At 63.7% G+C, this 110,947-nt stretch carries 109 protein-coding genes and 3 tRNA genes (2 of these 112 running past the window's edge); 57 read left to right on the plus strand and 55 right to left on the minus strand.

Going from position 1 to position 110,947, the window contains the following annotated elements:
* The 3 genes in view from rpoB to AC6I6S_RS06280 are tightly spaced (at most 6 nt apart) and all read right to left on the minus strand, a layout consistent with a single transcriptional unit that may run on beyond the window.
* On the minus strand, nt 1–1,515 hold the 5' portion of the coding sequence (gene rpoB, locus AC6I6S_RS06270) for a DNA-directed RNA polymerase subunit B (protein WP_497948877.1). It extends 315 nt beyond the left edge of the window; only the first 1,515 of its 1,830 coding nucleotides appear in the window; it begins with the start codon at nt 1,513–1,515; its stop codon lies beyond the left edge, outside the window.
* A gap of 6 nt (nt 1,516–1,521) precedes the next feature.
* Nucleotides 1,522–3,096 carry a DNA-directed RNA polymerase subunit B'' gene (locus AC6I6S_RS06275; RefSeq protein ID WP_497948878.1) on the minus strand — a complete coding sequence of 525 codons (1,575 nt, stop codon included), beginning with the start codon at nt 3,094–3,096 and terminating at the stop codon, nt 1,522–1,524.
* Nucleotides 3,097–3,324 (minus strand): DNA-directed RNA polymerase subunit H, encoded by a 228-nt coding sequence (locus AC6I6S_RS06280; RefSeq protein WP_497948879.1) that lies wholly within the window; start codon nt 3,322–3,324, stop codon nt 3,097–3,099. It abuts the gene before it with no gap.
* A 304-nt stretch (nt 3,325–3,628) separates the two neighbouring features.
* Between AC6I6S_RS06280 and AC6I6S_RS06285 the strand changes: the two genes are divergently transcribed.
* Nucleotides 3,629–3,701 (plus strand) — tRNA-Asp (locus AC6I6S_RS06285).
* A 276-nt stretch (nt 3,702–3,977) separates the two neighbouring features.
* The gene (locus AC6I6S_RS06290) at nt 3,978–4,400 is read left to right on the plus strand and encodes a group I intron-associated PD-(D/E)XK endonuclease (RefSeq protein ID WP_497948880.1); all 423 of its coding nucleotides are present in this window, start codon (nt 3,978–3,980) and stop codon (nt 4,398–4,400) included.
* Between the two features lie 567 nt (nt 4,401–4,967).
* Here the strand turns inward: AC6I6S_RS06290 and AC6I6S_RS06295 are convergent.
* From AC6I6S_RS06295 to AC6I6S_RS06310, 4 genes are all read right to left on the minus strand, one after another.
* Nucleotides 4,968–5,699: a protein-L-isoaspartate O-methyltransferase family protein gene (locus AC6I6S_RS06295; protein ID WP_497948881.1), complete on the minus strand. Its 732-nt coding sequence runs from the start codon at nt 5,697–5,699 to the stop codon at nt 4,968–4,970.
* 82 nt (nt 5,700–5,781) lie between these two features.
* Complete coding sequence (locus tag AC6I6S_RS06300; RefSeq protein ID WP_497948882.1) at nt 5,782–6,750, minus strand: methyltransferase domain-containing protein; 969 nt, start codon at nt 6,748–6,750, stop codon at nt 5,782–5,784.
* Nucleotides 6,751–6,814: 64 nt separating this feature from the next.
* Nucleotides 6,815–7,492 (minus strand): protein-L-isoaspartate(D-aspartate) O-methyltransferase, encoded by a 678-nt coding sequence (locus tag AC6I6S_RS06305; RefSeq protein ID WP_497948883.1) that lies wholly within the window; start codon nt 7,490–7,492, stop codon nt 6,815–6,817.
* Between the two features lies 1 nt (nt 7,493).
* The gene (locus AC6I6S_RS06310; protein WP_497948884.1) at nt 7,494–8,147 is read right to left on the minus strand and encodes an HVO_0476 family zinc finger protein; all 654 of its coding nucleotides are present in this window, start codon (nt 8,145–8,147) and stop codon (nt 7,494–7,496) included.
* Between the two features lie 138 nt (nt 8,148–8,285).
* On the opposite strand from AC6I6S_RS06310, the gene AC6I6S_RS06315 reads away from it, so the two are divergent.
* The gene (locus tag AC6I6S_RS06315; RefSeq protein ID WP_497948885.1) at nt 8,286–8,774 is read left to right on the plus strand and encodes a hypothetical protein; all 489 of its coding nucleotides are present in this window, start codon (nt 8,286–8,288) and stop codon (nt 8,772–8,774) included.
* Nucleotides 8,775–8,866: 92 nt separating this feature from the next.
* Here the strand turns inward: AC6I6S_RS06315 and AC6I6S_RS06320 are convergent, their stop codons facing one another.
* Nucleotides 8,867–9,814 carry an aminopeptidase gene (locus AC6I6S_RS06320; protein ID WP_497948886.1) on the minus strand — a complete coding sequence of 316 codons (948 nt, stop codon included), beginning with the start codon at nt 9,812–9,814 and terminating at the stop codon, nt 8,867–8,869.
* A gap of 175 nt (nt 9,815–9,989) precedes the next feature.
* Here AC6I6S_RS06320 and AC6I6S_RS06325 point away from each other — a divergent pair, with 175 nt between their 5' ends.
* Entirely contained in the window at nt 9,990–11,003 is a 1,014-nt protein-coding gene (locus AC6I6S_RS06325) for a type II glyceraldehyde-3-phosphate dehydrogenase (protein ID WP_497948887.1), read from the plus strand.
* A 68-nt stretch (nt 11,004–11,071) separates the two neighbouring features.
* Nucleotides 11,072–11,467, plus strand: a complete 396-nt coding sequence (locus AC6I6S_RS06330) for an Hsp20/alpha crystallin family protein (RefSeq protein WP_497948888.1) — start codon at nt 11,072–11,074, stop codon at nt 11,465–11,467.
* Here AC6I6S_RS06330 and aglF read toward each other — a convergent pair.
* Both aglF and AC6I6S_RS06340 read right to left on the minus strand, forming a co-directional pair.
* Complete coding sequence (aglF, locus tag AC6I6S_RS06335) at nt 11,454–12,242, minus strand: UTP--glucose-1-phosphate uridylyltransferase AglF (protein ID WP_497948889.1); 789 nt, start codon at nt 12,240–12,242, stop codon at nt 11,454–11,456. The genes AC6I6S_RS06330 and aglF overlap by 14 nt on opposite strands.
* A gap of 560 nt (nt 12,243–12,802) precedes the next feature.
* Nucleotides 12,803–13,735: an NAD-dependent epimerase/dehydratase family protein gene (locus AC6I6S_RS06340; RefSeq protein WP_497948890.1), complete on the minus strand. Its 933-nt coding sequence runs from the start codon at nt 13,733–13,735 to the stop codon at nt 12,803–12,805.
* Nucleotides 13,736–13,901: 166 nt separating this feature from the next.
* On the opposite strand from AC6I6S_RS06340, the gene AC6I6S_RS06345 reads away from it, so the two are divergent.
* Nucleotides 13,902–15,665, plus strand: coding sequence for a glycosyltransferase family 39 protein (locus AC6I6S_RS06345; protein ID WP_497948891.1), 1,764 nt, complete (start codon nt 13,902–13,904; stop codon nt 15,663–15,665).
* A 363-nt stretch (nt 15,666–16,028) separates the two neighbouring features.
* On the opposite strand, the gene AC6I6S_RS06350 is transcribed toward AC6I6S_RS06345, so the two are convergent.
* Nucleotides 16,029–16,802: an FkbM family methyltransferase gene (locus tag AC6I6S_RS06350; RefSeq protein WP_497948892.1), complete on the minus strand. Its 774-nt coding sequence runs from the start codon at nt 16,800–16,802 to the stop codon at nt 16,029–16,031.
* Between the two features lie 609 nt (nt 16,803–17,411).
* Here AC6I6S_RS06350 and AC6I6S_RS06355 point away from each other — a divergent pair.
* The 3 genes from AC6I6S_RS06355 to AC6I6S_RS06365 all read left to right on the plus strand — a co-directional run bounded on the left by AC6I6S_RS06355 (nt 17,412) and on the right by AC6I6S_RS06365 (nt 21,374).
* Entirely contained in the window at nt 17,412–19,460 is a 2,049-nt protein-coding gene (locus AC6I6S_RS06355) for an ArnT family glycosyltransferase (RefSeq protein WP_497948893.1), read from the plus strand.
* 205 nt (nt 19,461–19,665) lie between these two features.
* Nucleotides 19,666–20,619: a glycosyltransferase family 2 protein gene (locus AC6I6S_RS06360; protein WP_497948894.1), complete on the plus strand. Its 954-nt coding sequence runs from the start codon at nt 19,666–19,668 to the stop codon at nt 20,617–20,619.
* 188 nt (nt 20,620–20,807) lie between these two features.
* The gene (locus AC6I6S_RS06365; RefSeq protein ID WP_497948895.1) at nt 20,808–21,374 is read left to right on the plus strand and encodes a polysaccharide deacetylase family protein; all 567 of its coding nucleotides are present in this window, start codon (nt 20,808–20,810) and stop codon (nt 21,372–21,374) included.
* A gap of 36 nt (nt 21,375–21,410) precedes the next feature.
* Here the strand turns inward: AC6I6S_RS06365 and AC6I6S_RS06370 are convergent, their stop codons facing one another.
* From AC6I6S_RS06370 to AC6I6S_RS06380, 3 genes are all read right to left on the minus strand, one after another.
* Complete coding sequence (locus AC6I6S_RS06370) at nt 21,411–22,253, minus strand: FkbM family methyltransferase (RefSeq protein ID WP_497948896.1); 843 nt, start codon at nt 22,251–22,253, stop codon at nt 21,411–21,413.
* A 494-nt stretch (nt 22,254–22,747) separates the two neighbouring features.
* Nucleotides 22,748–23,599, minus strand: a complete 852-nt coding sequence (locus AC6I6S_RS06375) for a hypothetical protein (protein WP_497948897.1) — start codon at nt 23,597–23,599, stop codon at nt 22,748–22,750.
* A gap of 142 nt (nt 23,600–23,741) precedes the next feature.
* Complete coding sequence (locus tag AC6I6S_RS06380) at nt 23,742–24,635, minus strand: hypothetical protein (RefSeq protein ID WP_497948898.1); 894 nt, start codon at nt 24,633–24,635, stop codon at nt 23,742–23,744.
* A 264-nt stretch (nt 24,636–24,899) separates the two neighbouring features.
* Here AC6I6S_RS06380 and AC6I6S_RS06385 point away from each other — a divergent pair, with 264 nt between their 5' ends.
* The 6 genes from AC6I6S_RS06385 to AC6I6S_RS06410 all read left to right on the plus strand — a co-directional run bounded on the left by AC6I6S_RS06385 (nt 24,900) and on the right by AC6I6S_RS06410 (nt 32,076).
* Nucleotides 24,900–25,667, plus strand: coding sequence for a hypothetical protein (locus AC6I6S_RS06385; RefSeq protein WP_497948899.1), 768 nt, complete (start codon nt 24,900–24,902; stop codon nt 25,665–25,667).
* A gap of 81 nt (nt 25,668–25,748) precedes the next feature.
* Nucleotides 25,749–26,519, plus strand: a complete 771-nt coding sequence (locus tag AC6I6S_RS06390; RefSeq protein ID WP_497948900.1) for a class I SAM-dependent methyltransferase — start codon at nt 25,749–25,751, stop codon at nt 26,517–26,519.
* Between the two features lie 155 nt (nt 26,520–26,674).
* Nucleotides 26,675–27,943 (plus strand): glycosyltransferase family 61 protein, encoded by a 1,269-nt coding sequence (locus tag AC6I6S_RS06395; RefSeq protein WP_497948901.1) that lies wholly within the window; start codon nt 26,675–26,677, stop codon nt 27,941–27,943.
* Between the two features lie 96 nt (nt 27,944–28,039).
* A complete protein-coding gene (locus tag AC6I6S_RS06400) occupies nt 28,040–29,833 on the plus strand; it encodes an ABC transporter ATP-binding protein (RefSeq protein ID WP_497948902.1) in 1,794 nt (597 codons plus the stop codon).
* Between the two features lie 189 nt (nt 29,834–30,022).
* Nucleotides 30,023–31,156 (plus strand): glycosyltransferase family 4 protein, encoded by a 1,134-nt coding sequence (locus AC6I6S_RS06405; RefSeq protein ID WP_497948903.1) that lies wholly within the window; start codon nt 30,023–30,025, stop codon nt 31,154–31,156.
* 89 nt (nt 31,157–31,245) lie between these two features.
* Nucleotides 31,246–32,076, plus strand: coding sequence for an FkbM family methyltransferase (locus tag AC6I6S_RS06410; protein WP_497948904.1), 831 nt, complete (start codon nt 31,246–31,248; stop codon nt 32,074–32,076).
* 178 nt (nt 32,077–32,254) lie between these two features.
* Here AC6I6S_RS06410 and AC6I6S_RS06415 read toward each other — a convergent pair whose 3' ends face one another.
* Nucleotides 32,255–33,208 (minus strand): glycosyltransferase family 2 protein, encoded by a 954-nt coding sequence (locus AC6I6S_RS06415; RefSeq protein WP_497948905.1) that lies wholly within the window; start codon nt 33,206–33,208, stop codon nt 32,255–32,257.
* A gap of 158 nt (nt 33,209–33,366) precedes the next feature.
* Here AC6I6S_RS06415 and AC6I6S_RS06420 point away from each other — a divergent pair, with 158 nt between their 5' ends.
* From AC6I6S_RS06420 to AC6I6S_RS06430, 3 genes are all read left to right on the plus strand, one after another.
* Nucleotides 33,367–34,206 (plus strand): glycosyltransferase family 2 protein, encoded by an 840-nt coding sequence (locus tag AC6I6S_RS06420; RefSeq protein WP_497948906.1) that lies wholly within the window; start codon nt 33,367–33,369, stop codon nt 34,204–34,206.
* Nucleotides 34,207–34,328: 122 nt separating this feature from the next.
* Nucleotides 34,329–35,297 (plus strand): glycosyltransferase family 2 protein, encoded by a 969-nt coding sequence (locus AC6I6S_RS06425; RefSeq protein ID WP_497948907.1) that lies wholly within the window; start codon nt 34,329–34,331, stop codon nt 35,295–35,297.
* 88 nt (nt 35,298–35,385) lie between these two features.
* Nucleotides 35,386–36,291 (plus strand): glycosyltransferase family 2 protein, encoded by a 906-nt coding sequence (locus AC6I6S_RS06430; protein WP_497948908.1) that lies wholly within the window; start codon nt 35,386–35,388, stop codon nt 36,289–36,291.
* Between the two features lie 134 nt (nt 36,292–36,425).
* Here the strand turns inward: AC6I6S_RS06430 and AC6I6S_RS06435 are convergent, their stop codons facing one another.
* The gene (locus AC6I6S_RS06435) at nt 36,426–37,355 is read right to left on the minus strand and encodes a glycosyltransferase family 2 protein (RefSeq protein WP_497948909.1); all 930 of its coding nucleotides are present in this window, start codon (nt 37,353–37,355) and stop codon (nt 36,426–36,428) included.
* Between the two features lie 78 nt (nt 37,356–37,433).
* Complete coding sequence (locus AC6I6S_RS06440) at nt 37,434–38,393, minus strand: NAD-dependent epimerase/dehydratase family protein (RefSeq protein WP_497948910.1); 960 nt, start codon at nt 38,391–38,393, stop codon at nt 37,434–37,436.
* 438 nt (nt 38,394–38,831) lie between these two features.
* On the opposite strand from AC6I6S_RS06440, the gene AC6I6S_RS06445 reads away from it, so the two are divergent.
* A complete protein-coding gene (locus AC6I6S_RS06445; RefSeq protein WP_497948911.1) occupies nt 38,832–39,938 on the plus strand; it encodes a glycosyltransferase family 4 protein in 1,107 nt (368 codons plus the stop codon).
* 70 nt (nt 39,939–40,008) lie between these two features.
* Here AC6I6S_RS06445 and AC6I6S_RS06450 read toward each other — a convergent pair whose 3' ends face one another.
* Nucleotides 40,009–41,256 (minus strand): glycosyltransferase family 4 protein, encoded by a 1,248-nt coding sequence (locus AC6I6S_RS06450; protein WP_497948912.1) that lies wholly within the window; start codon nt 41,254–41,256, stop codon nt 40,009–40,011.
* Between the two features lie 13 nt (nt 41,257–41,269).
* On the minus strand, nt 41,270–42,469 hold the full coding sequence (locus AC6I6S_RS06455; protein WP_497948913.1) for a glycosyltransferase family 2 protein: 1,200 nt from the start codon (nt 42,467–42,469) through the stop codon (nt 41,270–41,272).
* 293 nt (nt 42,470–42,762) lie between these two features.
* Here AC6I6S_RS06455 and AC6I6S_RS06460 point away from each other — a divergent pair, with 293 nt between their 5' ends.
* Nucleotides 42,763–43,560, plus strand: coding sequence for a hypothetical protein (locus tag AC6I6S_RS06460; protein ID WP_497948914.1), 798 nt, complete (start codon nt 42,763–42,765; stop codon nt 43,558–43,560).
* Between the two features lie 66 nt (nt 43,561–43,626).
* Here AC6I6S_RS06460 and glmS read toward each other — a convergent pair whose 3' ends face one another.
* The 6 genes from glmS to AC6I6S_RS06490 form a co-directional block, all read right to left on the minus strand.
* Nucleotides 43,627–45,429, minus strand: coding sequence for a glutamine--fructose-6-phosphate transaminase (isomerizing) (gene glmS / locus AC6I6S_RS06465; protein WP_497948915.1), 1,803 nt, complete (start codon nt 45,427–45,429; stop codon nt 43,627–43,629).
* On the minus strand, nt 45,429–46,604 hold the full coding sequence (locus AC6I6S_RS06470; protein ID WP_497948916.1) for a sugar phosphate nucleotidyltransferase: 1,176 nt from the start codon (nt 46,602–46,604) through the stop codon (nt 45,429–45,431). The genes glmS and AC6I6S_RS06470 overlap by 1 nt, the downstream gene beginning before the upstream one ends.
* 262 nt (nt 46,605–46,866) lie before the next feature.
* Nucleotides 46,867–47,745: an ATP-grasp domain-containing protein gene (locus AC6I6S_RS06475; protein WP_497948917.1), complete on the minus strand. Its 879-nt coding sequence runs from the start codon at nt 47,743–47,745 to the stop codon at nt 46,867–46,869.
* 126 nt (nt 47,746–47,871) lie between these two features.
* A complete protein-coding gene (locus tag AC6I6S_RS06480) occupies nt 47,872–48,402 on the minus strand; it encodes a 50S ribosomal protein L16 (RefSeq protein ID WP_497948918.1) in 531 nt (176 codons plus the stop codon).
* A gap of 167 nt (nt 48,403–48,569) precedes the next feature.
* Nucleotides 48,570–48,800: a MarR family transcriptional regulator gene (locus tag AC6I6S_RS06485; protein ID WP_497948919.1), complete on the minus strand. Its 231-nt coding sequence runs from the start codon at nt 48,798–48,800 to the stop codon at nt 48,570–48,572.
* A 146-nt stretch (nt 48,801–48,946) separates the two neighbouring features.
* On the minus strand, nt 48,947–49,222 hold the full coding sequence (locus AC6I6S_RS06490) for a DUF7344 domain-containing protein (RefSeq protein ID WP_497948920.1): 276 nt from the start codon (nt 49,220–49,222) through the stop codon (nt 48,947–48,949).
* Nucleotides 49,223–49,426: 204 nt separating this feature from the next.
* Between AC6I6S_RS06490 and AC6I6S_RS06495 the strand changes: the two genes are divergently transcribed.
* Complete coding sequence (locus tag AC6I6S_RS06495; protein WP_497948921.1) at nt 49,427–50,674, plus strand: CBS domain-containing protein; 1,248 nt, start codon at nt 49,427–49,429, stop codon at nt 50,672–50,674.
* 318 nt (nt 50,675–50,992) lie between these two features.
* Here AC6I6S_RS06495 and AC6I6S_RS06500 read toward each other — a convergent pair.
* Nucleotides 50,993–51,065, minus strand: a tRNA-His gene (locus AC6I6S_RS06500).
* A gap of 177 nt (nt 51,066–51,242) precedes the next feature.
* Between AC6I6S_RS06500 and AC6I6S_RS06505 the strand changes: the two genes are divergently transcribed.
* On the plus strand, nt 51,243–51,698 hold the full coding sequence (locus AC6I6S_RS06505) for a DUF5814 domain-containing protein (protein ID WP_497948922.1): 456 nt from the start codon (nt 51,243–51,245) through the stop codon (nt 51,696–51,698).
* A 17-nt stretch (nt 51,699–51,715) separates the two neighbouring features.
* On the opposite strand, the gene AC6I6S_RS06510 is transcribed toward AC6I6S_RS06505, so the two are convergent.
* The 3 genes from AC6I6S_RS06510 to AC6I6S_RS06520 all read right to left on the minus strand — a co-directional run bounded on the left by AC6I6S_RS06510 (nt 51,716) and on the right by AC6I6S_RS06520 (nt 53,813).
* Nucleotides 51,716–52,114 carry a DUF8146 domain-containing protein gene (locus AC6I6S_RS06510; protein WP_497948923.1) on the minus strand — a complete coding sequence of 133 codons (399 nt, stop codon included), beginning with the start codon at nt 52,112–52,114 and terminating at the stop codon, nt 51,716–51,718.
* Between the two features lie 141 nt (nt 52,115–52,255).
* Entirely contained in the window at nt 52,256–52,882 is a 627-nt protein-coding gene (locus tag AC6I6S_RS06515) for an RPA family protein (protein ID WP_497948924.1), read from the minus strand.
* 1 nt (nt 52,883) lies between these two features.
* Nucleotides 52,884–53,813: a replication factor A gene (locus tag AC6I6S_RS06520; protein WP_497948925.1), complete on the minus strand. Its 930-nt coding sequence runs from the start codon at nt 53,811–53,813 to the stop codon at nt 52,884–52,886.
* A 209-nt stretch (nt 53,814–54,022) separates the two neighbouring features.
* On the opposite strand from AC6I6S_RS06520, the gene AC6I6S_RS06525 reads away from it, so the two are divergent.
* Entirely contained in the window at nt 54,023–54,334 is a 312-nt protein-coding gene (locus tag AC6I6S_RS06525; protein ID WP_497948926.1) for a DUF7091 family protein, read from the plus strand.
* A 19-nt stretch (nt 54,335–54,353) separates the two neighbouring features.
* On the opposite strand, the gene AC6I6S_RS06530 is transcribed toward AC6I6S_RS06525, so the two are convergent.
* From AC6I6S_RS06530 to AC6I6S_RS06545, 4 genes are all read right to left on the minus strand, one after another.
* On the minus strand, nt 54,354–54,866 hold the full coding sequence (locus tag AC6I6S_RS06530) for a DUF8215 family protein (RefSeq protein ID WP_497948927.1): 513 nt from the start codon (nt 54,864–54,866) through the stop codon (nt 54,354–54,356).
* 40 nt (nt 54,867–54,906) lie between these two features.
* Nucleotides 54,907–55,698 carry an SDR family oxidoreductase gene (locus AC6I6S_RS06535; protein WP_497948928.1) on the minus strand — a complete coding sequence of 264 codons (792 nt, stop codon included), beginning with the start codon at nt 55,696–55,698 and terminating at the stop codon, nt 54,907–54,909.
* An 87-nt stretch (nt 55,699–55,785) separates the two neighbouring features.
* Entirely contained in the window at nt 55,786–56,244 is a 459-nt protein-coding gene (locus AC6I6S_RS06540) for a Tfx family DNA-binding protein (protein ID WP_497949305.1), read from the minus strand.
* A gap of 230 nt (nt 56,245–56,474) precedes the next feature.
* Nucleotides 56,475–56,939 (minus strand): TRAM domain-containing protein, encoded by a 465-nt coding sequence (locus tag AC6I6S_RS06545; RefSeq protein ID WP_497948929.1) that lies wholly within the window; start codon nt 56,937–56,939, stop codon nt 56,475–56,477.
* A gap of 234 nt (nt 56,940–57,173) precedes the next feature.
* Between AC6I6S_RS06545 and AC6I6S_RS06550 the strand changes: the two genes are divergently transcribed.
* Together AC6I6S_RS06550 and AC6I6S_RS06555 are read left to right on the plus strand one after the other, a co-directional pair.
* Nucleotides 57,174–57,965 carry an electron transfer flavoprotein subunit beta/FixA family protein gene (locus AC6I6S_RS06550; protein WP_497948930.1) on the plus strand — a complete coding sequence of 264 codons (792 nt, stop codon included), beginning with the start codon at nt 57,174–57,176 and terminating at the stop codon, nt 57,963–57,965.
* Complete coding sequence (locus tag AC6I6S_RS06555) at nt 57,962–58,915, plus strand: electron transfer flavoprotein subunit alpha/FixB family protein (RefSeq protein WP_497948931.1); 954 nt, start codon at nt 57,962–57,964, stop codon at nt 58,913–58,915. The genes AC6I6S_RS06550 and AC6I6S_RS06555 overlap by 4 nt, the downstream gene beginning before the upstream one ends.
* A 95-nt stretch (nt 58,916–59,010) precedes the next feature.
* On the opposite strand, the gene AC6I6S_RS06560 is transcribed toward AC6I6S_RS06555, so the two are convergent.
* Nucleotides 59,011–59,652 carry a helix-turn-helix domain-containing protein gene (locus tag AC6I6S_RS06560; RefSeq protein WP_497948932.1) on the minus strand — a complete coding sequence of 214 codons (642 nt, stop codon included), beginning with the start codon at nt 59,650–59,652 and terminating at the stop codon, nt 59,011–59,013.
* A gap of 103 nt (nt 59,653–59,755) precedes the next feature.
* Here AC6I6S_RS06560 and AC6I6S_RS06565 point away from each other — a divergent pair, with 103 nt between their 5' ends.
* Nucleotides 59,756–60,061, plus strand: a complete 306-nt coding sequence (locus AC6I6S_RS06565) for a DUF7344 domain-containing protein (RefSeq protein ID WP_497948933.1) — start codon at nt 59,756–59,758, stop codon at nt 60,059–60,061.
* A 518-nt stretch (nt 60,062–60,579) separates the two neighbouring features.
* Entirely contained in the window at nt 60,580–61,422 is an 843-nt protein-coding gene (locus AC6I6S_RS06570) for a polyprenyl synthetase family protein (protein WP_497948934.1), read from the plus strand.
* A gap of 1 nt (nt 61,423) precedes the next feature.
* Here the strand turns inward: AC6I6S_RS06570 and AC6I6S_RS06575 are convergent, their stop codons facing one another.
* Nucleotides 61,424–62,524 carry a DUF373 family protein gene (locus tag AC6I6S_RS06575; RefSeq protein ID WP_497948935.1) on the minus strand — a complete coding sequence of 367 codons (1,101 nt, stop codon included), beginning with the start codon at nt 62,522–62,524 and terminating at the stop codon, nt 61,424–61,426.
* A gap of 107 nt (nt 62,525–62,631) precedes the next feature.
* Between AC6I6S_RS06575 and AC6I6S_RS06580 the strand changes: the two genes are divergently transcribed.
* Entirely contained in the window at nt 62,632–63,222 is a 591-nt protein-coding gene (locus AC6I6S_RS06580; RefSeq protein WP_497948936.1) for a cysteine hydrolase family protein, read from the plus strand.
* Between the two features lie 9 nt (nt 63,223–63,231).
* Here the strand turns inward: AC6I6S_RS06580 and AC6I6S_RS06585 are convergent, their stop codons facing one another.
* The gene (locus tag AC6I6S_RS06585; protein ID WP_497948937.1) at nt 63,232–63,885 is read right to left on the minus strand and encodes a DUF6517 family protein; all 654 of its coding nucleotides are present in this window, start codon (nt 63,883–63,885) and stop codon (nt 63,232–63,234) included.
* A 159-nt stretch (nt 63,886–64,044) separates the two neighbouring features.
* Between AC6I6S_RS06585 and AC6I6S_RS06590 the strand changes: the two genes are divergently transcribed.
* Both AC6I6S_RS06590 and AC6I6S_RS06595 read left to right on the plus strand, forming a co-directional pair.
* Nucleotides 64,045–65,040, plus strand: a complete 996-nt coding sequence (locus AC6I6S_RS06590) for a radical SAM protein (protein WP_497948938.1) — start codon at nt 64,045–64,047, stop codon at nt 65,038–65,040.
* Between the two features lie 193 nt (nt 65,041–65,233).
* Entirely contained in the window at nt 65,234–65,716 is a 483-nt protein-coding gene (locus AC6I6S_RS06595) for a hypothetical protein (RefSeq protein WP_497948939.1), read from the plus strand.
* Between the two features lie 89 nt (nt 65,717–65,805).
* Here AC6I6S_RS06595 and AC6I6S_RS06600 read toward each other — a convergent pair whose 3' ends face one another.
* Nucleotides 65,806–67,053: a helix-turn-helix transcriptional regulator gene (locus AC6I6S_RS06600; protein WP_497948940.1), complete on the minus strand. Its 1,248-nt coding sequence runs from the start codon at nt 67,051–67,053 to the stop codon at nt 65,806–65,808.
* A gap of 160 nt (nt 67,054–67,213) precedes the next feature.
* Here AC6I6S_RS06600 and AC6I6S_RS06605 point away from each other — a divergent pair, with 160 nt between their 5' ends.
* Nucleotides 67,214–68,401, plus strand: a complete 1,188-nt coding sequence (locus AC6I6S_RS06605; RefSeq protein WP_497948941.1) for a DUF7096 domain-containing protein — start codon at nt 67,214–67,216, stop codon at nt 68,399–68,401.
* A 43-nt stretch (nt 68,402–68,444) separates the two neighbouring features.
* Complete coding sequence (locus AC6I6S_RS06610) at nt 68,445–68,939, plus strand: type IV pilin domain-containing protein (RefSeq protein ID WP_497948942.1); 495 nt, start codon at nt 68,445–68,447, stop codon at nt 68,937–68,939.
* 16 nt (nt 68,940–68,955) lie between these two features.
* Here the strand turns inward: AC6I6S_RS06610 and AC6I6S_RS06615 are convergent, their stop codons facing one another.
* Entirely contained in the window at nt 68,956–69,579 is a 624-nt protein-coding gene (locus tag AC6I6S_RS06615; RefSeq protein ID WP_497948943.1) for a methyltransferase domain-containing protein, read from the minus strand.
* Between the two features lie 294 nt (nt 69,580–69,873).
* On the opposite strand from AC6I6S_RS06615, the gene ahaH reads away from it, so the two are divergent.
* The 8 genes from ahaH to AC6I6S_RS06655 all read left to right on the plus strand — a co-directional run bounded on the left by ahaH (nt 69,874) and on the right by AC6I6S_RS06655 (nt 78,099).
* On the plus strand, nt 69,874–70,206 hold the full coding sequence (gene ahaH, locus AC6I6S_RS06620) for an ATP synthase archaeal subunit H (protein WP_497948944.1): 333 nt from the start codon (nt 69,874–69,876) through the stop codon (nt 70,204–70,206).
* Nucleotides 70,193–72,397, plus strand: a complete 2,205-nt coding sequence (locus AC6I6S_RS06625; protein WP_497948945.1) for a V-type ATP synthase subunit I — start codon at nt 70,193–70,195, stop codon at nt 72,395–72,397. The genes ahaH and AC6I6S_RS06625 overlap by 14 nt, the downstream gene beginning before the upstream one ends.
* 212 nt (nt 72,398–72,609) lie before the next feature.
* Nucleotides 72,610–72,876, plus strand: coding sequence for an ATP synthase subunit C-like protein (locus AC6I6S_RS06630; protein WP_497948946.1), 267 nt, complete (start codon nt 72,610–72,612; stop codon nt 72,874–72,876).
* An 18-nt stretch (nt 72,877–72,894) separates the two neighbouring features.
* A complete protein-coding gene (locus AC6I6S_RS06635) occupies nt 72,895–73,476 on the plus strand; it encodes a V-type ATP synthase subunit E (RefSeq protein ID WP_497948947.1) in 582 nt (193 codons plus the stop codon).
* Between the two features lie 67 nt (nt 73,477–73,543).
* Entirely contained in the window at nt 73,544–74,596 is a 1,053-nt protein-coding gene (locus AC6I6S_RS06640) for a V-type ATP synthase subunit C (RefSeq protein ID WP_497948948.1), read from the plus strand.
* The gene (locus AC6I6S_RS06645; RefSeq protein ID WP_497948949.1) at nt 74,593–74,922 is read left to right on the plus strand and encodes a V-type ATP synthase subunit F; all 330 of its coding nucleotides are present in this window, start codon (nt 74,593–74,595) and stop codon (nt 74,920–74,922) included. The genes AC6I6S_RS06640 and AC6I6S_RS06645 overlap by 4 nt, the downstream gene beginning before the upstream one ends.
* Nucleotide 74,923: 1 nt before the next feature.
* Nucleotides 74,924–76,687: an ATP synthase subunit A gene (locus tag AC6I6S_RS06650; RefSeq protein ID WP_497948950.1), complete on the plus strand. Its 1,764-nt coding sequence runs from the start codon at nt 74,924–74,926 to the stop codon at nt 76,685–76,687.
* Between the two features lie 2 nt (nt 76,688–76,689).
* Nucleotides 76,690–78,099: an ATP synthase subunit B gene (locus AC6I6S_RS06655; protein ID WP_497948951.1), complete on the plus strand. Its 1,410-nt coding sequence runs from the start codon at nt 76,690–76,692 to the stop codon at nt 78,097–78,099.
* A 54-nt stretch (nt 78,100–78,153) separates the two neighbouring features.
* Here AC6I6S_RS06655 and AC6I6S_RS06660 read toward each other — a convergent pair whose 3' ends face one another.
* A complete protein-coding gene (locus AC6I6S_RS06660; protein WP_497948952.1) occupies nt 78,154–78,339 on the minus strand; it encodes a DUF8143 family protein in 186 nt (61 codons plus the stop codon).
* A gap of 76 nt (nt 78,340–78,415) precedes the next feature.
* On the opposite strand from AC6I6S_RS06660, the gene AC6I6S_RS06665 reads away from it, so the two are divergent.
* The 3 genes from AC6I6S_RS06665 to AC6I6S_RS06675 all read left to right on the plus strand — a co-directional run bounded on the left by AC6I6S_RS06665 (nt 78,416) and on the right by AC6I6S_RS06675 (nt 79,871).
* Nucleotides 78,416–78,631, plus strand: coding sequence for a zinc ribbon domain-containing protein (locus AC6I6S_RS06665; protein ID WP_497948953.1), 216 nt, complete (start codon nt 78,416–78,418; stop codon nt 78,629–78,631).
* Nucleotides 78,632–78,758: 127 nt separating this feature from the next.
* Nucleotides 78,759–79,475: a V-type ATP synthase subunit D gene (locus AC6I6S_RS06670; RefSeq protein ID WP_497948954.1), complete on the plus strand. Its 717-nt coding sequence runs from the start codon at nt 78,759–78,761 to the stop codon at nt 79,473–79,475.
* A gap of 6 nt (nt 79,476–79,481) precedes the next feature.
* Entirely contained in the window at nt 79,482–79,871 is a 390-nt protein-coding gene (locus AC6I6S_RS06675) for a DUF6276 family protein (RefSeq protein WP_497948955.1), read from the plus strand.
* On the opposite strand, the gene AC6I6S_RS06680 is transcribed toward AC6I6S_RS06675, so the two are convergent.
* The 5 genes from AC6I6S_RS06680 to prf1 all read right to left on the minus strand — a co-directional run bounded on the left by AC6I6S_RS06680 (nt 79,872) and on the right by prf1 (nt 85,112).
* Complete coding sequence (locus tag AC6I6S_RS06680; protein WP_497948956.1) at nt 79,872–80,669, minus strand: helix-turn-helix transcriptional regulator; 798 nt, start codon at nt 80,667–80,669, stop codon at nt 79,872–79,874. It lies immediately after the preceding gene.
* 84 nt (nt 80,670–80,753) lie between these two features.
* Entirely contained in the window at nt 80,754–81,563 is an 810-nt protein-coding gene (locus tag AC6I6S_RS06685) for a helix-turn-helix transcriptional regulator (protein ID WP_497948957.1), read from the minus strand.
* A 48-nt stretch (nt 81,564–81,611) separates the two neighbouring features.
* On the minus strand, nt 81,612–82,403 hold the full coding sequence (locus AC6I6S_RS06690) for a cohesin domain-containing protein (RefSeq protein WP_497948958.1): 792 nt from the start codon (nt 82,401–82,403) through the stop codon (nt 81,612–81,614).
* Nucleotides 82,400–83,620: a DUF7350 domain-containing protein gene (locus AC6I6S_RS06695; RefSeq protein ID WP_497948959.1), complete on the minus strand. Its 1,221-nt coding sequence runs from the start codon at nt 83,618–83,620 to the stop codon at nt 82,400–82,402. Before AC6I6S_RS06695 ends, AC6I6S_RS06690 begins: the two co-directional genes overlap by 4 nt.
* A 232-nt stretch (nt 83,621–83,852) precedes the next feature.
* Entirely contained in the window at nt 83,853–85,112 is a 1,260-nt protein-coding gene (gene prf1 / locus AC6I6S_RS06700; RefSeq protein WP_497948960.1) for a peptide chain release factor aRF-1, read from the minus strand.
* Between the two features lie 199 nt (nt 85,113–85,311).
* On the opposite strand from prf1, the gene AC6I6S_RS06705 reads away from it, so the two are divergent.
* Nucleotides 85,312–86,133 carry a MinD/ParA family ATP-binding protein gene (locus tag AC6I6S_RS06705; protein WP_497948961.1) on the plus strand — a complete coding sequence of 274 codons (822 nt, stop codon included), beginning with the start codon at nt 85,312–85,314 and terminating at the stop codon, nt 86,131–86,133.
* A 246-nt stretch (nt 86,134–86,379) separates the two neighbouring features.
* Nucleotides 86,380–86,991 carry a DUF8159 domain-containing protein gene (locus tag AC6I6S_RS06710; RefSeq protein WP_497948962.1) on the plus strand — a complete coding sequence of 204 codons (612 nt, stop codon included), beginning with the start codon at nt 86,380–86,382 and terminating at the stop codon, nt 86,989–86,991.
* 79 nt (nt 86,992–87,070) lie between these two features.
* Here AC6I6S_RS06710 and argS read toward each other — a convergent pair whose 3' ends face one another.
* From argS to AC6I6S_RS06735, 5 genes are all read right to left on the minus strand, one after another.
* Entirely contained in the window at nt 87,071–88,858 is a 1,788-nt protein-coding gene (argS, locus tag AC6I6S_RS06715) for an arginine--tRNA ligase (protein ID WP_497948963.1), read from the minus strand.
* A gap of 93 nt (nt 88,859–88,951) precedes the next feature.
* Nucleotides 88,952–89,485 (minus strand): NUDIX domain-containing protein, encoded by a 534-nt coding sequence (locus tag AC6I6S_RS06720; RefSeq protein ID WP_497948964.1) that lies wholly within the window; start codon nt 89,483–89,485, stop codon nt 88,952–88,954.
* Between the two features lie 5 nt (nt 89,486–89,490).
* Entirely contained in the window at nt 89,491–90,624 is a 1,134-nt protein-coding gene (locus AC6I6S_RS06725; RefSeq protein ID WP_497948965.1) for a pyridoxal-phosphate dependent enzyme, read from the minus strand.
* A gap of 2 nt (nt 90,625–90,626) precedes the next feature.
* Entirely contained in the window at nt 90,627–91,595 is a 969-nt protein-coding gene (locus tag AC6I6S_RS06730) for a succinylglutamate desuccinylase/aspartoacylase family protein (RefSeq protein WP_497948966.1), read from the minus strand.
* Between the two features lie 217 nt (nt 91,596–91,812).
* Nucleotides 91,813–93,360, minus strand: coding sequence for a stage II sporulation protein M (locus AC6I6S_RS06735; RefSeq protein ID WP_497948967.1), 1,548 nt, complete (start codon nt 93,358–93,360; stop codon nt 91,813–91,815).
* A gap of 135 nt (nt 93,361–93,495) precedes the next feature.
* Here AC6I6S_RS06735 and AC6I6S_RS06740 point away from each other — a divergent pair, with 135 nt between their 5' ends.
* Nucleotides 93,496–93,792 (plus strand): DUF7536 family protein, encoded by a 297-nt coding sequence (locus AC6I6S_RS06740; protein ID WP_497948968.1) that lies wholly within the window; start codon nt 93,496–93,498, stop codon nt 93,790–93,792.
* A gap of 7 nt (nt 93,793–93,799) precedes the next feature.
* Here AC6I6S_RS06740 and AC6I6S_RS06745 read toward each other — a convergent pair whose 3' ends face one another.
* Entirely contained in the window at nt 93,800–94,210 is a 411-nt protein-coding gene (locus AC6I6S_RS06745; RefSeq protein ID WP_497948969.1) for a hypothetical protein, read from the minus strand.
* A gap of 178 nt (nt 94,211–94,388) precedes the next feature.
* A complete protein-coding gene (locus tag AC6I6S_RS06750) occupies nt 94,389–95,597 on the minus strand; it encodes a potassium channel family protein (protein ID WP_497948970.1) in 1,209 nt (402 codons plus the stop codon).
* A 134-nt stretch (nt 95,598–95,731) separates the two neighbouring features.
* Here AC6I6S_RS06750 and citZ point away from each other — a divergent pair, with 134 nt between their 5' ends.
* The 3 genes from citZ to AC6I6S_RS06765 all read left to right on the plus strand — a co-directional run bounded on the left by citZ (nt 95,732) and on the right by AC6I6S_RS06765 (nt 99,501).
* The gene (gene citZ, locus AC6I6S_RS06755) at nt 95,732–96,868 is read left to right on the plus strand and encodes a citrate synthase (protein ID WP_497948971.1); all 1,137 of its coding nucleotides are present in this window, start codon (nt 95,732–95,734) and stop codon (nt 96,866–96,868) included.
* Nucleotides 96,869–96,936: 68 nt separating this feature from the next.
* Nucleotides 96,937–98,178 carry a hypothetical protein gene (locus AC6I6S_RS06760; protein ID WP_497948972.1) on the plus strand — a complete coding sequence of 414 codons (1,242 nt, stop codon included), beginning with the start codon at nt 96,937–96,939 and terminating at the stop codon, nt 98,176–98,178.
* A gap of 69 nt (nt 98,179–98,247) precedes the next feature.
* Nucleotides 98,248–99,501, plus strand: coding sequence for a hypothetical protein (locus tag AC6I6S_RS06765; RefSeq protein ID WP_497948973.1), 1,254 nt, complete (start codon nt 98,248–98,250; stop codon nt 99,499–99,501).
* Between the two features lie 12 nt (nt 99,502–99,513).
* Here the strand turns inward: AC6I6S_RS06765 and AC6I6S_RS06770 are convergent, their stop codons facing one another.
* Nucleotides 99,514–101,841, minus strand: coding sequence for a PAS domain S-box protein (locus AC6I6S_RS06770; RefSeq protein WP_497948974.1), 2,328 nt, complete (start codon nt 101,839–101,841; stop codon nt 99,514–99,516).
* Between the two features lie 54 nt (nt 101,842–101,895).
* Nucleotides 101,896–103,278 carry an MATE family efflux transporter gene (locus AC6I6S_RS06775; RefSeq protein WP_497948975.1) on the minus strand — a complete coding sequence of 461 codons (1,383 nt, stop codon included), beginning with the start codon at nt 103,276–103,278 and terminating at the stop codon, nt 101,896–101,898.
* 71 nt (nt 103,279–103,349) lie between these two features.
* Here AC6I6S_RS06775 and AC6I6S_RS06780 point away from each other — a divergent pair, with 71 nt between their 5' ends.
* Both AC6I6S_RS06780 and ilvA read left to right on the plus strand, forming a co-directional pair.
* Entirely contained in the window at nt 103,350–103,751 is a 402-nt protein-coding gene (locus AC6I6S_RS06780; protein ID WP_497948976.1) for a gamma-glutamylcyclotransferase family protein, read from the plus strand.
* Nucleotides 103,752–103,983: 232 nt separating this feature from the next.
* Nucleotides 103,984–105,195 carry a threonine ammonia-lyase gene (ilvA, locus tag AC6I6S_RS06785; protein WP_497948977.1) on the plus strand — a complete coding sequence of 404 codons (1,212 nt, stop codon included), beginning with the start codon at nt 103,984–103,986 and terminating at the stop codon, nt 105,193–105,195.
* A gap of 6 nt (nt 105,196–105,201) precedes the next feature.
* On the opposite strand, the gene AC6I6S_RS06790 is transcribed toward ilvA, so the two are convergent.
* The gene (locus tag AC6I6S_RS06790; RefSeq protein ID WP_497948978.1) at nt 105,202–105,870 is read right to left on the minus strand and encodes a helix-turn-helix domain-containing protein; all 669 of its coding nucleotides are present in this window, start codon (nt 105,868–105,870) and stop codon (nt 105,202–105,204) included.
* 94 nt (nt 105,871–105,964) lie between these two features.
* A complete protein-coding gene (locus tag AC6I6S_RS06795) occupies nt 105,965–106,846 on the minus strand; it encodes a hypothetical protein (RefSeq protein ID WP_497948979.1) in 882 nt (293 codons plus the stop codon).
* 90 nt (nt 106,847–106,936) lie between these two features.
* Between AC6I6S_RS06795 and AC6I6S_RS06800 the strand changes: the two genes are divergently transcribed.
* From AC6I6S_RS06800 to AC6I6S_RS06825, 6 genes are all read left to right on the plus strand, one after another.
* A complete protein-coding gene (locus tag AC6I6S_RS06800; RefSeq protein ID WP_497948980.1) occupies nt 106,937–107,317 on the plus strand; it encodes a Rid family detoxifying hydrolase in 381 nt (126 codons plus the stop codon).
* 1 nt (nt 107,318) lies between these two features.
* Nucleotides 107,319–107,549, plus strand: coding sequence for a DUF7981 family protein (locus tag AC6I6S_RS06805; protein WP_497948981.1), 231 nt, complete (start codon nt 107,319–107,321; stop codon nt 107,547–107,549).
* A 61-nt stretch (nt 107,550–107,610) separates the two neighbouring features.
* A tRNA-Ser gene (locus tag AC6I6S_RS06810) sits at nt 107,611–107,692 on the plus strand.
* Between the two features lie 261 nt (nt 107,693–107,953).
* Nucleotides 107,954–108,919, plus strand: a complete 966-nt coding sequence (locus AC6I6S_RS06815; RefSeq protein ID WP_497948982.1) for a metallophosphoesterase family protein — start codon at nt 107,954–107,956, stop codon at nt 108,917–108,919.
* A gap of 206 nt (nt 108,920–109,125) precedes the next feature.
* The gene (locus tag AC6I6S_RS06820) at nt 109,126–110,289 is read left to right on the plus strand and encodes an MFS transporter (RefSeq protein ID WP_497948983.1); all 1,164 of its coding nucleotides are present in this window, start codon (nt 109,126–109,128) and stop codon (nt 110,287–110,289) included.
* 318 nt (nt 110,290–110,607) lie between these two features.
* Nucleotides 110,608–110,947: the beginning of an SOS response-associated peptidase gene (locus AC6I6S_RS06825; RefSeq protein ID WP_497948984.1), read on the plus strand. It continues 353 nt past the right edge of the window; only the first 340 of its 693 coding nucleotides appear in the window; it begins with the start codon at nt 110,608–110,610; its stop codon lies beyond the right edge, outside the window.

Consider the following 110,947-nt stretch of genomic DNA (forward strand, 5'->3'; position numbering starts at 1 on the left):
CTGGCGGGTGAGAACCTGTACCGGCCCGCGCGAGCGGGCGTGCAGTTTGTTCGAGACCATGTGATAGAGCTTCTGGTAGAAGATGATCCCGACGAAGATCTCGGCCTCGATCTTCTCCCCGGTGACCCCGGAGTACATGGTTTCCTTGCCCGCCGAGTTGAACCCGTTCTCCTCGAGTCCGCCCCGCAGTTCGTCCTCGTCCTCGCCCAAAAACGGCGTGCCGTCGACGCGACGGCCCTCCATCGCACCGAGTTTGCCGCCGATCATCTCGAGGATGTGACCGACGGTCATCCGCGAGGGCAGCGCGTGCGGGTTGACGACGAGGTCGGGCACGACGCCCTCCTCGGTAAACGGCATGTCCTCCTGGGGCGCCAGGTGACCGACGACCCCCTTCTGGCCGTGCCGAGACGCGAACTTGTCCCCGAGTTCGGGGATTCGCTCGTCCCGTACCGACACTTTCGAGAGCTTCGAGCCGTCCTCGCCCTCCATCAGTGTGACGGTGTCGACGACGCCGCTCTCGCCCGAGCGCATCGTCACGCTGGTTTCGCGGCGCTTCTGGGGCGAGAGACCGCCCATGTCGTCCGGCTCCTCGAGGAACCGGGGCGGGCTCGTCTTCCCGAGCAGGACGGAGTTCTCGTCGACCGTCGTCTCGGGGTTGACGAGGCCGTCCTCGTCGAGGTGGGTGTACGCCTCCTCACCGCGAGCGCCGCGGACGTCCTGGGAAGGAATCTCGAAGCGGTCCTCCTGGCCGCCCGGGTACCGGCGTTCCTCGCCCTCGTAGGTCCGGAAGAAGTGCGAACGCGCGAGCGCGCGCTCGACGCTGGCCTTGTTCATCACCAGCGCGTCCTCGATGTTGAACCCCTCGTAGCTCATCACGGCGACGACGAAGTTCTGGGCGGCGGGTCGGTCGTCGAAGCCGATCTGCTCGGTCGTCTGGGTCTTGACCATCGAGAGCTGGGGGTAGTGAAGCAGGTGCTGGCGCGTATCAGGCCGGATGCGGTAGTTCGCACTCGGCAGTCCCAGCGACTGCTTGATCATCCCCGCCCCCATCGTAATCCGGGGGCTGGCGTTGTGCTCGGGGTAGGGAATCATCCCCGCACCGATCCCGAAGATGAGCTGGGGATCGATCTCGAGGTGCGTGTGATCCTCGTCGAGTTCCTCCTCGTCGACGGCAACGTAGATGTCCTCTTCCTCCTCGGCGTCGATAAATTCGATGTAGCCGTGGTCGACGAGATCCTCGAACTCGAGGTCGCCGTTCTGGAACGCCTCGATCTCCTGGCCGGTGAGCCGGGGCTCGCCGTCCTCGACGACGAGCAACGGTCTGCGGGCGCGGCCCGCGTCGGCGTTGACGATCACTTCGCGCGTGCGGTCTTTGACCGACACGTTGACCATCTCGCTGACGTCGCCGAGTCGGCGGGCTTCGCGGATCTGTTCGGCCAGTTCGTGCGGATCCGGATGTGTCCCCACCAGCGATCCGTTGACGTACACCTTGGCTTCTCGTTGTTGACTGCTCATGGATTGTTAGTCGTCTGCCGGCGTTCGAGCGGTCCCCTCGAGGCCCGGAATGCCCTCGACCCCCATCGACGCCAGTTCGCGTTTGAGTTCCTGTTCGTCCTCGACGTTCTGGGAGAGCTCCATCGCCTGGGCGAAGTTCTTCACCAGTCCACAGTTCGGCCCCTCCGGCGTCTCGGAGGGACAGATGCGACCCCACTGGGTCGCGTGCAGGTCACGCGCCTCGAAGTGAGGCTGGCTGCGCGACAGCGGCGAGCGCAGCCGGCGCAAGTGCGAGAGCACCCCCATGAAATCCGTACGGTCGACGAGCTGTGAGACGCCCGAACGGCCGCCCACCCAGTTGCCCGTCGCGATCGGGTGCTCTAAACGCTCGGTGAGCACGTCAGAACGCACGACGGTGTTCACCGAGAGGTTCCGGTTTCGCATGTTGGCGCGCTCGAGCTGGTACTTCACGTCGCGAGCCAGTTTATTCAACGCGGTCCGGAACAGGTCCTTCATCAGGTCGCCCGAGACCTTCAGTCGCTTGTTCGCGTAGTGGTCCTTGTCGTCGGATTCGCGCCGTCCCAGCGCGAGTTCGAAACACGCCTCGGCCATCCGACAGAGGTAGTGTGCCTTGTTGATGCGGACGTCCTCCTCCTCGACGCCCTCCTCGTGGAGGTGTGGCAGGAGGTACCGGTCGATCACGTAGTTCGCCCGCTTGAGCTGGTAGTTCTTGCCCTGGCCGGAGGCGACGCGCTTTCCGAGGGTTTCGATCGCCTCCTCCTCGGTCTGGACCTCGGCCTCCTCTAAGTTCTCGAGCATGTACTTGACGACCTCGGGGTCGTTCGACACCTTGTGGACGATCTCCTCGTCGGACTCGAGCCCCAGTGCACGCACGAGCGTGACGAAGTTGATCGAGCCTGATACCGAGGGGAACGAGACCTCGAGCAGCCCGTTCCGGGTTCGCTCACACAGCACCAGCGCGCGGTAGCCCCGACGCTGGCTGAACGTCTTTGCGACCTGGATCTCGTCGCCGTACTTGGTGTCGTACTCCGCGAGGATCTTGTTCGGCGCGAGGTCCTCGGAGGTCATCAGCACGCGCTCGGAGCCGTTGACGATGAAGTAGCCGCCGGGGTCGGCGGGGTCTTCGCCGATCTCGATGAGTTCCTCGTCGGAAAAGCCGGCGATGTTACACTTCTCGGAGCCGACCATGATCGGCATCCGGCCGATCTTCGTCTCCGTCGAGTCGACGACTCGCTCGTCACCCTCCTCGCCCTTGACGATGCTCATTTCCATGAACACCGGCGCGGAGTAGGTGATGTTCCGAAGCCGCGCTTCCTGTGGGTAGAGCAGTTCTTCGGAGCCGTCGGCCTCGCGAACCCGCGGCGTCACGACGCGGACGTCGCCCAGTTCGACGTGGACCGGTTCCTCGCCCTCCTTGTCGCCGATGTCCGTGTCGATCGTCGCCTTCTCGTCGACGACCTCCTGCATCCCCCGCAGCAGGAAGGCGTTGAACGAGCGGTAGTGGTGCTCTGCGAGTCGTTCTCTCGAGAAGTACTCCCGGGAGATGTCGCGTCGTTTGTCTTGGTCGGTTTCTATTGCCATTTAGTCCACCACGAGTCGGTATACTACTGCCTGATCGGTCGTGCGCGAGTCTCGAACGATTTTGATGACGTCGCCGACGTCCGCCTCGTCGGGAAGCGCCGGGTCCTTGCGTTTGATCTTCGGTAAGTCTGTGCGGTCGATGTCGTACTCTGAGAGCACGTCCTCGAGAACGTTTTCCTCGAGAACGGTGTGCTCCGGAACGAGTTCGTGTTGGCTTACGTCTACCATGTGTTGGTGTGGGCTACCGGGAGAGAAGCGGCTGTCACGAGATACTACAGGGACGTATCGGCGGCAGGCATTTAACGGTTTCTAACTGAAGCGAAGCCGCCGCTATCCGGTCTGGCGAACCTGACCGGGGGAGCCGTTCACACAGGAGGTACCCCGTTCTCGGTTAAATCCCTTGTGGGTACTGTGACTCACTGACACGGAAACGGTCGAAACGGCCGGAACCGTGGGCAGGTGCGTCCTACCACAGGACGATCGATTGGAAAGCCTTAATACTCCGACCCGGCAACGAAGAGATGCGAAGTAAGCCCGGGTGGTGTAGTGGCCTATCATACAACCCTGTCACGGTTGTGACGCGGGTTCAAATCCCGCCTCGGGCGCTTTTCCGATCGTAACTTTACGAACGGTCAGTGTACTGTCACTGGTGTCTATATCGAAACCTAACACAAGAGATCTGAACTATTGAACCAGCGAACGCAGTGAGCGAAGTTCAAAGGGTTCAGATCCCACCGCACGCAGATCCCGTCTCAAGCTCGTTTCGACGGCAGGTCTAAAGAAACGGAGCCTGCGCCACGTTTGCTTGTGAGAACCCACAGACGGGAGTGTCACCACTAGTTCCTGCGCTGATTTAAATACGAAAACGAGCCACACGCGGTATGGGCAATTTGAAGGAAATCGGAGATGAAACAGAGGCAGTAGTTCTCGCTACTATCGTTTCGAGCGGCTACAGTGTTGCAGTTCCGTTCGGGGACAACGACAAGTACGATCTGATCATCGACGACGGGGGCGAATTGTATCGGATACAGTGTAAAACAGCGTGGCAGAACCAGACCCAGACGATACGGTTCAATACACATTCTCAGACGACGAAAGACGGACACTATCACGAGCAGACGTATCGTGGAGCGGTCGACGCGTTTCTGGTTCGCTATCCGAACACCGACCAACTGTACTGGATCGATGTCGACGAGGCAACGGAACAGAAAATGGAACTACGGTTCGAGGCGAGTATCGATCATCCGTCGATCAACTGGGCTGAGGATTACGAGTTCGATGGAACGATTCCATCAAACGAATAACGCAACGCAGACAATCGATACAAGACCGGCAACCAGTCATGCTGTATTTATTGCCAAGGGATCCCTCGGCGGGCGGTAATGAAGCGCGGGTATCGGAAAGATGGCTCGAACGAAACACGGAGCGCTCGATCACCGATCAAAACGGATACTGGAGCCGACGTCTTGCCCCGTCGCTGACAACCCCCGGAGTTGCCGAACTGCCCGCGACACTGCTCGAGAGCGAGCGCGAAAGTCTCGTCGTCGAAACCGGGACGAGCTGCGGCGCTCGAGGTCTCTTCGCAGATTTTCCTCGGGTGGTCAAGCGGACGCTCGATAATCAGTCATTTGTCAGGAAAACCTAATTAATTAGTATGTTCGTCGGGTGAGCACTAAACAGATAGACGGTATCTTTAATTACCCTCCGCTCTTACCAGTAGTTGGCGATCTGAGACTGACTGTCGCCACCCCCCCCCCCCCCAACTTTTCCCCCCTTTCCGTACGACGATAGTAGCGGTGGTGAGAGCGATCGGTCTCGTCTCCTGGTAAGCGGTTGCTGTCAGTACCGGTAGGGGATTCCCACCGAACGAATCAGTTCCAGTCGATCCACTCCTGTTCCCAGCCGGCACGTGACGCCGCATGTTTGCGCGCGTACTCACCGTCTTCTCTGGCCATGCGGTTGCGCTCGAGCGAGCCGGATTGTTCACCCTCGACGAGCAACGGATCGAACGAAACGGTATCGAATCGCTCGCACGTACCGTCGGCTGCGACCGCCTCGAGGCGCTGGCGCCTGCTCCCGCGTGGGAACACCAGTCGCCCGTCGTCGTCGAGCTGGTCGAGCAGCGCTCTCGGCGGGTCGACGGCGGCCGCCTCGACGAGGATCCGATCGAACGGTGCGTACTCGGGGAGGCCGCGTGCGCCGTCCCGGCAGTCGACGAGGACGCCGCCGTAGCCCGCCCGCTCGAGGTTCCCTCGAGCCTCGTAGACCACGGGACGGGCGATGTCGACGGCGTGGACGTTCGTCTCTCCGACGAGTTCGGCGACGACGGCGACCGTGTAGCCGACGCCCGCACCGACGACGAGTACGGAGTCGCCCCTGCCGACGTCGAGCGTCTCGAGCAGACGAGCGGCGGTGCTGGGCGAGAGCACGCGGGTTCCGAGGCGCTCGCTGTCGCGGTCGGCGTAGGCGAGTTTCTCGTCCTCGAAGAACACGTGGCGCGGCACGTCGCGCATGGCGACCGCGACCGCATCGTCGGCGAGGACGGCCTTGGACTCGTGGAGCAGGCCGTCGACCATGTCCTCCCGCAGTACCGCCAGGTCCATACCGCGGGTATCCAGCCGACGGTAATCAAAGGAGCGCTTGCGCAGCCAGCCGGTCGGGAGACCGCGCACCGCGGTAGGACGCTTACGAGTTCGCGGGGGTTCGCCCACCGATTGCCTGCCGATCGGTTCCCGGGACGTCCTCGAACCGGACGTCCGCGAAGCCGGCGCGGCGGAACCACTCGCGATAGGTCGACTCGTCGTACGCCCGTCCGGCGGCGGTTTCGAGCAGCGCGGTCGCGGTCGCCCGGCTCGCACCGGTCGAGTGACCGCGCACCCGGTCGACGACGACGAACCAACCGCCCGGCTCAAGGGTCTCGAACGCCGAGTCGAACAGCGCTTGGTTTTCCTCGGGACCGTGTCTGTGCGTGCGGTCGATCGAGACGACGAGATCGATCTCCGGGGGCGACCGCGACGGGGCGGTGACCGCACCCTCGCTGTTGGGTGCCTCGAGCGTCGAAACGTCCGAGCCGGCGAGTACCGCTCGCGAGGCCTCGAGTCGCTGCGCACGATCGACCAGCGTCGTCGCACAGCCCCGAGCACCGAACTCGACGGCGTGGCGGCCCGGCGCTCCACCGACGTCGAGAACGCGGCTCGAGTCGGGCGCGAACCGACAGGCAGCGGTCACAGTCGCCCTGATTTCGGCCTCGTTCGCGGTCGCGCGAGCGGCCAGCCGGTGGCGCTCCTCGAGTTCCGAGGGCGGGGCTGGCCCGTCGGTTCGGAGCGTCTCGGAGAGTTCGACCCCCCGATCCAGCCTGTCGAGGGCGACCGGAATCGAACCGATAGAGCGGATATCGGTCTTCGCGAGAAAGCCGAGTGCGCGGTTGGTCGGCTCGTAGACGTCCGTTTCGGCGCGCGTCGACGGCACTCGTCGGAGAAAGCCCTCGTCCTCGAGTATCGCGACGACGGCCTCGGCGCTTCGGCGGGGGAGCCCCGTTTCAGTCGCGAGATCGGCCGGCGTGTCCGCACTGGTCATCAGCGCCTCGAGCGCGCCGGTTTCGCGAGCGGCCCGCAACACGAGTAGCGTCTCGGGGTCGAGGGACGGTCGAGTCATACTCCGAGGTCACGCGGCGAAGAGAAAAGCGCCGTGCTCGGCCCGAGGCGAGCCAGGGAGGGGTTCAGCCGCGCATCCGAACGAACCGAACGCCGCCGTGCTCGCTCCGCTCGAGCGAGCCGTCCTCACGTTTGTCGATCGCGACGAGCGTCTGGGAGACGGTCCCGACCGGTGCAAGCAGCCGCCCGCCGGGCCGAAGCTGCTCGAGCAGCGCGTCGGGAACCGCGGCCGTCGCACACGTTAGGTAGATCGCGTCGAAGGGGGCGCGCTCGGACCACCCCTCGCGGCCGTCGCCGACGCGAACCGCAACGTCGCCGTAGCCGATCTCGGCGAGTTTGTCGCGGGCGCTCTCGGCGAGTTCGGGGCTGTATTCGACGCTCGAGACGTTCCCGTCGCCGACGATTGCGGCGGTGACGGCGGCGTGATAGCCACAGCCGGTGCCGACCTCGAGCACCTCGTCGCCGGGCTCGAGGGCGAGCAGTTCGGCCATAATGCCGACCATGTGGGGGGCGCTGATCGTCTGGTCGTCACCGATGGGAAGCGGCTGGTCGCGGTAGGCCCGGTCTCGCTGGGCCGGCGGGACGAAGGCGTGACGGGGAACCGTCGCGAGCGCCTCGAGCACGCGCTCGTCGGTGACGCGACCGCTCGTGGCGAGTCCGTCGACCATCCGTTCGCGATCGGCTCGCCTGTCGGGTTCGCGGCTGTCGTCGCCGGTCGGTTCGCGGTCGCCGCCCCCGGTCATCTCACCAGGCCGACCAGGCGGTGGAGGTCTGATCGAAGGCGTAGACGCGCTTGATGTCCTTCGCGAACCCGAGATCCCCCTCGACCTCGAAGCGGTCGCGGCGGTACCCTTCGGCGTCCCCGCGGACGACGAAGGCGTCGATCTCGAACTCGTCGTCGCCGAACTCCTCGACGGCGCCGACCTCGAACTCGTAGTCGCCGGGGACGTAGACGGTGACGCTGCGGCTATCCTCGCGCGAGCCGTCCTGGGGGTGGATCGTGACGTCGACGGAGACGTTGTCGATCTCGCGGGTCCAGACGGTTTCGACGTCCTCCGCGACTGCGGACTCGCTGCGGCGCTGGTCGCCGACCTCGAGGCTCGTGATCTGCACCGTCGAGAGCACCTCGTCGGTCTCGAGGAGGAACTCGTCGCCGGTCTCGAGGGTCTCTTCGGCGGGCGTCGTCACGTTCGCGGTGAAGGACTCGCCGTCCTGGGAGACGACGACGTCGATCGTGACCTCGCGTTCGCGTTCTGGCTGGATCTTGTGGACGTGACCACACTCGCTGCAGCGGACGGTAAGGTGGCCGCCGCCCTCCGTGAGGACCTCGTGGACCGTCTCGAGGTCGGGCGAACACGAGGGACAGGGTGTCGGAATTCGATCCGGGATCTCGCTCATACGCCGGGATACACGCTACGGGCGTAAAAGGCGATTGGACCGGGGACGGCTCCCGACTCGCGCATTCGAGCTCCGATCCTGGACCGCGCTCGTGAAACCGACCAGAAGAAGTTTACTGACCGACACGTAGTATCGGCTATGGATCTCGCGCGACGGACCGTTCTCCTGGCAGCCGGCGGGACCGGTATCGGCGTCGCCGGCTGTCTCGCTGGCGACGATTCCCGGGACGACCCAGCCGCGAACGGCTCTTCGTCGAACGAATCGTCGGAACGGACCGAGATTCTCGAGACGAGCACCGAGGCCGGCTACGACGCCGAGGCGGAGTGGGAGGACCCGCCCACGGTTAGTTATGATCCCGACGACCGAGAGGTCCGGGTGACCGGATCGTTCCCGATCGGGAACGACTGCTACGACGAGCGGATCGACGAACCGACATACGACCCGGATACCGACGAGTTGCGAGTGACGATCGGGCGAGAGCACGATGGCAGCGACGTCTGCGGAGACGTGTTTCAGGCGACCTCGTACCGAATCGTCGTTCGGTTCGACGGTCCCCCACCCGAAACCGTCGTCGCGACCGAAGACGGCGCGTACGGGACCGAGTCGGTTCGCGAATCCCTCGAGTAGCGCGCGACCGAACAGCGGCCAAAGTCAACGGCCGTCGAGGCGGTCAAGGTTCGGAAAGATCGATCTCCTCGTCTCGCGGTTTCACCGCTCGACTAGGCTCGAGGAAGTTTCACTTCCTCACCAGCCGCATACACCGTCGGCTCCCGCAAAATGCCGTCGAGGTGGATCGGCGCGTCGACGTCGCCGCCGATCCCCGCGTCGTCGCCGATTGCGATGTGGACCGTGCCGCCGGCTTTCTCGTCGAGCAGCACCGAGCCGACGAGTTCGGTGACCGCGACGTTCGTCCCGATACCGAGCTCCGCGAGGTTGTAGGCGGCGTCGCCCACGTCTTCGGCGGCCGTCTCGACCGTCTCGCGGATCTCGTCGTCCGAGATGTGCGTGACGAGGCCGTTCTCGACGTCGAAGGTCAGTTTCTGCTCCTCCTCGAGCAGCCCGTGAGGGCGCATCGTGCCGTCGACGACGAACCGGCCGTCGGCGCTCTCGGGGCTGACGAATACCTCGCCTGCAGGGAGATTCGACATCTCTCCTGCGTCGTGAACGATGCCGGTGTCCGAGAGGAACTCGCGGTTCGCGACGTCGAACGTGATGTCGGTGCCCGCCTCCGTCGTCACCCGGACCTCGCTCGCGCCGTCGACCTGCTCGCGAACGTCCGCACAGTGGGCCGCGATCTGCTCGTAATCCGCGTCGAGGCCCGTCGTGAACACCTCCTCGGTGATGCCGGGGAGGGTGGCGACGCGAGCGCCCGCCTCGTTGGCCTCCGAGCGAGCGCGGGTGTGGCTCAGGCTCTTGGTCGTCGGCGCGAGCACCACGTCCGCGTCGGCCATCGCCGCGGCGACGGGTGCTGGTGGTTCGCTCCCGTGGGTCGGCCCCGGCGGGTAGCGGACGATCACGGCGTCGTCCGTGATCTCGCTCGCGACGTCGTAGAGCGCCTGGCCGATCGGTTCGCGCTTGTCGTCGGTAACGATCGCGCACGACTCGTCTTCGGCGAGGTTTAGACACTGTCGAACCGCCGTCTCGGCTGGTCCACGCAGGGATGACATACTCGAGTATGGCGGTAGTGGGCGGATAGGTGTTGCTCTCTGCCGGCGCGCCGTTGGGGGTGTCTTAAGGGCACACGATCGACACTGAAACGAGGTATAGAAACTCCCAAACGAGTAAAAATCAGCAGCGAACGCTCGAAACGATTATCCGCGTCGGTGGTAGACTGGCGGATACATGCTACAGGTCGCCATCAATGGCTACGGCACGATCGGGAAACGCGTCGCGGACGCCGTCCGCGAACAGCCCGATATGGAGGTGCTGGGCGTCGCGAAGACCCGTCCGAACTTCGAAGCCGAAACCGCCATCGAGAAGGGGTACCCGCTGTACGCCGCCATCGAGGATCGCGCCGACCAGTTCGCCGAGGCAGGCCTCGAGATCGCCGGCCCCGTCGACGACCTCGTCGACCGCGCCGACGTCGTCGTCGACGCCACCCCCTCGGGGATCGGCGCCGAGAACAAGGCGCTGTACGAGGAGTACGAGACGCCCGCACTCTACCAGGGCGGCGAGGACGCCGAGGTGGCGGACGTTAGCTTCAACGCCCGCTCGAACTTTTCGGAATCCGTCGACGCGGACCACGTGCGCGTCGTCTCCTGTAACACCACCGGCCTCTCCCGTGTGGTCGCCCCTCTCGAGGAGGCCTACGGGATCGAGAAGGTCCGCGCGACGCTGGTTCGCCGCGGCGGCGACCCCGGCCAGACCTCCCGCGGCCCGATCAACGACATTCTGCCGAACCCGGTGACGGTTCCCTCCCACCACGGCCCCGACGTCAACACCATCTTCCCCGACCTCGAGATCGACACGCTCGGGATGAAGGTGCCGGCGACGCTGATGCACATGCACAGCCTGAACGTCACGCTCGAAGAGGAGGCCGACGCCGACGACGTCCGCGACCTGTTCGCCGACGAGTCGCGGCTGTTCCTGATCCCCGAGACGGCCGCCATCGACGGCAGCGGCAAGCTCAAGGAGTACGCCCACGACGCCGGTCGACCGCGTGGCGACCTCTGGGAGAACTGCATCTGGAAGGAGTCGATCTCGACGGTCGGCCGCGATCTGTATCTGTTCCAGGGCATCCACCAGGAGTCCGACGTCGTCCCCGAGAACGTCGACGCGATCCGCGCGGTCACCGGCGCGGCCGACGCCGAAGACAGCATGGAGACGACCGACGAGACGCTCGGGATCGGGTTCTAAACCCGCGTTCGGCGGCGAGTATGAGAGCCGACAGAAGGTTTTTGCCGTGGCACCGTCTAGGCTCACGTATGCGCCGAGACGACCGCGACGAGCCCTTCGACGACCTGTTTCGCGAGATCGAGCGGATGATGAACGACATGATGCGCGGCGCCGACGTCGACTTCGAGTCGAGCAGCAGCATGGAAACCGGGTTCGGCGCGGACACCCACGTCGATGTCCACGAAACCGACGACGAAGTGCGAGTCGTCGCCGACCTTCCTGGGGTGCCAAAGGAGAACATCGACCTCGAGTGCGACGGAAAAACGCTCACGATCTCCGCCCACAGCGACCACCGCGAGTACGACGAGCGCGTCACGCTTCCCCGTCGCGTGAACGAACACACCGCGAACGCGACCTACAACAACGGGATTCTCGAGGTCGTCTTCGAACCCGCCGAACAGTCCTCGGACATCAGTCTCGAATGACGTGTTTCGAGTTCGCCGGGAGGGCTGACGATCGACTCGACTGATTATCTGGCGGTGCGGGTGCGCGTTCCTGGAGGCGCTGTTCGGCTTCGTCTCGGTCCTCCGGGTAGCCGACGTCGATGCGCCAGCCGTCGAGGCCGATCGCGTCGATGGTGCGCCCCGAGCGGATGAGTAGGTCGATCGCCTCGCTGATCTCGTACTCGCCGCGATTGCTCGGCTGGACGAGATGGCAGGCGTGGAAGATGGCGGGCGTGAACGTGTAGAAGCCGGTCATCACCAGGTTCGACGGCGGCTCCTGTGGCTTCTCGACGACGTCGGTGATCTCGCCGTACTTGTTCGTATCGCAGACGCCGTAGCGCGAGGCTTCCTCCCAGGGCACTTCCTCGACGAGGAACGCGGCGTCCGCCCGATCCTCCTGCTGGCGGCGGACAACGTTGTCTAAGTTCGCCTGGAAGATGTTGTCGCCCAGCATCAGCATGAAGTCGTCGTCGACGTGCTCTTCGGCCGTGAGGAGCGCGTGTGCGAGCCCCTTCTGTTCGCGCTGGTGGCAGTACGTGATCGGGACGCCCTCGTAGCTATCACCGTAGTGGTCGATGACCCGTTCTTTCAGGTAGCCCACGACGACGACGAACTCGTTCGTCCCGAGTTTGAGGAGGCGATCGAAGCAGTGCGTGAGAATCGGCCGACCGTCGACCTCGACCATCCCCTTCGGTTTGTCTTCCGTGAGCGGCCGAAGCCGGGTCCCCTCCCCCCCGGCAAGTACAACAGATCTCATGGCCCTACTGGGCGACCTCCCGTGAAAAAGACGTTTGGATGGTTACGCCCGGTGTGTACGAAGATTCCTCGCTAAACAAGCTGTTGCCCTGATAGTCCACGAGGCGCGAAAGTGTCTTCTCGAAAATAGTGGATGGCGATCGTCGGCTGCGGTCACTCGTGACGGCGAATTCGCTCCCTTCCGCACCCTATTCATCGAATTCATGCACTCATAGTGTCGAACAGCATCGCCATCAACAGACGGTTTCACACTCGAAGAGCAGTTGACGGGACGGGAAAGATCGGGTTTCGAACGGTGAAACTGGCGTCTGTGATGGGTACCGAACGATCTGCGACTGAGAATCCGGCGTACACGCTCGTAGTTCCGCTGGAGCCGTTTCACGCACCCAGTCACGACCACCGCTACGGCACGAGGCTCCACAAGAGCGTCTACGACGACGACGCGTACGGGAATCCATCCGAAGGAAGCGGACGGGCACGCAACCGTTCTCGTATTATCGCAGGAATCGGCGGCGAAGAACCTCGCATACTTCACCCGTAGTTGTTGAACCGCGTGCACGCTCAGGGCGCCGGAAATTCCTCGAGCAGTTCACGAGCGGCCGTTCGAACGGCATCGTCACTTTCCAGGGCCGGCTCCCAACCGAGCGCCGAGAGTTTCTCTATCGACAGCCGCATGTTCGGAACGTCGCCGGTCCAGCCCCGATCACCACCGGTGTACTCGTAGGCAGGATCGACGCCCATCTCGTCCGACACGATGTCCGCGATCCGGGTCACCGACGTCGTCGTTCGCGTTCCGAGATTGAACGACTGGAGCGGCCCGTCGACGCGCTCGACCACCGTCAACAGCGCGTCGATGCAATCGGAGACGTGCAGGTAAGACTTGCGCTGGCGGCCGTCACCGAGGATTTCCAGTCGCTCCGGATCGTCCCTGAGCTTCTCGACGAAGTCGGAAACGACGGCACCTCGAAGTCGCCGCCCAACGACGTTGGCGAACCTGACGTTCCGGATCGAAAACCCGTGGGAGTGGGCGTACGTCGCGAGCAAGCCCTCGTCCGCGAGTTTGCTCGCGCCGTAGACGCTGATCGGCTCGAGCGGCGCGAAGTCCTCGGGCGTTGGTCGGGGCGCCTCGCCGTACACCGTCGAAGAAGACGTGTACACCAGCTCCCTCACTTCCGCGTCGTCCATCGCCTGCAACACGTTCACCGTCATTTCCGTGTTCGTTCGAAACTGGTTGCGAGGATCAGCGGTGTTGACCGCCTTCGACGCCGCGAGGTGATAGACGAGGTCGGTTTCAGGGGATAGCACTCCCTCGAGCGTCTCCGGATCGGTGAGATCGCCGTAGACGAACGTCGCCCCGTTTGGAATACACGGTTCGCGGCCGTTCGACAGGTCGTCGACGACGACGACGTCGTTTCCGCGGGCGAGCAGTCGCTCCACGAGGTGAGAGCCGATGAACCCTGCCCCACCGGTCACGAGGATCCGCTCACTCGACATAGGGATGGTACCAGAAATCGCGTAATAGAGCTTCGTGGCACCTGTACCGAAATATGACGGGTCGTGATGAGTCGGTCAGTGAAGAGACTCTCGTGGACTGAGAGGTCCACGGGAGATACTACTTCCTGTACGACGAATGGACCGTGTGGGCCCGAACCGCCGGTCAGTGAGTGCGACCGTTGCTCAATACCTCCTCTACGTGACGGTCGGTCTGCTCGCACTCAACCTCGTCGTAGACGTTGGATCACGCGTCCCCCTCGGTTGGCTGGCGCTCGTCGTCGCAGGAGCGTTCGCACTAGCCACCGCCCTCGAGCGGTTCGATTCCGAAACCGTTGCCGGAGCGGACGAGCGACCGCCAGCGGTACGACCACCCTCGAGTCGTATGGTCGGAGCGATCCTCCTCGGGCTGTGTATCGCCGGCGGCGTCCTCCGCATGTACGCCCTCGGCGACCAGAGTTTCTGGTTCGACGAGGCGATCTCGGCGAACGCCGCGATCGCGTTGCTCGAGGACGGGCGCCCGACGTTTCCCTCGGGGTACACCTACTGGCGGGCGTTTCCTCACACGCTCGTGGTCGCGGGGTCGATGTCGGTCTTCGGAACCGGCGAGGCGGCCGCACGGTTTCCGTCGGTCGTCTTCGGCGTCGCGACGATCGGCGCGACCTACTGGCTCGGACGCGAGGTCGGCGGGTGGCGCGTCGGACTGCTGGCGGCAGTGCTGGTGACGTTCGCCACGTGGGAGATCGCCTGGAGTCGGCAGGCCCGAATGTACCAGCTGTTTCAGTTGCTCTACATACTCGCGCTCATGTTGCTTCTACAGGTCGAGCGGACAGGGTTCGAAGATTGGCGCCCCGGTGCCGGGCTCGTAATAATCAGCATCATAGCCATGCTGACACATCAGGTTGGCTATATTCTACTCCCGATAGCCGTTGTGTACCTCGGTGCGGTGAGTATTGAGAAGGGGTATCTCTCTAGACAAACCATAGGCGATCTCTTTATAGGCGCTGTCGTCCTCGCTTTGTTCTTCGAACTAATCGGACGAGGATTCTCGAATGTGATCGAGGTAGTCGTAACGACCGAGGCGGCTTACTGGGACGCCTACGCCGCGTGGCTTGCTGACGAATTCCACGCGTTCTTCTACCTCGGTGTGATCGGCGCCGCGTTACCGTTCTACCGCGGTAGGTATCGGAAAGGGGGGCTACTCATCCTTGCGGTCGTTCCAGCAGTCCTGGTGCTCAGCTTTCGGACACAGCTATTCGCTACTCGGTATCTCTACTTCGGACTTCCAGTGTTGTTCGTGTGGGCGGGGCTGACGATCGAATTCGTTGCTTCGCACCCGATGGATCGGGGGCAGTCAGTCAGTCGACTGCGGACCGTGGAACGGGCCGTCAAAGACCGAATCAGTCCGTCGCCGGGACGCGGAATAGCCGTTTCGCTCGCCACGATCAGCCTGGTGGCCATCCTAGCGCTTGGCGGCGGGTTCACGGTCGTACCGCAGTCGACGTACGAACTCGGTGCGAACGCACCCCAGCCAGATTTTGAGGGAGCCTACCAGCACGTCGAAGAGAATCGAGAATCCGAAGACGTGATCGTCGCCGGGTGGCCAGCACCCGGCCATTACTACGCAGGCGAGGTTGACTACTGGCTTTCCCACGGCTACGTAGGAATCGGCGGCGGAGACACTGTCAACGGTTTCGACCGGTACACCGGTGCAGAGGCAATTCAGGGAGCCGAAGAACTCGAGGCGGTAATGGAAGAACACGAACGCGGATGGATCGTTGTCGACGACATCGCGTTGGCGAGACAGGACGGTGAGACTCACGCCGTTGTTCAAGAGGGTCAATTAGAGTATGAGAATGGGGGGATACTCGTCTACTCGTGGAATCGCTCCGAAAACGGTAACTCCCTTCCAATATCCGCCCGTGTTGACTAGTGGACGTAGCAATGCAGGAGATGTCAACTGTGGCAGAAGATCGCATCCCAGCGATGCGCACAGATACGCGATCCCATTAGATAGTGAGATGGTGGGAAAGTTATCAAACCCATTTGCATTTACGTTTATCATGGTGTCAGTGGGCTTCATTCGCCCACCACCAGTTTACGGCCATAATCGGAAAGGCATACGACAGCCCAGTTCACTATCCCAGCCAACCGAGACAGATAAGCGATATCGATAGAGACTTCCATCTAATCAATCTACCTCATGTATATGTGTCTAATATATTATAAGTTGTGGCTCAAAGCGGGGGAGAATGAGGGTATGCACCCAGCTAATAACTGAAGAAAGAGCGCCAGATCACAAATTCTCGTTCTGGAATACGGAGACGTGGCTTTGGGAGGCGGTTTCTTGAAAACCAGTTTCGTTTAGTCGCTCACGAAGCTTTCCGTCTTCGGATCTTTTTTCGTGGAATTCAATAATGAGGGTTTTGCACCTAGTCGATAAGATGTCAATTTCGTTCATTATCAGGTCCCGTTCTGCGCCTTCGATATCACATACTAATTGGAACGACTCGAAATCATACTTCTCGACTAGCTCAGCAAGTGAAACCGTCGAAACGTGAGCTACGTCTCCAGTTTCATCCACAAATTCAGTAGTCGATTCCCAAAAGTCGTCGTGAAGATCTACCTTAACCACATCAGTTCTAGTCGAATAGGCTTGGTTTATAATGTCGAACTCACAATCATTTTCCTGTTTTGTGACGTTGAGGGTGGGAATCAATTGAGAGTTGGCTTCAACGCAGATCACCTCTGCGGTTGGATCTGTGTGTTGATGAATAACAGCAGAAATATATCCTATACCACCTCCCAATTCAATTACGGGGACAGAGCTCTCAAGATTAGGTATAAATTCTGTTTCCTCTATCTCATAATATCCATGAATGATGGCATCCCGAACGGTCTCCGAGATAACAGCGGATGAAAGATCTATCTTCACGCCGTTGTACAGAACGGTGTGGTCGTTCAGAATGGTTACTTTAAATTTATGGTAGTGATCTGGCCATCGGTTTCTGAAGTAGGTGGGGCCATTTGCGGCGAGCAACCTAACTTCCCCTACGAGTTTATTTAGCATGATAGTATTAGAACCATTGGGATAGCAATAAACCCCTAACAATATTCCAGCTGGTCAACCTGGCAGTGGACTACTGGCGTTCCCATTTGATGAGGGCGGCATTAGCTGGTCGGAGCAACCGGTTATTAATCGCGAACAGAGAGGGTGTCGAACCTGGGACACGTTGACAGGCGGGTTCTAAGTTTCCATACGAGGTGGTAGTGTCTGATGTCACCGGCGCGTGAAAATTGGAATTCCTGCAGTCTGTCTACCTCGACGGAAGGGGCTAGGGTCGGATCACTCGTTCCAGATAGCGGTGCTGGCGACCCGACGTGGGTCATTGGAGCCGTCCTCGTTCTTCTCGTTGCAGCCACCATACACGTGACCGGTTCTCACCTTAGAACAAGGGTGGGCGATGGTGACACATCCTTGACTGCAGTCGCTCTCAGCCAGCGGGTGAGGGACATCGCTTCATCGGTTCGCAAATACCTCCCCACCCCTAGTGTCGCGGATGCTCGAACGAGGGTGAAACACGGCGAGTCCTTGCCAATCAATTTGTACGGATACGCGGCGATAATACTCGTTATAGTGGCCGTCGGTCTTTTCCTCCGTCTTCGGAATCTCGGCTCATTGCCGTTCTGGATTGACGAAGTGTTCCACGCATGGGCCGCGCGCAACTTCCTCGAAGGAAACGGCTTCGCCCTCCCCGAAGCGCCGTATACTCGCGCATGGCTCACAACAAGTCTCCCGGTCGCGGTCTCGTTTTCCCTGTTCGGCTACACGGAGTTCGCCGCGCGGCTTCCCTCCGTGCTGATCGGAACCGCGACGATCATCGTCGCCTACTTTTTGGGGCGGGAGTTCGTTAGCAGGGAGATCGGCCTGTTGCTCGCAGTGTTCGTCGCCATTGACCCCCTGTCGGTCGTGTGGGCCCGCGAGGTTCGGATGTACGCCCACCTCCAGTTGCTCTATCTGTTGTCGATCCTTCTAGTCGGCCGGTGGTATCGGTCCGGCTTCGAGTTCCGAGCGAGACACATCGTTCCGATTAGCGTGGTTCTCGGCGTAGGATACGAGACGCACACGATTTACCTGTCATTCGGCCTCGTGCTCTGGCTCTTCTTCGCGATGCTCCTCGTCGCCGCCGCGCCGACCATCCGCCGGACGCTCGTCTCCGGCGCGCCGCTCGACGCCAGAACGAAACGAGTCGCTCTTCTCACCGCCGCGATTTCCGTGCTCGGTGTCGTGATGGTGTTGCGACGTGGCGTTCCCGCGGAGCTCGTGTTGCAGAGTGGGTTCGCGGACGACTACGTCACGCTTCTTCGAGAGAGCTACTCCCCGCTGTTCTGGCTCTTCGTCCCCGGACTGTACTACGTGCTCTCAAGGGGGCAGAAATCGTACGTGCTCGTCCTCTCGTTTCTGGTCCCGTTCGCGCTCGTCGGTTTCTCGGATGTCTATCCTCACCCCCGATACGTCCTCCACCTCCTCCCCGTGTTCGCCCTGATCGCGCTCGCTACGTTCGCGCTGCTGTACGAAATCGCGATGTGGGTGCTCTCGATGAACTTGGACAGGTGGGTCGCACGTGCCAACTCCGAACGGGTACACTCGGTTCCGTGGGTGGCGTCCGACTGGCGGCCCCACGCGCGAACGGGGGTCCTGATCGTTCTCGTCATTCTCGCGGCGAGTACGATGTGGATCACCGTTCCGCCCGCCCAGGTGGTCGGGATGACGAACGACGACATCCAATCACACACCTACCCCCGCGCTAACCACCACGCCGCAGCGGAGTGGTTTGACGAACACGGCTCCGAATCCCACGCTATCGTCTCGATGCGTCCAGAAGTCACGATGTGGTACGCTGGCGACGCCGACTACTTCTTCAGACAACACAAGCTCGAGTGGACGGTCGACACGGGTGACGCGACGATGCACCAACGAACAGGAACGGTCTACCTAGAGGACATCGACGACATCGAGGCGATGTTCGAAGCGGAACCGAGGGGATGGGTAGAGGCCTCCGGCCGGTTCTACCAGTCTTTGTTCGTGGACCCGGAGGCCACTCAGTACGTCCAGGACAATACGGTCCAGTATGGCGACGAAACGAGCGGGATGGACATCTACTATTGGGGACCGGATGCGATTTCGCCCGGGTTCGCTTACGAGAGTTGGAATCGAGATGTCGAATCTGCTACAGGGAACGTCCGAATCATCACGGACGAACACGACAACCACCAGCTCGCCCTCGGTCGCTTGAGCGAGTCCGAGGCCACGACCACCGCTTTCGGCGAAAACACTGGCGAGACGACCGGAGAGGTGACGTATTCGCTCTCACTATCCTCGGACCATCCGACTGAGATGGCAATCTCGGCGTTTGGAGACAGCGACCGGTATACGACGGTCGCGGTTTCGACGGATGGCTCGGAATGGACCGAGATCTACAGCGCTGAGGACGGGTGGGACGAACGCACTGTCGAACTACCACAATCGCTGGCTGGCGAGGACGTGTACCTCCGTATTTCAGGTGGCACACCGAACGGTGGCAACGGTGGACTCGTTCAGTCCTTCGAGGTATATCCCGTCTTCGGAACTGATCTCGAGGAAAACGGATCGACGACTGTCATGCACGAGGATTCACGGGAGATCGGGACCAGTGGTTTAAAATCATTCCCGCAGTCCAGCGGGTAACCGAATTCAGTCTATCCAGAGCGCCTTCCGTCGGTAGGTACTACACCTGACTGCGGGAAAATATAAGACACTGGAACACTAGCATTTGATAAGAGATTGTGTATCAGCGCCATCTCACCGGGGATGGGGTTCGGTGAGCCTGCTTTTTTGCCTACCCCTCCGGCTATTTACCGGCAGCGGTCGTAGTGCGACGATTGGAGTACTCATGAGTACGATACGAGAGCGAGCGGATACGTCGGAGGGAGGAAATAGCCCGCCGGACGTGGCCGTTGGCGTCAAAGTTTTCACCCGTACCGAGCGGTTGGAAGAACTGCTGGCGTCAGTCCCTCAAGGGAAGGTCTCGACAGTGTACATCGCCGACGACGGATCAGAGAAACACAAGCAGGGACGTCGTGAACGAATTTACGATCGGGACTTCCCGTTTTCGCTGCAAGTATTGGACCTCGAGTACGACACGGGAGTCGGGTTCGGGAGAAACGCGATCGTTGAGGCGCTCTCGGAGGAATACCTGTTGATGCTCGACTCGGACGTTCGCGTTCCGAGCAATGTCTCTATCCTGTCCGAACTCCTTGAAGCTCGACCAGACCTCGGCGGGGTCTCCGGAAGTATGATCGAACCAGAACTGAACAGGGTTTTCCTGATGGGAGCTGACTTCGACGACGCGGGAAGAACGTTGGTGATCTCGCCGTTTCTCACCGAAAAGGAGGTGGAGTACGCCGCCGGATACCCGTTCATCCGCTTCGATTTCCTCTCGAACGTGGCGTTGTTTCGACGCGACTGTTTGCGCGAATACGCCTGGGACCCGGAACTCGTCCTCGGAGGCGAGCATGGCGATTTCTACGTCGGCCACTGGAAGCGAACCGACTGGTCGTTCGCCGCCTGTCCCCGAGTACTGTTCGAACACTTTCCGGGAGGGGACGAGGAGTACCAGTCTCACCGCCAGGACGAGCGGAAACTGCTACAGTATGAAAAGAACTTCCTGGAAAAGTGGGGTTACGAGGAGATGAAGGTAGACAGCTATAATTGGTACAAAGGCGGCGTGAACCCGAACACGCCGCCACTATTCGATAAAGCCAGACGTGTCTACGCCGAGGACGGTGCGGTTCCGCTGGCAGTACGATCGATGAGAGCCGTTGTAAACCGTCTCGACCGTCGATGAGTCTCAATCGTCTCATCACGGAAGCGTCGGCTCGCGTTAACAGGTTCACCGGCCTCTTCGAAACCGGTCCGAATAACCAGAACGTGGTAGTTGCCTATCATTCGGTCGGTGAGCCAGAGTATTATGGAAACGTCTCTATCGACCGACTCAGACAGGATCTCAAATTTCTCGAGGAGCATTTTCGAGTAGTGGACCTGCCGGACGTGCTCGAACCTGGTGACGAGAGGCGGGTTGCGCTTACGTTCGACGACGGCTATAGGAACTTCTACGAGTGCGTTCTTCCTGTCCTTCGGGAGTTCGACGTTGAGGCGACCGTCTTCGTCCTGACGAGGCCACTCGAGCGCAACGACGAGCCAAGAGGGTCCCAGGGAGTCGTCGACGAGTTCCCCGAGGAGTCCCTCATGACTGAGGGGCAGATCGAACGGCTCGTCAAGTGCGAACGAGTCCACGTCGGCAATCACACGTCTTCTCATCCGAACCTCTCCACTATCGACGACGACGCAGCGCGTCAGCGGGAGATCGTCTGCGCAAAGGAGGCCCTCGAGTATAGATTCGGTGCGTCAATCAACCGGTTTTGTTATCCGTTCGGCGAGTATGACGAGGCCACGCGCGAGGTTGTCGAACGATCACACGAACTCGCGGTCACGACCGACGAGCGAACCGTTATGGCGAACACCGATCCGTATCAAATTCCCCGTTTCTTCGGTGACGGTCCCGACCGAGAGATTCACCGGGTACTTTCCGACTTTCGATAACCCGACGGGTCCACCCGAAGCTGCACCGCTCGTCGATTACGTCCGCTGACCTCGGAAGTAGACGCCCCCGTCCTCACCGTACGACCAGTTCCAGAGCGGTTCGACGTTGAACCCGTGGCCCTCAAGCCAGTCGTAGACCGAAGACACCGATTCGTTCGCCGCGTACGCATTGCAGTAGACGATCTCACAGGAGGGCCGGGAAATAGTTCCGTTCAGTCCGTGGAGAACACCCATCTCGCCGCCCTGGACGTCGATTTTTATGACGGTCGGAACGGGAGCGCCGTGCTCGAGCAGTTGATCGCCGGTGATCCCCGCGACCGAAATCGTCTCGATCGAGTCGTCCGACTTCCCCCAGTACGCTCCCGCGGTGTGTCTATCGAATCCGGTCGTCTTCGAGAGCGACAGTTCTCTCGGCGTATCCAGCAACGCACACTGGTAGGTGTCTGCCGCGAGATCGTTTCGCTCGAGATTTGTTTCGATACGAACGACGTTGGCCGGAGAGGGTTCCACGCTGACGACTGACTCGCAGCGTGTGGCCGCAAAGCAGGTGTAAATCCCGATATTCGCGCCGACATCCCAGAACACGTCGTCAGCAGAGAGCTGCTCGACGATATTCGGTAAGACGGGGAACGACGGGTCTCGCTCGGGGAACTTCTGAAACATCTTGTACTCGCATCTATTTTCGATTCGAAACTGTAGCGAGATCTCGTTGACGGTAATCGTCTGTTCGGAGGGGACCAACGCAGAGGTGGCATCGCGATAGATCGGCTTGACCACCGAATCGATTCCCGTGCGCTGGGCGACGCTCCAGACCCGACTATTGGCGATCGCCTGAGCCGTCTCCTCACCGATCCGAAGGAGGAATCCGCTCACGCTCATTAGGGTACTCCACCACGACACTGTGGATAAAACTCTAGCAGGGACAGGAAACTCTAGCAGGGACAGGTCAGTACGGACCGCGCCCTCCCTATCCAGTAGTTCTCCACGCACGAGTACTTTTAGCAAAACCAGTTCCCCGAGCGCAAAAGTAAATGAAAACGTCTTTAGATCGTCAGTCTTCCCTATAGTCGCTGAATATAACTCCTGATGACTTCACTTTCAATTAGCCTTCCCAGTTACAGATGCCGCCTGGTTAGCTGCTTCGGACGAATACCGACCCTTCAGCGGCTGTCACACCATCTGGGGAAAACAAGACACTTGCCCATTAAGACACATGTTCTGAAATAGTCAAATTTCACTACTCGCCGGTCGAATTTATTAATGTAATCCAAATGTCACTTCAGCCGCTGATTTCGACAACCATTCACCGTTTTCTCGTCTTGCGGTTTCCCTCATTTAGACAGTACTCTTATGAGAGGGGGTGCGATTCGTGTTCAGTGGCGAACACCAATAGTTCGTTTCCATTCCGCTGGAACAATGTCCTCCAGATCGGGATGATAGAGGTGTCGAACCGTCCTCTCGTTCAGCGATCCCGGCGATGAAGACCACCTGACATCGTCCCGCACTGCCTGCCAGTCGGCGTGTCTGACCCGGACCGTTATTGGTACCGCCTCGACGCCGACGATTTTAGCGATCGCGAGTCGGTGGAATCCAGCACCCTTTTTGGCCAACGACCCGTCTCTGAACACGTTGACGCCGATCTCCTCCAGCAGGGGGTGTGGTGCATCGGTCGTCGATTCGCGGGCGCGCTTCGGTTCCTCCCGGAGGTGCTCTCGCTGTGACTTGTATCCGTTCTCACGTATCCTGTGATACAGTTCGTCGATCCCTTCGCAGTACGCCTCGAGTTCGGCCGCGGTAGTACACCGCCAGTACGGTTGACCCGTCTCGAGCGCGTGGCGGTACGTTCGATACAGTTCGGTGTTCGACCACTCAACGCCGCCGACGTATCGACGTTCGAGGGAGCGATAGAGCATGTGCTCCTCGAATCGGCACGCTGGGGTATCCCAGTCGCCGTCGGCGACCAGTCCGAATGCTTTCGGGCCGGGGCCCTGGTAGTACTCGATGGTGTCCGGGTCGACCCACACAGGCCGAACGGGGTTCGCATCGCTCGTCTCGGGGCGAAGCCGCGACCGGGCCTCGAACCAGGCGGTAACGAGACGAGGGGGTGCCCGCTGGACGCCGTTCCGAAAAAGGAGTTGGTGTCGCACGTAGATGGCTGACTCCGAAACGAGCCTTTCCGCACCCTCGTCCGTGAGAACGTCGTACGCTCGGTGAACGAGACTCATGTGGGCGGCTCCGTTGAAACCGACTCGGTGAACGCGATTCCCCAAGTCCGACCCGCCGCGAGCACCTGTGGTAGGTCGGACGCCTCCAGCCGAACTGCGGAGTCAAAGCCGAACCCCCAGAACCGATTCGTCTCGAGGCGTCTCATACGCACCGTAACCGTTCTGGTATAACGTCCTCCATGTCCGGATGGTCGAGGTGTGCCCTCGCCGCCGGGCGTAGCTCCTCGAACGAGTCCTCGCGTTCGATCTCGTTTCTGAGCGCCTGCCACTCGGGGTGTCGAACGAAGACCCGCACCGGGATTCGATCGACCCCGAGCAGTTTCGACACTGACAACCGGTGGCGTCCGCGTTCGAATACGATCTCGCCGTTTCGTCCGATGTTCACCAGCACCTCGTCGAACTCAGGCGTACCGTACGATCGCGTGATCCGCTCGTCGGTCGATTGCAGTTCCCGCTGCGTTTTGTACCCCTCTGAGCCGATCGTTTCGTACAGATACTGGAGACTCCACCGACGGTCCTCGAGTTCCCGCGCTGCGTCGTGCTCGTCGTATCCCCGGTTTTCGACCAGTAGGGTACGGTTGAACTCGTAGTGGCTCGTCTCCGTCCACGGGACATCCCTCTCGAGGTACTCCCTCGCGGCGACGAACAACCCATACGTCTCGAGCGAGCCGAGCAGCGGCGTCGAGCGGTCGGTACAGGTGTGCCGTCTCGCAAAATCCCTCACAGGGACATCGCTCACCGTCCGATCCCACTCGCCCCCGAGAACGTGTGAGCCGCGTCTCGAGTAGCGGGTTCCGAAGTACGGAACCACCATGTGTTCGATGTCGGCCGGGTCGACGTATCGGAGGCGATACGACTCCGGTGCGGCGGAACCGTACACCAATCGCTGTTTTGCCGCCCGCGTCGTGGCTTCCAGGCGCCCAGTCGCCTCGGCGACGCGACTGTGGGTCGCGGTCGAAAGCGAGCGGGCTACCGAACCGACATCCGCTCGCACCGACCACGTTGGTATCCGGTCGGGCGGATCGATCACGCCCATGTCACTGGGTTATCAACAGCAGCAGAGAAATAAAGCTTTCATCCACCATGATCACCGTGACCGTGTGACCTGGCTTTTCGAGAACAACGAGGGCGGCCGGAACGCACAGGACCACGAGAGAGCGGTACCGTGACAGCTATAAGTAGCCGTTCGATGGAGGTGCCATCGCGACAGCGAGATACAAGGGTAGGACGTCTCGAGCGTTACCGACGTCGTGTCGGACGACGGGGCGTCGTTCGAGTCACACCGATCGCACCGGCTACAATGTTCCACACGACCCAACCGGCGCGGACTGTCCGTTCGTACGCTTCGAGCCTCCTCTCGAAGGTGAAAACTATCGGCTGGATCTACCGTCGTGAGTGGGGTTACGAGGCGCCGGTTGAACCACTCGGATTGATCGAGGTCGATCCGACGGCTATCGACGAGCACGTCACCAACGCCAGCCTCATGACCGCACTCATCGAGTTCCCGGGTGCGGTCGTACCGGGAGAGTGGGATACCGAGCGCATCCAGATCGAGGATCACCCGTACCACGACGCGTTTGTCGCACACTTCGAGAACGGCGTCCCCTGGACGGATACCGAGTTCTTTCGGTCGATGGCCGACCGCATCGACCGAACCGAGGGAAAACAGGCGGTCTGGCACGATTGTACGACCGTTTCTGACCTGCGGGACCGCGGTCAAGAAATTGACGCGCTCTACGAGTCGATACGACGGAACGGCTACCGCAGCCAGCGGAGCCTACTCGAGGAACTGAACGCGCCCCTCGGCACGCCGTCTCCCCATGGGCCACCCGAGTTCGGAGAGATGCTCGTCGCCATCTCGCGGGACGGTGACGTCCTGTTTGTCGACGGCGCACATCGGCTGTTTCTCACCCGTATTCTCGGCTTCGAGTCGGTGCCAGTGTGCGTGCTCGTCCGCCACCAGGAGTGGCAGGCGAAGCGAGATGCGATCTACACCGGTTCGATCGAATTCAGCACCGACAGCGTGACTGAGGCCGTCCACCCGGATATCCACGCTCTCCTGGACTGAAAGCGGCGAAACGACGGACCGATCGGCACGACCAGAAGCTGTAAGGCCAACCACTAACTGATTCGTCGGTGCAACAGTGATATGGACCCAGATTCTTTGCGTAATAAATACACAGGTTCAAGAGCCAAGGATTACGAAAATAAAAGAGCAGAGTATCCAAAGTGGCGGCGGGAACAACGGGCGGTAGCAGACCAACTCCGCCAACTCACCGCCGACCAGGATGTCGACGCGGTCCTCGACATCCCCGTCGGAACTGGCCGCTTTTTCGAGATTTACGAGGAGTTGGGTCTCGACGTGGTAGGAATCGACGTGTCGGCAGACATGCTCGAAGAAGCGCGGAAGAACGCGATCGGCCACGAAGGGGTCGAACTTGAGCAGGGCGATATCTTCGAACTCGACTGCCATGAGTTTCGTCCCGACGTGGTCGTCTGTTTCAGGTTTGCGAACTGGATCGACTTCGACGACCTGACGAGAGCCGTCGAAAACCTCTCGCAGACGGGAACGAAGTACATCATTCTGCGAAACAGGACGCCGCCACACTCACGCGGGCGGAAAACACCGGTCGACAGGATTGGTGCGGCCGGAAACGGTGTCACCCACCTGGTGCGGAGAGCAGTGTCGATTTTGCGAACCGAAGGGCCGGTCGAACTCGGACGCGCAATACAGTCACGAGTTCGAACCGAAATCGACAGAAAACGATCTCCAAGGGGGTCGCCGCTTACGAGCCACGACGAATCCGAACTGCGTAGGATGTTGGGAGAGTTCGGGTTCGAAATGGACCAGAAACGCCTTATCGACGCGTCAAACACGCGAGACGTGTACAGCTACGTGTTCGCCCGCTCCGACCAGTAGTGGACCGCGCCCCCACTCGAATATTGGCGAAGCGATGACGACAATGGCACGTATGTATCCCAAACCGTGATATCCGAAGACGGCGTATAAAGAAAGATATGCGGCAACGAGGGGACGAAGGTCTACGGACACATAGTCTGCCGGAAACGGGCGGCATGTTCAAGAGAGCGTGGTCGGCGGCGGCCAGAACGCGAAACCAACTACCGCTGCTGTCCACGTACCACGGGGTCCTGCGGGCCGCCGATCCGGTCCCCCCACTGCTCGTCAGTCGGTTCGTCGATCAGGTATCGGTCCTCGACCGTGATGGGCTCGCATCGTACGCCGAGTGTGATCCCGCCCACGACATCTGGCGCTTCTCAGCGGCCGAGCGCAACGAGTTCGATTCCGCCATTGGAAGCGATCCGCTTCCGCCGGGACTCGCGGCCATCGAACGGCGCCGGGAGCTCGCACAGCCGTTCGTGTGTGCGATTCGCGATGCGACCCTTGCCTGTCCGACGGCGATCGGATTCACCCCCGATCGGGATGTGATCCTCGAGACGACGCTCTCCCGACGGGACGTACTCGAGCAGGATCTACTGGAGAAACCACAGGCGATGGTGCGCGGGGTCCAACACGCCACGATCGGAGGAGACACCGGTCACGACGAGTACATCGACGTTGCCTGCTCGCTGGTCTCACGGTACGCGAGGGGGTACTACCACTGGCTGCACTCGTTGACCCAGCTCGAGGGACTCGAGGTGTTCGCCGCAGAAACTGGGATCCAACCCGACGTGCTTATTCCGCAGAACCCGCCGGAGTGGTTGCGCGAGTCCCTCGAACTGCTGGGATACGGGCCGGATCGACTCGTTGAGTGGACCGGCGCCCAGACGAAGGTGGGGACGCTGGTCGTCCCCTCCGTTCGCCGCCGGGAGTACACGGTACCCTACCACCGGTATCGGCACTCGCTGGACGCCTCGTACAAGGATACGTCCGCTCGAGCCTGCGAATGGCTCAGAGAACGGGCAATCGCCAACGCCGGGATGCCGGAGACTGTCGCGGACTCCCCGTACGTTCTTGTCTCCCGACGCGACGCTGACGAGCGACGGATCCGTAACCTCGAGGAAGTCGAATCGATGTTGGCTCCGAAAGGGTTTCGGACCTACGTCCTGAGCGAGTTGTCCGTCCGCGAGCAAGTACAGCTCTTTTCGAACGCCGAGATCGTCGTCGCTCCACACGGTGCCGGCCTCGTCAATATGCTGTACGCCGACGATTGCGCCGTCATCGAACTGTTCTCGTGGGCGAAACCGACGTTCGCAATGCTGGCTAACAATCTTGGGTTCGAGTACGGATACCTGCTCTGCGAGGACGCCGACGGCGACCTCCTCGTCGATCCGGATCGGTTGGAGCGGGTTCTCGAAGCCGTCGTGTTGAGCAGGAAAGTCTAGAGTCGACCACTCAATGAGGTCGCGATAAAAACGGGGAAAGGGCGCTCACCGTGTTAGCTTCAAGTCGGAGTTTGTCGTAGGGATGGAGACGATTCGATGAACGACGGTGATCTATCGGTCCGGGAGAAACTTCGGGCGCTGTGGCGGGTGATCGCATTCAGACCAGCGATGATCGGAGTGGTCGTTACGCTGAGCGTCTTCGCTGCCTTGCTCGAGGGGGTTGGCATCAGCTTCATCCTTCCGATCATCGAGGTCATTCAGTCGCCAGGCGACCCCACTGCGGAGGGCGGGATCGTCAGCGGCTTCGCCCGAGTGTACGACGCCTTCGGGGTCCCGTTCTCACTCGGGTTCATTATCCTCGGCGTCAGTTTCGTGATGCTGGTTCGGTACACCGTGAGTTTCCTCGTCGCGTGGCTGGTGGTCTCGTTCAAGACCCACTACCTCCGCCACCTACAGACGCAAGCGCTCGAGTGCTCGCTCAACGCACAGGTTGCGTACTTCGACGAGCACGGTTCCGACGACGTTCTCAACGCGATCGTCACTCAGGCGGAGTACGCCGCACGCGTGCTGGGCGATTTCCTCCAACTGTTCGAAAAGGTCGTTCTCTCGATCGTCTACCTGGCGATCGCGATCTACCTCGCACCCGTCCTCACGCTTCTCTCGGTGATCTTTCTGGGGGGGCTCACCTACCTCGTTCGAAACGTCGTCGAACCTGGGTACGAGATCGGTGACCGAGTAGCCGACGCAAACGAGCGCATTCAGCGCTCGGTGCAGGCCGCCACACAGGGGATTCGTGATATCAAGCTGTACACCAGATCAGACGACGTCTTCGAGGGGTTCTCCCGGGCGATCCATCAGTTCACAGACGCCCGGATCAAGCTGGGTCGAAACGAGGCCGCGATCAGCAACTTCTACAATTTATCGGCGGCGCTCGTTGTGTTCGGACTGATCTACGTCGCCCTGCAATTTACCGGACTCACAATCGCCGAACTCGGAGTGTTCCTCTTTGTGATGTTCAAACTCGCGCCACTTGCGAGCACCATCAACTATCAGTTCTATAAGTTCGAGGGGGCGCTACCGCATCTCGTTCGAACCCAGCAGTTCATCCGCGAACTCGAAAACCAGATAGAGCCCAATCCGGGCGACAAGCGGCCGCCGTCTCCGGTGACTCCGATTACCTTCGAAGACGTTTCGTTCCGGTACGGATCCAATCGTGACGAGACGGTGCTTCGAAATATCTCCTTCACCCTCGGGCAAAACGAGTTCGTCGCGTTCGTCGGTCAGTCCGGTGCAGGCAAGTCAACGATCGTCTCGCTCCTGGCCAGACTGTACAGACCCGACGACGGCGAGATCAAGGCCGACGGTGTGCCGATCGACGAACTCGATCTCGAGTCCTGGCGTGAACGGATCGCCGTCGTTCGGCAAAACCCGTTCATCTTCAATGACACCCTGCGCCAGAACATCAGGGTCGGTAACGAGGAAGCAAGCGAGCGGGCGTTCCATCGCGCCTGCGAAATCGCACAGATAACCGAGTTCGTCGACGACCTCCCTGATGGGTATGACACACACCTCGGAGACGACGGCGTTCGCCTCTCGGGGGGGCAGCGCCAGCGGGTCGCCCTGGCGCGGGCGCTGATCAAGGACGCGGACATCCTCGTCTTGGACGAGGCGACGAGCGATCTTGATACGCATATCGAACGGGAGGTGCAGCGGGGAATCGAGTCAATGGATCGAGAGTACGCGATCATCGCGATCGCTCACCGGCTCTCGACGGTCGTTAACGCCGACCGAATCTACACCCTTCAGGACGGCCGAGTCGTCGAAACCGGACCGCACGAGGAGCTCATCGATAACGACGGTACGTATGCACGACTGTACTCGACGCAGTGATCGGGATGTGTCAGACGCATCGGTGGCTGGAGGTACCGCTCGCGTTTTTGATGGTCTCTCGACCCCGTGCGCTTCGGTTTCGAGGCCACTGGGAGTTGATGAGCATACGGGGTGTGAAAGACGTATGATGTCGACACCGCGACAGAGTACCAGAAGAATGCCGAGCGCGCGCGGGGTCGTGGACGGCCGATGAGGATCCTCCTACTGAATTACGAGTATCCACCGCTGGGAGGCGGTGGCGGCGTGGCGGCGAAGACGATTGCCGAGGGATTCGTTGACTTGGGCCACAAGGTAGATTACGTTACCACCTGGTATCCCGGTCTGGATCGACGAGAACTCGTAAACGGTGTTCGGATCCATCGGATTCGTGTGGCACGTCGAACGAGTACGGAGACGGCATCGCTCTCCTCGCTGCTCAGCTATCCGCTCGCGGCGTTCCCCCGCTGTCTCGCATTGGGCCGGGAGTACGACTACGACCTCGTCAACACGCATTTTGCCGTCCCATCGGGGCCGCTAGGGGTCGCCGTTTCGAGACGTATCGGTGCCGAACACGTGGTTTCGATTCACGGTGGGGACGTCTACGATCCCACGAAAGCACTCTCCCCACATCGTCGCTGGATCCTACGTCGTGCGGTCGAGTACGTACTCGGGAACGCCGATCGAATCATCGTCCAGTCGAACGACATGCGACGGAATGTCAACCGGTACTACGATATCGGTCAAAATGTTGACGTGGTACCGCTTCCGTACGAGCCCACCGAGTTCACGCCGGTGTCTCGAGCGCGTCTCGGATTGGACCCGACGGCGTCCTACGTCATCTCGATCGGGCGACTCGTAGAGCGCAAGGGATACGATCGGCTGATCGCAGCAATCGCGGCGATTGACGACGTCAACGCGATCATCGTGGGGGAAGGGCCACGCCGGAGCAAACTTGAGGCGCTCGCGCGGAAACTGGGAGTCGAAGATCGCGTTCGGTTCACCGGATACGTAGACGAGGAAACCAAGTTCAGATACCTTGATTGTTCCGACGCGTACGTACTGAGCTCCCGATACGAGCCGTTCGGGGTGGTCGTTCAGGAGGCGCTCCAAGTGGGTCTCCCGATCGTCGCGACCGATCGCGGCGGCCACGTCGATCTCGTCGACGACGGGACGAATGGGGTCATCGTCTCAGACGATTCCCCGACCGCGTTAGGCGACGCCATCACCCGGGTGCTGGCGGGCGACGTTCGGGCAATGTCGCGGCGCAACCGCCGGAAAGTCGCCGATTTCGAGCCGGAAACCATCTGTATGGAGATGTTGTCCGCGGTCGAAAGCGACAGGTGACGACGTTCACGCGAGAACGCCAAGGGACCGTCGACCGATCGGTTTGTCGCCCCCAGACTCATTAGCGATTCCGTGGTGAGATCACTGAAATGGATATCCGCCAGACTACGTCGTCGCTCCTGCGCGATGCGGCCGCGGCCGCCTACCGCGGCCCCATCAGGTTCGTTTCCGAGCACGTCGGCGTTCACGACCGCCTCAAGCTGGCGTACGGCCGCTTCCAAGCGCAATTGTCGGGACCGACTGTTTTCCGGACCGTCGCGGGCGTCACGACCGAGTATCGACTCGAGACGGCTGCCGAGTACTACCGCCTCAGCTGGGGCACCGACGAACGACGGGTGCTGACGGACGTCCTCCGATCGATCGACCCCTCGGACGTCTTCCTCGACGTCGGCGCGAACGTGGGCACCTACACCTGCCCGGTCGCTGCCGTCGTCGACGAGGGAGCGGTGGTTGCCGTCGAACCCCACCCCGTGAACGTCGCTCGGTTGCGGGAGAACCTGCGGGCGAACAAACGGACTGCCGCCGTTCTCGAGCTCGCGCTGTCCGCGACGGGCGGTGAACTCGAGCTGATGACCGACGCGAACGAGCCGGGAGCCGGTGAACACGCAATTGGCTCCGGCGAACGAACCATCACCGTCGAAACGATCCGTGGGGACGACCTCATCGGTTTGAGAGACGTTCCGGAACCGACCGTACTGAAAGTCGACGTCGAAGGTGCCGAAGGGTGGGTTCTCGAGGGACTCGGTCGAACGCTCAAGGCCGACCGGTGCCGGCTCGTGTACGTCGAGATCCACCGCGAGAGGGTTGGATGTTACGGATATACCCCCGATGACGTGATCGAAATCCTGCACTCAGCAGGGTTCGATATCGAGACTATTCACGACCGCGGGCCCGAGTTTTTCGTGAAGGGGACGAAGTAGCGGGAACAGACGAGTGAACCCCGACGACGCAGCCCACGGTGTCCGCAGGAGAGTTCGATTCCGTCACAATGTGCCGGCGAGAAGAGTCCGTTGCCGGCCACCCACAGAGTGCTAACAACGAGGGAGACGACCGTACTCTGCTGTAATCCCGATTCCATACATTCGAGGTCTGCTCACCTCAGGTGCGCTGAATTCGTTGACTGATCGTTCGGCGTAGTCCCTCGCTCCGAACCGCAAGTCCGAGCGCTCCGGCAGCGGTCACCGTGGCGACCCCGGGCCGGCCGAAAATCGAACCGACGGTTTCGGCGAAATACTTGGCCCGCCGTTCGCTGCTGGTTGCGTGATATGTTGCGGCTGCGAATGCGGTGGTCGCGTACGGGTCCCACCGCCGTTCGCTCAGCCGTACGCGCCCTTCGTGGCGAGCAGTGTGAGCCAGCGCCGTGCGACGGCTCTCGGGATACCGGTCGTAGAGATCCGCGTATGCGTCGAGAATGTATTTCTTGTGAGCGACGTTCTCGGGCGAGGAACCGACGGAGTTCTCAGTAACCCGCTTTTCGACGAGCGGTTCGTCGACGAAGTTAAACCGCGTTCGCGCCGCAAGCCCGATCAGGATTTCCGTGTCGCCCGCGCCGTGGTGCTCGAAGGGGCGAATCGGTTCGAGGAGCGAGTGAGCGATCAGAGCCGAAGACGTGTAGCAGGGCGGCCACAGCTCGAAGGCGAGTGCCTCCGCCAGGACGGTGTCCCTGACGCCCGGATCCGGGCGGAGAACGTCGCCAGTATCTCGGTAGACGACGCCTGAGTAGACGACACCCGTCGCGTCGTCAAGCAGCGGAACTTGTTTCGCGAGCTTGTCTGCCCGCAGGAGGTCGTCGTCGTCGAGAAACTGGACGTATTCGCCGCTCGCAACATCGAGTCCGATGTCTCGAGCCGGATTTGCACCGATATTTCGATCCAGGGGGATATAGCGTACGTCGTCGAACTCAGAGACGACCGGTTCGGCGTGACCACAGCCGGAATCGTCGACGACGATCACCTCGGTCGGTTCGTAGGTCTGGGCTCGAGCACTCTCGATCGCCTCGACCAGTAGGTCGTTACGGTAGTATGTCGGAATGAGTATCGAGACGGTTGTCACGCGTGTCTGTACTTACGCTCCTCACGGCTGTAATTCCACTACCTACCAGTCGGCGAGGCTGAGACTCACCGAAGCCGGAAGTCGATGAATGCGAATCTCCTCAAGTGAGAACCCAATAACCCTGCCTGATTTATGGCCGACGCGGTGGTGAGACGACTATGCCTGACGAAGACGTAACGCTGCTCATCCCGTGTCTGAACGATGCGGACACGCTTCCCAGGACTCTAGACTCCGTCGACCGGTTGACGCCAGCCCCGGATCGAATCCTTTGCGTCTGCGATCCGAGCACCGACGGCACGAAAGGGATCATCAAACGACACGCCCGCGCCGAACTGATCGAACGTGACCGAATCGAGGGAATCTCGGCCGCACTGAACACGGGGCTGGCCCAAACCGAGACGCCGTGGCTGGCGAAGATAGACGCCGACATCTGCGTGCCGTCCGACTGGCTCGAGACGATGTACGACACCTGTCTCGCGGAGGACGTTGCGTTCGTACAGGGAGTTTATGAGGATGAAATCACCACCCTCGGCGATCAGTGGCGACGGACACACATTCTTCCGCGATTCCACAAGGCACCAGTACGGAACTACCCGATAAACGGCTCCAACATGCTCGCCCGAAGGGAAGTTCTCGAGTCGGTTGGCGGCTGGAACGAGGGCTACCGAGTATCTCACGACGATATCGAACTGATGAAGCGGTTACTCGACGCCGGCTACGAGATCTACTGTACGCCTGAGGCCAACGCCGTTCACCTCCGAACCGACACGTGGATCGAGGCATTGCGCCGGGCGTGGGAGTACCACCACGGCGGGTTCTCCGAGCGTCCCACGAAGTGGTCGGAGGTAGCCTATCGATATCCGTATAACCTCAAATCGACCGCGAAGGGGTTGCGAAACGACCTTCGCGAGGGTCGATACGAGATCAGTTGGATCACGGCGATGCGTCCAATCGTCCACCTCTGGTGGGACGTCAAGTACGTCTCCGACAACCGCTAGTGACGATCGGTATAAAGCCACACAGACTGGAAGCGACGGATCACCGAACCGGCTTCGCCGTGAAAGTCCCGTTCGGGCGAAAAACCTTCATGTATGTCACCGTCGCCAGACCCAGGTGCGCCATGGAGATTTCCGCCGCGGTCGTGACGTACCGGCGTCCCGACCGCATCAACCGGTTTCTGGATCGTCTCTCAACCGTTGGTGATCGGTTGACGGAGCTAATCGTCGTCAACAACGGTGCGGACGAACGAACGAGGGCGGTCGTCGAATCGTACATCGACGAGTTCGAGCGGCGGTCGATCGTGCTTCGACACCTTAGCCGACCTGACGATACGAGTCTGCCGGCCGGCCGAAACGACGCGATCGATCTGGCGACGGGCGACGTACTCTGTTTCCTCGACGACGACGTCGTTCCGGAGGAGACATGGCTCGAAGGCATCGAACGCGGGTACGAGTGGGACGAGAGCGTGGTCGCCGTCGGCGGCCCATCGCTTACGGTCGACGAAAATCTCGAGGTCCAAGAACGACTCCTTCGGACGGCACGAAACCAGAACCGACTCAACCGGTACGGGGAGCACGAACACGCAGTCGAACGTTGGATCCCCCCGCGGCCCGTTCCGACGGACTATCTGATGGGTTCGAACATGTCGTTTACGACGGCGGTGCTCGAGGAGATCGGCGGTTTCACCCCCATCTACGACGGTCACCCGCAGTTCGAAGACACTGACGTCATGGCGAAACTCTGGAAACGAGGCCACACCGTTTTGTACCACCCCGAAGCGCTCGTATACCACATCCGAGCTCACCGCGTCGACACCGCCTATGGCGACTACTGGTTCGCCCGGAACGGGATCCGGTACCGAAAGGAGAACTTTCCAGAGGAGTACCGCCACTCGCTGTTCCGGCTACTTTTCACAACGGGGTATGGGGAGTGGCCGCCGCCGATCTGGCGACAGCTCGCGGTTACGGCCCTGTATCGAACCAGCCGGTACCGCTGGTTCCTGCGCGGCTACCTGGACGAACTATTTGTCGACCGCTTTGACAACGCGATCGCTGACCGGCTCTCGGCGGCGGACAACGTTCCCCAGTGACTTCCAGCAGCGCTCACCGACCGGCAATTGAGTACGGAGTTCTGTATGATAGCTTGAAGGAGACCGGCGGAGAATCGTACAAGAGACGATGAACGGGGAGTCGACAGTCGAAGAAATCGCAGTCGGAGTAAAGGTTTTCACCCGCACGGACCAGCTGGCAGCGTTACTCTCGTCGGTCCCGGCGTTTGTCGACACTGTGTACATCGCCGACGACGGTCCAAGCGAGCAACAGCGGCTTCGGCGGAAACGACTCTACGAGGAGGAGTATTCGTTTTCCGTTCGTTCTCTCCTTCTCGAGTATGACACCGGGGTTGGCTACGGTCGCCGCAGGATCGTCGAGGAGTGTAACGAGGAGTATCTGTTGATGCTTGATTCGGACATGCGGGTACCGAATAACGTAGCGGTGCTACTCGACGTTCTCCGCCACCGCCCCGACCTCGGCGGCGTCTCCGGCTGTCTGGCCGAGCCACCGTACAACCGGATCGTACTGATCGGTGCCGATTTCGAGGAGCGCGGGAAGACACTTCGGCTAAGCCCGTTCCTGCAAGAGAAGGCGATCGAGTTCGACAACGGCTATCCGCTGATCGAATTCGATTTCGTGCCGAACATCGGACTCTTTCGGAGGGAGTGTCTCCAGGAATACGCATGGGATCCCGGCTATGAGATGGAGTGCGACCACCAAGATTTCTACCTCGGTCACTGGAAGCAGACCAACTGGTCGTTTGCGGTCTGTCCGCAGGTCGTGTTCCCACACTACCCTGGCGGAGACGACGAGTACCTCTCCCACCGATGGGACGACCGCAAGGACGGGACGGCGTATCTTGAGGAAAAATGGGGGTACGATTCGTTCGAGACCATTGGTTACTACTGGTTCAATGGCGGGCAGCGATGGGCACAGGATCCCGTTGATCGCGCCTTTGAGGTGCTCCGTGACGAGGGTGTCAGCGGATTCGCGAAGCGGTCGAAGCGGTTCGTCCAAAACAAACTTGCGTGAGCCGATATCCGCGTGACTACCCACCTATGACGAATCACCTACGACGAATAATGGCGAGTTGTTAACGCGTTCCCACGGTCGACAGTTCGTTCTCTTCACGCGGATATGTGAGCTGTTCCCACTCAGCCGTCGAGCTACGGCTCCTTCCGAACCCCGTCAAGGTAACCGAGAATCTGCCACAGGTACGCTACTCGACCGGTCGCGAGAGCGCCCGCCAGTAACAGCCACACCGGCGACGGGTAATACCGTGTGTACAGCAAAAGCCGAAGCAGCGACAGCGGGTACGTCTCCGGAAAGTTCTTCTTTCGGTACCGGACGTTGTTCCGACCGTACCAGTATCGATGAGTTCGGTCGAGTCGCTGATTGGGGTAGCCGCCGTCGGATGCCATATGGTGGTACACCAGCGCTTCGGGATGGTAGATGATCGTCTCCCCGCGTTTCCAGAGTTTCGCCATGACGTCGGCATCCTCGTACATTGGATACCCCTTGTAGCCGGGGTCGAAGCCGCCGATCTCCTCGAGCACCGCCGTCGTAAACGACATGTTAGAGCCCTGTAGCCGGTCGGTTTTGACGGGATTGGGCGGGATCCACCGATCGACGTTCTCTACGTCTTCGCCGTACCGATTCAGACAGTTCATGTTTTCGGTAGTTCTCGTGATTTCGTACACCGGCCGAAGCGACTCGTCGGTCGCAATCGAGGGGCCGCCGACGGCGGCAACGTCATCGATCCGGTAGCCGCGTTCGATCCCTCGGAGCCACGACGGGGGGGCGACGGTGTCATCGTCGAGGAAACAGAGTACGTCACCGCGTGCGTGCCGAAGCGCGACGTTTCTTCCTCCTGGTAGATCGTAGCCGTTCGGCCGGACGAGGTGTCGAAGCGACACCGAGTGGGACTCGAGCGCTGGCCGACGTCGCCGAACAGTCGTCGCCGTCGCGTCGTCGTCGCCGTTGTTGACGACCACGACCTCGTCGGGCGGGCGGATCTGTGCTGCGAGGCTCTCGAGAAGGCGGTCGAGGGAGTCGGCTCGGTCGCGCGTGACCACCGCGACAGTGAAGGTCGTCATAGGACGACAGTCACCATCGGTGCCAGGAGATGGTCGACGTGTCAGTATTCACCACGAGCGATTGAGGAGTTCGAGGGGTCATGCCTGCATGGGCGCGTTCGCTCGGATTTCCTCGAGAACGGACGGGTTATTCAGGTACCACTCGATCGTTTCCTCGAGCCCCTCGGTAAAGGAGTAACGCGGTCGGTAGTCGATGATGCTTCGTGCTCGAGAGATGTCGCCGATGTAGCGCTCGATCTCCCCCTCGCGGATCGGTTCGACGTCAATCGATGACTCTCCCGGCGTTCGTTCGTTCACTGCTTGTGCGAGTTCGATCAGAGATGTCCCTCGACCGGAGGAGATGTTGAGCGTCGTTCCCTCGACTTTTGGGAATCTACTGACAACCTGCGTTACGCCCTCTACACAATCGTCGAGATACGTAAAGTCGAGGACTTTCCCGGAACCGTACACCGTAAGCGGCAACCCCTGCTCGCTTCGGGCGATGAAGAGCGGGATAACCCGGTCCGAGGAGTCGTACCGACCGTAGACGTTCGAGAAGCGGACGATGGTCGTCGACAGTCCGTAACACGCGTTGTACGACTGGGTCATCGCCTCACCTCCGACCTTACTCGCGGTGTATGGACTTTCGCTCCGATCTGCGTTCGTGTCGGTTTCGGAGAAGACGACCTTCTCGTTGTATCCGTACACCTCTCGAGAACTCGCGAAGACGAACCGTGGAATCGACGCACGCCTCGCGTACTCAAGGATGTTGAAAGTCATCTCGAGGTTTCGCATCGCGTACTGTGGTTCTTTGACGAGTTGGTGAACTCGCGCGTGAGCCCCCAGGTGGACGATCATGTCGATGTCGTCGGGAAGCGTCGAGACGGCCTCGGGTTTGGAGAGATCGACGAGTGTCGTCAGTTCGTCGACCATCGAGTCCCAACGGTTCGGGGTGACGTCGACGCCGGTAACCTCGTAGCCCTCCGACAACAACCGCTTTGCAAGCGCCGTTCCGATCGTTCCACTGCTCCCCGTTATTAAGACGTGTTTACAATTCATGGTGGCCCACCAGGTACATTTCGGAGCGTAATTGGGGGTGTGGCGCCGCTTGAATCGGGTATCGTCACAGTCAGAAATCGATCTGTCACCACTGTCATATCCCCACCTTGAGCGACGGCTGGGTGAAAAACCGGGGTATCGTCTCCGTCGAAACGAGCTGTTTGTCGAGGGCGCGCCTCTCCGAACCGTTCATTTCTGGACGAGCCAACGACGGGAATAATGCGAAACGAACGACACCCCAAGTAATACGCTGTTACCGGCGAGCAGTCCGTGACTTTGGTTATCCGCGGATTGCGAGGCAACTGCCACCGGATCGGCTAACGAACAATCGACCTGCACCGTGGTCGGCGCCGAACAACGGCACAACCCGCCTTCAGGTTCCGGCACCCATCGGAATCGGTGAAAAAGAACGTTGTATCCCGGGGGAGAACCATGGGTATGTCAGTCGCGGTCGATGCATACAGCGTGGCCCTCGACGGTGGCGTCAGGACATATAGTCGCGGACTCCTACGGGGGCTGGCGGCACTCGAAACCGACGTCACAGCCATCTACCCCTCCGCAACCGATCGACTGGAACTCGAAATCGACGAGACGGTGATTGGTCCTCGACACAAGTACCTGATTCCCTATCGGGACAATGTCAGGGTTGCGGGGTACCTTCGTGGGGCGGACGTCGACCTGCTCCACGTGACTCGGTCGACCGGTCCAGTCAATCGCCCGCGGGACGATCTCAGGATCGTACGAACAGTTCACGATCACTGCTCGGTCGAAACGGACTCGCGACGAGCCGACTTGCCTTCGAAACTCTACAACCGACTCGTGCGAAACCGAACGCTCAAGCAGACGGACGCGATCGTCTGTCCCTCGCGGAGCACGGAGCGCCAGCTCAAGGCAGCATACGATCTCGACGGAATTGACCTGTTCGTTACACCGCTCGGAGTGAGCCCGCAATTCGAGGAAAAGTCGCCGGCAGCGACGAAGGAAACGAAACGAAAGTACGGGCTTGACGTACCGTTCGTGCTGTTCGCCGGCGTCATCACCCCGAGAAAGAACGTGGTTCGACTCGCCGAGGCCGTCGCCGGACTCAAAAAGGTGGATCGGTACGCACTCGTTATCGCGGGCGGTCTGGGGCCCGGTGGTGCGGAGATTGTCCGAACGATCAAACGCAACCGCGGCGGAACGGACGTTCGTCTTCTGGGTTACGTTTCCGAAGACGACCTGGTCGATCTATACAACCTGGCTGAAGTCTTCGTCTTTCCGTCGTTCTGTGAAGGATTCGGACTCCCACCGCTCGAGGCGATGGCCTGTGGAACGCCAGTCGTCACGTCGAACACGTCTTCATTGCCGGAAGTGGTCGGCGACGCCGGCAAGACGGTCGATCCGAACCAGACGGTAGTTTTGCGAGATTGCATACAGGAGGTGCTGGAAAACGATTCGATCAGACGCCGAATGCGACGTGACTCGCTTCGGAGAGCCGAGCGGTTCACGTGGGAGCGAACGGCGAGAGAGACGGTAGACGCCTACGAGCGCGTCCTCGAGGGGTAGCTGTTGGTGGAATCGAGAAACGACTGGCGGTCCCACCGCGAGGCGGTCGTTTCCGCGGGCCGGTACTCGCTTACGAGCCAATGCGGTCGGCTTCGAGAACGTCTCGGTACATCCCGACGGATCGACGATATACTGAATCGAACGTGTAGGGCGCTCTCTCCGCCGTACAGTTGCTCGACAGTTCATCGAGGTCGTGTCGGCCGGCGGCCACCGCCCTGAGCTGTGAAGCAAGGGAATCGACCGAACCGCTCTCGAATGTGATGCCGGCGTCGCCCACAATCGCGGGCGGCGCACCGATGTCCGAACAGAGTACGGGGAGGTCACAGTACAACGACTCCAGTACAGTCTTTCCGAACGGTTCTGGCCTGGTCGTCGGATGGACAAAGAGGTCCGCTGCCCGATACACCTGTGGGAGCTCGTTTCGACCGAGGAAACCCCGGTACGTTAGCCAGTCGTGTTCGTCGGCCATCCGCGACACATACCCCGAGAGAGCCCCCTCGCCGACGACCGTCAACGACACTGATTCGACGCGTTTGGCTGCCCGGACGAGAAGGGAAATGCCTTTGCTTTCGACAAGCCTTCCGACATAGAGAACGGACAGATCATCGGATCGGTTCGAAGCATCGCTTTCGTCAACCTCGAGCGCCCGGAGAAACTCCCCGTCGAGATGGTTACCGACGAGTCGAATCCGCTCAGCAGGATATCCGTTAGCTACGTAGGTGCGTTCGACAAACGGACTCAACGCGCCATAGGCATCAAGATACCTTCCCGGGATACGCCGCTCAAGGACGAACAACTGAGAGTACGGAACGGCGAGAGCCGCCTCGAGCGGTGTTCGAGCGGCGGCGACGCTACACGCGACGCGGGTCCAGGGACGGTGTTTCGTAAACGGGCTTGTGTCACTGAGTCGGTAAGACGCACATACCAGTGCCCAGTTGTTCAGCGTGCTTACCACCGGTGTCATCCCGCCCAGTATTCGGTAGAGACCGGCTCCCGGTGAACAGAGGGTATTAAAAACGTGGAAGACGTCTGTTTCCTCCGCCAGCCGATTCAGCGCCGTATAGACTTTGTAGTTGAGGAGTGCTGTACTCGGAGGATGAAACCTTGGCGGTGGAACGGTAACGATTCGAACCGCTCCATCGTGATATTCCCGTCGCCGGTTACCGTCGAACGTAATGATGGTGACAGAACAGCCGTCTTCGATCAGTTGTGTCGCGTACTGGTCGATATTCCACTTCAGTCCGCCGAGTTCATTGTAATGATCGATGACCAGCGTTACTCGAGTTCCGTCCAGCCAGGTTGTATCGTTGGTACTCATCGTGGTGCCACAACTAGTCGTCCTCGTCGTCCACGGCTATCGGATTATTTTGTCCTCCCTGAGTTGGGGAGGGGTGGTCGTCGATTTCGATCCGGTTCATGTCGGTAGTGCCCCCCGTACTTAGTACTGACACGACCCGGTACGGGTCCTCCTTGCGAACCGAAAAGTAGTTCTTGACACCGATATCGGCTAGGATCCCGGAGATGAAAAACTGAACGCCGAGCAAACACATGAACACGGCGAACAGCGGCAGTGCGGTATCGGAGAGATTCACCCCGTGGATCGCCCAGAGATACGTCGAGTAAAATCCACCGAAGACCCCGACCGTGCCCGCGAGAATTCCGAGTCCGCCGAACACGTGCAACGGCCGTGCGGAGTACTTCTGCCAGAACCACACGTTCAACATATCGAGGAACCCCTTCGGGAGTCGAGTCCACCCGTAGTTCGTCTCGCCGTTCTTGCGCTCGCGGTGGTTGACCTCGAGTTCACCGACGTTGAACCCCCGCCAAGTCAGAAGCGACGGGATGTATCGGTGCATCTCGCCGCTGAGCCGGACGGCGTCGGCCGCGTCCCGGTTAAAGGCCTTCAGCGTACAGCCGAAGTCGTGGAGCTCCGTCTCAAGCAGCGTTCGGCGCATCACCCGCGCCACCTTCGACGCGAGGCTCTTCCCGAACGGGTCCTTCCTGTCGCGGCGCCAACCGACGACACAGTCGAGGCCCGTTCGCTCGAGTTCCGAGACGAGTCGCGGAATGTCGGCCGGATCGTTCTGTCCGTCGGAGTCCATCGTGACGACGACATCACCCTGCGCGTAGCGCAGCCCCGCATCGAGCGCCGCGCTCTGTCCAAAGTTCGTTCCGAGTCGTACTACCGTAACGCGGTGATCACTATCGTGTATCGATTGCAGGACGTCGTAGCTCCCGTCACTCGAGCCGTCGTCGACGAAAATCAGTTCCCACGACCGTGGTAAATCCTCAAACACGTCTCGGGTTTCCTCATACACGTTCCGTATATTTTCCCGTTCATTATAAACTGGTAACACAACCGAGACAGCCATACTTGCAGTAATCCAGACAAGCGCACAGATAAACAGCAGAACGTTTCGTCGGTTAATAGTGAGAAAAAGGGTGTAAACGGCAATAGCGGTGATAGAAGCGTTCCAGAATAGACGGGCTTGAAAACTCGAGCCAAGACGACACGCCGTATTAGCGCGCATTGTAACATAATTTCGGCCCCGGAACGAGGGCCTCTGCGTACCGATAATAGGATTTTACCCATAGATACGTTTCCCTCTTTTCAAGAGCCCGGCAGTTGGTGTATCTTTTACGAGCGATCCCTATGGTTTCGGAGAACGACTCATCCCAGTCGAGACTGGCCCGTCGCGCTGAACCGATACTGAACGGACTGAAAGCGGACGCGATACGTCCAGTCAGTGAGTCGTTTAACCGTGGAGATATCCGGACGAGGGCGATCGCGTTGGCGATCACCGTCACAGTCGTACTCGGGCTGATGCTCGTCAGCACATCCGCTGGCGGGGTCGTGATCACGCTCACCGGGGACGAGGACGTCGACCGAAGCGACGTCGTGACCCTCGAGGCGACGGTGGAGCACGAAGACGACGACCCCGTCCGCGCCGGTGGTTACCTGCTGACGATCACCGATCAGGACGGCGGTACCCTGGAGCAGGTGTTCGCGGCTAACGGAACGCCGGTCGCGACGGTAACTGATTCCGAGAAAATCGACGATCGAACGCTCGACCCGAAACTCGGCGTTGAACGCGTGGCGGCCGCTCGCGGTTACGAATCCGTCGGCGACGAACTCGCCGGTTACGAATCCGTCGGCGACGAACGCGCCGGTTACGAATCCGTCGGCGACGAGCGTCCCGCTCCAACGACGATCACGATCACGCTCGACGCGAAGGCGTTCGACGTCAATGAGTACGATGCCCAGCTCGAGATCATCACCGAGGACGTCAGCGAGACCGACAAACTGCCAGCGGATACGTGGCCGTCCGACGAACTCGAGGCGGCTCACACGTCGAACGAACACTCGTTCGCGATCGTGGATCAGGAAGAGAAGGCGGAGAAACCAGAGGAAGCTGAGAAAACGGAGAAAGCCGACAGGCCGGAGAAACCAGAAGATCCTGAGAAGGCCGATTACAGCGGAGCTACCGTCGTAGTCGAGGACGTTAAAATCCACTCCGTGACGGTTGAAAATACGGAGGTTCACCACGTTACCGCCGAGTCGCTGGCGCAAAACGAGGGGGAAAGGTCACAGGACAAGGACAAGACCCACTGCAACACGTAAAGGTCGGTGAGTGACCGCGTTCGGCTGAACCCGACACGGGCAATGTATCCAAGTGTGGGAATCGACTCACTCGACGGTCACGCTCTTGGCCAGGTGCCGGGGCTTGTCGATCGATCGTCCCAGTCGATGGGCGACCCAGTAGGCGAGCAACTGGAGTTGAACGTTCACCAGAACAGGCGCTAGCCACGGATGGGTGGTCGGCACCTCGAGGACCTGATCGGCGTAGCGCTCGACCGACCGGTGTGCGTCGGTTACCGCGATGACGGGTGCGCCCCTCGCGTCGATCTCGCTGATGGTGCTCAGCGTCTTCAGGGCGATCTGCTCGGCCCCGGCTACGAGGGCGATCGTTGGCGTGTTCTCGGTGAGAAGCGCCAGCGGTCCGTGTTTCAACTCACCCGCTGCGAATCCCTCGGCGTGTCTGTACGTGATCTCCTTCATCTTGAGCGCACCCTCGAGTGCGACCGGCACGTGCCCGCCCCGACCGACGAAGAAGAACGCATCTGCGTCAACGTATGCGTCGGCGACGGCTCGAGCGGCGGACGTGTCGAGAACTGTCTGGATCTGATTTGGCAGATCGCGCAACCCGGCGAGGAGTTCGCGTTCGAGGTCTCTCGAGGCATCCGACGCGAGCCCGGCTGTAAGCAGCGCGAGCGTGACTTGCTGGGACGCGAACGTCTTGGTGGCGGCGACGCCGATCTCCGGCCCGGCGCGGATGAAGACCGTGTGATCGCACTCCCGGGCCGCCGAGCTACCGACCGTGTTGGTCACCGCGAGCGTCGTCGCGTCGGTCTGGTTCGCCGCCCGAAGCGCGCCGAGCGTGTCTGCGGTCTCCCCGCTCTGAGTGACGCCGACGACGAGCGTCCCGCCGTCTATCGGAATCGACTCGGCGTCGTACTCGCTCGCGAGAAACGTCTGCGTCGGCACCCCCACCTCGCGGAGCAGGCGTGCGCCGTACAGCCCCGCGTGGTACGACGTCCCGCAGGCGACGAGGTGGATCGTCGACGGCATCTCGAGTTCCGGCACCGCCTCGAGGTTCACGGATCCAGCCAGTTCACTGAGGCGCCCGCGGAGACACTGGCGGATCGCCGCCGGTTGCTCGTGGATCTCCTTCAGCATGTAGTGGTCGAATCCGCTCTTGCCAGCGTCTTCCGGCTCCCACTCGATTCGCTCGATCGGTGGCTCGCGTCGCCGTCCCTCGGCGTCCGTGACGACGATCTCGTCGGCGTCGAGCCTGACGAACTCGCCCTCCTCGAGGTAGATCACCCGATCGGTGTACTCGATGAACGCGGGGGCGTCGCTCGCGAGGTAGTGGCCGTTCTCACCGAGGCCAACCACCAGCGGCGAGTGGTGCCGGGCGGCGTGAATCGACTCCCCGTCCTCGAAAATGGCGGCGATGGCGTAGCTTCCCTCGAGTCGGTCGATAGCACGTCGGAACGCTTCCCCGGGGGTCGCTCCCTCTTCGAGAGCCGACTCGATGAGATGCGGGACGACCTCCGTATCGGTCTCGCTGTCGAACTCGTGGCCGGACGCGGCGAGCATCGCGCGCAACTCGTCGTGGTTTTCGACGATCCCATTGTGGACGACCGCACAGCTGTCACGACAGGCCGTGTGCGGGTGCGCGTTTCTGTCAGTCGGCGGTCCGTGGGTACTCCAGCGAGTGTGACCGATTCCGACGTTCCCCTCGAGCGAGACGCCCGCGACCGTTTCCTCGAGCCCCGATAGCTCGCCCGCCTCCTTGTACACGCGTAGCGGCGACCCGACGAGAGCGATGCCCGCCGAGTCGTAGCCGCGGTACTCGAGGCCGGAAAGCCCATCCATGAGGACGCCCGCCGCCTCGGCCGACCCGGTGTAGCCGATGATGCCGCACATCAGGACAGCACCTCCGTGTCGGCCGAAACCGTTCCGCTAACGGTTACTCCCGCGCGGACGACGGTGTCCGAACCGACGACGACACCCGGAGCGTAGGTGACGCCGCCGGCGTCGCGGACGTGGTCGGCGAGGACGGCGCCGAGACGCTGATCGCGGTGGATTCGGTCGCCGACGGAGACGTCCGCCGGGCCGCCGGGGACCGTCGTCCCGCCGCCGACGCGAACGCCCCGCCCCGTAACGCAGTCCACGAGCGTCGCGTTATGATCGACGCGAGCGTCGGCGTCGACGATACTTCGCTCGATCACGGCGTTGGCTCGAACTGTCACGTTCTCGCCGAGACAGACGTTCGGACCGATCACGACGCCGGGACCGATCTCGCAATCGGCCCCGACGACGACCGGGCCGTGGATGACCGCGCTCTCGTGGACCGTCGTCGCGGGACCGATCGCGTTCCCGTCGAGTCGGTGGGCGATGAGTTCCTCGGTGATGTCGAGCAGGTCCCACGGGTACGTCGCATCGACCCAGAGCCCGCCAGACTCGACCGCACGAACGCCGACACCCCGCTCGATCAGTCGGGCGATCGCATCGATCAGAGACTGTTCGCCGTCTCGAGGCGTCGTATTCCGAACCGCGTCGAATATCGACGGTTCGAAGGCGTATACGCCCGCATTAAGATGATGGCCGCGGTCGTTCGGGGGGTTTTCGACGATCTCGGAGGCGGACGTCCCGTCGACGATGACGCCGCCGTACTCGCTGACGTCGGCTCGGCGTATCACCCCGAGCGTCGCGGCGGACTCGGTGCCATCGTGGGCAGTCACCACGTCGCGAGCGATTCGACGATCGACGATCTGGTCCCCGTAGACGGCCAGAAACGGCCCGTCGACGGTTCGCTCTGCGGCCAGCAGGGCGTGGCCGGTTCCGAGCTGTTTCGACTGAAACACGTACGAGAGCGATGCGCCGCGGTAGGTCGAACCGAAGTGTGACTGAACGCTGCTGTGACCGTAGCCGACGACGATCGTGATGTCGGTGACCCCCGCCTCGATCAGTTCGTCGAGGACGTGCTCGAGGATCGGACGTCCGACGACGGGTATCATCGGTTTCGGACGGTGCGTCGTAAGCGGGCGAAGACGGACACCCTCGCCCGCGGCGAGGACGACGGCGGGAACCGCCGTCACGCCGCACCCCTCCGGCCCGGCGTAACAGAGACAGTGAGCATATTGGTCGGTGTAGAACCGTCCAGGCAAAATCACGGGGCGATCGTCTCACGGACGTGCCGAACAGAAACGAGACGTTGACGGCGAAACGTTCGATCGCGGCACATCCCTGCCACGAACGCGGGGAGGGCGGACTACGGCCAACGTGGGGTCTCGCTGGCCGTATTCAGGGCAGTACCGCATTTCCGGACTCAACGTCACGTTCGAAAGCGGACGGTGTCGACTACACCGCTGACGCCGCGACCTCTTTGATCGAAGCGGCCAGCCGGTCGTAAAAGCCCGGCTCGTACTTCGTCGCCGCATCGATCGTTGGCCGGGCGTTCGTCTCATTGACGACCACCCGGTCACCGCTCACGAGCAGGTCGACACCCAGAAACGGAATCTCGAGCTCTCGAGCAACTTCCTCGGCGAGTTCGCGCCACTCCGTCGGGAGTTCGACACCGGTCGCCGTCGCCCCGCGGTGGACGTTGTGTTTCCACTGCCCCTCCGAAACCGCCTCGTCGGGAAGGCTGCGCTCGACGGCACCGACGTACTCCCCCTCGAGCACCATCACCCGGTAATCAGTCGCTTCGGGGAGGAACTCCTGGACGAGAAACGACTTGTCGCCGGTCGCGCGGTAGTCGTGGACCAGCGAGAGGTAGTCACAGATCCCGAGAAACGAGTCCAGGTCGTGGGCCTTCGCGACGCCGACGCCGCGGGTCGTCGAGTTCGGCTTGACGACGACCGGCGGCTCGAAGCGCTCGAAGACCGCCCGCAGTTCGTCCCGATCGACGTCGTTCGAGACGAACACCGACTCCGGAACGGGGAGTCCCGCCCGCCCGAGGCGCGCGATCACCTCGGCTTTGTTTCTCGAGGTGAGGACGGCCTCGTGATCGTTGAGCCACGGCACCTCGAGCAGCGCGTCCGCGACACCGCCCTCCATCAGTCGGCCGGGGTAGACGAACCCGACGTCGAACTCGTCATCCTCCCACGGCGGATCGCCGCCGAGGGGGACCGTCCGCTCGCGGACGGCGACGTGCCGGCACCGAATCCCCCGTTCGGCGAGTGCCGGTGCCATCCGCTCGAACGTCTCCTTGCGATTGGCGACCGCGAGGTCGATCATACTCGAGACTGGGAGCACGGGGGCAAAAAGGACTCGAGACCGCTGACTCGAGGGACGAACCTGTGGACGGTCGTGAGACGGCGATAGCACCGGCTGTCCCGGTAGTATCCGAAAAATTCGGCGCGCTTACGCGACGAGCTGCTCTTCGCCGCGCTCGACGACGATTCGGCACGGCGGCGAGATCTTGTTGTACGCGCGACGGAACGCGTCCTTGGCGAACTCGGCGTCGTCGACGTCACACCAGATCGTGAAGAGGCGATCGCCCTTCTGGATGCGCGCGGCGGTGCCGACGATCTTCCCGAAGGACTGGCGCATTCCGTCGGAGACACGGTCTGCACCCGCACCAGTCGCCTGCTTGTTCTCGCGGATGACGTGGTGGGGGAACTTCCGGAGGATCATCTTGTAGTTGCCCTCGCCGGCGTTCTTGATCATGTGGCGGTTCGCCGACAGGCGCGAAGCCTCGAGACTCCCGTGGCGGATCTGGCACTCCTCATCGAGGACGAGGCTGATCTGGACCGGGTAGTCGTCGGGGTCGGCGCTCACGTCGCCCATCTTGTGCTGTGCGATCTTCGAGCCCGGAATGCCGGTAATGTATTCGCGACGCGTGTACGCCGGCTTGTCGATCTTCCGGTACATTGAGGCGGGTTTGTCGGACATGGTTGTGATTACTTATGAAAATCGAGGCCCACCGCGCGGATAAAGCCTTCGAACCGCGGTTACGGTCGGCTACCGACGGCTGACGTCGTCGGCTTCCCACTGGCACCGTCTGAGACGAGCGCGACATCGCGTTGCTATCGGGGCGGCCGCGACGAACCCGGCGGCAACTACTGGCGCGTGACGTACTCGCCGTCGGTTGCCTCGACGAGGCCGTCCTCCGAGAGCGAGTTCAGTACGCAGAGGATCGCGATTTTCTTCATCGCAAGCGTTCGGTTCAGATCGTCGACCGTCGCACCGTCGGCCGCCTCGAGATACAGGTAGACCAGTTTCGCCCGCGGCGAATCGATCGTCGACGGGAGCGGGTCGATTCGCGGCGTGGTGAGTTGCTGTTGATTCATCGGCAGGATGCAGGCTGGACCGACATATAACGCTATCTGTAGAGAAATATACAGAGGATAGTTCGTACTAGGAAGTTCATACCAATATAAGGTCCGAGCCGACTCGACCCACCACTGAGGCGGCGCGAACGCCGGACACCACCCTGTTACTGTACGACCAGCGGCGCTTCGATCGTCGTCTGCATCTCCGTCTCCGCGGACGGAAGGCAAACCAGCCCGGTTTCGGTATCGTAATCGACGACGCCGAGTCCGTCGAGCACCGGCAGGTCGACGACGTGGAGTTCCTCGTGGACGTCACACCAGCGCTCGAGTGATCCGGATTCCGGCGAGCTAACCTCGTCGACGAGCTGGTCGACGGTTACGGGGTCGTCAAGGCGTTCGAGAGCATCGACGACCGACTGCTGACGGCACGTCGCGCTCACGCCAGTCCCTCCGTCGTCATGGTGGGTGTATTGTATGGAAGGATAGACATTCTATACAGAACAATATGGTGTTCTACTACTTAAAAATCGTGGTGGACAGAGTGTCGTTATATGAGAACAGTTCGGTCGGGAATCTGACGGCGAACTTCCGCCCTCGAGAAGGTCGCCGCCGTACTTAAGCCCGTCCCCCCGGTATCGACTGGCATGAAGAGTTTCAGGATCGGCACGCTCTTTGGAATCCCGATCAAGCTCGATCTCACGTTCTTGCTGGTGTTGCCCCTGTTCGCCTACCTCATCGGCGTCCAGATCGAACCGGTCGTCGATCTCCTCAATGCGAGCGTGGGTGCGAACATCGACGGCGAGGCGCTCACCACCGAGTGGTGGCTCCCGTATCTCGTCGGACTGATCGCCGCGATCGGGCTGTTCGTCGGCGTCGTCCTCCACGAACTCGGCCACTCGCTGACCGCCCAGCGCTACGGGTTTCCGATCGACTCGATCACGCTATGGCTGTTCGGCGGCATCGCCGCCCTCTCGGAGATGCCCGAGGACTGGCGCCAGGAACTCAACATCGCCATCGCCGGCCCGATCGTCAGCGTTCTCGTGGGGATCGCCTCCTACGGCCTGTTCGTGCTCACCCCGGAGAGTCTCGACGGCGCCCGGTTCGTTCTCGGCTATCTCGCGGTCCTGAACGTCGCCCTGGCAATCTTCAACATGGTGCCCGCGTTCCCGATGGACGGCGGGCGAGTTCTGCGGGCGCTGCTCGCACGACGCCAGCCCTACGCTCAGGCAACCCAGCAGGCGGCGAGCATCGGCAAACTGTTCGCCATCGCGATGGGGCTGTTCGGCCTGCTCGTCGCCTTCAACATCATCCTCATCGGCGTCGCCTTCTTCGTCTACATCGCCGCCTCGAGCGAGGCCCAGCAGGTGACGATGAAAGCCGCCTTCGAGGGCGTCACCGTCCGGGACATCATGACGCCAGAGACGGACCTGCACACGGTCACCCCCGAAACGAGCGTCGCCGACCTCGTCCAGCGGATGTTCAGCGAGCGACACACCGGCTACCCGGTCGTCGACAACGGCCACCTCGTCGGGCTGGTCACCCTCTCGGACGCCCGTACGGTCGACGCCGTCGAGCGCGACGCCTACACCGTCGAGGAGGTGATGAGCACCGACCTCGAGACGATCACCCCCGACGCCGACGCGATGACGGCTCTCGAGCGGATGCAACGGAACAACATCGGCCGCCTGCTGGTCGTCAACGGGACGCCACGGGGGGGTGGAGAATCCGGGGCGGCGTCGGAACCAGCCGACTTCGGTGCGGCCGCCTCCTGGAGCGATCCCGAGGAGGACCTCGTGGGCCTGATCTCCCGCACCGACGTGATGACCGCCTTCGACATCGTCCAGAAGAGCGGCTCGGTCGACCACTCGAGTCAGCCCTACCGCGCGAACTGAGCCGCTACCGGTCGTTCTCGGTCGACCCCTGTTCGGTCTCGAGCGCCTCGAGCCGGTCCTCGAGCGCTTCGATCCCCGCTCGTAGCCGTGCTTTCCACCGAGGTATTCGAAGACTGCGACGGCGATCAGCGCCGGAATGGCGAGCTGGACGGCCGCGATAACGAGAAGATTGAGATGCCGCGTCGCTCGAGGCAGACGGTCCAGGTGCGAGAATCGAACCACGCCGAGACGGTCGCTCGCTGCGCTCGCGCTGCGTCTCGTCTACCTCCATTCTCTCCGTTGTACTGCCGTCGCTCGCGAAATTGCTCGCGACAGAAGGTCCAGGTGCGAGAATCGAACCCGCGTCTCAGCCTCCACAAGGCTGAAGGATAGTCCACTACCCCAACCCGGACACGTTAGCATCAGTATCTACCGCCGTGTACCTGAAATACGTTACGACTCGAGGCGCCGGCGTGTGGCCCCATAGCGCGTGACAACGCGACACAGAACCACTCGAAACCGACCACCCACAGCACCGGCACATATCCGTACGCCTTTTGGCACCCGCGGCCGTACCACCGGTCAACGCGTGGCCATCACCGACAAGATCTACGTCAAGAACCACCGCCAGCTCAGCTCCCAGCTCGAGACGAACATCCCGAAGGGCGCGTTCAAAGGGGCGACCCTCGACGTCCTGTTCCAGGGAGCGGGTCTCGAGAAACTCGACGACGCGACCCGTGATCGGGTGCTCGACTTCGCGAGCGACTTCCTCGATTGTGCCTGCGACAACAACCCCTACTGCGGCTGTCCCGAGCGCAAGTTCATGCGCTACCTCCTCGAGTTGCGCGCCCAGGGGCTCGGCCCCGACGCCATCGTCGACGTGATGAGCGACGACTACATGCTGTACGCCTACTCCGGTGACGTCCTCTCGTTTCTCGACAGCGGGGTGCGGACGCTCGAGGCAGCCGAAGGGCTGGCGCGGGTCGAAGGAGCGACTGAGAAAGCAGACGAGATCCGGAACGCAAAACGCGACCTCGCCAGGTGATCACCGGGCCCGGATCGCTACCGGACCTGGTACGGCTCGTCCGACTCGTCTAAATCGTCGAGCAACAGTACCTCGTCCGCCTCCTCGTCGAGTCGATCCCGAAGATCGGTGACGTAGGCCTTGTGCTCCTCGAGCTGTTCCCGGAGGTGTTCGGCCTCGAGCTCGAGGCGTTCGTGTTCCCGAACGAAGCTCTTCGGCACCTCGACGGTCGGCGGGAACGACTGCTCGTCGTCGGCCCCGGGGCCCAGTTCACCTTCGGGGACGACGGCGACCTGTCCGTCGTGTTCGACGAGCATGTCGACGTAGTCTCTGAACACCGCGGACAACGAGATGTCACGCTCCTCGGCGATGTCCTGTAGCGCCGCGAAGGCGTCCTCGTTCACCCGAAACGAGATCGTCTTGTTCTTGTTGCCCATCTCGTTCGTAGTGGACCGCCGGCGCACTTAACAATTCGTCAGACGAACGGGGGCGAGGCCACCGGTCGAGAGACTCGAGGGAGGGGAACCGTCGAACGCGACCGAAAAACCGGTGTGGTGGTGTGTCGGTGTGAGTTCGGTTCAGGCCGTCGCTTCCGTCTCCTCGAGGCTCTCGAGGGCCTGAATGACGTCGCGGCGATAGTTCTCCGGCGGCGAGTCGTACCGGTCGCGAGCCATCTGGGCGTACTCGTTCGTCGGCGCCGTCGAGCCGCTTTCGGGGGCCTCCTGTTCGGACTCCCACTCGCCGAACGCCTCGACACGGTCGAGGGTTCGCTCGGCGGTTTCGACGACCCACCGATCGCGGGTGGCGTCGTCGACGACCGAGATCGACTCGGGTCGCAACGAGACGTTGACGGTGCCGTCGTCGGTCTCGTACGTTCGCGGCTTGCCGACGATGGCGACGTACGCCGGCGGCTCCGTGTCCCGGAGTACGGAGGCCGCCTCGGGCTGGTACTGGCCGGCGTAGACGAAGAACGTCCCCGTCGGATCGACGACGCGGCCGCGCCAGTACTCGCTCTCGTCGCCGACGTCTTCGGTTTCGGTGAGCGTGCCGACCACGAAGACGCGGTTGGCGCGGTCGCCCGTCGGGAGCAGCGCGTAGTTGGGCGCGCGCTCGTCGTCGCTCTCTTTGAAGGTGTACGTCGCGTCGTTGAATTCGGAGGCGAAGACGCGGCGGGCGACTTCGCGCGTGAGTTCTGCCTGGGACATGTTACATCGACCTCGCTTTGATCAGCAGCTGTTCGGCATCGATCGGTCCGTCGAGTTCCTCGACGTCGTCGGCCAGCACGTACCGGCCGAACGTCGGCCCCTCGATCCGGTAGTAGGTGCCGACGATGGCGTCGCGGATCTCGTCGGCGACGACCGTCGTGTCGAGTGCATCCATCGCCATGTCCTTGGCTTCCTCGAGACTGATCCCGGTCAGCCCCTCCGTCGCCTCGGCGTCGAAGATTACCTCGTGGGCGTTGATGCCGTCGTCGACGACGCCCTTGATCCGGAGGTCGAACTCGCCTTCGACCTCGCCGTGTTCGTTGCAGCGGCCGTTCTGGAGCACGCGCGTGCAGTCCTCTTTGGGACAGCGCTTGATCAGCCCGCTGCCGCTTTGCATGTCCACGAGCGCGCCTTCGATCTCGCTGGTGTCGTCGCCGACCTCGATCTCCTCGTCGAGTTCCTCGACGAGGGTCGTGGAGTTGAGTTTGACCGAGTACCGCCCCTGGTACTCGTCGGTGACGACGTTCTTGAGGTCGTAGACGCCGCCCTCCTCGAGGCTCGGAAGCTCCGACTTCGCCCACTTGGTGAACTTGATCGTGCCCGTGGGATCGCCGAGTAGGCCCACCTGTGCGATGGAGTCGCTGCGTGGCTCCCAGAGCTCGATCACTTTGGCGGTGAGGTCGACCCACTGCTCGGGTTCGTCGATATCCTCGACCTGGGCCGCCTCGCTGCCGCCGCCGGCGATATCCTCGCGCTCTAAGCCCGCCTCTTCGAGGTAGTGGTTCGTGACGCTGCGGCGGGCCTCGTCGATCGGCACTTTGTACTCGTCGACGAGGGTCCGCAGGCGCTCCTCGACGTCGTCGACCGAGACGTCGAGATGGTCTGAAAACTGGCCGTGTATGTCGTCCGCGTGCTGTCGTACGTCGCTCATAGTGTCACGCCTCCTCCTGGGTTTCACTGGGAGGCATACCGACGTTCGTTCTCGATCGTATTTAAATTGCCGTAACCGGGGTGAAAGTGAACTGGCGGCAGGTATCGGTCGTCGCAGTCAGTGGGTTTTCGCGGGGCTTCGACGAGCGGTGAAAGTGAACGACCGGGCGACGGGCATATGTGGGCCGCGGTCGAATGCGGAAGTAAGAGATGACAGATCGGCGTCGGCTCGAGCGGACACTCCGAAAGCAACTCAGACGAGCGGGCGAGCAGTACGAGGAACTCCGCCAGTCGACCGATGGGCAACTCAACGAGGCTCGCGAGGCCTACGCCTCCGCGAAGAACGCGAAAGGGCTTCCCACCGACGACGCGGGTCGGGCGAAGATCGTCTGTCGACGCTACGCCGAACAGCGGGCGGCGAAGTTAGACGAGCAGTACCGACCGGCGTGTTACGAGGCCGGTCATCCCGACTGCGAGGGCTGCGCCGAGGACGTCCGAGAGGGACGCATCGAAACCTGGTAACTCGGTTTCGGTACCGCAGTCAGTGGACGAACCGATGATAGAACGATTCGGCCAGCGACGGGAACGCGAGCGCCGCGAGTACCGAAACGGCAGCCCCGACAGCGAGCGAGAGCGGCGCGATCCCGACGGCGGTCGCAAGCGCGACGCCGCCGAAGGTACCCAACGCGAGTGCGAGGTTGTAGTAGACGATCCGCAGCGCGACGAGCGAGAGTTTCAGCGACACCCAGCCCGGAGCGTCCGTCCGGAGCGGGGTGATCCACCCGCCACGGATTGCGACCGCGGCGGCGATGAACGCGAACCAGGCGACCATTCCGGTCGTCACGAACCCGAACAGGCGGACGTCCTGACCGGCATAGATCACGAACAGGACGGGGAGACTCGCGAACGAGACGTCGGCGAAAACGTGCGCCGTGTCGTGGAGCACGCGGCCGACGGCGTTTTTCTCCGTGGTGAGTCGCTTCCCGTAGCCGTACCAGCCGCCGCGGCGACGGCTGGTCGCGGGGCGGGTGTCCCTCGCGGGTCGCCGTTCCATGCGCGAAATTGGCAGCCCCGCGAAATAAGTGTCGGGTCCGCTAACTCCGCAGGAGCCCGCCGTCGATCGGCACCTCCGTGCCGGTGACGAAACTCGAGCGCGGACTCGAGAGGAAGGCGACGACCTCGCCGAGCTCTTCGGGGTCGCCGATGCGATCCATCGGGATGTCGCTCGCCAGCGCTGCGAGACCCGCCTCGTAGTCGTCGTACTCGCCGCGGTCGACCCGCGCCTCGATGAGCTCTTCGATCCGCGGGGTTTCGATCGTCCCCGGCAACACGGTGTTAGCCCGGATCTCGGGGGCGAACTCCCGCGAGATCGTCTTGACGAGGCCGATCACGCCGCGACGGACCGCGTTCGAGAGCAACAGGCCGTCGGCGACCTCCCGGACGGTCCGCGAGGTGATGCAGACGATCGATCCCTCGTCGCTCTCGAGCAGATGCGGATAGGCCTCTTCCACCGTCCAGACGACGCTCATCACGAGCGTGTCGTACGCCTGGTACCAGTCGCGCTCGCTCGTCTCGAGGAACGTCGTGCTCGGCGGCCCGCCGGCGCTCGTGACGAGGTGGTCGATCCCGCCGAACGCCTCGGCGGTCGTCGCGACCAGGTCGGCGACCTCGTCGGGGTCGGTGATATCGGTCTGTCGAGCCAGAACCGTGGCGCCGTCGGCCGCCGCCTCCTCGACCTGTTCGCGGGCGGCCTCGAGTCGATCCGCGTCTCGGCCGCAGATGGCGACGTTCGCACCCTCGCGTGCGAGAACCGTTGCGCTGGCGAGTCCGAGCCCGCTCGAGCTTGCCGTGACGAGTGCCGCGTTTCCGTCCAGTCGAAGTGCCATAGGAACAGCGACGAGCGCGACGGACAAAGAAACTCGGACCGGGGCAACACGGCGGGCGAGCGCAGTAGCCGGCAGCGTCGACCGCGCTCACTCCGATCGGCGGACCTGGACCGTCCCCTCGGTCGTGACGCCGACGACGAGCGGGTCGGCGACCTGCCGACCGCTCACCGCCTCGCCGGCCGCGTCGCTAACTACCTTCATCAGGTCGGGGGCGGTGTGGCCGACCTTGACCCCCGCTTCGTCACAGGCGTCGTACACCTGCTGGGGAACGTCGTAGAGGTCGGTGCCGGCCGGCACCCGAACCCGGACCGGTGCGCGTAACGCATCCGCGAAGGCGACCGTCTCGCGCGCTTTCGCGAGGTTGTCGCGGGCGCTCCCCTCGATCGACGACACGTTCGCCCGCGAGGTTCCCAGGGCCTCGGCGATGTCGGCCTGTGAGACGTCGCGCTCGCGGAGCGCGAGCACCTGCGCCTGCCGGCGCGTGAGGATGCTCGCGGCCGGATCGAACCCGATCTCCTCGAGCAGCGCGTCGGCCTCGTCGATCACGACGCCCACCTGCCATCGACGGCGGTCCGCTCGCTCGGTTGCATACGTCACGATAGGTGCCGGGAGGATCAAAGCGTCTGCGATCAGCGAAGGGACGAGGGCGCCGTCAGTGGCCTGACCGTCGTCGCGCCGGCCAACGGTAGAGCTGTGGAACGAAGAGCAGTCGGACGCGTTCGGCTCGTCGATAACGATCGGTACTGTCCACTCGATGGCGTTTCGACGGCGCCGGGTTACGAGCCCCAGAAGTTGTCTCGACTGCCGAGTCGCTCGCGAGTCGCCGACGGTCTCTCGTCTTCCTCGTCGTCCGCTGGCTCGGGCTCTGCGTCGGTTTCTGCGTCCGGTTCCTCGTCCTCGTCGGACTCGAGCGGCAGTCGCTCGATCTCCTCCGCGCGGGCGTGGTTGCTGTGGACGCGCGTGATCTCGACGCGGGCGCGGGCCTCCGGAAGGATGCCGTCGATCATCACGACGAACCCGTCCTCGGTGCGGCCGACGCCGGCGCCGCTCTCGTGCATGTCGACGACGTCGACGACGACCTCCTCCCCTCGCTTGACCGGCTGCGTTTTCAGGTCCTGAATCGGCTGGTTGTAGTGGTTACACCACTCCTTCCCCCCTCGGTCCCCGTAGTGTTGACACCCCATCCCGGAGATTCGTTCCGAAAAGCTCGGACAGTCGTCGGCAAGTGGACAGTCGGCCATGTGCGTTACTACCCGTGGAATCGTTAAACCGCTTGCGTATTGGAGGGGAGCGATGGTTCCCGACACCCCAGGAACCGGACTCCCCTCGGGAAGCGGGACGGTCCTGAGAGCCCCAGTGGCGAACGGAAGGCAGAGACGATGGCCGGCGGGGCGTCCACCGGCGCCGAATCAACCGCTCACACGCGACACGGCGTTTCGAAAACGTTTACGGCACGGACACCGCAATCGACACTGATGAAGATTCTCGTTACGGTCAAAGAGGTGGCGACCGTCGAAGACGAGTTCGAGATCGACGGCACCGAGATCGACGAGCGGTTCCTCGGCGCCGACTTGAACGAGTGGGACGACTACGCAATCGAGGAGGCCGTCCAGCTCCAGGAGGACGGCGTCGCCGACGAGGTCGTCACGGTCACCATCGGCCCGGAAGAGTGCGAACAGACGATTCGACAGGCGCTCGCGAAGGGCGCCGACCGCGCACTGCGCGTCTGGGACGACGCCCTCGAGGACGTTCCCCTGCTCGACGTCGGCGCGAAAACCGCCATCCTGCAGGCGGTCGTCGAACAGGAGGATCCCGACCTCGTCCTGACCGGCGTCCAGTCCGGCGACGACAGCTGGGGCGCGACCGGCGTCTCGCTGGCCGACGCCATCGACTTCCAGTGGGCCGCCGTCGTCAACGCCCTCGACCTCGACGCCGACGAGGGCGTCGCCTCGGTCCACCGCGAACTCGAGGGCGGCGTCGACGAACTCACTGACGTCTCCCTTCCAGCGGTGTTGACGATCCAGACGGGGATCAACGAGCCCCGGTACGCCAGCCTCCGGGGCATCCGAATGGCCCAGCGCAAGGAGCTCGATCAGCTCACGCTCGGTGATATCGGCGTCGACGCGAGCGCGGTCGAAGGGGATCTGACGCTCACCGACATGTACGAGCCGGAAGCCGAGAGCGACGTGACGATCTTCGAGGGCGGTGCCGACGAGACCGCCAGTGAGTTAGCTGCACTGCTCCGCGAGAAGGGGGTGGCACAATGACGGACGTTCTCGCGATCACGGACCACCGCCGCGGCGAACTGCGCGACGTCAGCTACGAGATCATCACCGCCGGCCGCAAGCTCGCCGACGAAACCGGCGGCGACCTCCACGTCACCGTCATCAGCGGTCCCGTCGAGGAGTTCGCCGAGAAGCTCAACCGCAACGGCGTCGACACCATCCACACCGTCTCCCACGGCGAGGAGTTCAACCACGACGTCTACACGCAGGCGATCACCCAGCTGTACGACGCCGTCTCGCCCCAGTACCTGCTGGCCCCCAACAGCGTCAACGGCCTCGACTACGCGCCCGCCGTCGCCAACCGGCTGGACCTGCCGCTCGTGACCGACACCGTGGATCTCGAGGCCGACGGCGAGACGCTGGTCGCCACCCGCGAGATGTACGGCGGCAAAGTCGAGACGACCACCGAACTCGAGGGAACCGCCGTCGCGACGATCCGCGGCACCGAGTGGTCCGCCGCCGAAGGCACCGGCGACGCCGCGATCGAGGCGTTCGACGCCGAGATCGACGAGAGCGCGATCGGCTCGACGGTCACCGGCTTCGAAGAGGTCGGCGGCGGCGACGTCGACATCAGCGAGGCCGACGTGCTCGTGAGCGTCGGCCGCGGGATCGAAGAGGAGGAGAACCTCGACATCATCCACGACCTCGCCGACGCGCTCGACGCGACGGTCTCCTCGTCGCGACCCATCGTCGACGCCGGCTGGCTGCCGAAGAACCGCCAGGTCGGCCAGTCCGGGAAGGTCGTCACGCCAGACGTCTACATCGCTATCGGCATCTCCGGCGCCGTCCAGCACGTCGCCGGGATGAAAGGCGCGGATACGATCGTCGCGATCAACACCGATCCGAACGCGCCGATCATGGACATCGCGGACTACGCGATCCACGACGACCTCTTCGACGTGGTGCCGGCGTTGATCGAGCAGTTCCAGTAACGCGGTAGCAGGACCGACGTCTCGAGGCCGACACACCGAAACTGGCGGGTGCGAGGCGGTGTTCGTATGGCGGGTTCCGGTCCGGTGTGCCGGTGTTATTCGCTGATCGTGTCCTCGACGAGTTTCTTTACACCCCGCCGGAATCGTTCCGAGGCGGCGCTCTCGGAGATCCCGAGACGGTCGCCCAGTTCGGCCAGCGACGCGCGCCGAGGAATGTCGAGATAGCCGCTTTCGACGGCTTCGATCAGCGTTTCCCGCTGAGCTTCGGACAGCCCGCTCGAGTCGGCGCCGTCCCAGTCCGACAGTTCGTAGATTCGGTCGAACGTAAAGCCGATTCCGTTGTCCTGGCAGAATCGGTAGACCGTTTCCAGCCCTTCTCGATCGGGAAACCGGGTTCGATTCCGCCATCCGTGCCGGTCACCGACGAGTTCCTGGTGGATGCCGCCTGCCTCGACGACGCTGGGCATGATGCTCAACTCTGCCCCGTGGCCGGCCAGTTCGAATCGGTACAACCGCCGCCCACCCGCCTCGATCAGGAGCGTGGGATCGGTTACCGTCGGGTCCTCGCGAATCACCGCCTCGAGCGTCTCGAGATCGTCGGCATCAACCCACGCGATCATGCGCATGCGGCCGTCCGGGTCGGTGTACGAATCCTCCCAGGTGATCCGAACTCCAGAAGCGCGCTGTAGCGTGTCTCTGAGTATCGGATGGTCGAGGGTGTACTCTGCGATAATCATGCCGTTTGCCTATCGAACGAACCGAAAGAAGGCGACGAGAGCATATAAACTGGCGGAGAACTCCGGCAGTAGATGATTCCCCGTCGCTGAGAACCCTTCCCTTATGACGGGAAACACCGATGCGTTTGCCGTACTCGCCGACGAACACCGCCGGCGGGTCCTCCAGCACCTCCGCAACGTCAAGAACGGCATCGCGACGGTCGACGAACTCGTCGAGTGCGCGTTCGGCTCCCGGTCGGTCACCGAGAGAACGTCGATACGAATTCACCTCCACCACGCGACCCTCCCCAGCCTCGCCGACGACGGATACATCGACTACGAAACGCGCGACCAGCGCGTCAGGTACCGCGGCGACCCCTCCCTGGACCGGCTACTGAGGACGATTACAGCGACGACGGTGACACCGTAGCGGAGATGTAACGATCGGACGGATGCACCCGCGACGCACCCGATACTCGCCGTCGTCCCGGTCGCTCGCGATCGTCCCACGCAGCGCGCAGTCTCGAAAACGGACGGCTCGAGTGCACGACCTCCCGGTCGGCGAAACGGGGTCGCGTTCGACGGGGCCTCGAGACCGGGATTACCGAAGCCCCGCGATCGCCAGTGCGATTCCGAGAAGGGTGCCCGCGACGACGAAACCGACGCCGCCGCGCCGAGGAGTTCGGGTGCTGTCCAGTCCGCGATCTGGTCTTCGTAGCTCATCGCACCGGCGGAGAGCAGCAAGGAGACGCCGGCGCCGAAGATCATCGTCGCGAGGTCGACGCCGAACGGGTTTCCGATATCGGTCATGGCTGAAGACACTCGCAAAACTGGATAGGACTGGTGCAGTCTGTCGCAGCCCGTATTTGCGGCCTCGGCTCGAGTCACCGGCCGATTGCGAATAGACGGATCGTCAGCTACTTTTTCGGCCCATCCTAAACCGGAGTAATGGAACTGCTCGAGCGCCGTCGGGCGCTACTCGAAGAGCGCCTCGTCGAGGTCGTCGACGGCGTCGAACCCGAAACCCTGAGCCAGGAGGTCCGTCACGTCGCGCTGTCGGGGGGGAAACGCGTCAGACCGACGGTGACGGTGCTCGCCTGCGAAACCGTCGGCGGCGAGGCCGAGGACGCCGTCGACTTCGGCGTCGGCATCGAACTCGTTCACAGCGCCTCGCTCGTCATCGACGACATCATCGACCGCTCGGAGCTTCGCCGCGGAACCGCCAGCGCCTGGGCGGAGTACGGCTACGGGCCGGCGATCGTCACGAGCGACGGCCTGCTCGGCGAGGCGTTCGCGCTCTTTTCGGCCGATCCAAAGGCGACCCAGGTCGTCGCCGAGGCCATGGTCGAACTCGGCGTCGGCGAGGCGACGGAGCTCGCCGCACAGCCGGAAAACGAGGCCGAATACATGCTGCTGGCTCGCCGAAAAACCGGAGCGCTGTTCCGAGCGGCGGCCGAACTCGGGGCGATCGCCGCCGACTCCGACCCGTTCACCGTCGAAGCCCTCGGCGAGTACGCCGAACGCGTCGGGGTCGCCTTCCAGATCCGCGACGACGTCCTCGACGCGACGGCCGACGCAGCCGATCTCGGCAAGCCGGCCGGCCACGACGCCGAGATGGAACGTCCCTCGGTCGTTCAGGTAACCGATCTCACCCCGCAGGAAGCGAACGACCGCGCGCGCGAGGAGGCCGACCGCGCCATCGACGCCCTGGAGACCGTCGACGTCGCCGACACCGATTCTCGAGACTACCTGCTCGACCTCGCGGAGTTCGTCGTCGAACGGGAGGCCTGACTCAGACGCGCTCGGCCCGGCGTCCACTCTCCGAGAAGCGATCCTCCGCGACCGCGAACGCGAGCGTGCTCACGATACCCAGCAGCGTGCCCGCCGTCAGCGCAGTCGCGAGATACGCGATGCCGACCTCGTCCAGAAAGAAGGCGCTAACGGCGTAGAGGACGACCGCGATCGCGACGACGTAGAACGGCGCGTTGAGGTAGCGCCACTCGAGCGTGCCGTCGATGTACTCGTCGGTGATCTGACCCAGGCTGGTCGTGACGCCGGCCGCGGCGAACCACTGGATCGAGCCGTAGACGAGCGCGGCGAGCACCATCGGAATGCCGACCTCGCCGGCGGTCGACTCCTGGAGCGCCTCGAGTTCGTTGATCCCGCTGACGCCGCCGAGGACGAGTAACGCGGCGGCGACGACGTAGGCGAGCAGCGTCGTCCGACCGGCGTACAGCATTCGGCGGCCCCGGTCGACGGCGTCGTCCAGACGGTCGCCGAGACCCAGTCCGCGCGAGATGAGGTAGAGGCCGAGCAGGGCGGACGTTCCGCCGATAACCATGCCGGGGTAGTCGAGGAAGGTTCCCACCAGCGCGAGCGGATAGATGAGCAGCACGATCCCCAGCGGGATCAGGATCGTTCCCCGGGTTTCGGGGTCGTCGAGGACCTGCTTGATCGTGTAGTACATCGACTCCAGGTTCTGGGACTGTCGGACGACGACGCGGCGAACGCCGTCGATCGGCACCCGCGAGCGGATGATCGGTACCACGGACTCGTCCTGTGCGCCGTCGGTGATCACCAGCGCGGTGACGTCCTCGCCGGTCGAGAGACTGGCGAGAACCGTGTCGACCTCGTCGCCGACTTCGCGGTTGGCCTGGACTTCCCCGTCCTCGTTACCGGTGACGACCGCAACCTCGACGCTCTCGTCGCGACTCGCCAGATCGTCGTAGACGTGCAACCCCTGGAAGATGACGTTCACGTCGCTGTCCTCGGGATCGGCGGTCGCGAGTGCAACGGCCGCCTCCTCGACGGGGTCGCGGCCGATCACCGGCGTCGAAAAGCCGGTCTTGCGGCCGAGGTCGTCGTCGAGGTCGACACAGAGGACCAGCAGCATCGGATGGACGTTGGTCGCCGCGGTATATGCCTTTTCTGGGAGTGGCGACGTGTGGCCCCATCGGTGCGGGACGAAGCGTTCAACGCGCTCGAGGCGTAGGAGTACGTATGAGCCTCGAGTCCGCCCCGACTGCTCCCCTGCCGGAAACCGCGACCCTCGCCCTCATCGACGTGCAAGCGGGCTTCGACGATCCCGCCTGGGGCGAGCGAAACAACCCCGACGCCGAGGCGCGGATCGCCGATCTGCTGGCGGCCTGGCGCGAAAGCGGCCGACCGATCGTCCACGTAAAGCACTGCTCGACGGAACCCGACTCCCCCCTGCGGCCCGACGCTCCCGGCAACGCGTTCAAACCCGAAGGCGAACCCGAGGCCGGCGAGCCCGTGATCGAGAAGGAGGTCAACGGCGCGTTCGTCGGCACCGACCTCGAGCCCCGGCTCCGCGAGCACAACGCCGAAACGCTGGTTCTCTGTGGCTTTACGACCGACCACTGCGTCTCGACGACGACGCGGATGGCCGAAAACCGCGGCTTCGACCCGATCCTCGTCGCCGATGCGACGGCCGCCTTCGACCGCGAGGGGCCGGACGGTACCCGCTACGACGCCCAGACGAGCCACGACCTCGCGCTGGCCCATCTCCACGGGGAGTTCGCGAGGGTACTCGAGACGGCCGCGGTGCTCGAGGCTGCCGGACTCGAGTAGTGTTCGGACCTACGCGTCGTTCTCGACGCCCGTCATAAGCGTCTCGACGCGGTCGGCTCCACCGGAGACACGCCGCGGATGGACGCCGACGCAGGCGACGTACTCCTCGCCGTATTCGATGGGGTCGGTGACGTGAAGGACGACCTCGATCGTTTGGCCCATCGGCAGAAACTCCGCATCGGCGCGAAAGCGGCCGACGGGCGTCTCCGAACCGAGGATCGGGAGCGCGTACTCCCCCACCTGTTCGACGTTTCGAACGTCGTCGTAGTGTCGTTGCAGTTCCTCGACCAGGTCCGCACTCGAGAACTCCCCGACGTAGTTGAACTCCCGCCCCAGCACCCGCACCTGCGGTGTCGTGATGACCGCGAAGACGGCGATGTCGGCGATCTCCTGTCCGAGCAGCGAGAGCGACCGGGAGTACTCGCTCACCCAGTTGCTGACCCGAACGTCGCGGCTCACACCGGCGGCGGACACCGATTCGACGACGACTTCCTCCTCGATTCGATCCTCCGAGAAGCCGGCCGACTCGAGCGCGTCGGCTGACACTCGCGCCGGCGTCGACGCGAACTCGAGGTCGTCGGTGACGACGTCGAGACAGCCGGAGACGCTCCCCGCTAGCACGGCGGTTCCCGCGGCGAGCAGTTGTCGACGACCATACCTCATCGTCGTCGAGTGGCGATACGTGAGCGTAACTCTTTCGGACACTCCAGTTTACTGGTCAGTACACTGTTCAATATCGTTCGAGCGACCCGGTGGGTGTGACCGAAGCGACGAGCCGATTCGTGCAGTTTTTGGGCGCTGACCGATAACCCGATGTACTGAATGATCTCGAAGGGCTGTGAGCAGTGTGCGAAAGGCGGCAAGATGGTGCTGTTCGTTTACGGTTACTGCGACCAGCGCGACTGCTTTTACTGCCCGCTCGGCGAGAACAGAAAGAACGTCACCGACGTCTACGCAAACGAACGACAGGTCGAGTCCGACGCGGACGTTCTCGAGGAAGCCCACCGAATGGACGCACTTGGCACCTCGATCACGGGCGGCGAGCCCCAGGAAGCCCTCGAGCGAACCTGTCACTACCTCGAACTCCTGAAAGACGAGTTCGGCGCCGACCACCACACCCACCTCTACACCGGGATTCCCGGCGGCCGGGAAAACATGCGTCGGCTCTCGGAGGCCGGCCTCGACGAGATTCGCTTCCACCCGCCTCTCGAGCTGTGGGGCGAGATGCACGGCACCGAGTGGGAGGAGATCCTCTATATCGCCCGCGAGGAGGGACTGACGCCCGCCTTCGAAATCCCCGGCATTCGCGCTGAAACGGAGTTCCTCGACTTTTTAGACGAGGGGGCCGCCGACTTCTGTAACGTCAACGAGTTCGAGATGTCCCAGGGGAACTACCGCCGAATGCAGGAGAAGGGATTCGAACTCAAGGAGGGCCACATGAGTGCCGTCGACAACGACCGCGACGGCATCCTCGAGGTGATGGGCGACCATCCGAAGGTCTACTTCTGTACCTCGGTGTTCAAAGACGCCGCCCAGCACCGTCGCCGACTCAAACGGATCGCCCGCAACGTCCGCCGGGAGTTCGACGACGTCACCGACGACGGTACTCTCGTCTACGGGAAAACCTACACCGATCCCGCGACGTTCGACGCGCTCGGCGTTCCCGAGGAGTTCTACACGGTCAAGGCCGAGCACGTCGAGGTCGCCTGGTGGCTTCTCGAGGAGATGATCGAGGAGGGCGACCTCGAGGACGGCGAAATCGTCGAGCAGTATCCGACCTACGACGGCCAAGTCGTCGAGCGGACGCCGCTGGCGTAACGACCGCGGGCGAGCGAAGCGAGTGAGCAGACTTTTTTGGTCGAGATTTTTGGAGGAGTGGTGGTGAGCGATGCGCGGCGCTTCGCGCCACGATTATGCGAACGGGGAGCAGAGCGAAAACTTGTTTACAGATGTTTGAATTTTATATCTTTATGAACAATATCGGACGGTGGACAGACGAGCGAATCGAACGATGAGCGAGACGTACGCTGATTCGGAAGAGACGGGGCGCGCAGCGTCCGTCTCGTTCGTCTGTGACGACTGCGGGCGGGTTCACAACCGGAACAATCCGCCGTGTAACGACTGCGGGTCGATGCAGTTGACGGCGGCCGAGAACGTCACCAATCCGGCGACGGAGATCGACGAAACCGAATCCTGTCGAATCGTGCGAGACGCCAATCAGGAGATCACAGGAATGGGCGTCTTTGTCACCATCGCCGGGACGGTAACGTTGTTAGCGGGAGTATCACTGCTGGGAGTCTTTGGACTGTATCTGGGATGGTTGCTCACCCGCGGTTGGATCATCGGGTTCACACTGACCGGCGCCGGTCTTCCGGCGATTCCTGCCGTTCGTCGGCGGATCGAGGACCGACTCGAGATCTACCCCTCTTCACGGGCGGTTCTGGGTCTGTATCTGACGCTCGTTATCGGCTGCATCGCGGCGGCGTATCTGTAGACCGCACGCGTCTCGTTGGCGACTGACTCGAGTCGGAGGAGTAGTCACGGAGGTTGAGAGACGAACGATCGAAATCCCCGGGAGCCGCGTCACTCAGTTTCGGTCGGGTCGATTTCCGGGAGCGTGATGAGGTTCTCGCGGCCGATCCGGAGCTTTTCGATCTCGTCGTCGTCGTCCATCTGCGAGAGCAGTTGGGAAACCTTCGCGTTCGACCAGCCCGTCTCCGAGACGATCGAGGCCTGTTTCATCCGGCCGCCGTTCTCGCGGAGCAGGCGGGCGACGCGTTCCTCGTCGCTCAGCAGTTCGAGATCGACGTCGTCGTCGGGTTCCTCGAACGTGACGGTGGTGTCGGAATCGGTTTCGGCGGCTGCCCCGGCGACCGCCGCCCCCTCCGCAGGTGGCGCCGGCGGCTCTTCCGGTACTTCCTCGGCCACCGGCTCCGGTTCCGGATCGTCCTCCAGTTCGGGGCGTCGCCGCAGGAAGAACGCGGCGACGAGAAGGACGGCCACGAAACCGACGCCGCCGACGGCGGCTAGCTGTGAGTCGAGAAACCCGTCGTCCGGCGGCGGGGGCGGGGTCGACCCGTTGTCGGCCCCGCGGAGGTAGACGACCTCGAGTTCGTTTTCGGAGAACTCGTGGGGGCCGTCCCAGACGAGCGAGCCGTCGTCGGTCGTGCTCACGGGTGGAAAGCTGTGGAAGCCGTGGTTCGGTGGCGACTCGATGACGAGTTGCTGGTCCGACGTCAGCCCCGGAAACCAGCGCTCGTCGCCGGCCTGGAACGTATCACCGACGTGGATGTAACTGCCGTCGACCTCGGCGAAGTTCGACCAGGTAAACGAGTAGGTAATGACGCCCACACCGGTTTTGGAGGCGTTCTCGGCGATCTCGTCCTCTCCGATCGCCGTCGCGTTCTCGCTTTCGTCCTCGCGTTCGATCCGTGGCTCGTCCCAGCCGGCGTCGGTGATCTCCATCTCCCGGTCGGTCGACTCTTCCGCTTCGTCGGCGACCCGTTCGAACGCCTCGAGATCGTACTCGACGTCCCGGTCGCCGTCGGCGACGGCGTCGGCGTAGCTCGAGAACGCCTCGATATCGTCCTCGTCCTCGAGGACGTATCGGCTCTCGATGGCCCACTCGGCGTCGCCGTCGGTGCCGATACTGATCCGGATGACCTGTCGCGGTTCGGCGTCCTCGAGCGGGCGGTCGGTCGCCTCGACGGTAGACGAAACGCCGCCGTCGCTCGGAGCCGGCGACGCCGACGGCACAGCAGCGACGACCCCGAAGGCAGCAGTCGCGAGGAGGAGGGCAAGGGTGAGTGTCAGGGCGGTGGAGAACCGCATGCGTATCAACGGATGGACACTGGAGGGAAAAAACCCTTTCCATCCGAAAATAAAACGTTACGATAGTCTATAAACCGTCTAAAAGGGTATCCGCCCCGGAGAAAATGAGTGTAATGGATGCCGACCAGTTTTTGTACTTGGAGGTCTCATGGCGGATGTAATGAAGAACGCGGCACCCCTCCTTCTCGCGTTACTTCTGGTTACATCGATACCGGCGATGACGGTCGTCGCCGCCGAGACGACCGACGAAATCGACAGCCAGACGTCGGTCGTCGAGGCAGAAGAAACGCCGAACCGACTCGCCCTGGACGGCGAGGTTCGGGCGGAGTATACTGACACCGGGACGGACATCGGCGCGGTTCTCGCCTCGACGGACGACGCGTTGCGAACCGATAGAGAACTCCACGCCCTCGAGGAAGAACTCGAGAACGCCACTACCGTCGAGGAGCGACGTGCCGCACTCGAGCGAACCCACGATCGACTCACGCAGCGGCTCGAGGCGCTCGAGCAACGAGAGCGCGAGGTCGTCAGGGGGCACGCCGCGGGCAACGTCTCCGACACAGAGGTCATGCGAACCCTGCTCGCAAACAGTGTCGAGGCCGAACGGCTCACCACCGCGTTCGACGAACTCGAAGCGCAGTCGAACACCGTCTCGGGCGTGTTCATCTCGGTCGATGGCGAAATCGACGTCCTGAACACCTACCGGACGCCGATCAGGGACCGACTCGAGGCGACGGTGTACGGCTTCGAGCGATCCGGCACGGGACCCCTCGTTCTCGAGACCGCAGCAGACGGCTACCGCCTGTCGATGATCGAGGGCGACCAGTTCGTGAGCGAGACGACGCGGTTCGACCACCGGAACACGTCCGCTCCGGACCAGTTCGGCGGCAACATTTCCGACGCCCATGACTACGCCACAGACCGATACCCGTGGGTGTTCGAGAACCGAGATTCCGCACGAGCAGGAATCTCTTCGTCCGCACAGCTCTACCAGGTCCAGGCGACACACGACCAGGGCGACCTCAGTCTCTACCTCGACGCCGGAACTGCGGCAATCTATCAGGAGCGCCACCAGCTCACCCTGTCGACGCTGCCGTTTGATTCTGAGCGATCGTGGACCAACGACGGCCTGACGCTCTCGGTCGACCAAACGCCGGCGGACGGTCCGGTCAAGCTAACCGTGACCGAAGCCGGCACCGGAGAGCCGGTCGAGGCGACGGTGATAGTCGACGGTACCGAGATCGATGAAACCGGGTTCGACGGCTCACTGTGGGTGCTCCCCACCGGCGACAGCTACACCGTTGACGTCGAATCGGAGGGGAGAACAGTGAACGCGACCGTCGACTGAGGACGGGCCGAGTTTAAGTACGAGAACGCGGCGACTGTGTCGCGTGTGTCAGCCGTCCCGGCAGCGACGTGAGGACCCTACCCGAGCGGTCGCCCCCGTCGTCGGCGTCGTCATCCTCGTAGCGATGGCGGTGATCCTCGCCGGAAGCATCGCCGTCGTGTTCGGCTCCGTCTCACCCCCCGAACCCGGCCCAGTCGTCGCCTTCGATCTCCACGTCGACGGCGACGACTCGCGGATCACCCTCGAGCACACGCGCGGCGATCCGATCGACGTCGACGATCTCTCCGTAACCGTCGCGGTCAACGGGGAGCCCCTGGATCATCAGCCACCGGTTCCGTTCGTCAGTTCGACGGGGTTCAGGTGGCCGCCGAGCGGGCCGTTCAACGCACAGTCCGACTCGACCTGGGAATCCGGTGAGCGGACGAGCGTTCACGTCGCGGGGACGAACGACCCACAGATCGAGCCCGGTGACGAGGTAGCCGTGACGCTGGCGATCGACGGACACGTGATCGCGGAGCTCGAGACGACGGCGGCCTGACTGCGGTGAGAAGGAGCTATTCGGGTGCGCGACCGACCGTCGTGATCGCGACTTCGGGCTCGTAGGACGGCCCCATGAACTTGTGTTTGACCGCCTCGAACCCGGCTTCCTTGAACATCCGGTCGGCCTCGTACTCGTCGTAGAACAGCATCATCGCGTCGGCGAGCGTTCGGGCGACGACGTTGTCGGGGGAGTTCGGGCCGACGACGAGCACCTGACCGCCGGGTTTGAGCACGCGCCGGAACTCCCGGAGGGTGCGGACGGGGTCCGGCCAGTACTCGATCGAACCGGACGACCAGACGACGTCGAACGTGTTCGTCGCGAACGGAAGCCGCTCGGCGTCGCCCCGGTGGAAGTGGACCGGTCCACCCGTCTTGCCGAGTTTCGCGTACGCCTTCTCGAGCTGGTGTTCGCTCTGATCGAGCGCGTACACGGTGTCGGCGTGCTCGAGCAGCCCCTCGGTGCCAAAGCCGGTGCCACAGCCGACGTCGAGCACCATCGCGTCCTCGGGGAACTCGAGGAGCGACAGCGCCTCGGTGCGCATCTCCTCGTTCCAGATGAACGGGTTGATCCGGTCGTACACCCGTGAGAGATACTTGTAGAACAGCCGCGCGCGGGCCTTGTTCTCGAGAATACCCATTACCGGCCGATTGTCCGCCCGTAACAATATGTCTACTGTTCTCGACTGCGACGGACGGTCGGCTCCGTGGTTCGTACGCGAGTGGGATCCAGAAGAGATGGGGCTGAAAAGCGGGCCGAAACGAGACGGTTCGAATATAGTAGCCACTGACAGTCAATGCGCACCCGATCGCACGACAGCGCTGCGATCGGTGTGCAAATCGTTTCAGTTGTTACTATAGAAGACGCGGTCGCGAGTCGAGTCACTTTCGCAACTACCTTATACGCGCTCAGGCAAACGTCGCCTGCTTAGAGTATGCCGAGGCCAGAGGTTCTCGAACGAATACAGTCGGCCGAAGCGGAGGCCGACGAGATCGTCGCACAGGCAGAACAAGACCGCGACGAGCGGATAGCCGAGGCCCGGGAACGTGCCGAGGAGATCCGCACGGACGCGGAACAAGAGGCGCGGGATCTCAAAGAGCGCCGCCTCGAGGCGGCGCGCGAAGAGATCGACATGGAGTGCGAGCGTGTCCTCCGCGAAGGCGAACAGGAGCGCGAGGCACTCGCCGAGCGCGCCGAACGCCGGGTCGACGACGTGACGGAGTACGTCGTCGACCTGTTCCAGGAGGACGTGTATGCTCAGACCTGAACGGATGAGCAAGGTGTCGGTGACCGGCTCCCGTGGGGTCATGCCCACGGTCATCGAGACGGTTCACCGGCTCAACCTCGTCCACCTCTCCGACTACGACGGCTCCTGGGAGGGGTTCGACAACGGTAACCCGATCGCGGGCGCCGACGAGGCGTCCGAGAAGCTGGTAACGGTTCGCGCGCTCGAGAGTACGCTCGACATCGAGGCCGACGATACCGACTTCGGCGGGCTCGAACACGACTGGGAGAGCCGTCTCGAGCGCGTTCGAACGCGGGCGAACGAACTCGACGACCGCCGCAGCGAGATCCGCGAGGAGCGCCGGCAGGTCGACGAGCGAATCGACCGGGTCGCGCCGTTCGCCGATCTCGGGATCGACCTCGACCTGCTGTCGGGGTACGACACCGTCGAGGTCGTCGTCGGCGAGGGACCGCAGACGGCCGTCGAAGCCGCACTCGCCGAGTCGGACGACGTCCGAGCCTACGAGACGTTCTCCGGCAGTGACGTGATCGCGATCGTCGCCGCGCCCGCCGAGGGCACCCCCGAGGGCGTCGTCGACGACGCCCTCGTCGGCATCGAGTTCACGCGACACCCCGTCCCGGAAACCAGCGAGGCGCCCGAGACGTACGTCAGGGAACTCGAGGAGGAGCGCCGTCGACTCGAGGCGTCGCTCGAGGAGATCGACACCGAACTCGAGCAGATCAGACGCGAGGAGGGTGCGTTCCTGCTCCGTCTCGAAGAGACGCTGACGATCGAGGTCCAGCGCGCGGAGGCGCCGCTGCAGTTCGCGACGACTGACCGGGCGTTCATCGCGGAGGGGTGGATCCCCGCCGACACCTACGACGAGTTCGTCGCCGCGCTCAGAGACGCCGTCGGCGAGAGCGTCGAGATCGAACAGCTCGAGGTCGCAGAGTACGAGGAACACGAGCACGGCGCGGAAGCTCACACGGGCAGCGACGGCGACGGCGAGGACGAAGAGTCCGAGGCGACCGCCCAGCCGGCCCAGAAGGCCGCAACCGACGGCGGCACGCGCCAGGGAAGCGGCCACGGCAGCGGCGCCGTGACGATGGACGACGAGCCGCCGGTGATCCTCAACAACCTGACGCCGGCGAAACCGTTCGAACTGCTGGTGAAGATGGTGAGCCAGCCCAAGTACAGCGAACTCGATCCCACCCTGCTCGTGTTCCTGACCTACCCGTTCGCGTTCGGCTTTATGATCGGGGACATCGGCTACGGGATCCTCTACATGCTGATGGGGTGGGGCTGCTGGAAGATCTTCGACTCCGACGCCGGCAAGGCGCTCGGAACGATCGGGATCTGGGCCGGCGCCTTCACGATCCTGTTCGGCTGGCTGTACGACGACATCTTCGGGGTCCACATGGAGTACTTCGTCCCCGAGGGCATCCACGGCGCGATGCAGGAGTACCTGTTCGTCGCGAGTCTCGACAAGGGGCTGCAGGCGACTGACTGGGCCCTGTTCTGGATCGTCTTCAGCCTCGTCTTCGGTCTGATCCACCTGAACATGGGGCTCATCCTGGGCTTCATCAACGAACTGAGCCACGGCATCAAGGCGGCGGTTTACGAGCGACTCTCGTGGATCTTCGCGATGAACGGTCTGTTCATCTGGATATTCAGCGACCATCTGACCGGCGAAAAGCCGGACTTCGTCGTTGAGTACGTCGTCTTCCCAGAGGTCGTTGGGCTCGTCGCCCTCGGCTTCCTGGCCGTCGGTGTCGTCCTCGTCGCTGTCGGCGAAGGGATCGCCGGCGTCTTCGAAGTGCCGGCGTGGGCGTTCGGTCACGTCCTCTCGTACCTGCGGATGGTCGCCGTCCTGCTCGCGAAGGGTGGGATGGCGTTCGCGGTGAACCTGCTCGTCTTCGGTGGTTACACCCAGGACGGCTACACCGTGTTCAACCTCCCGACGTACGACGTCACGGGGTACGAACAGAACTTCGTCGGGCTGGTCCACGTCGGCGACACCGCGCTGGTGTCGGCGATCGGGATCCTCGCCGGCATCGTCGTCTTCGTGCTCGGGCACATCCTGGTGCTCCTGCTGGGTATCACCGCGGCGGGCATCCAGATGCTGCGTCTCGAGTACGTGGAGTTCTTCCAGAAGTTCTACGAGGGCGGCGGCGAGGAGTACGAGCCGTTCGGCCACGAGGAGTCGGCGCCAGCGCACCCGCAGGCCGACTGAACTCCCGTTTTCTTTTCGTCTTCGTCGAACTGCGCCGGTAGATCGGCGGGAATGACGAGCGTCAGAAATAGAGTGGCATTAGTTGCCATACCGGCTGGAAATCCGGTGAGAGGAGTTAGCTATGTCGAATCGTTTCGAGAGTTTTATGGGGAGCGCAGAGACAGATACGGCTGTTCGGAGCAATCGAACTCACAGCGAGTATCATTCCACCCATGTTCGAAATCCTAGCAGAAACCGGAAACGTTGTACTGCAGAACGGAGAAGCCGCCGACTCCCCATTCCTGACCGACGTCGGTGCCGCTGCGCTCGCAGTCGGCCTCGCGTCGCTCGCGGCAGGATACGCAGAGCGCGGTATCGGTGCCGCCGCAGTCGGCGCGATCGCAGAGGACGACGACATGTTCGTTCCGGGTATCGTCATGACGGTGCTTCCGGAAACGCTCGTCATTTTCGCGATCGTCGCCATTTTCCTGGTCCAATAAGCGACCACCCCTCTTACAATGAGTTTGGACACAGTCGTCGAGGACATTAGAGAAGAGGCCCACGCGCGTGCGGAAGAGATACGCGCCGAGGGGGAGACCCGCGCCGAGGAGATCGAGGCGGCGGCCGAGGAGGACGCAGACGAGATCCTCGAGTCCGCAGAGCGCGAGGTCGAACGCGAGATCGAGCAGCTGCGCGAACAGCGACTCTCCAGTGCGAAACTGGAGGCGAAACAACAGCGCCTGGAGGCGCGTCGGGACGTTCTCGGCGAGGTCCGCGACGGGGTCGAAGCCGAGATCGCCGCTCTCGAGGGCGATACCCGCGAGGAGCTCACCCGCGAACTGCTCGACGCCGCGAGCGTCGAGTTCGACGCAGGTGACGAGGTTCACGTCTACGGTCGTGCCAGCGACGCCGACCTGCTGACGGCGATCCTCACCGACTACGACGGCTACGAGTACGCCGGCGAGTACGACTGTCTCGGCGGCGTCGTCGTCGAGAGCGAGGGCTCCCGAGTTCGGGTCAACAACACGTTCGACTCGATCCTCGAGGACGTCTGGGAGGACAACCTCCGGGAGATCAGCAACCGGCTCTTCGAGCAATGAACACGGTCGTTCCCACTCGCATGGCTCGTCTGCCACTCCCTGCGCACGCGAACCAGAGGTGGTCCGCGTGAACGCCGAAGCCTCTAATCCGGAGTACGTGAACGCCCGCGTTCGGTCCCGCCGAGCGGCGCTGTTCGCGGACGAGGACTACCGGAAGCTGATCCGGATGGGGCCGAGCGAGATCGCACGGTTCATGGAGGAGACGGAGTACGAGCGCGAGATCAACGCGCTCGGGACGCGGTTTTCCGGCGTCGACCTGATCGAGTACGCGCTGAACCGGAACCTCGCGAAGCACTTCGACGACCTGCTGAAGTGGTCCCAGGGTCGGATCTACGACCTGATCGCCCGCTACCTCAGGAAGTTCGACGTCTGGAACATCAAGACGATCATCCGCGGGATCTACACCGACACCCCCGCCGAGGAGATCCAGACGGACCTCATCCGCGCCGGCGAACTCGAGGATGCGACTCTCGACCGGATGCTCGAGCTGAGCGAGATCGAAGACGTGATCGACGTCCTGTACGGCACGATCTTCTACGAACCGCTCGCCGAAGCCTACGAGGTCTACGAGGAGACCGGCGTGCTCGTCCCGCTCGAGAACGCCCTTGACCGGGCGTTCTTCGAGAACCTTCTCGCGGACCTCGGGCGGCCAAAGGAGGGTCCCGAAGCGATGTACGTCGAGTTCCTGCAGGCCGAGATCGACTTCCGGAACGCCCGGAACGCGCTGCGACTCGCTCGCAGCGGCGCCGATCTCGACCCCGCGGAGTACTACATCGAAGGCGGCGTGCTGTTCGATGCGTCGGAGCTGAGCCTGCTGGTCAACGACTACGACGAACTCGTCTCCCACATCGCGGACAGTCGCCGCTACGGGGACCGGCTCTCGACGGCGCTCTCTCGACTGCGCGAGGCCGACAGCCTCATCCAGTTCGAGCACGCCCTCGACGCCGCCTTGCTCGAGTACTCCGACAAGCTCTCGAGCATCTACCCCGTCTCGGTGTCGGCGGTGTTCTCCTACATCCTCGCCAAGGAGCGCGAGGTCGAGAACATCCGCGCGATCGCCCGCGGCCGCGAGGTCGGCCTCACCGAGAACGAGATCGAAGAGGAGCTGGTGGTGCTATGAGTCAGGAAATCGCAGTCGTCGGCAGCCCCGAGTTTACGACGGGCTTTCGACTCGCAGGCGTGAGACGGTTCGAGAACGTCCCGGACGACGAGAAATCCGAGGACTTAGACGACGCCGTCACCAATGCACTCGGTGACGAAGGCGTCGGCATCGTCGTCATGCACGACGACGACCTCGAGTACCTCTCGCGGAACGTGAGACAGGACGTCGAAACGAGCGTCGAACCGGTCGTCGTCACCATCGGTAGCGGTACGGGTGGCGGCGGTCTTCGCGAACAGATCAAACGCGCCATCGGGATCGACCTGATGGAAGAGGATCAAGAGTAACATGAGTCAGGCAGACAACACCGAAGCCGTCAGAGAAGACGGAATCATCAACAGCGTGAGCGGTCCGGTCGTGACCGCCGCGGACCTCGACGCCCGGATGAACGACGTCGTCTACGTCGGCGACGAAGGGCTGATGGGCGAGGTCATCGAAATCGAAGGGAACCTGACCACGATTCAGGTGTACGAGGAAACCTCCGGCGTCGGCCCGGGCGAACCCGTCGAGAACACGGGCGAGCCCCTTTCGGTCGACCTCGGACCGGGAATGCTCGACTCCATCTACGACGGCGTTCAGCGCCCGCTCGACGAACTCGAGAGGAAGATGGGCTCGGCGTTCCTCGATCGTGGTGTCGACGCGCCGGGGATCGACCTCGAGAAGCAGTGGGAGTTCACCCCCACCGTCGCCGAGGGCGACACCGTCGAAGCCGGCGACGTCATCGGCGAGGTTCCCGAAACCGAGAGCATCACCCACAAGGTGATGGTCCCGCCGAACTCCGAGGGCGGCGAGATCGACTCGATCGAGGCCGGGAACTTCACCGTCGAAGAGCCCGTCGCCACACTCGACTCCGGCGAGGAGATCACGATGCACCAGGAGTGGCCCGTCCGCCGGGCGCGACCGGCCAGCGAGAAGCAGACGCCGACGGTGCCGCTCGTCTCCGGGCAGCGCATCCAGGACGGCCTGTTCCCCATCGCGAAGGGTGGGACGGCCGCGATTCCAGGACCCTTCGGCTCCGGAAAGACCGTCACTCAGCACCAGCTCGCGAAGTGGTCCGACGCGGACATCGTCGTCTACGTCGGCTGTGGCGAGCGTGGCAACGAGATGACCGAAGTGATCGAGGACTTCCCGGAACTCGAGGACCCGAAGACGGGTAAACCGCTGATGTCCCGGACGTGCCTCATCGCGAACACCTCGAACATGCCCGTCGCAGCGCGCGAGTCCTGCATTTACACGGGGATCACCATCGCGGAGTACTTCCGCGACATGGGGTACGACGTCGCGCTGATGGCCGACTCCACCTCCCGGTGGGCAGAGGCCATGCGCGAGATCTCGAGTCGACTCGAGGAGATGCCCGGCGAGGAGGGCTATCCCGCCTACCTCTCCGCGGCACTGTCGGAGTTCTACGAGCGGGCCGGCCTGTTCGAGAACATCAACGGCACCGAGGGATCGGTGTCGGTCATCGGGGCGGTCTCGCCGCCGGGCGGCGACTTCTCCGAGCCGGTCACCCAGAACACCCTGCGTATCGTCAAGACGTTCTGGGCGCTCGACGCGGACTTAGCCGAGCGGCGACACTTCCCGTCGATCAACTGGAACGAGTCGTACTCGCTGTACCGCCAGCAGCTGGACCCCTGGTTCCGCGAGAACGTCGCCGAGGACTACCCGGAGATCCGCCAGTGGGCCGTCGACGTGCTCGACGAAGAGGGCGAACTCCAGGAGATCGTTCAGCTCGTCGGCAAGGACGCGCTGCCGGAGGACCAGCAGCTGACCCTCGAGGTCGCACGCTACCTCCGTGAGGCGTGGCTCCAGCAGAACGCCTTCCACGACGTGGACACGTTCTGTCCGCCCGAGAAGACCTACCGGATGCTGCAGGCGATCAGGACGTTCCACGACGAGGCCTTCAACGCACTCGAGGCGGGCGTCCCGGTCGAAGAGATCATCGACATCGACGCCGCACCCCGGCTCAACCGGATGGGCACGGCCGAGGAGTGGAACGAGTTCATCGAGGAACTCGAGGACGACCTCGAAACTCAACTCAGGGATCTGTACTAACCATGAAAGAGTATCAAACCATTACGGAGATCAGCGGTCCGCTGGTGTTCGCCGAAGTCGACGAACCGGTCGGCTACGACGAGATCGTCGAGATCGAGACGCCTGACGGCAGAACCCTGCGCGGACAGGTACTGGAATCGAGCGAGGGACTCGTCTCCATCCAGGTGTTCGAGGGAACGGGCGGTATCGACCGCAACGCCTCGGTTCGGTTCCTGGGCGAGACGATGAAGATGCCCGTCACCGAGGACCTCCTCGGTCGCGTGATGGACGGGTCGGGGAACCCGATCGACGGCGGCCCCGAGATCGTTCCCGACGAGCGCCGCGACATCGTCGGCGCGGCGATCAATCCCTACTCCCGGGAGTACCCCGAGGAGTTCATCCAGACGGGTGTGAGTTCCATCGACGGGATGAACACCCTCGTTCGCGGTCAGAAGCTGCCGATCTTCTCGGGTTCGGGACTGCCGCACAACGATCTGGCACTCCAGATTGCCCGGCAGGCGACCGTGCCGGAGGAGGAAGAAGGCGGCGAAGAGGGCTCGGAGTTCGCAGTCATCTTCGGCGCGATGGGGATCACCCAGGAGGAGGCAAACGAGTTCATGCAGGACTTCGAGCGCACGGGCGCACTCGAGCGCTCGGTCGTCTTCATGAACCTCGCGGACGACCCCGCAGTCGAGCGGACGGTCACGCCGCGACTCGCGCTCACCACGGCGGAGTACCTCGCCTTCGACAAGGGCTACCACGTGCTGGTCATCCTCACGGACATCACGAACTACTGTGAGGCGCTCCGCGAGATCGGTGCCGCACGCGAAGAGGTGCCCGGACGGCGTGGCTACCCCGGCTACATGTACACCGACCTGGCCCAGCTCTACGAGCGCGCGGGTCGGATCGAGGGCCGCGAGGGATCGGTCACCCAGATTCCGATCCTCACGATGCCCGGCGACGACGACACCCACCCGATCCCCGACCTGACGGGGTACATCACGGAGGGGCAGATCTACGTCGACCGAGACATCCACTCCCAGGGTATCGAGCCGCCGATCAACGTGCTGCCGAGCCTGTCGCGGCTGATGGACGACGGGATCGGCGAGGGCCTGACCCGCGGCGACCACGCCGACGTCTCCGACCAGATGTACGCGGCGTACGCGGAGGGTGAGGACTTACGCGACCTCGTGAACATCGTCGGCCGCGAGGCGCTCTCCGAGCGTGACAACAAGTACCTCGACTTCGCCGACCGCTTCGAGGCGGAGTTCGTCCAGCAGGGGTACGACACCAACCGATCGATCGACGAGACGATCGAACTCGGCTGGGACCTGCTGTCGGACCTTCCGAAGGAGGAACTCAACCGGATCGACGAGGACCTCATCGCGGAGCACTACCGCGAGACGGAATCCGAAGCCGTACAGGCCGACTAACTGCGATCTTCTGCGGTTTTTCTCGCGTTGCTCGAGCGGTGGCGCTCCGGTCGGCTACCGATCCGGCCGCTCGGGGTCGGTGTCCTCGCCGCGACCGCCGCGGGCCTTCGCCTCGCGCTCTGCGGTCTCCCTGTCGAGGACAGTGGGGTTCGTCGTCTCCTCACTGATCACGAGATAGAGTCCGAGCATCGTTCCGACGGCGACCAGTAGAAATCCGAACACGAGCACGGCCTCAGGCATTTCGTATCACGACTGTCTGTTCGACACTCGGATGACGAACACAAAATACTTGTCACTGACAGATAGTCCGAGCGGTATGGCCGACAGACAGACGAGCGCCGACGAGGGGTGTCCGAAGTGCGGGCACACGGAGACAGAGGTGGACGATATCGCGACGACCGGAACGGGGATGTCGAAGTTCTTCGACATCCAGAACCGTCGGTTCCACGTGGTCTCCTGTACGAACTGTGGCTACGCTGAGCTCTACAAGGGTGGGTCGACCAGCGATATGGTGGATCTATTCCTTGGGTAGGGTTGGATCTGGACGGCCCCGTCGGTAGTCGAACCGAAGCTGAACGCCGTCACGTCGCAGTGTCCGCTCACTCGAGCGAGCGAAACTGTAAACAGTTATCCGACTGGGAGCGCTACACCCGCTCAACATGGCCAAGGACGTCAAACCGACCCGCAAGGAGTTGATGCAGATCGAGGATCGCATCGATCTCTCCGAGCGAGGTCACGGCACCCTAGAGAAGAAGCGGGACGGGCTGATCATGGAGTTCATGGACATCCTCGACAAGGCCCAGGACGTCCGCGGAGAGCTCTCGGATGACTACGAGGACGCTCAGAAGAAGATCAACATGGCCCGTGCGATGGAGGGCGACGTCGCGGTTCGCGGCGCGGCAGCGGCGCTGCAGGAACACCCCGAGATCACCACCGAATCGAAGAACATCATGGGGGTCGTCGTTCCCCAGATCGAGTCCTCGAGAGTCTCGAAGAGCCTCGACCAGCGCGGGTACGGGATCATGGGTACCTCAGCCCGCATCGACGAGGCCGCCGAGGCCTACGAGGATCTCTTAGAGAGCATCATCCTCGCCGCCGAGGTCGAGACGGCGATGAAGAAGATGCTCCGGGAGATCGAGACGACCAAGCGGCGCGTCAACGCGCTCGAGTTCAAACTCCTCCCCGAACTGTACGAGAACAAGGAGTTCATCGAGCAAAAACTCGAAGAACAGGAGCGAGAGGAGATCTTCCGCCTGAAGAAGATCAAGGAGAAGAAAGAACAGGAGGAGAAGGAAGCCCGCCAGGTCGACGAGGACGCCGTCTCCGGCGACGAACTCGAGCAGGCGACCGCCGGCGGCCTCCCCGGCGGCGACTGAGACGAGATGGGCTGTCCGTGTGGCGAGCGCAGGGTCGTCTTTTCCGTTCCCGAAACCAAACGCGAGTACGCACCGGAGGGTGCGGCGACTGCGTCGATCTGTCCCCGGTGTCTCACCGTCAGCGCCGGCGACGAACCGGCCCCGGAGCCCGAGTTCGACCGTCTCAGTGACTCCTTTCCCACCCGTTCGGAGCGCGCGGTGCCGCTGGCGCTCGCGCTGGGGCTCTGTTCCTCGCTCGCGACGAACAGAGAGGCCATCGCGACGCTGCTCGAGGAGACCGAACGCGCCGGCGTCGACCCGCTGCTCGTCCTCGATCGGCTGCTCGCGGAGCCGACCGTCGAACCGGCGATCGACCTCGAGCGCCGTCGCCACCAGCTCGAGCAGCTCCTGTACTAGCTACTCGAACCGGTTCTCGGGGAGCGGGGTTGCATCGGCCCGATACCGCTCGTACACCGATTCCGCCCAGGCGACGCCCTCGGCTGCGTCGTTGTGGATCGTTCCGACGACGTCGTTTTCCTCGCCGTAGACGAACAGAACGGCGTGGTCGTCGCCGTCGGTCTCGAGGAGCGTGAGCCCGTACGGAACCGACTCGACCCGACGGATCCGACAGCGGCCGCTCTCGAGCAGGTCGCGTACGCACTGCCGTTCCGGCGGCGACTCGAGGATGTACTCGGCGAGATTGTCACAGACGACGAGGTCAACCTCGAGGCCGCCATCGAGCACGCGGTCCCGGACGAGTTGCGGCGTCGTCGACTGGGAGATACAGCACGAAAGGCCGCGAAGGCGGTCGGCCCGTTCGAGGAGGCGCTCGAACTGGCTCACCGGTCGGTGGGGGACCGGCGGCGTCGACTGGACGACCACCGCCCCCTCGAGAAACTCGGACGCCATCGGCGCCTCCGCCGGAAGCGACCTGAGGAGGGGGCCGGCCGGGACGACGCCAGCGACGCGCTCGAGGCAGTCGAGATACCGATCGACGAGCAACCGACCGTACAGCGTGGGTGCGTACCCCTCCTCGGTGCGGGTGAGCAAGCCGGCGTCCTCGAGTTCGCGGACCGCCCGGTCGACAGTCGAGCGGGAACAGCCGAGTGCGGTCTCGAGTTCCGGTTTCTCGAGCGGGCCGTGTTCCAGCGCGCCGAACAACTCGATCCGGGAGTGAACCGCGCCGAACGCGTCGAGTAGCGAGTCGGACTGCACGGGTTCGACTCGATGCCCCGCACCCAAATACGTACGGATGTCTGAATTATCAGTTTTCGAATACTCTGCCGCGAGACCGGCTCGTTATTCGGCGCGATCGCTCGCCGACGGCGGCGGCGGAATCGAGGTTGCAGCCGCCCGGTAGCGACGGTAGACGTCGAGGCCCCACTCGAGCGCCGCCGGCGAGTCGTTCTCGAGGACGGTCGTCACATCGCCGGTCTCGGTCGTGAGAACGACGAAGACGTGCGCTCTCGAGGGACGGTCGATAATAGCGAGCCCGTACGGAACCGACGGGAGAGCGTGGATCCGGAACTGACCGGTCGCCATGACTTCCCGGAGTTGCTCGCTGCGGTTGGCACACAGAAACGCGAGCAGGTCCTCGGTGAGGACGGCCTCGACGTCGAGTTCGCCCGCAACCGTCCCGTCGTACACCAGCGTTCGAAACTGCGGGAGGCGTTCGGCCGTCACGAGGCCGCGAAAGCGGTCCGCTCCGTCGAGTCGCTGGGCGATGTCCTCGAGCGGTTCGTTCGGCGCGTGTGTCGCCGGCTCGTGGACGGTCGCCCCCTCGAGCATCGCGGTGGACATCGGCGCCGATGGCGGAAGCGACGCGAGGAGGTGACTGGTCTCGCCGATCGCCTCGAACTGCTCGAGCGACCGACGATACTCCGCGAGCGCGAGGCGACCGGCCACCGTGAGAGCGACGCCGTCCGGCCGGCGGTCGACGAGCGACCGCTGTTCGAGTTCACGGATCGCCCGATCGACCGTCGACCGGGAACAGTCGAGCGCCTCGGCGAGTTCGCGTTTACCGAGTGGCGTCGACTCGAGAACGGAGAGGAAATCCTGTCGACGGGAAACCGCGTCCAGGAGTGGTACATCGGTTCGTGGAGGGCTCATCGGGGCGTCACCGATCCTACACCAGCGACTGCCAAAGGCCTCCCGATATCACGGCTGGGACGGCCCGCGAACGAGCAGTGCGAGGCCGACGGCGACGGCAAGCGTGGCGACGAGGCCGGCAAAGACCGAGAACCCCGGCGTCGAGTCGCTCCGGTCGTCCTCATCCGCCGCGGTCGAGTTTTCGGATCGTGGCTCCGATTCGGACTCGTCCACAGTCGCCCCCGCATCGGGTTCGCCCTCGTCGTCCGCCTCCGCGAGGGGTACCCCCGGCTCGTCACCGCTCGCGTCCGACGGCTCGTCGTCCACACCGCCGGCGACGACCAGCGTTCCGTCACGGTCGACGACACTCTGGGGGTAGCCGTTTACCAGGCCCACCGAGGACTCCGCGAACTCGAGTGTCGACTCGCTCGGCTCGGCATCGGCCTCGGCCTCGAGAGTCAGCGTGAGAAGGGTGTCAGTGCCCGTCGCGCCCGGTCCCGGCGGGTCGCGCTCGTGACTGACGGTGAGCGCCCCGCCGGTTTCGTCGTATGTCTCCGACGTGAGGACCTCGCTGTCCCCGTCCGCGAGCCACTCGCCATGGGTGATATCGACCACCGACAGGGTGTCCGCGTCGTAGTCGAGGGTGAACGTAACCTCGCCGACGCCGTCACCGCCGTAGCCGCCGTGGCTGCTCAACACGACGTCGACGGTGACCGTCTCACCCGGCTCCACCTCGATATCGCCTCCCTCGAAGTAGAGGATCGCGATGTTGTCGCCGGCGGATCCGATGGGGGCAACGAGCGTTCCCAGGAGAACGCAGACGACGAAAAGACCACACAGCGGTCGGCTTCCGACACTCATCGGTCCACCGAAATCTCGACCGGCGGCATCTCGAGAAACGCGGTTTCGTACCCCTGGTGGCGGGCGACCTGGGGCGGGGAGTCGACCGTGATCTCGAGCGTGTCACCCGCCTGGAGCTCCGAAGTCGCGGCGCCGTAGTGGAGGCCGAGTTCGTGGTCGATCGCCTGCTGGAGATCGGTTTCAGCGACGAGGTCGCCGTCGCGCGTTACGGCCGCTCGAAGCGCCATATCCGCGAGCGGCACCCGGTTATACGGCGTTCTGGGCGAGACGACCAGATACTCCTCCCCGTCGACGAGATGTGCCGCGTCCTCGAGGACGGCGGTGAGGAGGATCGCGTCGCCGCTTTCGGGGTCGCCGAGCACGACGCCGGGGAACTCGTCGGCTGCGGGAACCCTCGAGTACGGGACCTGGTGATGGTCGTCGTGGTGGTCGTTCCCGTGATCGGCGTGACTGTCGTCGCCGTGATGATCGTCCCCGTGATCATCGTGATCGTGGTCGCCGTGATCCATCGGCTCGAGCGCTCCCGGCTCCCCCCAGTACTCCTCGTCCAGATACTCGACGCCGCCGACGACTTCCTGGCGGAAATCATCGTCGTAGACGAACTCGAAGGAGGCGGTCTCGGTGTCGGTGAATTGCCCCTCGAGTTCGCCGGTCGTGGGCACGTCGAGCGGCGGAATCCGCACTTCGACCTCGTAGGCGCCGTCGTCCTCGAGAGGAACGTTGTCGCCGAAGTGAAAGCCCATCTCCTGGGAGATCATCGTCCACGGCGACCGTTCGTCGATCTCCTCGCCGTCTCTCTCGATCGTGACCCTCGTGCCCGAGTCGACGGGGAGTACGGTTTCCGTTTCGCGGTCCCAGAGGGTGATCATCAGGTGAACGCCGGCGCCCGGATCGGGGTCGACCCGCTCTGTGTCCCGGCCCGTGACGAGCCAGAACGGGTGGGGGTACGACAGCATCGGCGCGAGCAGGTAGTCGCCGGCTTCGATCGGCTCGAGCATCCGCATCGCCTCGCGGTGGGTCGGCACGTACACCGCGTCCGGCGGGTCCTCGACCTCCGGAAACGCCGGCATCGTTTCGTCGTCCGCGACCGAATCGTCGTCGGCCTCGGCGGTCGAGTCGTCATCTGCGCCGGGTTCCGAATCCGTACATCCAGCGACGAGCGCGATGCCGGTCGTAGATCCCGCGGTTACACCCTGAAGGAACGTGCGTCGATTCATCGTTGTGTAGCTCCCGGCGGGCGACCTCGAGTCGGCAAGCGAATCGATGGAGGGTCAGTCGCCGGGACGTGGCTACCAGAGGTGAGCCACCGAACCGTCTAAACTCTGACTACCGCGACCAGTATCCGCCGGCATCTGAGACGGGTTCCTCTCGAGTCGGAGTCCGTCTGCGACGGCGGTCGGTGACAGAGCGCAGAAAACGGGGGTCGCGCCGGCGAGTCAGCGAGGGAGGTTAGACGCCGGTGCTGTACCGGAGGATACCGGCGACGCCGCCGAAGGCGTTGTAGAGCTGTTCGCCCTTCTCGAAGTCCGTCGAGATGAACTTCGTCTCGGTGCCGCGCTGTTCGGCGATCCCGATCAGGTGCTCGATGGCGTCCTCGCGGTCGTCCTCGCCCGCTTCGACAGCCGTTCCGCACTCGGAGCACTCGTGGCCGGGGGTGGACTTGCGCCGGTCGATCATCGTCCGGTCCGTGTTATCGCACTCGGGGCAGTCGTAGGTGACGACGTCCTTGCGGAGGTCCTCGCTAATCAGCAGTCGGTCGACCGACCCCATCACGAGGTTCCGACGGGTCTGTTCGAAGCCGTACGTCGCGAGGTCGCCCGCGTTGAGTTCCTTGAAGAACTCCTCCATCTGCTGTTTGTCCTTGACGACCTCCGCGTCGGCCAGCGCGTCTTCGGCGTTGTCGACGAGGTCCTTGAGCCCGGACTCGTCGGTGTAGGCGACGTCGAACTTGCCGATCACCGTGTCCTGAAGCTCGTGGTGGAGGTAGTCGCCGTCCAAGAACTCGTCTTTGGTCGGCGAGGGGCCGCCGACGAGAACGCCGTCGAGTTCGTGGCGCTTCGGGACGAAGAGGTCGTTTGCCATCCCCGCAACCTCCTGGTAGAAGTTGTCGATGGCCTCGAGACGAAGCCGGGCGAATCGCTGGGCGGACTGGCCACCTTTGCGCTGCTTGCCGGGGACGAGCGAAGAGGCGGATTTGACGGGTTCGATGCGTTTCCCCTTCAGCCAGCCGACGTTGGCCTCGCGCCGATCGAGGACGATCAGGCCGTAGAGGCCCTTGTCGGTGAGCATCTCCTCGAGGGGCTCCGTGAGGAAATCGGAGTCGCAATGATACCGGAACGACTCGACGGGCTGGGGCGGGCTCTCGAGGGTGCGTGTGACCATCTCGGTCTGGCCGCCGCCGGAGTCGACGGCGCCCGAGAAGATCACCATCCCGTTCTCCGGCGGGAAAGTGTCGTAGTACCGAAGGCGGTCCTTGATGCTCGTAAGCGCGTCCTGGACATTGGTCCGGGTCTGTTTCGACTTGATGTTCGCGGCTTCGGAGTGTTCCTGGGTGACGTGGGCAACGACGTCACTGATCTGGCGATCCTCGGGGATGTAGATCGTGACGAGCTGGGTCCCCGACCCTTCGAAGTTCTTGAGGTCCTCGATAACCTTCCGGAACTCGTACTTCTTCCGGTCGGATTGCTCTTGCTCACCCTCCTGGCTCATTGTCCCTACAAAGCGGTGCTGGGGGTAAGTACCCTTTGACATCCCGACCGCCCTTGAGGGCGTGTAAGACGAACCGATCGGGCGCGACGAGAGGAGACCAATTCGATCAGCGATCCGATATTTGCTCGCTCGGCGGATCCCCGAACGTGTGGTTACGATTTAAGGTGCTCCCGCCACACTGTCCGGTTAGTAACCCAGTATGTCTCACGAGACTATCTATGCGGTCGCAAGCGGCAAAGGCGGCGTCGGAAAGACGACGACGACGGTCAACCTCGCAACGGCGCTCGCTCAGGCGGGACGCCGGGTCGCCATCGTCGACACCGACCTCGGGATGGCGAACCTCGCCGGCTTCGTCAGTCTGGACCCCGATGCGGCCACCCTCTACGACGTGCTCTCAGGGAACGCCACCGTCGAGGACGCCACGTACCAGCTCGCGGACAACATCGTCGCCGTCCCGAGCGGCACCGAACTCGAGGCGTACGCCGAAACCGCCCCCGAGGGGCTGGGAGAGGTCGTCGAAACGCTCCGCGAGGAGTTCGAGTACGTCTTCCTCGACGTCGGCGCCGGCGTCAGCCACGAGACCGTCCTCCCGCTCGGGCTCGCCGACACCGTCGTGCTCGTCACGACACCCGAACCCGCGGCGGTCCACGACTCCCGGAAGACCCTCGAGCTCACCGACCGCGCCGGCGGCGAGGTTTCGGGGCTGCTCGTCACGCGAACTCGCCCGGACGGCGACGTCTCCTACGAGGAGATCGCAGCCAGCCTGGACGTCCCACTGCTGGGAACGATTCCGGACGATCGAGCGGTCCGCGACAGCGTTTACGCCGGGACACCGCTGGTCGTCCACGAACCTGACCGCCCCGCTGCGGTCGCGTACAGACGTCTCGCCGCAACGCTCGCCGGAGTCGACCCCGAAGAAATAGGCGTCAGTGCGCCACCCAACGAGGACGACGATGCCGACCAGCCGGCATCTCACGACGAGGTCTCGAGCGCGATCACGGAAGCCGAATCCGATCAGTAACTGACGGCCCGTCGACGCCGAAACGAGCCGGGTACCCACCGGCTACCCCGAGGCAGGTCAATACTTCTTCACAGTGACACAGTCACCGAAGCGGTGCAGTAACCGCCTCCTGAGGGTCAGGAACGGTGACAGTGTCACCCCGAAACACCGCTCCCCACGGCGTCAGTCCTGGCGTTCAGGGGGCGGTCACGAACCGGAGACGGTACGAGCTAATTACTAATCATGGAGGCAGGTGGCTGTGCTCGTATGGAGCGACGACAGATCCTCCTCGGCAGCGGTGCCGTACTCGCAACCGCCCTTGCTGGCTGTTCGGAAACAGCGAGCGAAGACGGTGATGACGACGGCCGTACCGGCACAGGAACGGACGACGACACCTCGCGTGGAGACGACGACGGTGGCAGCGATACGAACGGAGATACCGATTCGAGTCGTGACGACGGCGATGAGAAGGACGATGACAGCGAAAAGGACCGCGACGACGACGGAAAGACGGACGACCTCGACGACATCCCCGGAATCGACAAGGACAAACTCGAGTTGCGAAAGCAAGACGCCGTCATCGACAAAGTCGTCCGCGAAAAGCGGACGCTCTCCCTCGAAGTTACCGTCAAACGGGTCCCGAAGAACGACCAGGAACGGTACGAGATGCTCGAGCAGGTGATGAACGACGGCTCGGACGCGGTCATCAGTCCGAAGAAGTTCAAGAACGAGATAGACAAGATCAAGTGGACTATCTACGATCGCGACGGGAAGGTCGTCCAGGCCTTCTATGTCCGCGTCGACTGGTTAATCGACTACCGCGACGGCAAGATCAGCAAGGACGAACTCGCGGCGCTGGTTTACAAAACGGCAAAGTAAACCACCCAGTGTGTGGTAACCGGAGATCTTCACGTTCTCTCCGGTTCGAGAGGAAATCCGATCCGTGACCGGATCCGCTCTACATCGAGCGCGGCGGCGATACGCCCAGCACCGACAGCGCGTTCGCGACCGTGTGCCGCGAGGCCGCCACCAGCGCGAGGCGCGCCGCCCTCGTTTCCTCGTCGACGTCGTCGGCCAGCACCGGGCACTCCCGGTAGAAGGCGTTGAACCGCTCGGCGAACTCGCGGGTGTAGGTGGCGACCTGGTGTGGCTCCAAATCGTCCGCCGCCTCGTCGATCACCGCGGGAAGTCGGGCGATCGTCTCGAGCAACTCGCGCTCGGCGTCGGTCTCGAGCCGGTCGGCGGCGCCGTCCTCGAGCGTCAGCCCCTGGTCGGTGAGATCGCCGTCGAGATCGAACCCGCCCTCCGCCAAGATACCACAACAGCGCGCGTGGACGTACTGGACGTACGGGGCCGACTGGGCCTCGAAGTCGAGCGCGCGGTCCCACTCGAAGGTGATCGCCTTCGTCGGCTGCTTCGAGACGATGTCGTAGCGCACCGCGCCGATGCCGACCTGGTGGGCGATTCGGTTGATGTCTTCCTCCTCCAGATCGTCGTCGCGGATGCGGTCGTCCAGTCGATCCTCGACCTCCGCGCGGGCGCGGTCGATCGCCTCGTCGAGCAGGTCGTCGAGGTCGACGCCGGTGCCCCGCCGGGTGCTCATCTTCCCCTCGGGCAGGTTGACGTAGGAGTAGATCACCTGCCGAAGCTGGTCGGTGTCGTTGCCGAGCAACTCGAGGGTCGTGCGGAGCTGTTCAGCCTGGAGCTTGTGGTCCTCGCCGAGCACCGTCACCGCCCGGTCGTAGTTGTCGAACTTCCACTCGTGGTGGGCCAGGTCGCGGGTGGGGTACAGCGAGGTGTCGTCCGCACGCAAGAAGACGAGATTCTTGTCGATCCCCTGGGCCTCGAGGTCGAGTTGCCAGGCGTCGTCCTCGTACACCGCCCCGTCGAGTTCCTTGAGACGAGCGACGACGTCGTCGGTCGAGCCGTCGCGCATAAACTCCGTTTCCTTGACGAATCGATCGAACTCCGCTGGCAGGCGGGCGAGACACTCCTTCATCCCGCCGAGCACCTGATCGACGACGACGCTGACCCGCTCGTAGGCGGCCTCGTCGCCCGCCTCGAGCCCCTGCATGATCGCCTCGATCTCGGCTTCGGCCTCGGCGACGTCGGCGGGGTCGGCGTTCTCGAGGAAGGCGTTGCCCTTCCGGTAGTACCGGACCAGGTCGTACTCGGGGCGGTCGCGTTCGGGGTCGCTCTCGAGGTCGTCCTCGTCGAACGTCTCGTAGGCCCAGGTGAAGACCGCCATCTGCCGACCGGCGTCGTTGACGTAGTAGTGTCGGGAAACGTTGTAGCCCGCGGCGTCGAGCACGTTCGCCACCGCGTCGCCGATGATCGGGTTCCGGGCGCGACCGACGTGGACCGGCCCCGTGGGGTTCGCGCTCGTGTGCTCGACGACGACGGACTCGCCGCGGGCCGGGAGATGGCCGTAGTCGCCGTCGACCCCCGCCGACAGCGTCTCGGCGTAGTAGGCCGCACTCGGCAGGAAGTTCAGGTACGGCCCCTGCGTTTCGATCGCGGAGACGTATTCGAGAGCGGCGACGTCGATCTCGTCCGCCACCTCGGCGGCCGCCTGCGGCGGGGCCATCCCGAGCTCGCCGGCGAGTCGGAAGGCCACGCTCGAGGCGAGAACGGCGGGGACGTCTTCCGGCGGCTCTTCGATCCCGAGGTCGTCGGTCGGCAGGTCGAGTGCGGCGAGCGCCCCCTCGAGGGCGTCCTCGACCTCCGCGCGTAGGGAGAGGAACATACCCCTCCGTTCTGGGGGCTCGAGTAAAGGAATGTCGGGTTTCGACGGCGGCGGCGCCCGCACCTCGGTTCCGACCCCGCGGTCGGCGGGCGATCACTCGAGTGCTGCGACCTCCCGAAACCGCTCCTCGTGTACCGGCCGGAACGTTTCGCCGGAAGCGTCGAACGCGGCGGGGGTGAAAAACCTGGCCGCGGCGGCGTCGGTCCCGGCCCGTGGCTCTCCCGACGTCGCCGCCGCGTTGACGGTGTACAGGATCAAGACGACTCCCTTTCCGTCCCGCGGCGGCAGGGAAATCGCATCGTGGATCCGGAGCGCGTCGGGGTCGACGGTCAGGCCGGTTTCCTCCGCCAGTTCTCTCGTGGCCGCTTGCGCTGGTTGCTCCTCGAGTTCCATGTGGCCACCCGGCAGGGACCACTCGCCGACGCCCGGTGGTGCCGCCCGTTCGATGCACAGCACCGCGTTCGCTTCCTCCCGGCGGTCGACCACCGCGACGCTCGCACAGGGAACGGGGTTGTGCCAGACGATCCGATCGCAGTCGGCACAGTGCCGCCGGTCGCGGCCGTCGAAATGGATGGGGTCGAGTGCGGTACCGCAGTAGGGACAGAAGCCGGGTGGGAAGTTAACCATCGGCGTTAGAGGGTCTTGAGTCCGCTCCCCGTTAGCGGAACGACCACGTCGTCTCCGTCGTCGATCACGCCATCGGCGCGGTAGCGCTCGAGTGCAGCGGGGGCGACCGCACACGTCGGTTCGACGTAGAAGCCGCTCCGGTGGAGGCGATCGAGCGTCGTTTCGACGGGGTCGTCGCCGAGGGCGACCACGTCGCCGTCGGTCGCCTCGAGGGCCTCGAGGATCTGCGTGCCGCGGGCGGGTTCGGCGATCTGGATGCCGTCGGCGATCTCGGCTCGCCCGTCGCCGGTGTCGCCGCCGGTGGCGGCGACTATGGGGGCGTAGCCCGCGGCCTGCGCCCCGAGCAGCCGGGGGAGGCGGTCGACGATTCCGGCCTCGTAGAGCAGCGAGAAGCCACGGTAGGCGCCCAGAAAGAGCGTTCCGTGGCCGATGGGGAGAACGAGGGCGTCGGGAACGGTCCAGCCGCGCTGGGCGGCCACCTCGAACGCGAACGTCATCGTTCCCGCGTAGAACGCGGGGTTCCAGGCGTGGGAGGCGTACCAGCCATCGCCCTCCTGTCGCGGAGCATCCCCGCTCGAACTTCCCGTAGTGCCCTCGACGGCGTCGATACACGCCGCCGTCACGTCCTCGCGGGAGCCCTCGACTCGAACCGGTCGAGCCCCGGCGCGCTGGATCGCCATCAGCTTCGACTGCTTGACGTCGGCGGGGACGTATATTTCGGCGTCGAGGCCCGCTCGCGCCGCGTACATCGCGATGGCGGCGCCCGCGTTCCCCGAGGAGTCCTCGATCACCGTCTCGACGCCGAGTTCGACGGCCCGCGAGAGCGTCGTCGTCGCCCCGCGGTCCTTGAACGAACCCGACGGGAAGACGTACTCGAGTTTGAACTGCGCTCCCCAGTCGGGGGCGTCGACCAGCGGCGTAAACCCCTCCCCCAGCGTGACGTGTTTCTCGATCGGGATGAACTCGAAGAACGTCCAGAGACCGTCGCTGGTGTCGAGTTTCGACAGGGGCAACGGGTTCCCGGTCGGATGCGGACGATCCGTGAACTCGAGGGCGTGACCGCAGGCACACCGCCAGGGTTCGTCGGGTCCGGCGGCGTACTGGGCGTCACAGTCCGGACAGGTGAGATCGGCCGCCATGATCAGTACCGGTCGACGTCGGTGCCGACCGAACAGACGTACTCGCCGGTAGCCACCTGCGGCAGTCGCCGGCTGCGCCAGAAGATCCCGTCGCTGTCGGCGGTCACTTCCGCCCTGGGCTCGCCGAAGGCGGTCGTCACCTCGAACAGCAGGTCGCCCCCGCCGACCTCAGCTCCGAGTTCCTTGTGAAAACGGACGAGTCCGCCAGCGGGCGCGCCGTACTGCTCGAAACCGGCCGCACGAGTCTGCGGGTCGGGCTCCGTCTCCGTCCCATCACCCGCCAGAAAGCCGTAGTAGCGAAGAACGTTGAACACGCCCGTTACGCCCTTCTCGATGCTCGTTTCGTCCCATCCGACACAACCGCCGAGTTCGGGATCGACCGTCGGAATCCCCTCGTCGGGCGCCGCGCGGGCGAGCTGGCCGTCCGGCCCCTTCTGATCCAGAACGTAGCCGCAGTCGAATACCTTCGCCAGCTCGAGACACTCCTCGTGGAGCCGGTGGCGGGTGCCACAGCGAACCCGGACCTCGTCGATCATCCGGCTGGTCGATCCCTGGTGGAGGTCGAGTATCAGGTCCGCCCGGGTGGCCGCCTCGAAGGTTGCGTGGGCGATGCGTTCGCTCGAGGTGCCCGCTTCCTTGCCGGGATAGGCGCGGTTCATCTTCGTGTCGTCGACCGGGTTCCGGTGTTCCGCGACCTGGAACGCGTGGTAGTTGACGATGCCGACGATCAGGATCGTCCCCGAGATGTCGGCGGGATCGAGACGCGGAACCACCCGCTGGATAACCCCCACCCCGTTGAGTTCGTCGCCGTCGCTTGCAGCCTGCAGATAGAGCGTCTTCCCCGGCTCCGCGCCGTTGATCACGGCGACGGGAAGCCCGAACGGGCTGCCGTCTCGAGTTTCGCCGACCTCGAGACGGCCCGTATCGATCTCGCCGGGAGCCGCGCTCGCCGTTCCGAGCGTCGTCGTCATGTGCCCGACGAGGGGCGCACCCGCCTTTACTGGTTCGGTATACCGACACCTCTCGCCCCGGTTTCCAGGCCGCCGCGGTGTCCGACGACACGGATTTCCGGCGGGATCGGCTACTCGAGCCGTGAAAGACGACGCGGCGACGCCGAGGGATTCAGGGGGCAAGCGAGGCGATCGAGTGTCTCGAGGAACACACCGACGCGGCGACCGAAACGGCCGACTAGAGGAACGGCCGCCAGTAGTAGGGGCTGATGAATCCCTCGATGAACGCGGCGACGGCGAGCAGGATGCCGACCCCGATCAGCACCCAGAACGCCCGCTCTAAACTGTCGGCGAACGCCGACCGCTCGAGTCGGCCGCGGAGGGCCTCCCACCAGCGAACGCCCAGGTGGATGCCGACCGCGCCGGCGACGATGATCGCCGGAATCTCGAAAATTCCGTGGGGGACGACGAACGCGACCAGTTCGAGGAGTTCGGCCTCGAGTCTGGCGACGGCGCCGATGGCGAGGCCGTTGAACCACAGCGAGACGAGCGCCGGGACGGCGAGTGCGACCCCCGAGTAGGCGGTCGTCAGCGCTACCATCCAGTTGTTACCGAAGAACTCGAGGGCGGCTCGCGGAGCGAGGTGGCCCTCGAGTCGGCCCGCGATCGAGGTTTCGACGACGCCGACGAGGGGGTCGGCCGCGAGCCACCCCATCCCGAACCCGATGCCGATCGAGGCGACCGAGAGCGCGTGGAGCCCCGGCGTCCGGCGGACGAACAGGAGCATCTCGTCCCAGCCGCGTCGGGTGCCGGCGCGAAGCTGACGACGGACGCCGGCTTCGGGAAGCGGCGGCGGGGAGAGACGGTCCTGCGAGCCGAGGTAGAGGCCGGTCTTCAGTAGCTCGAGAACGGGGAGCAAGACGACCGAACTCGCGAGCGAGAGCGCGGTGCCCGCGCCAAACAGTGAGAGGATGCCGGCGACGACCCCGAACGCGAGCAGTCCGCCGACGGCCACGACGTAGTAGAACGCCGCGGCAACCGGCTCGCGGCGGACGAAGCCGACGGCGCGTCTGAGCGACGCAAACACGCCCACATCGTCGGCGACGACTGCGACCGGGGCGAACGCGAAGAGCGCCCGGATCACGGCGACAGCCGCGATCCACACCGGGACGACGAGGAAGGCGAGGAGGACGCCGACCTCCGGCAGGCCGGTTGCGAGCCCGAACAGCCCGGCGCCGAGGGCCGCGAGAACGAGCAGTGCGGCGCTGACGACGAACCAGAGGACGAGCTCGAGCAGGTAGAGGGCGAGAAACGTCAGCCAGTACCGTCGAACACCCGCGATCCCCGCCGTCAGCCCCCGACGGTTGCGGAGCCGAGCGGCACAGGCAGCCAACTGGCCCGCCGAGATGACCGCGGTGAGCCCGATCATGAGGAAGACCATGAGCAGTCCCGTGACCGCAAACAGCAAGAGGAGCGGCCAGAGGAGTTCGGGCGTGAACAGCGTCTCGAGGGCCGGTCCGAGTTCCTCGATCACCCACTCGCCGAGAGCCTCCTCGGAGTCGGGATCGAGGCCGGGCGCCGGCTCGTCGATCTGGGCGAGTTCGGCCCGAACGGCGTCGAGTCGACCGGTCAGCTCGAAGGCGACGTAGACGGCCAGCAGGACGGCCATCGGAAGAACGCGGGCGACGGCGGGTACGGCGGCGCCGAGGACGTAGAACGGCAACAGATCGGAGGGGCGTCGTCGAAGTGCGCGGTGAACCGCGTTCGTCGCGTCGGAGAGGCGCATGCCCCTCAGTTTCAGTCGCACAGATAAATAATCCAACATTCCGGCGCGACTGGCCGGCGGCGGCTCGTCCGTTCGAGCGCCGGGAACCGACACGGATCCGACGTACATTTGTGCCCGGGGCGCTAACGGTCGCGTGTGTCACAGGACCGCCCCGAGCGACCGCCGACCGCCCAGTTTCTGGCTGCCCTCGACGTCGGACGCAACGCCAGGCTCGGGCTCGTCGCCGGCGTCTGGTTTACCCTCGGCGTCTACCTGTTTTTCATCGTCGTTCCGGCCTGGTCCTCTCAGAACGTCGGCGACGTGCTGTCGGCGTACTACCTCGCGCTCGCGTTCACGCTCGCGACGACGACCGCCGGGATCGTCGCCATCGCGCTCACGATCCGGTCGGCAGTCGCGCTCTCGCGCGAACTCGAGGGCGCCGAAACCGAGTGACCGCGCCTCAGAACTGCGGATCGAAGCCGCGCCCGAGGCAGGCCTCCCTGGGGTGATGGACGGCGATCGCCCGATCCGAAACCTCCCTGAACTCGAAGGAGATCACGCGGAGCACGTCGAACTCGATCATCCCGGTCGTACAGTCGAGGTGGTTGTCGATCACGTACCCCGGCTGAACCATCCCCGTCTGCGTCGTGTACGTCTCTGCGTCCCAGTCGATCGGCTCGCCGGTGAACTCGTCGTACGGCGGCTCGTAGCCGCCGCTGGTCCGGTCGAAGCTGGCGACGTCGACCGCCACACCGGCGACCAGCGCTACGATGACGATCAATCCGATCGCTGCGAGTCCGTACACGAGTCCGGTTCGGATCACCTCCAGACGCGTCCGCGACTGCGTCCCGCTGGAGTCACTGACTGTCATACCACCGTGTGAACCCCGGGACGGCTATCGAGGGGAGTTCGCGAGATAACTGCGCTCTCATGGCTCTTCGAGCACTCCATTGCTCCGAGCAGAATAACGGTTGTCTCAGGCGAACCGGGAGTACAGGATCGCAGTCACGACCCGGCTCCAGATGAGGAGACGGTGCCGAGCGACCGCCTCAGACGATCAGTTCCTCGAGACGATCCGCCCCCGCGCGGGTCCCCTTCGCGAGGATGACGTCGCCAGCGTGGAGCTGGGTCTCGGGGCCGGGCTGGATCTCCCACTCGTCGTCGTGGGGTTCCGGACTGCCCCGCGGACGGCGGATCGCGATGATCCGCATCCCGGTTTCGGTTCGCACCATCTGCTCGCCGATCGTCGCGCCGTCGAGGGCGCTTCCCTCGCGGACCGTATCGCGGACGATCACCTCGTCGCTCTCCGAAACCGCCTCCGCGACGACCGCGTGGGTGCCGAGCCCACGCAGGACGCCCTCGCTGATCTCGAGGGCGGCGTCGCTGATAACCTCCGTACTCCCTGCGAGGTGGACGAGCCCCCGCAGCCCGACGGGGTCGTCGACCCGACCGGCCGCCTGGAGCGTCCAGGCCTCGAACCGGGACTCGAGGGCGTCGACTTCGGCCTCGAGGGCGGCGACCTCCTCGGCGAGATCCGTACTGTCGTACAGCACCGCGCCGTAGGCCAGGTCGACGGCGAGTTCGCTCATGTTCTTCATCAACACGATGGCGTCGACGGCCCGTTCGAGATCCTCGATCCCCTGCTCGGCCGGCGTCGGCGTTTCGTACTGGTTCCCCGAGACGGTCTCGTACACCGGCCCGACGTTGTCCTCGGAGCCGCGCATGAGCACGACGTCGCCCACTTCGAGGGCCGTTTCGAGATCGGGGTTGAGCAGCCACTCGCCGGAGCGACGGATCGCGATCACCCGGACCCCGGTCTCGGTCTCGAGGTTCAGGTCGCCGAGGCTGCGGCCGGCAAACCGGGAGTCGGCCTCGACGGTCGCGCGGACGACCGACTCGACGGCCTCGGGGAGGGCGGTCCGCATCGCGTCCGGGAGGCCGATCTCCTCGAGGACGATCTTGGCGATATCCCCCGCTGCATCCGAGATCTTCTCGGCGGCGCCGACGACGCCGAGCACTGGTGCAAGCTGTTCTGCGTCGTCGGTGGTTCGGGCGGCCATCAGCAGGCTCATCCGCGCCTGCAACTGGAGAATATCCATGCGCTCCTCGAGCGCGAGCACCTCCTCTGCGACCTCTTCGCTCCCGAACAACACCGCGGAGTAAGACAGGTCGATCAGCAGCTCTGCGGTGTCTTTCATCTCCGCGAGCACCTCCTTGACGCTCACTGGGCGGTATTCGACGTCGCGGGCAGCGTCCATACTCGTCGTTCACTCGCGGGTGAGAAAAGCGTTACCGAGCGGCGACGCTGATCGGGTGTCTTTCCCGCCAGAGATAGCCCAGACGAAAGCCCGGAAAGGATAATGCTTTTCCAGTCGGCTACAAAATTCTGACTATGACGGAGGATCTCAAGAAAGGGCTCGAGGGCGTGTTGGTCGCAGAATCCGAACTCAGCTCGATCGACGGCGACGCCGGTCGGCTGATCTATCGCGGCTACACCATCGACGACCTCGCCCGCGACGCCAGCTACGAGGAGGTCGTCTTTCTTCTCTGGCACGGCCACCTTCCCGACGAGGGTGAACTCAGCGAGTTCGCCGACGCGATGGCCGCCGAGCGGACCGTCGACGACGCCATCCTCGAGACGGCCCGCACCCTCGCCGAGGCTGACGAGGAGCCGATGGCCGCCGTGCGAACGCTGGTCTCACAGCTCTCGGCGTTCGACGCCGACGCCGACGCCGATCCGACCGACGAGGCGGCGAACCTGCGGAAGGGACGGCGCATCACGGCGAAGATCCCGACCGCGCTGGCCGCCTTCGAGCGCGCCCGCCAGGGCCAGGAGTTCGTCCCGCCACGGGAGGACCTGAGCCACGCCGCGAACTTCCTCTACATGATAAACGGCGAGGAACCCGACGAGGTGCTCGCCGAGACGTTCGACCAGGCGCTCGTGCTCCACGCCGACCACGGACTGAACGCCTCGACGTTCTCCGCGATGGTCACCGCGAGCACGCTCGCGGACATGCACGCGGCGATCACGAGCGCCGTCGGCACCCTGAGCGGCAGCCTCCACGGCGGCGCCAACCAGGACGTTATGGAGATGCTCAAGGAGGTCGACGACGCCGAGATGGACCCCCTCGAGTGGATCGAAACCGCCCTCGAGGAGGGCCGGCGCGTCCCCGGCTTCGGCCACCGCGTCTACAACGTCAAGGACCCGCGCGCGAAGATCCTCGGCGCGAAATCCGAGGAACTCGGCGAGGCCGCGGGCGACACGAAGTGGTACAAGATGAGCGCCACCATCGAAGACTACCTCGGCGAGGAGAAGGGCCTCGCCCCCAACGTCGACTTCTACTCCGCGTCGACGTACTACCAGATGGGGATCCCGATCGACATCTACACGCCCATCTTCGCGATGTCCCGCGCCGGCGGCTGGATCGCCCACGTGCTCGAGCAGTACGACGATAACCGGCTGATCCGCCCGCGCTCGCGCTACGTCGGGGCCGAGGGTCAGGAGTTCGTCCCGCTCGCTGATCGGTAACGCCGCGGCGGATCGTAACGTATCACTGCGTAAGAAATATTTATCCGCGCTCGTATCTAGCGTCGAACATGCCCTCCAGCAGACGAACCTTCCTCGCCGGCTCGGGACTGGTCGCCTTCGGCGGCGTCGGCTACTGGCAGCGCCGACGAATCATTCGCCACTCCGAGATCGAAGCGATGCGAGAGGCCGCCGAGCGGTCGGTGCCGGCGATCGAGGCTGGGGCACCCGTCGCCGACGACCACCTCGAGGCAGCCTACGACCGGGCGAAGACGGCCCTCGAGGACGCCCACGAGGCGACGCCCGACGGCCAGGGGATCAGCCCCACACAGAGCGAACTCGAGCGCTTTGCCCCCGAGGAACTCGCGGGAGCGAGCCGAGACGAACGGCGAAACGGACTCATGCGGCTGCGGGAGTACACTCGCAGTTCGTACAGGATGATCGGCACGGCCAGATACGAGGACGGCGATCTCGAGCAGTCGGATCTCGACGAGCGAGTCGGCGACGTCCGGGCGGCGCTCGAGGCCGCCGAAACGCCCTACCGGGGCGAGTCGCTCGCGGACGCGGTCATCGCCAACGGGATCGTCGACGACCGGCGGCTCGCCGCCGAACGGCTCGCCGACGAGGTAGACGACAGCGCCCACGCGGGGAGCCGAGACTACGCCAGTTCGTGGGGCGACCTCGCCGCGGCAGACGCCCACCTCGAGGATGGCGACTGGCACGAACGGGACGTCGACGGCGAAGACTACGAAGACGAGTTACGGACCGCGCTCGAGGGCGCCGTTTCCCTGCTCGACGGTCGGGATCGCGACGAGGAGATCACCAGCGACGACGGCTGGCCGAGCTACGCTTCCACACTCGCCAGATACAACATGGGTCGCGGGACCGAAGCCGCGAGTCCGGCGACGAAACTCGAGGGTGGCTTCCTCGCCAGCGGGGTTCGAGCGGCGAGCTACCGGCACACGATGTTCGAGATCTTCGACAGGTTCGACGAGATACCAGCGCGATCGTTCTGGGGAGAGTTCGGCTGGGCCGTCGACGCCGACGGACTTCCGGAGCAAAAGGAGGCCGCGGTCACTGCGATCGAATCGGCCCTCGAGCGCCGCGACGATCCGCTCGGTCGGTGGCTGCTCGCAGCTCCCGCCGACAGGCTCGAACGGACAGACGACAGTCTCGAGCGCCGGATCGACGACGTCAACGACGCCGACGGCGATCGGTGGCAGCGCTCGATCAACGGCTACCACGTCGCCTGTCTCACGGCCGAGACGTTCGCCGAACAGGTGCCCGAGACGCTGGCGACGCTGCTCGAGTAACCCCCGGGTTGCTCGAGTCGTGGCGGTGTGGGAGAAGATATTTATCAATCAACTGACCTAGTGGCGAACATGCCCCCCAGCAGACGGGCCTTCCTCGCCGGCTCCGGGCTCGCCGTCTTCGGCGGCGGCGGCTACTGGCAGCGCCGGCGAATCATCCGCTATCCCGACGTCGAGGAGCTGCGCCCGGCGCTCGAGGTGGCGGTCCCCACCGTCGAAACCGGCCCCGACGTGAGCGACGATCATCTCGAGGCCAGCTACGAGCGAACGCAGGGGATTCTCGAGGAGGCGAACGCCGAGCTCGATCGTCCCCAGGAGGAGGGCGTTCCCGAGAGCGTCCCCGCCGAGTACGAGCCCGACGCGCTCGCCGACGCAAGCGCGTCCGAGCGCCGAAGCGCCCTCGGATCGTTGCGCAGTGAGGTGACGGGCGTGGCGAGAGTGATCGGCGAACACCGGCACGAAGCGGGACGACTCGGCCAGGACGAGATCGACGACCGTCGAAGGGCCGAAGCGGACGCGCTCGAGGGCGTCGATCAGCCCTACCGCGGCGAGTCGCTCATCGGCGCGATCGTCGCCAACGCGGAGAGCGACGAACTCCGAAGCAGCGCGCGGAGCGATCTCGAGAACGTTGCCGACAATCCGCCGAGCGACGACTGGAACTACGCCACCGTGTGGCGACGGCTCGCTCGCGCGGCCGCGACCCACCACGACCTCGAGTGGTACGTCCGCGACCCGGCGGGAACCGACTACGCCGACCGGCTGGAGTCGCTGGCGACGGACACCCTCGAAACCGTCGAGGAGACCCTCGAGACCGTCGAGTGGGAACACGACGAGGAGTACGACAGCTACGCTGTCGATCGCTCGCTCTCGTACGGCCCCCACGGAGAACGACTCTACACCTCGGAGCTGCCGGCGGAGCAGCGGCTGGACCGCGGCCATCTCGCGAGCGCCGCACGGCTCGCGGTTCATCATCACGCCTTCGCAGAGAGCCAGGAGGCGTTCACCGAATTCCCCCGGCGACGGCACTGGGACAAGTCCGACTGGACCGTCGACCCGGCCGACCTCCCGGAGCGAAAGCGAGCCGCCGTCGATGCAGTCGACACCGCGCTGGCTCACCGCGACGACCCGCTCGTGCGGTGGCTGCTCTTGGATCCTCTCGAGGCGCTCGAGCGAGCGGACAGCACCCTCGAGCGAGGTCTCGACGACGTCAACGACGCCGACGAGCGGGAGTGGCAGCGGTCGATCAACCGTTACTACGTCCGCTGTTTCGAAGTCGAGTCGTTCGCCCGACAGCTCCCGGAGACGATGGCGACGGTGCTCGAGTGAGGACGGGTGCGGCTATCGGGGACGGTTGTGATCCCCGGCGAAATCGACGCCGATGAACTCGAAGCGGGCGCCGCCGTCGGCGCCGCCGACGAGCCGACACTCCCAGCCGTAGGTTTCGGCCAGCTGGGCGATGAACGTCAGGCCGAGCCCGAGTCCCGTCGTTCCGGTGGTGTACCCCGCCTCGAACACCTGCTCTCGCTCGTCGGCGGGGATCCCCGGCCCCGAATCCTCGACGTAAAACCCGTCTGACAGCGAGCCGACGCGGATCGTCACGTCGTCGCCGCCGTACTGGAGCGCGTTCCGAAAGAGGTTCTCGAGGATGTGCGTGAGGTGTGCGGGCTCGACGTCGAGCACGTGGGCGGTGCCGACCTCGAGGCTCGCGGCCGGTTCGTCGAGGGTCGACCAGACCTCGAGAGCCGTCTCCTCGAGCGAGACCGGCTGCGGATCGACCGCGAGTTCGGTGCCGCGGGTGAGCACGAGCAGCATGTCGATCGTCTTCTCGATCCGGTCGAGCGAGGTCTCGACCTCGGCGGCCGCCTCGGCGTCGCCGTCGGCCGCCTGCGGGAGGTAGATCTCGGCGATCGAGAGGGGGTTACGGAGCTCGTGAGCCAGCATGCTTGCGAAACTCTCGAGTCGGCTGTTCTGTCGCTGTAACTGCTGTTCCCGCCGCTTTCGCTCGGTGATGTCAGTGATGGTGACGACGCCGCGGCTGACGTTGCCGGTCGCATCGTGAACCGGCATTCCGTGGACCATGATGACCCGGCGTGTCCCGTCATCGGCCTCGATCTCGAGGATATCGGGGTCGGTGATCTCTTCGCCGTCGAGCACTCTGACCATGGGGCGCTCCTCGAGTTCGAGCGACTCGCCGGTTTCCGCCCACTGCACGGAAAATTTGCTGTAATCCGCCGGCTTCTCGGCGTCGAAGACGGCGCCGCCCCAGATCTCCCGGGCGGCCTCGTTTGCCTCGACGAGACGGCCGTCCGCCTCCGCGACCACGACGCCGACCGGGAGCAGGCGGATCAGCGTTCTGAGCTGATTCTTGTGGCGTCGCAGCGCCTCCTCGGCTCGCTTTCGGTCGGTGATGTCCGCGAGAGCGCCGGGGAACGTCTGGGCGTCGCCGTTCTCGTCGCACTCGACGTGGCCGCGGGCGACCACCCAGCGCAGTTCGCCGTCGGCGTTCCAGACGCGGTACTCCTCCTCGTAGTCGCCGCACGTCTCGACGGCCTCCTGGATTCGTTCTGTGACCCGGTCGCGGTCGGCCACGTGAATCGAGGACGTGAGTTTCTCGAGCGGCACGCCGGTTCGGGCAGCTTCGGGATCGACGCCGAACGTGCGGGCGAAGGAGGCGCCGGTAACGAACCGATCGTCGGGGATGTGCCACTCCCAGGTGCCGATCGCGCCGGCGTCGGTCGCCGCTTCCAGCTGTGCCTTCGCGTCTTCGAGATAGCGTTCACGCTCCTTCTGATCGGTGACGTCCTCGACCGCGAATATCGCGGCGGTCTCGCCGATGGGATCCGGCAGCGGCTTGCCGTTGATCGACAGCCAGATCGAGTCCTTCTCCGCGTGTTCGAGCCGGATCACCTCGTTGAACACCGGCTCGCCCGTCTCGATGACGCGGCGGTGTGGATACTCGGATTCGGGGATCGGCTCGCCGTCGGGCGCTGTCACCGTCCAGTCGAGCATCTCGCGAAGAGAGCCCGACTGGTCGGGATCCGAGAGCTCCAGCATGTCGGTGGCGCGCCGATTGAACCGTGTGAAGTTGCCGTCGGCGTCGACCATCATCACCCCGGTCGGAACCGTCTCGAGGAGGTGATCCGTTAGCGCGGCGGGTCGGCCCCCCTCGTCGGGATCGAACGCCTCGAGGCCGTCCTCGAGACACGCCTGAAGCGACGAGAGCGCCTCGCGATCGGCCGCGTCGAATCCGTTGCCCCGACTGGCGGCGAGTTCGATCGCACCGACGGATGTCCCGTCCGGAACGAGCGGAACGACCGCGACGCGATGGGACGCGGCGACGTCGTGCCCGTCCGCGGCGAGGTCGTCGCCGCACGCGAACTCGACGGCTCCCGTCGTCAGCGCGCGCTCGAGAAGCCGGCGGCGGGCCGTCTCCCCGTCGAGTGGGATCGGCTCCCGATCCTCGAGGGCGGCGATCGTCGTCGCCTGCGAGCGCAGCGAGCTCGACTCGGAGTCGTACTCGCCGACCCAGAGCCAGCCGGCGTCGGTCGGAAACGCCCCGCAAACGGCGTCGACGAGATCCGTCCGCTTCGTCGCGGGAACGAGTGCCCGCCGAACGGCCGTCACGAAGTTCGACATCGACTGCACCTTCCCTTGGTCCTGTGGCATGACCGTCTCAGCGGCTAGATGGTCCTCCCCGTAATGTATCCTGTGGACACGGTTTCAATCGTCCGACAGCGTCCCCCGCTCCTCCATCATCCGCGCCGCCTTGCCCGCCCAGTCGCCGTAGACGTAGCCCGCGGTGACGACCGCGAGCGACCAGATGTAGTAGAGGATAATCCCCGCACAGATCCCGAGAACGCCGTACTCGAGTGGGACCGCCGCGACGTACGAAAAGCACAGATAGAACAGAAAGAGGCCGCTGGCTCGAGCGACGAAGGGAATCGTGGTTTCGCCGGCCCCCTGGAGTGCGCCGGCGATCACGATGTAGGCGACGAGGAACGGTGCGCCGATGCCGTACGCCTGCGCGAAGGTGATCGCGTGCTCGACGGTGGCGGGGTCGTCGGTGAAGATCGCCACGAAGTGATCGGCGAACGCCGCGAGCACGATACCGATGACGCCGACGGTCGCCAGCCCGAGGCCGGCGATCGCCCAGCCGTCGAACCGGGCGTCCTCGGGGCTGCCGTCGCCCAGATGCTGGCCGATGACGACGCTGGCGGCGACGTTGTAGCCCCGGGAGAGCGGGCTGGTGATCTGCTGGTAGACCCGGCGACCGACCTGGTAGGCCGCGTTGACCTCCGTCCCGAGGAGCAACAGCAGGGCGTTGAAGGGGAATTCGATCGCGGTCGCGACCATCCCCTCGGCGACGCGAGGCGTGCTGACGGCGACGAGTTGCTTCGTGATCACCCAGTCGGTCGGCGCGACGAGCGAGCCCTGACGCCACGGGCCGGCGATGACGCCGACGAGCACCACGGCGGTAAAGACGTTCGAGACGGCCGTCGCGAGCCCGACGCCGACGATCTCGAGACGGGGTGCACCGAGCAAGCCGAGTCCAAGCACGGCCGACCCGGTCACGTTGAACACGTTCGCGATCACGTTGACGACCATCGGCGACTTGGTGTCACCGGTGCCCTGGAGCGCTCGAGCGGCGATGAGTCCGACGTGGCGGGCGGGCGCCGTCGCCATGATGATCATGAGGTAGATCGCACCGAAGGCGACGACGTCCGCCTCGGCTCCGAGGATCTCGATGGCGTACTCGCTCAGGAGAAAGCCCAGGACCACGAAGGGGAGCCCCGTGATCGCGCCGATCAGGATCGCCTGCGTAATGGCTTCGTCACGCGTGCGCGTGGCGCCGCTGCCGGTGTCCTGACTCGAGAGCGCGATCGCGCCGCCGCCGAGGCCGAGGCCGATCCGCAGCGGCAGGCGCGCGTAGAGGTCCGCGAGACCGATCGCCGCGATAGCGGCCGGCGAGAATAGTCCGGTGACGATGATGTCGACCGTGCGCATCAGCGTCCGCGTGGTCTGTTCGGCCATGATCGGCCACGCGAGCGCCAGCACGCGCTTCCAGACCGCGAGCACGCGAGTGCGGACGCCGACATCTGCCATACGAATCGAAAACCCCGTGGGATGTTTATCCTAGCGATACGAGCAAGGCACTCGAGCCGAAAGCCAGTCGCATGCAGGTGTTCGTCTACGGGACGCTCACGGAACCGGAGCGGGCCGACTCGGTGCTCGGCCCGGAGACCTACTCGGTCGTCGGCGAGGCGACCCTCGAGGGCCTCGAGCGCGTCGAGGGGGCCTATCCGACGCTCGTGCCGGGTGACAGCGTGACCGGGCGGCTACTCGCGGTCGGCGACCGCGAACTCGCACGCCTCGACGAGTACGAGAGCGTCGACCGGGGGTTGTACGTTCGGGTAGCGATCCCTCACGCTCGAGGAGACGACTCGGTGTGGACCTACGTTGGCGACCCCGAACGGCTGGCCGTCGAGGGTGCGTCGTGGCCGGGCGACGGCTCCTTCGAGTCCCGCGTTCGCGAGTACTGTTCGGGATCACGGACCGTGGTACACTCACACGAATGACGATCGTCTGCCTCCCGTCAGACATCACTTTCACGTCGCTCTCGTCCCCCGGTTTCACTTTCGGGCTACGTGCATGAGATTTATATAGTCCGGGGCCTCGTGTATACTCGCACGTCACACGCCGTGCATCCCTGTATTCCCTGTCGTGCTGTCATTCTGACAGCACCCTTCGAAACCCGCCGAGCGGCGGGACGACAACAACCTTAACAGTACTTGCCGAGTACTCCGCCGTATGCTCGGACTGTCGGCTATTCTCGAGGCTCGCGAGCGGGTGCAGGAGACGTCGCGACACACACCGCTCGAGTACTCTCATACCTATTCAGATATGACGGGGGCGGACGTTCATCTCAAACTGGAGAACTTCCAGCGGACGGGGTCGTTCAAGATCCGCGGTGCGACGAACCGGATCGCAACGCTGTCGGAGACGGAGAAGGACGCGGGTGTCGTCACCGCGAGCGCGGGCAACCACGCCCAGGGGGTTGCACTCGCCGCGACCCGAACCGGCGTCGACTCGAAGATCGTCATGCCCGAGAACGCCCCGATTTCGAAGGTAAAGGCCACTCGAAGCTACGGAGCCGAGGTCGTTCTCTCGGGCGTCGACTACAACGAGGCCGCCGAACGAGCCCACGAACTCGAGCGAGAGGAGAACCGCACGTACCTCCACGCCTTCGACGACGAGTACGTGATCGCCGGCCAGGGGACCATCGGCCTCGAGATCCTCGACGATCTCCCCGAGGTCGACACCGTCGTCGTCCCGATCGGCGGCGGCGGCCTGATCGGCGGGGTCGCCACCGCGATCAAGGAGAGTCGGCCCGAAACCCGCGTTATCGGCGTCGAAGCCGACGGCGCCTCGAGCGTCGCAACCTCCCTCGAGAAGGGCGAAATCGTCCCGATCGACGGCGTCGACACGATGGCCGACGGGATCGCCACCCGCAGCGTTGGCGAGCGCAACTTCCCGCTGATCGAGAAGTACGTCGACGAGGTCGTCACCGTCCCGGATTCGGAGATCGCGATGGCCGTCGTCTACCTGCTCGAGCGGTCGAAGACGCTGGTCGAGGGCGCCGGCGCGGTGCCGCTCGCGGCGTTGCTGTTCGAGCGCTTCGACTTCGAAGCGGGCGAGCGCATCGTGCCGATCCTCTCGGGCGGGAACATCGACCTCAACATGCTCACCACCGTCGTCATGCGGGGACTGGTCGAAACCGGCCGCTACCTGAAGGTGCGGACGGTACTCAAGGATCGGCCGGGGGCGCTCGAGGAACTGCTGGGAATCATCTCGGCCCACAGGGCGAACATCTACGCGATCCAGCACGACCGGACCTCCCGGGACATCGGCATGAGCGACACCGAAGTCGAACTCGACCTCGAGACGCGGGGCCACGACCACGTCGCAGAGCTCATCGAGGCGATGGAAGAGCGAGGGTATACGGTCGAAGTCCTCGTCTGAACGACGTTACTCGAACTCGATCCCCGGCACCTCGCCGACCACGTTCTCCTCGAGTTCGGTCGTGACCAGGGTCCGATACGCCCGACGGAGCCGTTCGGAGAGCGCCTGGTGGGAAATGTCGAGTTCGGTCGCCAGCTCCTCCATCGAAATCTCGCGGGGAATGTCGTAGTAGCCGTACTCGACCGCGGCCTGTAGCGCCTCGTACTGTTCGTTCGTGAGGCCGATTTCGGTCGCGGTCTCACTTGTCATCTCCTGGAGGCGGACGATGTCGACGTCGACATCGTGTGCTCGAATGCGGTCGAACGTCTGGGAGAGCGTCTCCCGATCGGGAAACCGCATGCGAAACAGCCACGTGCCGTCGATCGCCGAGGCGCTCAGTATCGTCCCGCCCTCGTCGATCGGAATCCGCAGAAGTCCGATGCGCTCGTCCGCCAGTTCGAGGTTGTAGAGGAACGTCGAAGCGTCTCTATCCCTGAGCAGTTCGTAGCCTTCGATTGATGGATCGCTCTCGAACGCGTCTTCGAGTTCGGACCGACGGGCACCAGAACACCAGACGCCGGGGAAGCCGGCGATCGCTGCCTGCTCCAGTTCGCACTCGAGCGACGGTACCTCCTCGAACGTGGCTCCCAGCGCGGTCTCCGTTGCGGGCGCGTGGAGGTCGACGAGTGTGGCCATGATCCGTCTTCGTATTGCACCACTAAAACGTTTCCAAATAAAAGAGCAGCAGACATTCATAGGTCATTTATATGACCGCACGTCTGTCGGACCGCTACGTTTCCCTCTCGGGTTCGATACCGTACCGGATCGTCAGGAACTGTCGACCGCAGAGCCACATCTCGTGAGTGGCGACGAGCGTCGCACCCGTGGTCCGGGGACTCGGTCCGGCGGAGCCGTCGGCCGGCCAGACGCGAAACGACTGTGCCATCGGCAACTCGAGTGCGCCACGGGATGTAACCAGATACAGCCCGCCATCGCCGCGACCGCGGGTCGTGAACTGCACGCCTGTCGCGCCGTCCGCGGTACCAGCCTCGAGCAGTTCGGGACGTAACACCGTCGAGAGGTTCCCGCCCGGCAGCGGCACCGCGACGTTCGCGTAGGTGACGCCAGCGCGCTCGTGGGTCGCGTAGATCGCGACGAACACCGCCTCACCCGTATCGGGATCCGTCCGCGTCCAGACGCGGGCCTCCCGTCCGTCGACGGCGGGGTCGACGCGGGCGATTCGGCTCTCGAGGCGACGAACTCTGCCGTCGGAACGGCCCGGGAGATTCAGTTGTTCGAGCCGACTCGTCAGAAACGACGCGAGCCACGCTCCCGTTCGAAAGCCACGATGCCAGGTCGTCTCGTAGACGAGGTCGTATTCGGTCGTCCGCTCGTAGAACCGCCGGATTTCGGGGTGAACGGCACTTGAGTCGAACCCCGCACGGTCGTAGACGGCGAACTCGTCCACCTCGCCGACGGCCCGCCCGGCCGTGGTACCCCGTCGAGTCGCCCACTCCGGCCCGACGTACGTCCCGCCGAACAGCGACGAAAAGGGGATTTCGGTAGTGACTCGAGCACGGACGCGCTCGACGACCGGCCGGAGAAGGGACGCGGCGGCCGCCGTGGTCGCGACGACGGCGGTAATCGAAGCGACGAGGCGAGCGGGGTGCACTATCGGTGCCTTCGCACGCGAGGCGTTTGTGCCCGCCGCTTCCGGCAGCATCCCGGTGTCGTTAAGGCCCCGGGCGGGAATCGAACCGCCATGAAGCGCATCATCAGCACCGACGACGCCCCTGCCGCGGTGGGCGCGTACAGCCAGGCGACGACCAACGGCTCGCTGCTCTTCACTGCGGGTCAGATCCCGATGACGCCCGACGGCGAACTGCTGGACGGCGAGTCGATTGCCACCCAGACCGCGCAGTCGCTGGACAACCTCGTCGCCATCCTCGAGGAGGAAGGCGCGAGTCCCGAGGATATCCTGAAGGTCACCGTCTTCCTCGGCGACATCGAGGACTTCGAGGAGATGAACGACACCTACAGCGACTACTTCGACGATGAGCCGCCGGCCCGCAGCGCCGTCGAGGTGGCGAACCTGCCGAAGGGCGTCGGCGTCGAGATCGAAGCGATCGCTGACCTCGAGTAACGTGCGCCCGCGGGTGAAGTCGGCCCTGCTGTGGGGCGCCGTCGGCTTCATGAGCTTCCTGGTGCTGGTCCAGGGCTACGCCCTCTACGACGAGCCGCTGGTGTCGATCGGGCAGGGCGCGCTGCTCGCCTTTGTCGTGGGTCTGGGGGCGGCAGCTGGCGCGTACGCACTCGAGCACCGGGTGGCGGCGTGGTCGGCGCGACGCGCGCTCGAGGCTGCCGACGACGAGTAGGCGACTGCTACCAGTCCAGTCTCGTAACAGTTAAACGACCGACCCGGCTATCATCGGGTGAGCCAGGATGGCCGAACGGTAAGGCGCACGCCTGGAAAGCGTGTTCCCTTTCGGGATTCTGGGTTCAAATCCCAGTCCTGGCGTATTCTGCCGCGAACAACTCGTGAGCGGCAGATACCCGGTGACTGGATTTGAACACGCAAGTCGCAGCGGCGAACGAAGTGAGCCGACCGTCTTGCACCTGTTCAAATCCCAGTCCTGTCGTTTTCGTACTACAATCCTGTGGGCGGCGTATTTTGCCACTCGCGCGAGTGGTAAATACCCAATGGGGTGCATCGCGAACGATCCGCGATCGAACCCGCGCCGGGCCCAGAGTTATCGGGTTCGTTCCCGTGGATCCCGTAATGGCAGCACAGAGCCATCAGGGACAGATCCTCGCCCGCCTCGAGTTGCCGACGGCCGTCGAGCCGACGCGAGTCGCCGTCCTCTCGGACGTCCATCTCGCGGCGGACGCGACCGGGACGTGGAAGGTGTTTCACCGGACCGAACGCCACCTGCGCACGGCCGTCGAGTACGTAAACGAGCGGAGCCTCGACGGCGTCGTCGTCGCGGGGGATCTCACGCGCAACGGCCTCCCGGCCGAGTTCGATCTGTTCGACGATATCGCCGACTTCGAGCCGCCGATGGTCGCGGTCCCCGGCAACCACGACCTCCCGACGCAGTTCGACGAGCGCGAGTCGCTCCCCGTCGAAACCTTCGAGGACCGGTACACGCCGAACGGGCTTCCGTTTCGGGTCAGGTTCGGGGACGTCGAGGTGATCGGGCTCAACAGCCACGCCGCCGCTCCGGGGTCGCCAGCCGAGAGTTGGGACGGGCGGGTCGACGCTGAACAGCTGATGTGGCTCGATCTTGCACTCGAGGACGCGAACACGGAGTCGGTGATCGTCACCGTTCACCACAACCTCCCGGCGACCGGCGAGCGCTACGACCGCTGGGGATCGGAGCTACCCGTCGAGGGAGCGGTCCCCGGGTTCACGAACCCGCAACCGCTGGTCGAACTGCTCGTCAGCCACGAGGTGGCGCTGGTCGTCACGGGCCACCTCCACTTTCCCGCGATCGAACGCTCGGACGGGGTGACGGAGCTCACCGTTCCCGCCGTGTCGTCGTTTCCCCACGCCCTGCTGGTGCTCGAGGTCGACGACCGCGGAGCGACCGTCCGATCAGTACCGCTGACCGACGCCGACGGGATGGTCGAATCGATCAGTCACGGCTACGAGAAGGATCGCGTCCTGCTCTCGGCGGCGCAGTTGGCGACCTACCCTCTCGTGGACGACTTCTCCTCGACGACCGAGGACCGGAGTGACCGGTGAGACGGGGTTCCCAGCGGTCGCAGCCGGTCGTCTGGCCGGTCACGACGGGGGGGTACACTGACAGTCAACGAGCCCTGTGAGAGTCACGTCCAACGCTTCGCACCACGTCGAGCGTGGTCTCCGTCCAGTTCGTACCCGACAGAACGCAGGCGCGCCGATCGCAGGAAACCGCGAACTATAGGGCATCGTCGGGAAAACGATACCCGGTGAACCGGCGGACGCTGTGGCTCGGGGTCGCCTTCTGTTTCGTCGCGGGCGATGCGATGGCGATGCAGTCTCGAGGCCCCCTGCTCTCGAGTTTCGAGGCTACCTTCGGGGTCTCGGAGGCGCTCCTCGGACTCGTCGCGCCCGCGGGAACGATCGGCTTCGTCGCCGCGATCCTGCTCGTCGGACTGCTCGCGGGGCGACTCGAGCCCAGGACCACCCTGCTGGCCGGCGTCTCCGCCGTAATCGTCTCCCTGCTCGCGATCGCGGTCGCACCGACGTACTGGCTGTTCCTGCTCGCGCTGCTCGCTCAGGGCGCTGCGGCGGGGGTCTTTCGAGCCGTCGACCGCCCGCTGTTGAGCCACCTCTACCCCGGTCGCCTCGGGCGGGTGTTCGTCCTCTACGGACTCGCGTGGGCGGTCGGCGCGGTCACCGGCCCACTCGTCGTGAGCGCCGTCCTCCGGGTGGCCGAGTGGCCGCTGGTCTTCCTGTTGATCGCTGGCTGGTTGCTGCCGGTCGCCGCGGTCGTCTGGTGGCTCGAGTCGCCGGCCGCCTGGGACGAGGACAGCCTCGACCGGGAAACGCTCACTGTGCTGCTCGAAAAGCCGGCGATCAGGGGGACGCTGGTCGCGATGGCGCTGGTCGGCGGGATCGAGGGCGTCGTCTTCACCTGGCTGCCCTACTACGCGGGGACGTTTCTCGACGGACCGATCGCGAACGCGACGCTATCGGCGTACCTGCTGGCGTACGTTCCCGGCCGCCTCGCTTACGCGCGACTCGTCGATTCCGCGTCCTACCTCGGGCTCTCGCTGGTGACGACGGCGCTCGCGGTGGCGCCGCTCGCACTCACCGTCAGCGGTCTCCCGGGGGCGTGGATCGTTGCGACCGCCTTCGTGGTCGGACTCCTGGTCTCCGCACTGTTTCCGCTACTGTCAGCCTACGGCGTCGAGGCGGCACCCGAGTACAGCGGGCCGGTGAGCGCGCTCGCGACGGCCGCGACCTACGTCGGGATCGCCGTCGTTCCGGCGGTCGTCGGCGTCGTCGCCGAAATGGCAACGATTCAGGCGGCGATGTGGATCCCGGTCGGGCTCACCGTCGTCCTCGTGATCGTCCTCTGGCGGCTACGCGTGACTACCGGGTCCGGGAAGCACGCTGAAACCGGATGAAAAAAGCGAGGACGCGATCAGGGCTCGAGTTCGACAGGGGCGTCGGTCGCGATCCAGCAGTCGGGGTCGTCACGATCTCTGAGCTCGAGGAGTCCGCGTTCACACACCACCATCTCGTATCGATCGTCCATGTCGACCCCAGTTAGTGAATCGCTCGGAAGCCGTATGGTAAATTCCGCCATACTTCGTCGGCGGGAACCGGTAATCGGTAGATACCAGCGCCACAGTCCGAGTATGGACCGCCTACGGGTCCGGGAACCGCCGCTCATCGCGACACGCAGGGACACGGGTTTGACGACGCGCGACGGAGGTACCCGTATGTGCGGACGCTACACCCTCTTCATCGAGCAGGACGAACTCGAGGAACGTTTCGACGCGCGATTCCGGGACTCGTTCGAGCCGCGGTACAACATCGCGCCGGGCCAGCGAGTCCCCGTCATCACGAACGACGACCCCGAGACGATTCGGCGTCTCGAGTGGGGGCTCGTCCCCTCGTGGGCCGACGACGACACCGGCGGGCTGATCAACGCGCGGGCGGAAACCCTCGCGGAGAAGCCGAGCTTTCGGGACGCCTACGCCCATCGGCGCTGTCTCGTGCCCGCGAACGGTTTCTACGAGTGGGTCGAAACCGCGAATGGGAAGCGGCCCTACCGGGTCA

Source organism: Natrononativus sp. DTA114 (genome assembly GCF_059736515.1).

What these genes read in the sequence shown, in the direction of transcription:
- AC6I6S_RS06760 (WP_497948972.1), top strand. Translation starts at nt 96,937, where the DNA reads ATGCCCTCCAGCAGACGAACCTTCCTCGCCGGCTCGGGACTGGTCGCC.
- AC6I6S_RS06390 (WP_497948900.1), top strand. Translation starts at nt 25,749, where the DNA reads ATGGACCCAGATTCTTTGCGTAATAAATACACAGGTTCAAGAGCCAAG.
- AC6I6S_RS06495 (WP_497948921.1), top strand. Translation starts at nt 49,427, where the DNA reads ATGAAGAGTTTCAGGATCGGCACGCTCTTTGGAATCCCGATCAAGCTC.
- AC6I6S_RS06635 (WP_497948947.1), top strand. Translation starts at nt 72,895, where the DNA reads ATGAGTTTGGACACAGTCGTCGAGGACATTAGAGAAGAGGCCCACGCG.
- AC6I6S_RS06775 (WP_497948975.1), bottom strand. Translation starts at nt 103,278, where the DNA reads ATGGCAGATGTCGGCGTCCGCACTCGCGTGCTCGCGGTCTGGAAGCGC.
- AC6I6S_RS06780 (WP_497948976.1), top strand. Translation starts at nt 103,350, where the DNA reads ATGCAGGTGTTCGTCTACGGGACGCTCACGGAACCGGAGCGGGCCGAC.
- AC6I6S_RS06565 (WP_497948933.1), top strand. Translation starts at nt 59,756, where the DNA reads ATGACGGGAAACACCGATGCGTTTGCCGTACTCGCCGACGAACACCGC.
- AC6I6S_RS06605 (WP_497948941.1), top strand. Translation starts at nt 67,214, where the DNA reads ATGAAGAACGCGGCACCCCTCCTTCTCGCGTTACTTCTGGTTACATCG.
- AC6I6S_RS06570 (WP_497948934.1), top strand. Translation starts at nt 60,580, where the DNA reads ATGGAACTGCTCGAGCGCCGTCGGGCGCTACTCGAAGAGCGCCTCGTC.
- AC6I6S_RS06555 (WP_497948931.1), top strand. Translation starts at nt 57,962, where the DNA reads ATGACGGACGTTCTCGCGATCACGGACCACCGCCGCGGCGAACTGCGC.
- AC6I6S_RS06800 (WP_497948980.1), top strand. Translation starts at nt 106,937, where the DNA reads ATGAAGCGCATCATCAGCACCGACGACGCCCCTGCCGCGGTGGGCGCG.
- AC6I6S_RS06460 (WP_497948914.1), top strand. Translation starts at nt 42,763, where the DNA reads ATGCTCGTCAGCACATCCGCTGGCGGGGTCGTGATCACGCTCACCGGG.
- AC6I6S_RS06790 (WP_497948978.1), bottom strand. Translation starts at nt 105,870, where the DNA reads ATGGCCACACTCGTCGACCTCCACGCGCCCGCAACGGAGACCGCGCTG.
- prf1 (WP_497948960.1), bottom strand. Translation starts at nt 85,112, where the DNA reads ATGAGCCAGGAGGGTGAGCAAGAGCAATCCGACCGGAAGAAGTACGAG.
- aglF (WP_497948889.1), bottom strand. Translation starts at nt 12,242, where the DNA reads ATGAGATCTGTTGTACTTGCCGGGGGGGAGGGGACCCGGCTTCGGCCG.
- AC6I6S_RS06675 (WP_497948955.1), top strand. Translation starts at nt 79,482, where the DNA reads ATGGGCTGTCCGTGTGGCGAGCGCAGGGTCGTCTTTTCCGTTCCCGAA.
- AC6I6S_RS06385 (WP_497948899.1), top strand. Translation starts at nt 24,900, where the DNA reads ATGTTCCACACGACCCAACCGGCGCGGACTGTCCGTTCGTACGCTTCG.
- AC6I6S_RS06275 (WP_497948878.1), bottom strand. Translation starts at nt 3,096, where the DNA reads ATGGCAATAGAAACCGACCAAGACAAACGACGCGACATCTCCCGGGAG.
- AC6I6S_RS06440 (WP_497948910.1), bottom strand. Translation starts at nt 38,393, where the DNA reads ATGAATTGTAAACACGTCTTAATAACGGGGAGCAGTGGAACGATCGGA.
- AC6I6S_RS06535 (WP_497948928.1), bottom strand. Translation starts at nt 55,698, where the DNA reads ATGGCACTTCGACTGGACGGAAACGCGGCACTCGTCACGGCAAGCTCG.
- AC6I6S_RS06705 (WP_497948961.1), top strand. Translation starts at nt 85,312, where the DNA reads ATGTCTCACGAGACTATCTATGCGGTCGCAAGCGGCAAAGGCGGCGTC.
- AC6I6S_RS06360 (WP_497948894.1), top strand. Translation starts at nt 19,666, where the DNA reads ATGAGTACGATACGAGAGCGAGCGGATACGTCGGAGGGAGGAAATAGC.
- AC6I6S_RS06405 (WP_497948903.1), top strand. Translation starts at nt 30,023, where the DNA reads ATGAGGATCCTCCTACTGAATTACGAGTATCCACCGCTGGGAGGCGGT.
- AC6I6S_RS06730 (WP_497948966.1), bottom strand. Translation starts at nt 91,595, where the DNA reads ATGACGACGACGCTCGGAACGGCGAGCGCGGCTCCCGGCGAGATCGAT.
- AC6I6S_RS06630 (WP_497948946.1), top strand. Translation starts at nt 72,610, where the DNA reads ATGTTCGAAATCCTAGCAGAAACCGGAAACGTTGTACTGCAGAACGGA.
- AC6I6S_RS06435 (WP_497948909.1), bottom strand. Translation starts at nt 37,355, where the DNA reads ATGACGACCTTCACTGTCGCGGTGGTCACGCGCGACCGAGCCGACTCC.
- AC6I6S_RS06295 (WP_497948881.1), bottom strand. Translation starts at nt 5,699, where the DNA reads ATGGACCTGGCGGTACTGCGGGAGGACATGGTCGACGGCCTGCTCCAC.
- ilvA (WP_497948977.1), top strand. Translation starts at nt 103,984, where the DNA reads ATGCTCGGACTGTCGGCTATTCTCGAGGCTCGCGAGCGGGTGCAGGAG.
- AC6I6S_RS06455 (WP_497948913.1), bottom strand. Translation starts at nt 42,469, where the DNA reads ATGCGCGCTAATACGGCGTGTCGTCTTGGCTCGAGTTTTCAAGCCCGT.
- AC6I6S_RS06660 (WP_497948952.1), bottom strand. Translation starts at nt 78,339, where the DNA reads ATGCCTGAGGCCGTGCTCGTGTTCGGATTTCTACTGGTCGCCGTCGGA.
- AC6I6S_RS06320 (WP_497948886.1), bottom strand. Translation starts at nt 9,814, where the DNA reads ATGTCATCCCTGCGTGGACCAGCCGAGACGGCGGTTCGACAGTGTCTA.
- AC6I6S_RS06520 (WP_497948925.1), bottom strand. Translation starts at nt 53,813, where the DNA reads ATGAGCGACGTACGACAGCACGCGGACGACATACACGGCCAGTTTTCA.
- AC6I6S_RS06670 (WP_497948954.1), top strand. Translation starts at nt 78,759, where the DNA reads ATGGCCAAGGACGTCAAACCGACCCGCAAGGAGTTGATGCAGATCGAG.
- citZ (WP_497948971.1), top strand. Translation starts at nt 95,732, where the DNA reads ATGACGGAGGATCTCAAGAAAGGGCTCGAGGGCGTGTTGGTCGCAGAA.
- AC6I6S_RS06515 (WP_497948924.1), bottom strand. Translation starts at nt 52,882, where the DNA reads ATGTCCCAGGCAGAACTCACGCGCGAAGTCGCCCGCCGCGTCTTCGCC.
- AC6I6S_RS06750 (WP_497948970.1), bottom strand. Translation starts at nt 95,597, where the DNA reads ATGGACGCTGCCCGCGACGTCGAATACCGCCCAGTGAGCGTCAAGGAG.
- AC6I6S_RS06430 (WP_497948908.1), top strand. Translation starts at nt 35,386, where the DNA reads ATGAACGGGGAGTCGACAGTCGAAGAAATCGCAGTCGGAGTAAAGGTT.
- AC6I6S_RS06560 (WP_497948932.1), bottom strand. Translation starts at nt 59,652, where the DNA reads ATGATTATCGCAGAGTACACCCTCGACCATCCGATACTCAGAGACACG.
- AC6I6S_RS06395 (WP_497948901.1), top strand. Translation starts at nt 26,675, where the DNA reads ATGTTCAAGAGAGCGTGGTCGGCGGCGGCCAGAACGCGAAACCAACTA.
- AC6I6S_RS06725 (WP_497948965.1), bottom strand. Translation starts at nt 90,624, where the DNA reads ATGGCGGCCGATCTCACCTGTCCGGACTGTGACGCCCAGTACGCCGCC.
- AC6I6S_RS06510 (WP_497948923.1), bottom strand. Translation starts at nt 52,114, where the DNA reads ATGGGCAACAAGAACAAGACGATCTCGTTTCGGGTGAACGAGGACGCC.
- AC6I6S_RS06300 (WP_497948882.1), bottom strand. Translation starts at nt 6,750, where the DNA reads ATGACTCGACCGTCCCTCGACCCCGAGACGCTACTCGTGTTGCGGGCC.
- AC6I6S_RS06330 (WP_497948888.1), top strand. Translation starts at nt 11,072, where the DNA reads ATGCGCCGAGACGACCGCGACGAGCCCTTCGACGACCTGTTTCGCGAG.
- AC6I6S_RS06485 (WP_497948919.1), bottom strand. Translation starts at nt 48,800, where the DNA reads ATGAATCAACAGCAACTCACCACGCCGCGAATCGACCCGCTCCCGTCG.
- AC6I6S_RS06280 (WP_497948879.1), bottom strand. Translation starts at nt 3,324, where the DNA reads ATGGTAGACGTAAGCCAACACGAACTCGTTCCGGAGCACACCGTTCTC.
- AC6I6S_RS06720 (WP_497948964.1), bottom strand. Translation starts at nt 89,485, where the DNA reads ATGGTTAACTTCCCACCCGGCTTCTGTCCCTACTGCGGTACCGCACTC.
- AC6I6S_RS06525 (WP_497948926.1), top strand. Translation starts at nt 54,023, where the DNA reads ATGACAGATCGGCGTCGGCTCGAGCGGACACTCCGAAAGCAACTCAGA.
- AC6I6S_RS06530 (WP_497948927.1), bottom strand. Translation starts at nt 54,866, where the DNA reads ATGGAACGGCGACCCGCGAGGGACACCCGCCCCGCGACCAGCCGTCGC.
- ahaH (WP_497948944.1), top strand. Translation starts at nt 69,874, where the DNA reads ATGCCGAGGCCAGAGGTTCTCGAACGAATACAGTCGGCCGAAGCGGAG.
- AC6I6S_RS06425 (WP_497948907.1), top strand. Translation starts at nt 34,329, where the DNA reads ATGGAGATTTCCGCCGCGGTCGTGACGTACCGGCGTCCCGACCGCATC.
- AC6I6S_RS06585 (WP_497948937.1), bottom strand. Translation starts at nt 63,885, where the DNA reads ATGAGGTATGGTCGTCGACAACTGCTCGCCGCGGGAACCGCCGTGCTA.
- AC6I6S_RS06315 (WP_497948885.1), top strand. Translation starts at nt 8,286, where the DNA reads ATGGATCTCGCGCGACGGACCGTTCTCCTGGCAGCCGGCGGGACCGGT.
- AC6I6S_RS06375 (WP_497948897.1), bottom strand. Translation starts at nt 23,599, where the DNA reads ATGAGTCTCGTTCACCGAGCGTACGACGTTCTCACGGACGAGGGTGCG.
- AC6I6S_RS06765 (WP_497948973.1), top strand. Translation starts at nt 98,248, where the DNA reads ATGCCCCCCAGCAGACGGGCCTTCCTCGCCGGCTCCGGGCTCGCCGTC.
- AC6I6S_RS06690 (WP_497948958.1), bottom strand. Translation starts at nt 82,403, where the DNA reads ATGAGTGTCGGAAGCCGACCGCTGTGTGGTCTTTTCGTCGTCTGCGTT.
- AC6I6S_RS06450 (WP_497948912.1), bottom strand. Translation starts at nt 41,256, where the DNA reads ATGAGTACCAACGATACAACCTGGCTGGACGGAACTCGAGTAACGCTG.
- AC6I6S_RS06645 (WP_497948949.1), top strand. Translation starts at nt 74,593, where the DNA reads ATGAGTCAGGAAATCGCAGTCGTCGGCAGCCCCGAGTTTACGACGGGC.
- AC6I6S_RS06685 (WP_497948957.1), bottom strand. Translation starts at nt 81,563, where the DNA reads ATGAGCCCTCCACGAACCGATGTACCACTCCTGGACGCGGTTTCCCGT.
- AC6I6S_RS06545 (WP_497948929.1), bottom strand. Translation starts at nt 56,939, where the DNA reads ATGGCCGACTGTCCACTTGCCGACGACTGTCCGAGCTTTTCGGAACGA.
- AC6I6S_RS06815 (WP_497948982.1), top strand. Translation starts at nt 107,954, where the DNA reads ATGGCAGCACAGAGCCATCAGGGACAGATCCTCGCCCGCCTCGAGTTG.
- AC6I6S_RS06410 (WP_497948904.1), top strand. Translation starts at nt 31,246, where the DNA reads ATGGATATCCGCCAGACTACGTCGTCGCTCCTGCGCGATGCGGCCGCG.
- AC6I6S_RS06400 (WP_497948902.1), top strand. Translation starts at nt 28,040, where the DNA reads ATGAACGACGGTGATCTATCGGTCCGGGAGAAACTTCGGGCGCTGTGG.
- AC6I6S_RS06580 (WP_497948936.1), top strand. Translation starts at nt 62,632, where the DNA reads ATGAGCCTCGAGTCCGCCCCGACTGCTCCCCTGCCGGAAACCGCGACC.
- AC6I6S_RS06445 (WP_497948911.1), top strand. Translation starts at nt 38,832, where the DNA reads ATGTCAGTCGCGGTCGATGCATACAGCGTGGCCCTCGACGGTGGCGTC.
- AC6I6S_RS06665 (WP_497948953.1), top strand. Translation starts at nt 78,416, where the DNA reads ATGGCCGACAGACAGACGAGCGCCGACGAGGGGTGTCCGAAGTGCGGG.
- AC6I6S_RS06770 (WP_497948974.1), bottom strand. Translation starts at nt 101,841, where the DNA reads ATGCCACAGGACCAAGGGAAGGTGCAGTCGATGTCGAACTTCGTGACG.
- AC6I6S_RS06475 (WP_497948917.1), bottom strand. Translation starts at nt 47,745, where the DNA reads ATGATCGACCTCGCGGTCGCCAATCGCAAGGAGACGTTCGAGCGGATG.
- AC6I6S_RS06290 (WP_497948880.1), top strand. Translation starts at nt 3,978, where the DNA reads ATGGGCAATTTGAAGGAAATCGGAGATGAAACAGAGGCAGTAGTTCTC.
- AC6I6S_RS06370 (WP_497948896.1), bottom strand. Translation starts at nt 22,253, where the DNA reads ATGAGCGTGAGCGGATTCCTCCTTCGGATCGGTGAGGAGACGGCTCAG.
- AC6I6S_RS06325 (WP_497948887.1), top strand. Translation starts at nt 9,990, where the DNA reads ATGCTACAGGTCGCCATCAATGGCTACGGCACGATCGGGAAACGCGTC.
- AC6I6S_RS06625 (WP_497948945.1), top strand. Translation starts at nt 70,193, where the DNA reads ATGCTCAGACCTGAACGGATGAGCAAGGTGTCGGTGACCGGCTCCCGT.
- AC6I6S_RS06310 (WP_497948884.1), bottom strand. Translation starts at nt 8,147, where the DNA reads ATGAGCGAGATCCCGGATCGAATTCCGACACCCTGTCCCTCGTGTTCG.
- AC6I6S_RS06340 (WP_497948890.1), bottom strand. Translation starts at nt 13,735, where the DNA reads ATGTCGAGTGAGCGGATCCTCGTGACCGGTGGGGCAGGGTTCATCGGC.
- AC6I6S_RS06590 (WP_497948938.1), top strand. Translation starts at nt 64,045, where the DNA reads ATGATCTCGAAGGGCTGTGAGCAGTGTGCGAAAGGCGGCAAGATGGTG.
- AC6I6S_RS06480 (WP_497948918.1), bottom strand. Translation starts at nt 48,402, where the DNA reads ATGTCCGACAAACCCGCCTCAATGTACCGGAAGATCGACAAGCCGGCG.
- AC6I6S_RS06595 (WP_497948939.1), top strand. Translation starts at nt 65,234, where the DNA reads ATGAGCGAGACGTACGCTGATTCGGAAGAGACGGGGCGCGCAGCGTCC.
- AC6I6S_RS06600 (WP_497948940.1), bottom strand. Translation starts at nt 67,053, where the DNA reads ATGCGGTTCTCCACCGCCCTGACACTCACCCTTGCCCTCCTCCTCGCG.
- AC6I6S_RS06695 (WP_497948959.1), bottom strand. Translation starts at nt 83,620, where the DNA reads ATGAATCGACGCACGTTCCTTCAGGGTGTAACCGCGGGATCTACGACC.
- AC6I6S_RS06655 (WP_497948951.1), top strand. Translation starts at nt 76,690, where the DNA reads ATGAAAGAGTATCAAACCATTACGGAGATCAGCGGTCCGCTGGTGTTC.
- AC6I6S_RS06710 (WP_497948962.1), top strand. Translation starts at nt 86,380, where the DNA reads ATGGAGCGACGACAGATCCTCCTCGGCAGCGGTGCCGTACTCGCAACC.
- AC6I6S_RS06745 (WP_497948969.1), bottom strand. Translation starts at nt 94,210, where the DNA reads ATGACAGTCAGTGACTCCAGCGGGACGCAGTCGCGGACGCGTCTGGAG.
- argS (WP_497948963.1), bottom strand. Translation starts at nt 88,858, where the DNA reads ATGTTCCTCTCCCTACGCGCGGAGGTCGAGGACGCCCTCGAGGGGGCG.
- AC6I6S_RS06735 (WP_497948967.1), bottom strand. Translation starts at nt 93,360, where the DNA reads ATGCGCCTCTCCGACGCGACGAACGCGGTTCACCGCGCACTTCGACGA.
- AC6I6S_RS06550 (WP_497948930.1), top strand. Translation starts at nt 57,174, where the DNA reads ATGAAGATTCTCGTTACGGTCAAAGAGGTGGCGACCGTCGAAGACGAG.
- AC6I6S_RS06305 (WP_497948883.1), bottom strand. Translation starts at nt 7,492, where the DNA reads ATGACCGGGGGCGGCGACCGCGAACCGACCGGCGACGACAGCCGCGAA.
- AC6I6S_RS06575 (WP_497948935.1), bottom strand. Translation starts at nt 62,524, where the DNA reads ATGCTGCTGGTCCTCTGTGTCGACCTCGACGACGACCTCGGCCGCAAG.
- AC6I6S_RS06650 (WP_497948950.1), top strand. Translation starts at nt 74,924, where the DNA reads ATGAGTCAGGCAGACAACACCGAAGCCGTCAGAGAAGACGGAATCATC.
- AC6I6S_RS06420 (WP_497948906.1), top strand. Translation starts at nt 33,367, where the DNA reads ATGCCTGACGAAGACGTAACGCTGCTCATCCCGTGTCTGAACGATGCG.
- AC6I6S_RS06350 (WP_497948892.1), bottom strand. Translation starts at nt 16,802, where the DNA reads ATGCTAAATAAACTCGTAGGGGAAGTTAGGTTGCTCGCCGCAAATGGC.
- AC6I6S_RS06615 (WP_497948943.1), bottom strand. Translation starts at nt 69,579, where the DNA reads ATGGGTATTCTCGAGAACAAGGCCCGCGCGCGGCTGTTCTACAAGTAT.
- glmS (WP_497948915.1), bottom strand. Translation starts at nt 45,429, where the DNA reads ATGTGCGGCATCATCGGCTACACCGGGTCGGCCGAGGCGGCGGGCGTC.
- AC6I6S_RS06380 (WP_497948898.1), bottom strand. Translation starts at nt 24,635, where the DNA reads ATGGGCGTGATCGATCCGCCCGACCGGATACCAACGTGGTCGGTGCGA.